General features: G+C 66.3%; 66 protein-coding genes. 33 read left to right on the plus strand and 33 right to left on the minus strand.

The annotated features are described in order from the left end of the window. Window positions 1-316: 316 nt before the first annotated feature. Together ABIA73_RS16525 and ABIA73_RS16530 are read right to left on the minus strand one after the other, a co-directional pair. Window positions 317-3,478, minus strand: coding sequence for an efflux RND transporter permease subunit (locus ABIA73_RS16525; RefSeq protein ID WP_354276031.1), 3,162 nt, complete (start codon window positions 3,476-3,478; stop codon window positions 317-319). 3 nt (window positions 3,479-3,481) lie between these two features. Next, the gene (locus tag ABIA73_RS16530) at window positions 3,482-4,618 is read right to left on the minus strand and encodes an efflux RND transporter periplasmic adaptor subunit (protein ID WP_354276032.1); all 1,137 of its coding nucleotides are present in this window, start codon (window positions 4,616-4,618) and stop codon (window positions 3,482-3,484) included. A 123-nt stretch (window positions 4,619-4,741) separates the two neighbouring features. Between ABIA73_RS16530 and ABIA73_RS16535 the strand changes: the two genes are divergently transcribed. The 3 genes from ABIA73_RS16535 to ABIA73_RS16545 all read left to right on the plus strand — a co-directional run bounded on the left by ABIA73_RS16535 (window position 4,742) and on the right by ABIA73_RS16545 (window position 7,581). Then, complete coding sequence (locus tag ABIA73_RS16535; protein WP_263930093.1) at window positions 4,742-5,422, plus strand: TetR/AcrR family transcriptional regulator; 681 nt, start codon at window positions 4,742-4,744, stop codon at window positions 5,420-5,422. A gap of 136 nt (window positions 5,423-5,558) precedes the next feature. Then, window positions 5,559-6,206 carry a protein-L-isoaspartate O-methyltransferase family protein gene (locus ABIA73_RS16540; protein WP_032975442.1) on the plus strand — a complete coding sequence of 216 codons (648 nt, stop codon included), beginning with the start codon at window positions 5,559-5,561 and terminating at the stop codon, window positions 6,204-6,206. A 16-nt stretch (window positions 6,207-6,222) separates the two neighbouring features. Then, window positions 6,223-7,581 carry a TolC family outer membrane protein gene (locus ABIA73_RS16545; RefSeq protein WP_025874136.1) on the plus strand — a complete coding sequence of 453 codons (1,359 nt, stop codon included), beginning with the start codon at window positions 6,223-6,225 and terminating at the stop codon, window positions 7,579-7,581. Window positions 7,582-7,666: 85 nt separating this feature from the next. Here ABIA73_RS16545 and ABIA73_RS16550 read toward each other — a convergent pair whose 3' ends face one another. Continuing rightward, window positions 7,667-8,989 carry an amino acid transporter gene (locus tag ABIA73_RS16550; protein WP_354276033.1) on the minus strand — a complete coding sequence of 441 codons (1,323 nt, stop codon included), beginning with the start codon at window positions 8,987-8,989 and terminating at the stop codon, window positions 7,667-7,669. Between the two features lie 235 nt (window positions 8,990-9,224). Then, window positions 9,225-10,523 (minus strand): lipid IV(A) 3-deoxy-D-manno-octulosonic acid transferase, encoded by a 1,299-nt coding sequence (gene waaA / locus ABIA73_RS16555; RefSeq protein WP_025874134.1) that lies wholly within the window; start codon window positions 10,521-10,523, stop codon window positions 9,225-9,227. A 60-nt stretch (window positions 10,524-10,583) separates the two neighbouring features. Between waaA and ABIA73_RS16560 the strand changes: the two genes are divergently transcribed. Further along, a complete protein-coding gene (locus tag ABIA73_RS16560; protein WP_025874133.1) occupies window positions 10,584-11,501 on the plus strand; it encodes an LpxL/LpxP family Kdo(2)-lipid IV(A) lauroyl/palmitoleoyl acyltransferase in 918 nt (305 codons plus the stop codon). Window positions 11,502-11,604: 103 nt separating this feature from the next. On the opposite strand, the gene ABIA73_RS16565 is transcribed toward ABIA73_RS16560, so the two are convergent. The 4 genes from ABIA73_RS16565 to ABIA73_RS16580 form a co-directional block, all read right to left on the minus strand. Beyond that, window positions 11,605-12,054: an REP-associated tyrosine transposase gene (locus ABIA73_RS16565; RefSeq protein ID WP_218787963.1), complete on the minus strand. Its 450-nt coding sequence runs from the start codon at window positions 12,052-12,054 to the stop codon at window positions 11,605-11,607. A 322-nt stretch (window positions 12,055-12,376) separates the two neighbouring features. Next, window positions 12,377-13,708: an O-antigen ligase family protein gene (locus ABIA73_RS16570; RefSeq protein ID WP_279208696.1), complete on the minus strand. Its 1,332-nt coding sequence runs from the start codon at window positions 13,706-13,708 to the stop codon at window positions 12,377-12,379. Further along, window positions 13,689-14,804 (minus strand): glycosyltransferase, encoded by a 1,116-nt coding sequence (locus tag ABIA73_RS16575; RefSeq protein WP_354276034.1) that lies wholly within the window; start codon window positions 14,802-14,804, stop codon window positions 13,689-13,691. Before ABIA73_RS16575 ends, ABIA73_RS16570 begins: the two co-directional genes overlap by 20 nt. 15 nt (window positions 14,805-14,819) lie before the next feature. Further along, the gene (locus ABIA73_RS16580) at window positions 14,820-15,017 is read right to left on the minus strand and encodes a zinc-finger domain-containing protein (RefSeq protein ID WP_025874129.1); all 198 of its coding nucleotides are present in this window, start codon (window positions 15,015-15,017) and stop codon (window positions 14,820-14,822) included. 437 nt (window positions 15,018-15,454) lie between these two features. On the opposite strand from ABIA73_RS16580, the gene ABIA73_RS16585 reads away from it, so the two are divergent. Together ABIA73_RS16585 and ABIA73_RS16590 are read left to right on the plus strand one after the other, a co-directional pair. Continuing rightward, a complete protein-coding gene (locus ABIA73_RS16585; RefSeq protein ID WP_354276035.1) occupies window positions 15,455-18,799 on the plus strand; it encodes a GH92 family glycosyl hydrolase in 3,345 nt (1,114 codons plus the stop codon). Further along, window positions 18,796-19,551: a basic secretory protein-like protein gene (locus ABIA73_RS16590; RefSeq protein WP_354276036.1), complete on the plus strand. Its 756-nt coding sequence runs from the start codon at window positions 18,796-18,798 to the stop codon at window positions 19,549-19,551. Before ABIA73_RS16585 ends, ABIA73_RS16590 begins: the two co-directional genes overlap by 4 nt. Window positions 19,552-20,042: 491 nt before the next feature. Here the strand turns inward: ABIA73_RS16590 and ABIA73_RS16595 are convergent, their stop codons facing one another. After that, a complete protein-coding gene (locus tag ABIA73_RS16595; RefSeq protein WP_025874126.1) occupies window positions 20,043-22,334 on the minus strand; it encodes an NADP-dependent malic enzyme in 2,292 nt (763 codons plus the stop codon). Between the two features lie 229 nt (window positions 22,335-22,563). Further along, window positions 22,564-23,919, minus strand: a complete 1,356-nt coding sequence (locus ABIA73_RS16600) for a dicarboxylate/amino acid:cation symporter (protein ID WP_025874125.1) — start codon at window positions 23,917-23,919, stop codon at window positions 22,564-22,566. Window positions 23,920-24,250: 331 nt separating this feature from the next. On the opposite strand from ABIA73_RS16600, the gene ABIA73_RS16605 reads away from it, so the two are divergent. The 4 genes from ABIA73_RS16605 to ABIA73_RS16620 all read left to right on the plus strand — a co-directional run bounded on the left by ABIA73_RS16605 (window position 24,251) and on the right by ABIA73_RS16620 (window position 30,748). Beyond that, window positions 24,251-25,420: an OprO/OprP family phosphate-selective porin gene (locus ABIA73_RS16605; RefSeq protein WP_354276037.1), complete on the plus strand. Its 1,170-nt coding sequence runs from the start codon at window positions 24,251-24,253 to the stop codon at window positions 25,418-25,420. 68 nt (window positions 25,421-25,488) lie between these two features. After that, a complete protein-coding gene (locus ABIA73_RS16610; RefSeq protein WP_354276038.1) occupies window positions 25,489-28,140 on the plus strand; it encodes a hybrid sensor histidine kinase/response regulator in 2,652 nt (883 codons plus the stop codon). A gap of 528 nt (window positions 28,141-28,668) precedes the next feature. Continuing rightward, on the plus strand, window positions 28,669-29,331 hold the full coding sequence (locus ABIA73_RS16615) for a hypothetical protein (protein ID WP_144435801.1): 663 nt from the start codon (window positions 28,669-28,671) through the stop codon (window positions 29,329-29,331). Between the two features lie 58 nt (window positions 29,332-29,389). Further along, a complete protein-coding gene (locus tag ABIA73_RS16620; RefSeq protein WP_080278284.1) occupies window positions 29,390-30,748 on the plus strand; it encodes a GlcNAc-transferase family protein in 1,359 nt (452 codons plus the stop codon). 45 nt (window positions 30,749-30,793) lie between these two features. On the opposite strand, the gene ABIA73_RS16625 is transcribed toward ABIA73_RS16620, so the two are convergent. The 4 genes from ABIA73_RS16625 to ABIA73_RS16640 all read right to left on the minus strand — a co-directional run bounded on the left by ABIA73_RS16625 (window position 30,794) and on the right by ABIA73_RS16640 (window position 34,648). Further along, window positions 30,794-31,450: a response regulator gene (locus ABIA73_RS16625; RefSeq protein WP_025874121.1), complete on the minus strand. Its 657-nt coding sequence runs from the start codon at window positions 31,448-31,450 to the stop codon at window positions 30,794-30,796. A 72-nt stretch (window positions 31,451-31,522) separates the two neighbouring features. Then, window positions 31,523-32,578, minus strand: a complete 1,056-nt coding sequence (locus ABIA73_RS16630) for an ABC transporter substrate-binding protein (protein ID WP_025874120.1) — start codon at window positions 32,576-32,578, stop codon at window positions 31,523-31,525. After that, on the minus strand, window positions 32,575-33,966 hold the full coding sequence (locus ABIA73_RS16635; RefSeq protein ID WP_080149925.1) for a sensor histidine kinase: 1,392 nt from the start codon (window positions 33,964-33,966) through the stop codon (window positions 32,575-32,577). The genes ABIA73_RS16630 and ABIA73_RS16635 overlap by 4 nt, the downstream gene beginning before the upstream one ends. Then, window positions 33,959-34,648 (minus strand): response regulator, encoded by a 690-nt coding sequence (locus tag ABIA73_RS16640; RefSeq protein ID WP_354276039.1) that lies wholly within the window; start codon window positions 34,646-34,648, stop codon window positions 33,959-33,961. The genes ABIA73_RS16635 and ABIA73_RS16640 overlap by 8 nt, the downstream gene beginning before the upstream one ends. Window positions 34,649-34,975: 327 nt before the next feature. On the opposite strand from ABIA73_RS16640, the gene ABIA73_RS16645 reads away from it, so the two are divergent. The 4 genes from ABIA73_RS16645 to ABIA73_RS16660 all read left to right on the plus strand — a co-directional run bounded on the left by ABIA73_RS16645 (window position 34,976) and on the right by ABIA73_RS16660 (window position 40,747). Beyond that, a complete protein-coding gene (locus tag ABIA73_RS16645) occupies window positions 34,976-36,112 on the plus strand; it encodes an OprO/OprP family phosphate-selective porin (RefSeq protein WP_025874117.1) in 1,137 nt (378 codons plus the stop codon). A gap of 75 nt (window positions 36,113-36,187) precedes the next feature. Then, on the plus strand, window positions 36,188-37,516 hold the full coding sequence (locus ABIA73_RS16650; RefSeq protein ID WP_025874116.1) for a CitMHS family transporter: 1,329 nt from the start codon (window positions 36,188-36,190) through the stop codon (window positions 37,514-37,516). Between the two features lie 25 nt (window positions 37,517-37,541). Then, window positions 37,542-38,282 (plus strand): acetoacetyl-CoA reductase, encoded by a 741-nt coding sequence (gene phbB, locus ABIA73_RS16655; protein ID WP_025874115.1) that lies wholly within the window; start codon window positions 37,542-37,544, stop codon window positions 38,280-38,282. A gap of 176 nt (window positions 38,283-38,458) precedes the next feature. Then, entirely contained in the window at window positions 38,459-40,747 is a 2,289-nt protein-coding gene (locus ABIA73_RS16660; RefSeq protein WP_080278283.1) for a TonB-dependent receptor, read from the plus strand. A 525-nt stretch (window positions 40,748-41,272) separates the two neighbouring features. Here ABIA73_RS16660 and ABIA73_RS16665 read toward each other — a convergent pair. Then, window positions 41,273-42,526 carry a flavohemoglobin expression-modulating QEGLA motif protein gene (locus ABIA73_RS16665; protein WP_025874113.1) on the minus strand — a complete coding sequence of 418 codons (1,254 nt, stop codon included), beginning with the start codon at window positions 42,524-42,526 and terminating at the stop codon, window positions 41,273-41,275. A 192-nt stretch (window positions 42,527-42,718) separates the two neighbouring features. After that, window positions 42,719-43,828 (minus strand): ribosome small subunit-dependent GTPase A, encoded by a 1,110-nt coding sequence (gene rsgA / locus ABIA73_RS16670; protein WP_502960553.1) that lies wholly within the window; start codon window positions 43,826-43,828, stop codon window positions 42,719-42,721. Window positions 43,829-43,940: 112 nt separating this feature from the next. Here rsgA and ABIA73_RS16675 point away from each other — a divergent pair, with 112 nt between their 5' ends. The 5 genes from ABIA73_RS16675 to ABIA73_RS16695 all read left to right on the plus strand — a co-directional run bounded on the left by ABIA73_RS16675 (window position 43,941) and on the right by ABIA73_RS16695 (window position 49,278). Then, on the plus strand, window positions 43,941-45,215 hold the full coding sequence (locus ABIA73_RS16675; RefSeq protein ID WP_025874111.1) for a pyridoxal phosphate-dependent aminotransferase: 1,275 nt from the start codon (window positions 43,941-43,943) through the stop codon (window positions 45,213-45,215). 3 nt (window positions 45,216-45,218) lie between these two features. Next, entirely contained in the window at window positions 45,219-45,836 is a 618-nt protein-coding gene (locus tag ABIA73_RS16680) for an SGNH/GDSL hydrolase family protein (protein WP_354276041.1), read from the plus strand. A gap of 4 nt (window positions 45,837-45,840) precedes the next feature. Then, on the plus strand, window positions 45,841-46,554 hold the full coding sequence (locus ABIA73_RS16685) for a class I SAM-dependent methyltransferase (RefSeq protein WP_100436888.1): 714 nt from the start codon (window positions 45,841-45,843) through the stop codon (window positions 46,552-46,554). A gap of 760 nt (window positions 46,555-47,314) precedes the next feature. Beyond that, a complete protein-coding gene (locus ABIA73_RS16690) occupies window positions 47,315-48,427 on the plus strand; it encodes an MvdC/MvdD family ATP grasp protein (RefSeq protein WP_354276042.1) in 1,113 nt (370 codons plus the stop codon). Window positions 48,428-48,453: 26 nt separating this feature from the next. After that, window positions 48,454-49,278 (plus strand): TraB/GumN family protein, encoded by an 825-nt coding sequence (locus ABIA73_RS16695; RefSeq protein ID WP_354276043.1) that lies wholly within the window; start codon window positions 48,454-48,456, stop codon window positions 49,276-49,278. 398 nt (window positions 49,279-49,676) lie between these two features. Here ABIA73_RS16695 and ABIA73_RS16700 read toward each other — a convergent pair whose 3' ends face one another. Next, the gene (locus ABIA73_RS16700) at window positions 49,677-50,483 is read right to left on the minus strand and encodes a polysaccharide deacetylase family protein (RefSeq protein ID WP_354276044.1); all 807 of its coding nucleotides are present in this window, start codon (window positions 50,481-50,483) and stop codon (window positions 49,677-49,679) included. Between the two features lie 60 nt (window positions 50,484-50,543). Here ABIA73_RS16700 and grxD point away from each other — a divergent pair, with 60 nt between their 5' ends. Beyond that, a complete protein-coding gene (grxD, locus tag ABIA73_RS16705; RefSeq protein ID WP_025874107.1) occupies window positions 50,544-51,470 on the plus strand; it encodes a Grx4 family monothiol glutaredoxin in 927 nt (308 codons plus the stop codon). Window positions 51,471-51,590: 120 nt separating this feature from the next. Here the strand turns inward: grxD and ABIA73_RS16710 are convergent, their stop codons facing one another. From ABIA73_RS16710 to ABIA73_RS16720, 3 genes are all read right to left on the minus strand, one after another. Beyond that, the gene (locus ABIA73_RS16710) at window positions 51,591-52,130 is read right to left on the minus strand and encodes a DUF924 family protein (RefSeq protein ID WP_032975420.1); all 540 of its coding nucleotides are present in this window, start codon (window positions 52,128-52,130) and stop codon (window positions 51,591-51,593) included. 43 nt (window positions 52,131-52,173) lie between these two features. Next, window positions 52,174-52,950: an AMP nucleosidase gene (locus tag ABIA73_RS16715; RefSeq protein WP_025874105.1), complete on the minus strand. Its 777-nt coding sequence runs from the start codon at window positions 52,948-52,950 to the stop codon at window positions 52,174-52,176. 130 nt (window positions 52,951-53,080) lie between these two features. After that, window positions 53,081-56,497, minus strand: coding sequence for an autotransporter domain-containing protein (locus ABIA73_RS16720; RefSeq protein WP_025874104.1), 3,417 nt, complete (start codon window positions 56,495-56,497; stop codon window positions 53,081-53,083). Between the two features lie 255 nt (window positions 56,498-56,752). Here ABIA73_RS16720 and ABIA73_RS16725 point away from each other — a divergent pair, with 255 nt between their 5' ends. The 6 genes from ABIA73_RS16725 to ABIA73_RS16750 all read left to right on the plus strand — a co-directional run bounded on the left by ABIA73_RS16725 (window position 56,753) and on the right by ABIA73_RS16750 (window position 62,100). Continuing rightward, complete coding sequence (locus ABIA73_RS16725) at window positions 56,753-58,162, plus strand: amidohydrolase (protein ID WP_025874103.1); 1,410 nt, start codon at window positions 56,753-56,755, stop codon at window positions 58,160-58,162. Continuing rightward, window positions 58,162-59,424 (plus strand): amidohydrolase family protein, encoded by a 1,263-nt coding sequence (locus ABIA73_RS16730; RefSeq protein ID WP_354276045.1) that lies wholly within the window; start codon window positions 58,162-58,164, stop codon window positions 59,422-59,424. The genes ABIA73_RS16725 and ABIA73_RS16730 overlap by 1 nt, the downstream gene beginning before the upstream one ends. A 19-nt stretch (window positions 59,425-59,443) precedes the next feature. Beyond that, entirely contained in the window at window positions 59,444-60,076 is a 633-nt protein-coding gene (locus ABIA73_RS16735; protein WP_354276046.1) for a 2-hydroxychromene-2-carboxylate isomerase, read from the plus strand. Window positions 60,077-60,171: 95 nt separating this feature from the next. Next, window positions 60,172-61,113 (plus strand): DegV family protein, encoded by a 942-nt coding sequence (locus ABIA73_RS16740; protein WP_025874100.1) that lies wholly within the window; start codon window positions 60,172-60,174, stop codon window positions 61,111-61,113. Window positions 61,114-61,191: 78 nt separating this feature from the next. After that, entirely contained in the window at window positions 61,192-61,530 is a 339-nt protein-coding gene (locus ABIA73_RS16745) for a hypothetical protein (RefSeq protein ID WP_025874099.1), read from the plus strand. A gap of 171 nt (window positions 61,531-61,701) precedes the next feature. Next, entirely contained in the window at window positions 61,702-62,100 is a 399-nt protein-coding gene (locus ABIA73_RS16750) for a hypothetical protein (protein ID WP_080149858.1), read from the plus strand. Window positions 62,101-62,194: 94 nt separating this feature from the next. Here ABIA73_RS16750 and ABIA73_RS16755 read toward each other — a convergent pair whose 3' ends face one another. The 4 genes from ABIA73_RS16755 to ABIA73_RS16770 form a co-directional block, all read right to left on the minus strand. Then, window positions 62,195-63,604: an efflux transporter outer membrane subunit gene (locus ABIA73_RS16755; RefSeq protein WP_354276047.1), complete on the minus strand. Its 1,410-nt coding sequence runs from the start codon at window positions 63,602-63,604 to the stop codon at window positions 62,195-62,197. Further along, complete coding sequence (locus tag ABIA73_RS16760; RefSeq protein ID WP_354276048.1) at window positions 63,601-64,683, minus strand: HlyD family secretion protein; 1,083 nt, start codon at window positions 64,681-64,683, stop codon at window positions 63,601-63,603. Before ABIA73_RS16760 ends, ABIA73_RS16755 begins: the two co-directional genes overlap by 4 nt. Before the next feature lie 20 nt (window positions 64,684-64,703). Continuing rightward, window positions 64,704-66,233, minus strand: coding sequence for an MFS transporter (locus ABIA73_RS16765; protein WP_223483215.1), 1,530 nt, complete (start codon window positions 66,231-66,233; stop codon window positions 64,704-64,706). Window positions 66,234-66,387: 154 nt separating this feature from the next. Further along, window positions 66,388-67,305 (minus strand): LysR family transcriptional regulator, encoded by a 918-nt coding sequence (locus ABIA73_RS16770; protein WP_025874094.1) that lies wholly within the window; start codon window positions 67,303-67,305, stop codon window positions 66,388-66,390. Window positions 67,306-67,446: 141 nt separating this feature from the next. On the opposite strand from ABIA73_RS16770, the gene ABIA73_RS16775 reads away from it, so the two are divergent. Further along, entirely contained in the window at window positions 67,447-67,887 is a 441-nt protein-coding gene (locus tag ABIA73_RS16775) for a universal stress protein (RefSeq protein ID WP_354276049.1), read from the plus strand. A 170-nt stretch (window positions 67,888-68,057) separates the two neighbouring features. Here ABIA73_RS16775 and ABIA73_RS16780 read toward each other — a convergent pair whose 3' ends face one another. Then, entirely contained in the window at window positions 68,058-69,503 is a 1,446-nt protein-coding gene (locus ABIA73_RS16780; protein WP_025874092.1) for a GGDEF domain-containing protein, read from the minus strand. 227 nt (window positions 69,504-69,730) lie between these two features. Here ABIA73_RS16780 and ABIA73_RS16785 point away from each other — a divergent pair, with 227 nt between their 5' ends. Beyond that, the gene (locus ABIA73_RS16785; protein WP_025874091.1) at window positions 69,731-70,594 is read left to right on the plus strand and encodes a PA4780 family RIO1-like protein kinase; all 864 of its coding nucleotides are present in this window, start codon (window positions 69,731-69,733) and stop codon (window positions 70,592-70,594) included. A 96-nt stretch (window positions 70,595-70,690) separates the two neighbouring features. Here ABIA73_RS16785 and fghA read toward each other — a convergent pair whose 3' ends face one another. From fghA to ABIA73_RS16805, 4 genes are all read right to left on the minus strand, one after another. Next, window positions 70,691-71,521: an S-formylglutathione hydrolase gene (fghA, locus tag ABIA73_RS16790; RefSeq protein WP_354276050.1), complete on the minus strand. Its 831-nt coding sequence runs from the start codon at window positions 71,519-71,521 to the stop codon at window positions 70,691-70,693. Between the two features lie 50 nt (window positions 71,522-71,571). Continuing rightward, on the minus strand, window positions 71,572-72,681 hold the full coding sequence (locus tag ABIA73_RS16795) for an S-(hydroxymethyl)glutathione dehydrogenase/class III alcohol dehydrogenase (protein WP_354276051.1): 1,110 nt from the start codon (window positions 72,679-72,681) through the stop codon (window positions 71,572-71,574). Between the two features lie 63 nt (window positions 72,682-72,744). Continuing rightward, window positions 72,745-73,020, minus strand: coding sequence for a formaldehyde-responsive transcriptional repressor FrmR (frmR, locus tag ABIA73_RS16800; RefSeq protein ID WP_005411009.1), 276 nt, complete (start codon window positions 73,018-73,020; stop codon window positions 72,745-72,747). 56 nt (window positions 73,021-73,076) lie between these two features. Further along, window positions 73,077-73,985, minus strand: coding sequence for a LysR family transcriptional regulator (locus ABIA73_RS16805; protein WP_354276052.1), 909 nt, complete (start codon window positions 73,983-73,985; stop codon window positions 73,077-73,079). Window positions 73,986-74,116: 131 nt separating this feature from the next. On the opposite strand from ABIA73_RS16805, the gene ABIA73_RS16810 reads away from it, so the two are divergent. Continuing rightward, the gene (locus ABIA73_RS16810) at window positions 74,117-75,220 is read left to right on the plus strand and encodes an alkene reductase (RefSeq protein WP_354276053.1); all 1,104 of its coding nucleotides are present in this window, start codon (window positions 74,117-74,119) and stop codon (window positions 75,218-75,220) included. Window positions 75,221-75,266: 46 nt separating this feature from the next. On the opposite strand, the gene ABIA73_RS16815 is transcribed toward ABIA73_RS16810, so the two are convergent. Both ABIA73_RS16815 and ABIA73_RS16820 read right to left on the minus strand, forming a co-directional pair. Continuing rightward, a complete protein-coding gene (locus tag ABIA73_RS16815; RefSeq protein WP_263930079.1) occupies window positions 75,267-75,836 on the minus strand; it encodes a hypothetical protein in 570 nt (189 codons plus the stop codon). Window positions 75,837-75,870: 34 nt separating this feature from the next. Next, on the minus strand, window positions 75,871-76,428 hold the full coding sequence (locus tag ABIA73_RS16820; protein ID WP_140393528.1) for a hypothetical protein: 558 nt from the start codon (window positions 76,426-76,428) through the stop codon (window positions 75,871-75,873). A gap of 113 nt (window positions 76,429-76,541) precedes the next feature. Here ABIA73_RS16820 and ABIA73_RS16825 point away from each other — a divergent pair, with 113 nt between their 5' ends. Then, window positions 76,542-76,958: a VOC family protein gene (locus ABIA73_RS16825; protein ID WP_313283749.1), complete on the plus strand. Its 417-nt coding sequence runs from the start codon at window positions 76,542-76,544 to the stop codon at window positions 76,956-76,958. Between the two features lie 143 nt (window positions 76,959-77,101). Here ABIA73_RS16825 and ABIA73_RS16830 read toward each other — a convergent pair whose 3' ends face one another. Continuing rightward, window positions 77,102-77,986, minus strand: a complete 885-nt coding sequence (locus ABIA73_RS16830; protein WP_025874084.1) for a LysR family transcriptional regulator — start codon at window positions 77,984-77,986, stop codon at window positions 77,102-77,104. Between the two features lie 107 nt (window positions 77,987-78,093). Between ABIA73_RS16830 and ABIA73_RS16835 the strand changes: the two genes are divergently transcribed. Next, the gene (locus ABIA73_RS16835) at window positions 78,094-79,146 is read left to right on the plus strand and encodes an NAD(P)-dependent alcohol dehydrogenase (RefSeq protein WP_263930078.1); all 1,053 of its coding nucleotides are present in this window, start codon (window positions 78,094-78,096) and stop codon (window positions 79,144-79,146) included. Between the two features lie 130 nt (window positions 79,147-79,276). Here ABIA73_RS16835 and ABIA73_RS16840 read toward each other — a convergent pair whose 3' ends face one another. Then, on the minus strand, window positions 79,277-80,641 hold the full coding sequence (locus ABIA73_RS16840) for a glutamate--cysteine ligase (RefSeq protein WP_354276054.1): 1,365 nt from the start codon (window positions 80,639-80,641) through the stop codon (window positions 79,277-79,279). Window positions 80,642-80,793: 152 nt separating this feature from the next. Here ABIA73_RS16840 and ABIA73_RS16845 point away from each other — a divergent pair, with 152 nt between their 5' ends. Beyond that, window positions 80,794-81,498: a VIT1/CCC1 transporter family protein gene (locus tag ABIA73_RS16845; protein ID WP_354276055.1), complete on the plus strand. Its 705-nt coding sequence runs from the start codon at window positions 80,794-80,796 to the stop codon at window positions 81,496-81,498. Then, complete coding sequence (locus ABIA73_RS16850; protein ID WP_025874080.1) at window positions 81,495-82,319, plus strand: helix-turn-helix transcriptional regulator; 825 nt, start codon at window positions 81,495-81,497, stop codon at window positions 82,317-82,319. Before ABIA73_RS16845 ends, ABIA73_RS16850 begins: the two co-directional genes overlap by 4 nt. Window positions 82,320-82,514: the final 195 nt, after the last annotated feature.

Genomic DNA, 82,514 nt, shown 5'->3' on the forward strand with positions numbered 1-82,514 from the left:
CAACAGTGGGAGGGGAAACGAATGCTACCGCATGGCGCCGCGGGGCGCCCCCCGCCCCGGCCCGCCCGCCCCCACGCGGCCCCGTGGCCCCCCGCATGAGAGGCGCCCCCCCCCGCCAACAGCCCCCGGGGCCCGCCGCCCCGCCCCCCGCGCCCCGGCCCCCCCCCCCCCCCCCCCCCCCCCGCCCCCCCCCACCCCCCCCCCCCCCCCCCGCCGCCCCCCCCCCCCCCCCCCCCCCCCCCGGCCCAGACCAGCGATCCCGCTTCTGAACCCACCGCAGAGGGGGCTCAGCCCGGTGGCCGGGAAACCCGGGGCATCACGCCCCGGATTCGTCCGGCTTGACCCGGAACCACGCCGCATACAGCGCCGGCAGGAACACCAGCGTCAGCACCGTGCCGACAATCAGGCCACCCATGATCGAAATCGCCATCGAGCCATAGAAAGCGCTGCGCGACAGCGGGATCATCGCCAGCACCGCCGCCAGCGCAGTCAGCACGATCGGGCGGAAACGCCGCACCGTCGCATCGATGATCGAATGCCAGCGGTCATGCCCGGCATCGATGTCCTGCTGGATCTGGTCGATCAGGATCACCGAGTTGCGCATGATCATGCCCGCCAGCGCGATGGTGCCCAGCAGCGCCACGAAGCCGAACGGCGCGCGGAACAGCAACAGGAACAGCGTCGCGCCAATGATGCCCAGCGGAGCGGTCACCAGCACCATCGCCGCACGCGAGAAGCTGCGCAGCTGCAGCATCAGCAACGTGGCCACCACGATCAGGAACAGCGGCATGCCGGCCTTGATCGAGTTCTGCCCGCGAGCCGAATCCTCCACCGAGCCGCCGGTCTCCAGCAGGTAGCCGCTGGGCAGGTCGGCACGGATGCCATCCAGGGTCGGCACGATCTGCTGCACCACGTCCAGCGGCTGCATGCCATCGCTGATGTCGGCACGCACGGTCACCGTCGGCAAACGGTTGCGGTGCCAGATGATGCCGTCCTCGAAGGCGTATTCCAGCCGCGCGACCTGCGACAGCGTCACCGCGGTGCCGGTGCTGGTCGGGATCGCCAGGCTGCCGAGCAGGTCCAGCTGCGCACGCTCGTTGTCCGGGCCACGCAGCAGCATCTCGATCTGGCGGTTGCCTTCGCGATAGGTGCTCACGCTCATGCCCGACAACGAGCTGCTGAGGAACTGGCTGACCTGCGCACTGCTGACGCCCAGCGCGCGGGCGCGGTCCTGGTCGATCACCAGCCGCACCACCTTGCTCGGCTCGCTCCAGTCCAGGTTCACGTTCATCACGTGCGGGTTCTCGCGCACCTTGGCCTCGACCTGGCGCGCGATCGCCTGCACCTGCGCGATGTGCTCGCCGGACACGCGCATCTGCACCGGATAACCGACCGGCGGCCCGTTCTCCAGGCGCGTCACCCGCATCTGCACATCCGGGAACTGACTGATCACGTCCTTCAGCATCCAGTCGCGGGTCGATTCGCGGGCCTTGGCGTCTTCGGTGAGCACCACGAACTGGGCGAAGTTGGTGGCCGGCAGCTGCTGGTCCAGCGGCAGGTAGAAGCGCGGCGAACCGGTGCCGACGTAGGCCACGTAGTTGCTGATGCCTTCGCGCCCCTTCAGCAGCTTCTCCAGCTTGTCGGCCTGTGCCTGGGTCGCGGCCAGCGACGCACCTTCGGCCAGCTCGATGTCCACCATCAGTTCCGGGCGGGTCGAGTCGGGGAAGAACTGCTGTGGCACGAAGCGGAACAGCATCAACGAACCGATGAACAGTGCAATGGTCGCAGCGATCACCCACCAGCGATGGCGCAGGCAGGTATCCAGGAACGCCCGGAAGCGCGTGTAGAACGGCCGCTGGTACGGATCATGATCGTGCGCATGCTCCTTCGGTGCGATCCAGCGCGCGAGTGACGGATGCCGGTCGGCCCACTGCAGGCGCTTGGCGCGCCAGCGGCCGGCCAGGCTGTCCGGCTTCGGCAGCTGCGGGTTGAACAGGTCCGGCAGCATCTTGTCACCCAGGTACGGGATGAACAGCACTGCCGCGATCCACGACACCACCAGCGCGATGGTCACCACCTGGAACAGCGAACGGGTGTACTCACCCGTGCTGGATGCCGCCGTGGCGATGGGCAGGAAGCCAGCGGCAGTGATCAGGGTACCGGTCAACATCGGGAAGGCGGTGGATTCCCAGGCGAAACTGGCCGCGCGCAGGCGGTCGTAGCCCTGCTCCATCTTGGTGGCCATCATCTCCACCGCGATGATCGCATCGTCCACCAGCAGGCCCAGTGCCAGCACCAGTGCACCCAGCGAAATCTTGTGCAGACCGATATCGAAGTAGTGCATGACGAAGAAGGTCATCGCCAGCACCAGCGGGATGGTCACGCCCACCACCAGGCCGGTACGCAGGCCCAGCGAGAAGAAGCTGACCAGCAGCACGATCACCACCGCTTCGGTGAGCACCTGCACGAACTCGCCCACCGACTCTTCCACCGCATGCGGCTGGTCGGACACCTTGCGCAGCTGCATGCCGGCCGGCAGGGTCTTCTGCAGGCGTTCGAACTCGGCATCCAGGGTGGCACCGAGCTTGAGGATGTCTCCGCCGTCCTTCATCGCCACCGCCAGGCCGATCGCATCCTGGCCCATGAAGCGCATCTTCGGCGAGGCCGGATCGGCAAAGCCACGCTTGATCTCGGCGATGTCGCCCAGATGCAGCGTGCGTTCGCCGGCCTGGATCGGGAATTTGCGGATGTCCTCGATCGAATCGAACTGACCGGTCACGCGCAGCTGCACGCGGTCGGTCGGGGTTTCGAAGAAGCTGGTGGCGCTGACCGCGTTCTGGTCGGCCAGCGCCTGCTGCACCTGTTGCAGCGATACGCCCAGCGTGGCCAGCTTGGTGTTGGACAGCTCGATCCACACCTTCTCGTCCTGCAGGCCGACCAGGTCGATCTTGCCGACGTCGGGCACGCGCTGCAGCTCCAGCTGGATGCGGTCGGCATAGTCGCGCATCACCGCGTAGTCGAAGCCTTCGCCGGTCAACGCATAGATGTTGCCGAAGGTGTCGCCGAACTCATCGTTGTAGAAGGGCCCGACGATCTCCCTCGGCAGCGTCGCGCGGATATCGCCCACGCGCTTGCGCACCTGGTACCACAGGTCCGGGATCTGCTTGGAGCGCAGGCTGTCGCGCGCCATGAAGATCACCTGCGATTCGCCCGGCCGCGAGTACGAACGGATGAATTCGTACTCGCCGGTGTTCATCAGCGCTTTTTCGATCGGCTCGGTCACCTGCCGCGAGACCTGCTCGGCGGTGGCGCCCGGCCACATCGTGCGTACCACCATGGCCTTGAAGGTGAAGGGCGGATCTTCTGACTGGCCCAGGTGCTTGTAGGACCAGGCACCGATGACGGCGAACGCCAGCATCGCGAACAACACCAGCGCACGGTTGCCCAGCGCCCATTCGGAGAGATTGAAGCGGCGCACGGGTCAGTGCCCCTTGCCTGCGGCCGGCGCCGGCTTGGCGGCCGACGGTGCCAGCACCGGGCGGTTCTGGCGGTCGACCGGCGTCACCACCTGGCCTTCGCGCAGCAGATGGCCGCCGGCAGCGACCACCCAGTCCGTCGCGCCCACGCCGGACACGACCGGCGCGGCCTGCGCGCCGTAGGCACCCACCTGCACCGGCGTTGCCTTCAATGCACCGTTGGACGGATTGACCACCCACACGCTGGCCTTGCCATCACTGCCGCGCAGCACGGCCGCCAGCGGCAGCTGCAACGCACCACTGCGGCCGGCGGTGGCAAACACCCGCGCACTCTGGCCCAGTTCCACTTCGCTCAGTGCTTCCGGCGCCAGGCTCACGCGCGTGGCATAGGTGCGCGCCTGTGCATCGGCGGCCGGGGCGATCTCGCGCAGGGTGCCCGGCAGCAGCTGGCCCGGACGGTTCCACAGTTCCACCTGCACCGACTGGCCGACCTTGTAGTCGCGGATGCCGCTTTCCGGCAGCGCGATCAGCACCTCACGGCCACCATCGGCGGCCAGGGTGAACACCGTCTGCCCCGCGCTCACGACCTGCCCGGCTTCGGCCTGGCGGCTGGCGATCACGCCATCGGCGGGTGCGCGCAGCTGCGCGTACTCGGCCTGGTTGCGGGCCACGGCGAGGTTGGCCCGGGCGGCGTTGGCCTGGCCCTGTGCAGCCTTGAATGCCGCCGTCTGCTGGTCCAGTGCCGAGCGGCTCACCAGCTGGTCTTCCGCCAGCTTGGCATAGCGCTTCTGGTCATCGCGCGCGCGCACCAGGTCTGCTTCCGCCGCCGCCAGCTGCGCCTGCGATGCCGCCGCCTGCGAGGCGTAGTCGGCCGCATCCAGCTCGGCCAGCAGCTGGCCCTTCTTCACCCGCTCGCCTGCGTCGACGAGGCGCTTGACCAGGTTGCCGCCAACCCGGAACGACAGTGGGCTTTCCTGGCGGGCACGCACCTCGCCGGGGTAGGCGGCCGCGGCCTGTCCATCCTGCGTGGTGGGATGCACCACCAGCACCGGGATGGCCGCCGCCGGCTCGGCGGCCTGCTTGCCGCACGCTGCCAACACCACGACCAGTACGCCTACGCCCAACCAACGCATGTTTTTCATGAGGTACAGGACCTGAAAAGAAATCCGGGGGGAACGCGCCGGCAACATACTGTTGCAACGCGGACATTAGTGAACCAGCCGGTATAGTATAAATATCGAACCGCTTGGTCTAGTATTAGCGGAATGAGTTCTCCCACTTCCCGAAAGCCGACGGCCAAGCCCGCTGCCAAGGCTGCCGGTCCCGGGCGCCCCAAGGATCTGGGCAAGCGCGCGGCAATACTCGAGGCAGCCAAGACACTGTTCATTGAACAGGGCTACAGCGGCGTGAGCATGGACAGCATTGCTGCCCAGGCCGGCGTCTCGAAGCTGACCGTCTACAGCCATTTCGGCGACAAAGAGACCCTGTTCTCCGAAGCTGTGCAGTCCAAGTGCATCGAGATGCTGCCCGACGCGCTGTTCGTGGCCGACGTCGAAGGCCCCCTGCGTGACCAGTTGCTGGGCATCGGCATGGCGTTCTTCGAGATGATCACCTCCGACGCGGCCCTGTCGATCCAGCGGATGATGATGGCGCCGGAGACCGACGAGCGCCTGCGCGAACTGTTCTGGCAGGCGGGCCCGCAACGCACCTGCGAGGCACTGGCCGACTTCATGCGTTCGCGTGCCGAGCGCGGCGAACTGGATATCCCCGACTGCTACATCGCCGGCCAGCAGTTCCTGACCCTGGTGAAGGGCGAAGTGCACATGCATATGATGTGCGGCATGCCACTGTCCCCCGTCGAGACCGATGCTGCGATCCACGTGGCCGCCAGTGTGGATTTCTTCCTGCGCGCCTACGCGCCGCGGGGGACTGGGAATGCTGGATAACCAAAACTGAACGAACCGGAGGTCGCGATGACTTCCGGCACTGCGACCCCGGCCACCCCGCAGCTGATGCTCTGGGCGCGCCGCCGGCCTCCGGCACCGGTAAAATGGCCGGCCCACTGCGCTGGATTTGAACCTCATGACGATTGATTACGCCCACGCCCGCGAACTGATGGTGGAACAGCAGATCCGTCCCTGGGACGTGCTGGACATCAAGGTGCTCGACGTCCTGGCCCGCCTGCCGCGCGAGGCCTTCGTCGCCGACGCGCACCGGGCGCTGGCCTATGCCGATGTCGAACTGCCGATCGGCAACGGCCAGAAGATGATGAAGCCGGTCATCGAGGGCCGTACCCTGCAGGCACTGGATCTGCAGCCGGGTGACGAAGTGCTGGAAATCGGCACCGGCAGCGGCTTCCTGTCGGCCTGCATCGGCGCGCTGGCGCGCGACGTGCTGAGCCTGGAAATCGATCCGGAACTGGCCGCCGCTGCGCGCGCCCGCCTGGATGCCACCGGCCTGGGCACCAACGTGCGCGTGGAAGTGGCCGATGGCCTGGCCTGGCAGACCGAACGCCGCTTCGACGTGATCTGTGTCACTGGCGCCGTCGACGTGGTGCCGTCACAGTTTGCTTCGTGGTTGCGTCCGGGTGGTCGCCTGTATGTCATCCAGGGCCGTTCGCCGGCAATGGAAGCACTGCTGGTGAAGGCCGATGGCAGCACCGAGTCGCTGTTCGAGACCGATATCGATTACCTGCGTGGTGCCGCCCCGGCCCCCCAGTTCCACCTCTGAGTCCAAGGAAGCCGCAATGATCCGCCGATCCCTCGCTGTTGCGCTGGCCACTGCCCTGCTGCCGTTGTCCGCCCATGCCGCCGACCTGCTGCAGGTCTATGAAATGGCGCGCAATGGTGACCCGCAGCTGTCCGCCGCCGAATCCACCCGGCTGTACGACAAGGAAGGCGCCGTGCAGGCGCGTGCTGCCCTGCTGCCGCAGATCAATGGCCAGGCCCAGTTGAGCCGCACCCGCACCGAAGCCGACCATGACGCCAACTCCGGCACGGTCACCAGCAAGCGCCGCAACTACACGATCGACGGTTCGCAGACGCTGTTCAACTGGACGCAGATCAACAACCTGCGCTCGCAGCGCGAGCTGAGCAAGGCGGCGGACTTCACCCTCGACTCGGCCAACGACAACCTGATCGTGCGCACCTCGGCGGCCTACTTCAACGTGCTGGTGGCGATCGAATCGCTGAACGCCGCACAGACCAATGAAGCGGCCGCGAAGAAGCAGTTCGACTTCGCCGACAAGCGCCTGGAGGTGGGCCTGGCGCCGATCACCGACGTGCATGAAGCACGCGCCCAGTACGACCAGGCGCGCGCCAACACCATCGTTGCGCAGAACACCCTGGCCGATAACTACCAGGCCCTGACCGAACTGACCGGCCAGCCGGTGGTCAACCTGAAGGGCCTGCCGGCCGATTTCCGTCCGGAAGTGCCGGCCAACCGCGGCAACCTGGACCAGCTGGTGCAGCAGGCGACCACGCAGAATCCGGCGCTGAAGGCGCAGGAGCTGAAGGTCGGTGCCGCCGAAGCCGGCGTGCAGGCCGCCCGTGGCGGTCACTACCCGACCCTGTCGCTGGGCGGCAGCTGGGGCAAGAGCGCAACCTGGGGCGACAGCGTCGGCGCCGGTTCGCTCTCCCCCGATGCACGCACCAACAGCATTGGCCTGACCCTGAGCGTGCCGATCTTCTCCGGCGGCGCCACCCAGTCCGGCGTGCGCCAGGCGCTGGCTCAGCGTGACATCGCCCAGGACGGTTTCGAGCAGCAGAAGCGCGCGCTGGACCGCAATACCCGCAATGCCTACCAGACTCTGGTGCAGGGCATCAGCGAAGTGGAAGCGCGCCGTTTGGCCGTGGTTTCCGCGCAGAGCGCCTACGATGCCTCGCAGGTTGGCCTGGAAGTGGGTACCCGCACCGTGCTGGACGTGATCCAGAACCAGCGCATCCTGTTCTCCGCACAGCTGGATTACGCGCAGGCCCGCTACAACTTCCTGCAGAACCGCCTGCTGCTGAGCCAGGCCGTGGGTGGCCTGGATGTCGCCGAACTGCAGGACATCAACCGCCTGCTGACCCAGGACGCGGGCAACCCGTCGACGACCACGAACTGAGTCGGCGCGACCGGCCTGGTCACAAAGCCACCCGCGAGGGTGGCTTTTTTATTGATTGCAGGTGGCCTGCGGTGTGTGGGGGGCGCTAGCGCGAACGCCCGGCGCGCCGACGCAACAGGAGGCCTGCCAACACGACCGCCAGCACCACCAGCACCGGTAGAAACAGCCGCGACGTGGCTGCCGGCAACAGGCACAGTGCGGTTGCCACTGGGGAGAGCACCATCGGGATCAGCCGCCGTTCGCCGGCCGCGGCCCGCACCTGCCACTGGCTGCGGGCAACGCCGAGGCACACGGCGGCCAGGACCAGCAGGCCTGCAGGCCCCGGCAGCTGTGGAAGCCACCCCTCCGGCAGCGACAGCGCCAACACCGCCGACAGCACGGTCAGCGCCAGCGTCAGCAGCAAGCGCGCACCGGTACCCACTTCGCCGGCCTTCGGCGGCCAGACTTCCACCCCCAGCCGCGCGGCCAACAGCAGCAGCACCAACTGCAGGGCCGCCAGCCCCGCGCCACCCGCCAGCGGCAACAGTGGCAGCAACCACTGCAGCTGCGGGATCCCCTGCAACGCCACCGACAGCGGCCGCGTGCTGGCCAACGCGGCAAACTCGACGAGGCCCGACTGCAGCGCAGCCAATACCATCAGCCACAACATCGCCATCAGCACCGCTGCGCCAGCGGCTCTGGAAACCTGCGAACGAGGGCGCGGCACCCGCCCGGAAAACCCTGCCAGCAGACCTGCACCCAGCAGGACGCCGAGCAATGCCACGCCCGCTGCCAGCACGCCACCCACCCCGAAGCGATAGGGCGCGGTAGCCGATGGCAGCCACGGAATCCAATGCGCGTAGTGCACATGGCGTGCTGCCAGCAACAACAGCAGCAGGCCCACGCCCAGCTTCACCGTCAACAGTGCACTGGCCAACAACAGCGCGCGCGGCGTCCGCAGCACTGCAGCGGCGGCCCCCAGCAGCAGCACCAGGATCGCCGCCGCCAGCGGCAAGGGCAGCCACTGCCCGGGTGCAGCGTCGATGACCTCGGCGGCTGCGTACAGATGACGCGCCATCGATTGCGCCAGCCCTGCGATGGTCGCCGTCAGTTCCAGCAGCAGGGCAATCACCAGTACGTCGGCAGGCAGCCTGCCCCAGGCGGCACGCAGCAGACCATGCAGACCCGAAGCATCCGGCAGGCGCCGCATCGCCATGCGCAGGCAATACAGCATCGGCACTGCGCCCAACGCCGCCAGCAACAGGCTGAGGACAATGGCGGGCCCCGCCTGTGCCGCCGTGTGCTGCCCGACCAGGGCGACAACGCTGCCGCCCAACAGCAGGGTCAGCGCCACCACCAGCAGATGGTCGGTGCCCAGCCTCCCGGGCTTCGCGCTGGCGTGCAGCGCGCCTCCGTTGTCGCCGATCATTCAAAGCTCCCTTGATGTCGCCCAAGCGTGGTCGACAACAAGCTGGCAGCCTGACGCGGTAAGCGGAATCGGAATCTGCGCCATACGAACGATGATGTGACAGCTTGCACGCCGTGGTCGGCGCGAGCGGTCCAGCTACGACAGATTCACCACCATCAAGCGGGCTTGATGCAGGCGTTCACGACAGCGCAAAGGCAGGGCGCCCTTGAAACACCTGAGGGCGACAGGCGGGGTCTCAGGCCAGCGGCGGCGGCAGGTGTGGAGCCACCAGCTGCAGGGTCCGCTGCAGCGCGCCGCGGCCATTGCTGACCAGCGTGCAACCGGCGCGGGCCATGTCTTCGCGCGCCTGCACGTCGTCGAGCAGGTGCAGCAGCAGATCACCCACCGCCTGCACATCCTCGCCGATCAGCAGTGCACCGGCCTCGCGCATGCGCCGCGAGATCTCGGCAAAGTTGTGCAGATGCGGGCCGGTCACCGCTGCGGTACCCATCGCTGCCGGTTCCAGCAGGTTGTGGCCGCCGATGGCCTGCAGGCTGCCACCGACGAAGGCGACCTGGGCACAGCCGTAGAACGGCATCAGTTCGCCCAGCGTGTCGATGACGAAGACATCGCTACGCGCGTCCGGCCACTGCTGTGCGCGCCGTGTCGACACGTTCCAGCCCTGCTCGCGGGCCAGCGCCTCCACCTTGGGGAAGCGCTCCGGATGCCGCGGCGCCCACAGCAGCAGCAGGTCCGGATGCTGCTGGCGCAGGCGGCGGTGCAGGTCGATCACTGCCTGCTCTTCACCATCATGCGTGCTGGCCGCGATCCACACCGGGCGCGTGGCCGGCACATGGGCATGGAACTGTTCGATGAAGGGCTGCACGTCCGGCGTGGCGATGTCGAACTTCAGGTTGCCCAGTGCCTGCACCTGTTCCGGCGCCGCGCCCAGCTGCACGAACCGCGCAGCGTCATCCTGCGACTGTGCGGCCACGCAGGTGACCGTGCGCAGCGCACGCCGGATCAACGCCGCCAGCACGCGGTAGCCGCGCAGCGATCGGGCCGACAGGCGCGCATTGAGGATGTACACCGGAATGCGACGGTCGCGGCAGCCGAACAGCATGTTCGGCCACAGCTCGGTTTCGAGGATCAGCGCCAGGCTGGGCTGGAAGTGCCCCAGGAAGCGGTTGACGCTGCCCGGCACGTCGTACGGCAGGTACACATGGTCCAGCGCATCGCCCCACAGCGCGCGCACCCGTTCCGAGCCGGTCGGGGTGATGGTGGTGATGACCCAGCGGATGTCCGGCCGCTGCGCGCGCAGCGCATTGACCAGCGGCGCAGCGGCGTTGACCTCGCCCACCGAGACCGCATGCAGCCAGACCCGCGGCTGGCCGCTGGGCTGCGGATAGGACGCATAGCGTTCATCCCAGCGCCGGAAGTATTCACGGACCCGGAAGCCGCGCCAGACCAGGTGGTACACGGTGATCGGCAGCAGGAGGTACAGCACGGCCGAGTACAGGCCACGCAGGATCCATTCGACAGGGTCTTTACGCATGCGGCAAGGATACGGGAGCCCCCCGGGAAAGACACGCGGCCGGATTGGTAGAATGGCGGCATGTCCGATGCCACCACCGCCGTCCGTCCGTCGCTGCGTGATCCACGCAACTGGCCGATGTTTGCCGTCATGTTCACTGCCTTCGGGATCGCCCGGCTGCCGTGGACGCTGCAGCGCGTGCTGGGCCGCGGGGTCGGCTCGATCGCCTGGCGCCTGGCCGGCAGCCGCCGCCATGCCGCCGAGGTCAACCTCAAGCTGTGCTTCCCCGAAAAGGACGAGGCCTGGCGCAAGCGCCTGGTGCGCGACAGCTTCGACGCCTTGGGTGTGGGCATTTTCGAATGCGCGCGTTCCTGGTGGGGCAGCATCGACAGCATCCGCCCGCAGGTGCACATCGAAGGGCTGGAACACCTCAAGCAGATGCAGGCCGAAGGCCGCGGCGTGCTGCTGGTCTCGGGCCACTTCATGACTCTGGAGATGTGCGGCCGCCTGCTGTGCGACCACGTCGACCTGTCCGGCATGTACCGCAAGCACAAGAACCCGGTGTACGAGTGGGCGGTGAAGTTCGGCCGCCTGCGCTATGCCAAGGCGATGTACGCCAACGAGGACATCCGCGCGACGGTGCGCCACCTGAAAAAGGGCGGCTTCCTCTGGTATGCGCCCGACCAGGACATGCGCGGCAAGGACACCGTATTCGTGCCGTTCTTCGGCCACACCGCCTCCACCATCACCGCCACCCACCAGCTGGCGCGGATGACCGGTTGTGCGGTCATCCCCTACTTCCATCGCCGCGAAGGCGGGAAGTACTTCCTGAAGATCGGCGCGCCGCTGGAGAATTTCCCCAGCGAGGACGTCGAAGCCGATACCGCGCGGGTCAACCAGGCCATCGAGCAGATGGTGCGCGAGGCACCGGACCAGTACCTGTGGATCCATCGCCGTTTCAAGCGCCAGCCAGGCGGGCGCAGCGATTTCTACAAGTGACGGGAGATTTGGATGGCTCATCCACGCATGGCGTGGATCTACCGGGAATGCCGATCAGTAGATCCACGCCATGCGTGGATGTTCTCTCTTCCGATGCCGGAATCTACAACGGCCAACGACACCAGGCGTGAGGGTAGTCCCCCAGCCCACCAGCCAATCCGGCCCGCACCGGATTGCCCAGGATGTACATCGCCTTGTCATGAAGGGATTCATCGGTACGCACCGCATGGTCGTGATAGCCGTGCTGCCAGAGCGGCCCTTTTCGTCCCGATATCCGGTTCAGCTGCCGGCTGCTGCGTGATTTCAGCAACGCCATGCACTGGGCCAGCGTTCCCTTCTGCAGCTCCATCAACCAGTGCAGGCGGTCGGGCATCACCACCCAGGCGAGGCTGTGGCTGATGCCGCTGCGTTCGACGAAGCGCAGCGCGTCCACCAGCACAGCGACATTGCCTGCGTCGGAGAAGAATGGCTCCCGGCCACGCGTTGTCGTGGTCAGGGAATAGACATTTCCTGTGCGGGAGTAGCGACCGTAGCGGAGTCTGGGGCTTGCCATGGGGACAGACTGCGGTTTGCCCGGTCATCCTTGCATTGGCGGACCACCCTGCGGCCAGTCGGGAAAAGCCGCGACACCGGCCAATGTTCATGGGAAAGCCCATCCACGCATGGCGTGGATCTACTGCTCACCCGCCCGACACGTCCCCGGAGATCCACGCCATGCGTGGATACGACCAGCCACCCCGCACAATCCAGTAAATCCACGCCATGCGTGGATAGGCCCCAACCCGCACACGCAAGTAGATCCACGCTGTGCGTGGACGGGACGTTCCCCAACCCCGCACGATTCAGTAGATCCACGCCATGCGTGGATGCGGAGATTACCCGGCGCCCGGCTGATCGTCCGGTTCGCGCGCCAGCAACGTGCCGACGAACAGCGCGGCGAGCAGGACGGTCAAGCCGCCCCAGAACGCGGAATAGAACGCCAGGTGCGTATTGAGCGGGAACACGGTGACCGCCAGTGCCAGCATTGCCGGGCGTGCACGTTCGCGCGCCGGGGCCGGGGCGAAACGCCATGCCCGCCATGCCTGTGCCACCGCCGCCAGCCACAGCAGCAGCCCCAGCACACCTGTCTCGGCCAGGATCTCCAGCACGATCTGATGGGCGTGCAGCGCGGGCATGGTGCCCCACACCGCCGGTCCTTCATGCGCAACGCAGTGGGGATAGGCATCGCGGAAGCCACGTGCACCGACACCATTGATCGGGTGTGCTTCGATCATGCAGGCGGCCGCGCTCCAGATGCGGGTACGACCGGACAGGGCCTGCTCGACCCCGTCCTCGCCACCGTCCCAGGCCATTGCCGTGCGCGCCACACGCTCACGCAGCTGCGGCACGCTGGCCGTCAACACGCCCGCCGTGAGCACAGCGGCCAGTGCCAGCAGGCCCAACCGCTTCCACCCCAGTTGGCGCACACCGCTGTAGACAACCACCAGGCCGAAGGTGATCCATGAGGCACGCGAGCCGGCCAGCAGCAGCACCACGCCCACTGCAGCAGCGGCCAGCAGCCAGCCCGCATTGCCGAAACGGCGCGCCACCGGCAACAACAGGAACGGCGAAAGACTGGCCAGCACCTGGCCGAATTTCAGGTTGCACGGCCCAAGCGCGCCGCTGAGACGGTCGGCCAGCGCGGCTTCTTCAGCCGGGCACAATGCGTGGCCGCTGATGGCCAGCTTGATCTGCTGCAGCGACCAGAACCAGGGGCTGGTGCCTGCCAGTGCCTGCACCAGCGCATCGAGCGTCCACAGGCCGGTGATCACCGCCAACCCACCCAGGGTCAGGCGCCGCCGCTGCGGGGTGGCCACGGCGATCGCCACCAGCCACATGAAAGGCAGATAGCGCAGCCCGGCCGCAGCCTTGGTCCACGACGCCGAAGGGTCCACGGCATCGAAGGCCGAGAACGCCTGCGGCAACCAGTAGCCGAGGAAAAGAATCGATGTCAGTGCCCACGCTGCCGGGCTCAGGAGATGGGGGCGATGCTGCACCCGGCGGATGACCATGCGTGCGGCGGCGTACAACGCCCCCAGTCCCAGCACTGTTTCGGCGATACCTGGCAGCGGCCACAACGCGACGTAGGCCAGCACCCACCAGGGTGCCCAGCGGCCGGCGCGCTCATCGCGCAGGGGCGGCGTGGCGTCAGCCAGCGAGGTCGGCATAAAGACGGAGGGTATCGCGCTGCATGGCCTGCAGGGTAAACGGGATACGGCCCGGCAGCGACGGCGGCTGTGCCAGCAGGGCCAGCGCACGTTCACCCAGCAGCTGCGCATTGCCCAACGGCACGGCGCCACTGGGTTGCAGCTGCTGCAGCAGTTCGCCGACCCCACCATGGTTCCAACCCAGCACCGGGCGGCCGACCGACAACGCTTCGACCACGGTGCGACCAAAGGCTTCCGGTTTGTCCGACAGCTGCAGCACCAGATCGCTGGCGGCGTACGCCTGGGCGATGCGCGCAGTCGGCGTACTGATGTGCACCGCCCCGGTCATGCCCAGTGCGGCCGCCTGCCTGCGCAGCTCTGCCACATAGGCTTCCCGGCCAGGCTCGTCGGTGCCCAGCATCCACAACTGTGCCGGCACGCCTGCTGCACGGACATCGGCAAGCAACTGCAACGCGTGGGCGTGGCCTTTCAGGCGGGTGCCGCGACCGGGCAGCAGCAACAGCGGTCCGTCGACCTGGGCCAGCCACGGGTAGTCGGCCGCCAGCGCCAGCCGGGGGCGCCGATCAGCGCGTGCCACGCGCGGGAACTGGCTGACATCCACCCCGCGCGGGATCACCTGCAGCCTGTCGTGCGGCACCGTCGGGTAATGCGTGTGTACGTAGTCGCGCACGCTGTTGGACACACAGATCACGCGTTCGCCGCTGGTCATCACCGCGCTGTAGCGGCTGGGCGAATTCAGCCCATGCACGGTAGTAACCCAATGCGGGCGTTGCGCCGGCTGCATCGCACGGATCGCGTACAGCCCCAGCCACGCCGGCAGGCGCGAACGGGCGTGGACGATGTCGGCGCCCACTTCGGTGAACAGGCGACGCAGGGTAGGCAGATGGCGCAGCGTCAGCAGCGACTTGCGGCCGATATCCAGGGTCAGGTGCTCGGCACCGCTGTCGAGCAGCGGCTGCACCAGGCGACCACCAGCGGACACCACCAGCGCGCGATGGCCGGCAGCGACCAGGGCCGCGGCGATTTCAAGGGTCGAGCGCTCGACACCGCCGGAGTGCAGCGCCGGCAGCAACTGCACCACGGTCAATCGGCGCATCGAGGGGGCAGCCGTTTAGTCGGCCAGCACGAACACGGCGCCGCAGTAAGCACACTGCGCTTGCCCGTTGGGTTCGTCTTCGATCGGCAGGTACACCCGCGGATGCGAGTTCCACAGCGCCATTTCCGGGGTCGGGCAGCTCAGCGGCAGATCGCTGCGGTGCACGGTGTAGCGCTTTTCGGCGTTGGCGGGCGCGGTGGCGGTATGGCTCATGGCGGATGTCGATGAACGGATTGCGAGGCCTGCGATTCTAGCATCTGGGCCCGGCAAACACCGTGCGCTGCGTGGCCGCTGCGCGCGGCGGCCCGCTTGCAGCCTTCGCCGGTGCAGCCACGTGCGACCGCCCTGCCCCTCCCGCGCTGCCGTCGCCCTGCCTCCATCGGCGGGAAATCCCAGGCAGGCCAGTCAGTTCCGCGCGGAATCGGTCGTCGTTCGAATTTCCCGCATTTGGATCGAACTAAATGGCACTTGTCAGGGCGCTGCCGGCTGTTGCAGCATCGGCAGCGATCCATTCCTGACCCGATCGCATGGCCCGCCCCCCACCGGACCTGCATCGCCTCCCGACTGCCCTGCGGCGGACGGGGCGATGCTGTCCGTGGTCTTCGCCGATGCGGGTTCTGCCTGCCGCCTGCCCTACCGGGAGACCCTGCATGACCCTGTACGATCCGCGCCGCGCCCTGCTTCCGCTCGCCCTGGCCCTGGCCTGTGCGACCACTGCGACGCCGGTGCTGGCGCAAGGGCTGCAGACCTCCTTCGAGCCGGGCGAACCGGCACCGGCCAGGTCCGATGGCACCTTGTCCATCGACGTCGGCAGTGGCCCCGGCGCGCCGTACGCGGCCAAGCGCAACGTCGGCTACAGCGGCCTGCATGCGTTGCACTACAGCACCAGTGGCGGCCAGGCACGCCGCGAACTGTTCAAGACCGATCTGCCCATCGACACCGACACCACGCTGTCCTGGCTGGTATTGCCGGAGATCGTCGGCAAGGACACCGTGGCCTCCACCTATGTCTCGCTGGACCTGCTGCTGGACGATGGCAGCCGCGTCTCCGCCAGCGGCGCGCGCGACCAGCACGGCGTAGCGCTGGGCGCACGGGCGCAGGGCGATTCGAAGACGTTGTACCCGCAGCAGTGGGCGCGCAAGGCGGTCAGGCTGGGCGACATGCCGGCGCTGAAGGGCCGCCGCGTGCTGGCCATCGAGCTCGAGGTGGCCAGCGCCAATGGCGCGCCTGTGTCGGGCTGGATCGACGACGTGCGCCTGGACGTGCAGCCACGGCAGGCGCCGCAGCGGGTCTCCGACTGGGTACTGACCACGCGCGGAACCCAGGCCAACGGCACCTTCTCGCGCGGCAACAACTTCCCGGCCACTGCGGTACCGCACGGTTTCAACTTCTGGACGCCGGTGACCGATGCCGGCGCACTGAACTGGCTGTACCGCTGGAACGAGCAGAACGATGCGAAGAACCGGCCGCAGCTGCAGGCGTTGGCGCTGAGCCACCAGCCCAGCCCGTGGATGGGCGACCGCCAGACCTTCCAGGTGATGCCCTCCGCCACGCGCGGTGTGCCCGAAGCGGACCGCAGCAAGCGGGCGTTGTCCTTCGACCGCACGCAGGAAAACGCGCGCCCGTACCGCTACGACGTGCGCTTCGACAACGGCATCGCCGCGTCCATCGCCCCCACCGACCATGCTGCGCTGTTCCGCTTCGAGTTCCCCGAAGGCGGCGACGCCAACCTGCTGTTCGACAACGTCGATGCCCGCGGCGGACTCACCCTCGATGCCGCCACGCAGACGTTGACCGGCTACACCGATACCCGCAGCGGCCTGTCCAACGGCGCCACCCGCATGTACGTGGTGGCCAGCTTCGACAGGCCGTGGCGCAGCAGCGGCCAGATCGGCACCGGCCGCCCGACCGGCTACATCAAGTTCGACCCAGGCAGCGAGCGCCGGGTGACGATGCGCATCGCCACCTCGTTGATCTCCGTCGAGCAGGCGCGGCACAACCTGGCACTGGAAATCGCCGCCGCCGACACGCTGGAAAGCGTGGCCGGACGCGCACAGGATGCGTGGGATGCGCGCCTGGCCCGTTTCGACATCGGCAATGCCAGTGACGACCAGAAGACCACGCTGTACTCCAGCCTGTACCGGCTGTACCTGTACCCCAATTCCGGCCACGAGAATGCGGGCACCGCCGCCGCGCCCGAGTGGCGCTATGCCAGCCAGGCCAGCGCCGCCGATGACAACACCGACGGCAGCGCGACGCGCAGCTTCGCACCGGTGCGCGACGGCAAGGTCTTCGTCAACAACGGCTTCTGGGACACGTTCCGCACCACCTGGCCGGCGTATGCGCTGTTCACCCCGGATGATGCCGGGCAGCTGGTACAGGGTTTCATCGAGCAGTACCGCGCCGGTGGCTGGGTCGCGCGCTGGTCCTCGCCGGGCTACGCGGACCTGATGGTCGGCACCAGCTCGGACGTCGCCTTCGCCGATGCGTGGCTGAAGGGCATCGGTGGCTTCGATCCGGAAGAGGCCTACGCCGCAGCGCTGAAGAACGCCACCGTGGTGCCACCGGACCGCCACGTCGGCCGCAAGGGCATGGATCGTTCGACGTTCCGCGGCTATGCCAGCGCCGACGTGCATGAAGGCATGTCGTGGACGATGGAAGGTGCGCTCAATGATTTCGGCATCGCCAACATGGCCGATGCCCTGGCCAAGCGCGCGACCACACCGTCCGCACGCGAACGCTACGCCACCGAGGCCGACTACTTCCGCCACCGCGCCGGCAGCTACGCGACGTTGTTCGATCCGGCCGCCGGCTTCTTCCAGGGCCGCAGGCCCGATGGCAGCTGGCGCCTGCAGGCCAGGGACTACGACCCGCGCGTGTGGGGCCACGACTACACCGAATCCAATGGCTGGACGTTCGCCTTCACCGCCGCGCACGATGGCGAAGGCCTGGCCGCGCTGTACGGTGGCCGCGACAAGCTGGCCGCCAAGCTCGATACCTTCTTCGCCACCCCGGAAACCGCCGACGCCGCATTCGCCGGCTCCTACGGCGGCACCATCCATGAGATGACCGAAGCGCGCGACGTGCGCATGGGCATGTACGCGCACAGCAACCAGCCGGCACACCACATCCCGTGGATGTACCTGTATGCCGGGCAGCCGTGGAAGACCCAGCAGCATGTGCGCGAGATCCTGTCGCGGCTGTATGTCGGCAGCGAGATCGGCCAGGGCTATCCGGGCGACGAGGACAACGGCGAGACCTCGGCGTGGTACGTACTGGCCTCGCTGGGCCTGTATCCGCTGCGCATGGGTGCGCCGGAGTACGTGATTGGTTCGCCGGCGTTCCAGCATGCGCGCGTCGAGCTGCAGGGCGGCGCGGTGTTGACCGTCAATGCACCGCAGAATTCGCCGGAGAACGTGTACGTGCAGTCGCTGAAGATCAACGGCAAGCCGTGGAGCAAAACCTGGGTGCCGCACGAAGTGATCGCCAAGGGTGCAACCCTGGACTTCGTGATGGGCCCGCAGCCGTCACGCTGGGGCAGCGGCGTGGATGATGTACCGCGCTCGCTGACCGCCCGTGGCCAGCGCCCGCAGTTGCTGCACGATCTGCTCGGCAACGGCGCGCAGGCGGCACTGGCTGATGGCCGCGCCCTGCCCGCGCTGATCGACGACGATGCCAACACCGCCGTGCCGCTGGGCGGCGGCGTGACCATCGCACTGAGCCACGTAGGCGATGGTGTACCGACGATGTACACGCTGACCAGCGGTGACGGCACGATCCGTGGCGGTGAGTGGACGCTGGAAGCGCGTGCCGGCAACGGGCGCTGGGTAACGCTGGACCAGCGACGCGGCGAAGATTTCACCTCGGCGCGGCAGACCCGCCCGTTCCGTATCGCCTCGCCCTCACGCTACGCCGAGTACCGTCTGCGCCTGGCTGCGCCGGGGCGCCTGCAGCTGGCCGAGATCGAACTGTTGGCGCCCTCCCCCCTACAATGACGTCCATGCGCCTACGTTTGCTCCCCCTCGCTCTTGCCGCCCTTGTATTTCCCAGCCTCAGCCACGCACAACCGCAGACCCAGGCCTTCGATGGGCAGGTCAGCCGTGACGGGGTGACCCTGTACTACCAGGATGCCACCGGCGCGCTGGCCGCGCCGGTGCGCAAGCGCATCATCGATACGTTCTACTTTGCTTACCTGCGCGAGCGTGCGGACTTCCGCCCGGCCGCGCCGAACGAAGTGCGCATCGTGATCGATCCGGCGTACAACGGCGTCGCCTTCGTCGGCGACAAGGACAAGGCCAGCACGATCACGATCAATCCGGGCTGGCTGGTCCAGCACCCGGATGACATCGATCTGGTCACCCACGAAGCGATGCACATCGTGCAGGGCTACCCCAGCTATGGCGACAAGCGCGTGCCGGGCTGGCTGGTGGAGGGCATTGGCGACTACGCCCGCGATCGCTACGGCATGAACAACGCCGCTGCCGGCTGGGCGTTGCCGGACAAGCTGAGCCAGGGCCAGACGGTGGAAAGCGGCTACCGGGTGACCGGTGCCTTCCTGAAGTGGGCCGAAGCGGCGCACCCGGGACTGGTGCTGGCACTGGACAAGGATCTGCGCGACGGGCGCTATGCGCCGGCGCTGTGGCAGAAACACACCGGCAAGACCCTGCCGGCGCTGTGGGCGGAGTATGCCAAACCGCGCTCCCCGGCCCCTGCGCCGCCGCCCGCGCGGCGCGCGAAGCGGCGGTAAGCTCGACGTTGCCGGGGCGATGCCCCGGCCTTCAACGCGACTGCACGAAACCGGCGTACAGCGCGAACAGCTGCTGGAAATACCGCTTGCTCACTCGACTGCGCATGACACTGCTCCGCCCATGGAAAGTTGGTCGGGCCCAGGGTGGGAAGGCCGGTCCGGTCCCTTCCCACGGCCAGGCCGCGTGGGCGTATTGGGCCGCAGCGAGGTTGCAGGGCGATTACCGGGCGGCTGCAGTTCTCCGGTAGCGCCGCGCCATGCCCGGCGGAACACGGGAAGCGCCGCGCTGTGCGGTTGCCGGCCAGCGGCCGGCACTACCGTTTCCGCGCTGCTTCTCCGGTAGCGCCGGGCCATGCCCGGCGGAATACGGGAAGCACCGCGCTTCGCGCTCGCCGGGCATGGCCCGGCGCTACCCGATCCGGTTTCCGCTGGGCGGAAACAGAAACGCGCCCCGTGGGGCGCGTTTCTGCAGATCGCAGCGGAACGAAGGCTTATGCCTTCTTTTCCGCTTCGATCTGCTTGCGGATCTGCGCATCAACCGCGGCGATCGCGGTCATGTTCAGGATCCGGCGCGAGGTCGCGCTGGTGGTCAGGATGTGCACCGGCTTGTTGACGCCCATCAGGATCGGACCGATCGCCACGCCATCGGTGAACACGCGCACCAGGTTGTAGGCGATGTTGGCCGCTTCCAGGTTCGGCAGCACGAACAGGTTGGCACGGCCCTGCAGGGTCGAGCCCGGCAGCAGCTTCTGGCGCAGGGCTTCATCCCATGCGGTGTCGCCCTGCATTTCGCCGTCCACGTTCAGACGCGGGTTGCGCTTGAGCAGCAGCTCGCGCACCTGGCGCATCTTCAGCGCATCCTTCGAATCGTGGCTGCCGAAGTTGGAGTGCGACAGCAGTGCCACCTTCGGTTCGACGCCGAACAACTTCATGCGGTAAGCGGCCTGCAGGGTCGCTTCGCACAGCTGCTCTGCGGTCGGGTCTTCCTGCACGTGGGTATCGACGAAGAAGAACACGCCCTGCTGGTTGATCACGCCGGTCATCGCCGAGGTCGAGGTGACCTTCGATTCCAGCGGCAGCACGCTGCGCACGTAACCCAGCTTCTTGTGGAAGCGGCCGACGATGCCGGTCAGCATCGCATCGGCTTCGCCACGGGCCACCATCACCGCAGCGATCAGGGTCGGGCGCGAACGCATCAGGTTCTTGGCGGCGGCCACGGTGACGCCACGACGGCCGGTCAGGCCGTGGTAGTACTGCCAGTATTCGTTGAAGCGCGGGTCGTCATTGATGTTGGTGACTTCAATGTTCTCGCCGATCTTCAGGCGCAGGCCGAGGCGCTCGATGCGCGATTCGATCACTTCCGGGCGGCCGATCAGGATCGGATGTGCCAGGCCGTCGTCGACCACGTTCTGCACCGCCTGCAGCACCACTTCTTCTTCGCCTTCGGCATACACCACGCGCTGCTTGTCGCTGCGCGCGCGATCGTAGACCGGCTTCATCATCAGGCTGGTGCGGTAGACGAACTGCGACAGCTTCTGCCGGTAGGCTTCCATGTCGGCGATCGGACGGGCGGCCACGCCCGAATCCATCGCGGCCTGGGCCACGGCGGCCGACAGCTCCACCAGCAGGCGACGGTCGAACGGACGTGGGATCAGGTATTCGCGGCCGAAGCTGGGGGTCTCACCGCCATAGGCAGAGCCCATGTCGGTGGCGGCGCGGCGGGCCAGCGCGGCGATCGCGCGCACGCAGGCGATCTTCATTTCCTCGTTGATCGCGGTCGCACCGACGTCCAGCGCACCGCGGAACAGGTACGGGAAGCACAGCACGTTGTTGACCTGGTTCGGGTAGTCCGAACGGCCGGTACCGATGATTGCGTCCGGACGCGCGGCGCGCACCAGTTCCGGCATGATTTCCGGGGTCGGGTTGGCCAGGGCGAAGATCACCGGGTCCGGCGCCATCGTCTTGACCATCTCGGCGGTCAGGATGCCTGGCGCCGACAGGCCCAGGAAGATGTCCGCGCCATCGACGATCTCGGCCAGGGTGCGCTTGTCGGTATCGCGCGCATAGCGCAGCTTTTCCGGGTCCAGGTCGGTACGGCCGGTGTGGATCACGCCTTCGCGGTCGAAGGCCAGGATGTTCTCCGGCTTCAGGCCCAGCTGCACCAGCATGTTCACGCAGGAAATGCCGGCCGCGCCCATGCCCGTGGTCGCCAGCTTCACTTCTTCGATCTTCTTGCCGGTGATCGCCATGGCGTTGAGCACCGCAGCACCGACGATGATCGCCGTGCCGTGCTGGTCGTCATGGAACACCGGGATCTTCATGCGCTCGCGCAGCTTGCGCTCGACGATGAAGCACTCCGGTGCCTTGATGTCTTCCAGGTTGATGCCGCCGAAAGTCGGCTCCAGCGAGGCGATGATGTCGACCAGCTTGTCCGGGTCGTTCTCGTCCACTTCGATGTCGAACACATCGATGCCGGCGAACTTCTGGAACAGCACGCCCTTGCCTTCCATCACCGGCTTGCCGGCCAGCGCGCCGATGTTGCCCAGGCCCAGCACCGCGGTGCCGTTGGAGATCACCGCCACCAGGTTGCCGCGGGCGGTCAGCTCGCTGGCCTGCTGCGGATCGGCCTTGATCGCTTCACAGGCGTACGCCACGCCCGGCGAATACGCCAGCGACAGGTCGCGCTGGGTCAGCATGGGCTTGGTAGCGGAAACCTTGATCTTGCCGGGCGGAGACATCCGGTGGTAATCGAGGGCGGCCTGTTTGAAATCTTCGTTGGACATCGATGTGGGTTACATGAATGGGCAGAAGGGACAGGGGATCATACCCCCGTTGGAGCGGTCGGACCTGTCGCTATGCTGTCGCAGTGATGCTGCGACCGCACAATTCCATGGCGTATGCGACGTTACCAGAGCACAGCTTCGGCGCTGGCGATGACAGCCGTGGGACGCCTTGAAACGCTGCGGGGCCGTGCCACTGTCGTGACCGGCCCCGCAGTACCACACACCCGGATCAGCCCTTGGCGGGCAGCGCCTCGGTCATCGCCAGCGGCACGGCATCGACCGGCGGCGGCAGTTCGCTTTCGCGACCATCCAGCGCCAGCTTCAGGCGGTCGCGGTCCAGCGCACCTTCCCAGCGCGAGACCACCACCGTGGCCACCGCGTTGCCGATGAAGTTGGTCAGCGAGCGGCACTCGCTCATGAAGCGGTCCACGCCCAGGATCAGCGCCATGCCGGCCACCGGCACTTCCGGCACCACCGCCAGGGTGGCGGCCAGGGTGATGAAGCCGGCACCGGTGACGCCGGCAGCGCCCTTGGAGCTGAGCATCGCCACCAGCAGCAGCGCGATCTGGTGGCCCAGGGTCAGCTCGGTGTTGGTGGCCTGGGCGATGAACAGCGCGGCCAGGGTCATGTAGATGTTGGTGCCGTCCAGGTTGAACGAGTAACCGGTGGGGACCACCAGGCCGACCACCGACTTGCTGCAGCCGGCACGTTCCATCTTCTCCATCAGCGACGGCAGCGCCGACTCCGACGACGAGGTGCCCAGCACCAGCAGCAGCTCGGCCTTCAGGTAACGGGCCAGCTTGAACACCGAGAAGCCACACAGGCGGCAGACCACGCCCAGGATCACCGCAACGAACAGGAACGCGGTGAGGTAGAACGAGCCGACCAGCCAGGCCAGGTTGACCAGCGAGCCGACGCCGTACTTGCCGATGGTGAAGGCGATGGCACCGAAGGCACCGATCGGCGCGGCCTTCATCAGGATGTGCACCAGCTTGAACACCGGCGCGACCAGCGCTTCCAGGAAGTTCTGGATCGGCTTGCCCTTCTCGCCCACCGAGGCCAGCGCGATGCCGAACAGCACCGCCACGAACAGCACCTGCAGGATGTTGCCGTCAACGAAGGCGCTGATCAGCGTCTTCGGGATGATGTCCATCAGGAAGCCGACCAGGGTCAGGTCGTGCGACTTCTCGACATAGCTGTGCACCGCGGTCTGGTCCAGCTCGGCCGGGTTGATGTTCATGCCGGCGCCGGGCTGCACCACGTGCGCCACGATCATGCCGACGATCAGCGCCAGCGTGGAGAAGAACAGGAAATACGCCATCGCCTTGGCGAACACCCGGCCCACCGTGCGCAGGTGGGTCATGCCGGCGATGCCGGTGACGATGGTCAGGAAGATCACCGGGGCGATGATCATCTTCACCAGGTTGATGAAGGCATCGCCGAGCGGCTTCATCTTCTCGCCGATCAGCGGCTCGTAGTGGCCGAGGACAGCACCCAGGACGATCGCCACGATCACCTGGAAATACAGTTGGCGGTAGAGCGGCAACGGCTTGCTGGGCACCGGCGCAGCGGTCGGGATGTGCATGGCGGACTCCGGAAGGGGCGTTTTCAGGCACGTACGGCCCCGGAAATGCACGGGAACCGTTACCGTGGAAACTGACCGCACGCCCCGTGACTGCAGGCGCAGGGGTGCGACCAATGGACGCCTTTGTACGCGCCGGGCACGCCAGCGCAGATAACCTATTGGTACTAGCCCCCCGGTTCAGGTGGCTGCGCTGCCTACACTGGCGCCGCACCCCTGATCGCGGGGACGCCGGTGGCCCGACCTGAACGGCCGGGCGCGTCATTGCGAAAGTTCCGGCCATCGCGGCCGTTGTTGTCCTGTCCACACGCAATCCGAGAGAGCCGCACCACCCATGCGCCCGATTCCCACCTTGCTGGCCCTTTCCCTGGCCGCCCTCCCCGCCTTCGCATCCGCTGCGGATTTCGACAACTGGCCGACCAAGTACGCCTTCGGCGACGGCACCGAGCTGGCCGCTACCGCCAACATCGCCTACGACTACAACGACTTCTCGTCCGCCAGCGGCATCGAGGATGACGATGCGGTGCGTCGCAAGGAGTTCGGCGCGACCCTGAAAAAGAAGGGCGTGTACGACGCGATGGTCTACTACGATTTCCAGGCCGATACCTGGCTGGACGTGTTCGTGCGCTTCGAGAGCAAGGCGTTCGTCGGCCGCGATGTCGGCCGCTTCCGCTTCGGCTACATGAAGACCCCGGTCGGCCTGGATGCCAACACCTCCTCGCGCGCCGGCAGCTTCCTGGAAACCGCGCTGCCCGTGCAGGCGTTCTACGCAGGCCGCCGCACCGGCGTGGAATGGGTGCTGGAGCGTCCGCAGTACCTGCTGCAGGCCGGCGCCTATGGCGGCAAGGACCTGCAGGGCGACAACCCCGGCACCACCCAGGCGGTGCGTGCGGTGTGGACGCCGGTGAAGGCACCGGGCGATGTGATCCACCTCGGCCTGGCCTATTCGCAGGAAAATCCGCGCGGTTACCACGATGGCCGCGACGTGCACCACGAAGCCAGCGCGCGCCTGCGGGCCCGTCCGGAAGCCGGCCTGACCGATATCCGTCTGGTCGATTCGGGGGCGCTGGTCACCGCCGACCAGATCCGCCGCACCGGCCTGGAAGGCATCTGGATCCGCGGTCCGTTCTCGCTGCAGGCCGAAGCGCTGCAGGCCACCGTCACCCGCAATGATGGCAAGCCTGACTACACCGGCCACGGCCAGTACGCGATGGCCAGCTGGGTGCTGACCGGCGAATCACGCCCGTACAACGCCGGCGCCGTTGCCAACATCAAGCCGGCGCACGACTACGGTGCGGTGGAACTGGTGGCCCGCTACAGCCGCCTGGACCTGGACGACGGCAGCATCCTCGGTGGCCGCCAGCACGACCTGACCCTGGGCGCGAACTGGTACCTGACCAGCCACTTCAAGTTCCAGGCCAACTACGTGAAGGTCGACGCCAGCCGTCGCGGTGTGCGCAGCACCCCGGAGATCTTCGAACTTCGCGCGCAGATGCACTTCTGATCCCTTCCACGCGTCAGATCCCGGCGGGCGTGCATGCCACGCCCGCCGGCCCTGCGTAGACTGCCGCCATGTACTGGCTCAGCCGACACCGCCTGCAGTTGCTGACCGTTCTGGTGATGGTGGCCGGCACCGTGCTGTGCGCGGCCGCCGCAGGCCACTATGCCTGGCGTCGCGCGCTGGGCACCGAAAGCGCGCAGGTGCAGCGCCAGCTGCAGCTCTATGGCCAGGGCCTGCAACAGCGCATCGACCGGTTCGGCACCCTGCCGCAGGTGATGGCGCTGGACCCGGACCTGCTGCATGCACTGCAGGTGCCGCCTTCCCCCGCCGAGCGGCAGCGCCTGAACCTCAAACTGCAGCGCGCCAACCAGGTTACCCGCACCTCGACACTGACCCTGGTCGGCCGCGATGGCGTGGCCGTGGCCGCCAGCAACTGGGACCAGCCGACCAGCAACGTCGGCGAGGATTACAGCTACCGTCCGTACTACCAGCAGGCGCTGGCCCATGGTCGTGGTCGCTTCTACGGCATCGGCATGACCACCGGCGTGCCCGGCTACTTCATGTCCGAGGCCATCCTCGATGCCGACAGCCAGCGCATCGGCGTGATCGTGATCAAGATCGAGCTGTCGGCACTGGAACAGGAATGGTTGAACAGCCCGGACGTGGTGCTGACCAGCGACAACCACGATGTGGTGTTCCTGGCCAACCGCGATGCGTGGCGCTACCGCCTGCTGCGTCCGCTCGGCACGGAGGAACGCCGCGAGATGCGCGCGGCGCGGCAGTACGCCGACCGCTCGCTGCAGCCGCTGCGCGTGCGCACCGAGGACGTGCTGGCCGATGGCGGCCGCATGGTGCGCCTGCTCGACCCGGCGCTGCCGCAGGCGATGCTGTGGCAGACCCTGGCGCTGCCCGACGAAGACTGGAGCCTGCACCTGCTGCACGACGCCAGCGCGGCCACCAGCGCCGGCCGCGGCGCGGCAGTGGCCGGCGCCGCCGCTTGGCTGGCGCTGGGTTTCCTGGTGCTGTTCGTGCAGCAACGGCGTCGCCTGTCCAAGCACCGCCAGCGCAGCCGGCGTGAACTGGAAACCCTGCTCAAGCAGCATGCACAGGAACTGCGGACCGCCCAGGACGGCTTGCTGGAAGCCGCGACCGATGCCGACGTTGGCTTGAGCCGCAGCCTCGAACATCTGCCGCAGGGCGTGGTGGTGATCGACAAGGAACAGCGTCTGGTCGCGTGGAATTCGCGCTATCTGGAATTGTTCCGCTTCCCGGCGGGGCTGGTGCGGGTGGGCCGCCCGATCGAGGAACTGTTCCGCTTCAACGCACGTCGCGGCCTGTTGGGGCCCGGCCCGATCGACGAGGCCATCGAACGCCGCCTGACCCACCTGCGCAGTGGCCGCCCACACATGCGCGAGAGCGAGAAGGACGACGGCACGGTGCTGGAGATCCGCGGCAACCCGTTGCCCGATGGTGGCTTCGTCACCAGCTATGCCGATATCACCAGCTACAAGAATGCTGCACGCGAGCTGCGTTCGCTGGCCGATGCGCTGGAACACCGCGTGGCCGAACGCACCCAGGATCTGGACGAAGCCCGCCGCGAAGCCGAGCAGGCCAACCGTTACAAGACCCGCTTCGTCGCCTCGGCCGTGCACGACCTGCTGCAGCCGCTGAACGCCGCGCGCATGTTCGTGTCGGTGCTGCGCGGCAAGCTCACCGACCCCGAACAGCAACAGACCAGCGACCATATCGACGCTGCACTGGCCGCGCAGGACGCGATCCTCAACAGCCTGCTGGATATTTCACGGCTGGAGTCGGGGTCGTTGCAGGTACGGGTGCGCGCATTCGCGCTGTCTCCCTTGCTGGAAACCCTGGCGCGCGAGTTCGGCATCGCCGCACAGAGCCGCGGCCTGCAGCTGGACTGGGTGGACACCCGTGCGGTGATCGTCAGCGACGAAGCACTGCTGCGGCGCATCCTGCAGAATTTCCTGTCCAATGCGCTGCGCTATACGCCACGTGGCCGCGTGCTGATCGGCTGCCGGCGTGCAGGCGACCAGCTGCGCATCGAGGTGCATGACCAGGGACCAGGTATTCCGGAAAGCCTGCAGGGCGAGATCTTCGAAGAGTTCCGGCGCCTCAACGACGGCGTGGAGCAGGAACGGGGCGCCGGCCTGGGCCTGGCCATCGTCGAACGCATCGGTCGACTGCTCGGACACCGCATCAGCCTGCGTTCCGCGCTGGGCAAGGGCAGCGTATTCGCGGTGAGCGTGGCACTCGGGCGCGCCGACGAGGTGATTGCACCGCCGGCGGCGCCGGTCATCGCAACCGAACCGTCCGATGACAGCCCGCTGCGCGAATGTCGGGTCTGGAGCATCGATGATGACCCCCACGTCTGTGCGGCAACCCGTGCCCTGCTGGAACGCTGGGGCTGCCATGTGGAACTTGCCGATGGCCCCCAGGGGGCACTGGAAATCGCCAGTGCGCTGAACGTGCCGCAGCTGTTGCTGCTGGACGTACGCATGGGGCAATGGCACGGACCGGACCTGTATGAAGCGCTGTGCACGCTGTGGAAGGCGCGGCCACCGGTGATCCTGGTGACCGCTGAGCGCGATGATGCGCTGAAAGTGCATGCTGCCGAGAACGGTTGGGGCTTCCTGCTCAAGCCCGTGCGGCCGCCGGCGCTGCGGGCGTTGATGACGCAGCTGCTGTTGCGGCATCGGCGATAGACGACTCCTCCACGAAGGACATCGCCGTGCCACTGTCCGAGTGGCGTTGCTCCCTGCTGACTCCGCACCGAATCTCCTCGCCTCTTCGCGCTATATCCGCAGAGTGAGAAAGAGCGAGATGCGCAGCATAGACCCATAAGGCGTGGACAAATTCCGAGCAAAGACAAGCAGTCCCCTGACAGACCTACGCTGCTGAAGTACGGAATATCTAGTTCCCCGGCAGATCGGCCGACCACAACGTAGGTAAATAATGGACAAGTGTTCTCTTGGTAGCGTTGTTCTTGCAGCTGGCTTGGCACTGGCAACCGGCGATGCAAGTGCAGAAAGTGAAACAACCTTCAATGGCGTGAGGTACCGCTGCACAAACAGCTGTGTCGTCAATGTTGACACTTCCGGAGCTTGGAAAGTCACCGATTGCTGTGGCGGACGCGTAAGAACAGTGTTCCAGACAACCCGACCGCCGGACTGCAATGGGCCGTTTGATTGTCCCATTGATTGACAGCCACAGCCCGCGACCGAGGATCCACCGTGAGTTCCAATCACATACCCAGTTCGATCATACAAATCTCACGCCTGATCACTGCAACACTGCTATGCATGTGCTGCGGAGGATGTACCGATGACAGAGCGTCAGGTGCCAGCACCATTTTTGATAAGACCGAGGCAGACGCACAAATCAATCAAGCGAGATCGAGCGATCTCAGCACACAGCCCTTGGCTACGCGATCAAAAACAGACAACTCGGCGGCGACCATCCATCGCGCAGTCTCATCACTCGAACATCTTCAGTCAGAATCCGCACTCATCTTCGACGGCGGAATCTCAAGCCAGATTGCCGGAGACCTCCTGCGCTCCGGCAGAAACACGTCAGACGCGATCGACCGCATGACCCAGGACGCTGCTTCCAGCACCGAGGCACAGGATCTCGCAAAGCACTACCGATCCTCAATAACACGCGCAATGAGTGAGGACGCCGTACTGGAGCGTCTGTCATGCGGCCTTAGCATCTGCATCGGCATCGCTCGAGCCAGAAGCAATGCCGACCATGAAGCCTGGGGGCGTAGGCTTGCATCAGACACGTCCTCCCCGACCTACAGCTACGCCGAAGCATCTGAGAATCTCGGCGCAGGATATGAGAACAGATTCATATTCTCCACCGATCCAGCGATGAATTCGATCAGCGGCAATTAATCCTTCAACCAGACTGAAGCATCCCAATGCATCAGGTCGCAAAAGGCCCGCATCCCTGATGAATCTGGAAAGAACCATCTTTGTACAGATACCAAGCTATCGAGACGTTCAGTTGTTACCCACGCTGAAGGATATGATAGGAAACGCGACTTCACCATTTCTGTTGCGCATTGTCGTCTGCTGGCAACACGGAGACGAGCAGGACCTCCAGACCTTTGAAGCGAACGGATTTGAATTGACCCATACAGCAAGCGAAGAAGGCTCGACAGTCCACTTCTTACGGATGCATGGTGCAAGCATCGAGTTGATCGACATGGACTATGTTCACTCCGAGGGATGCGGATGGGCAAGAAACCTGGCCCAGCGGCGCTACCGGGGTGAGCACTACAATCTTCAGATCGACTCGCACCACCGCTTTTCAGGCGAATGGGACGTCAAGATGAAGAGCCTACTCGAGCTTCTAAGGGTACGCTCACCAAAACCGCTTCTAACAGGATATCCCCCCAGCTTCGAGCCTGACACCTATCCTTCGGGAAGGCAGGAGTACACAGCTGCAATCATCGTCGACTCCTTCTCGCCAAGCGGTGTAGTCAAATTTCGATCTGTCCGCCTCCCCTCTCCAGCTCATGGTGAGATCGCATTCAAGGCGAAATTCGTAGCCGGCGGATTCATCTTCTCCGACGGGAGCTTCACACAGGAAGTAATGAGCGACCCTGATCATTTCTTCTGCACGGAAGAGATCGCAACATCCATACGAGCGTTCACAAAGGGATATGAGTTCTACCATCCATATGTACCCCTACTGTGGCATCTGTACGACAACCATGCCCCAAAGGTCTGGGACGACCAGTCAGAGCCGCCAGCAGCCAACTCCGCCACCTCCATGACACTCGAAGATCGCTCCAGCGCGGCGCTACGAAAGACACTCGCTCTGGTCGGCCTTCTTGCGGGATCCGATATAGAAGACTTAGGAATCTTTGGACTGGGCTCACAGCGCACATTGCTTCAATATGAGCGATACGCTGGAATCAACTTTCGACTCCGAGCAGTTCGCAAGGAATCCCTTACTGTCCAAGAACCAATCAGTTTGTCTGAGACCATTGAGGAGAATGAATGGAAGCGGAGTCTCGTCTACTTCCGCGCAATGCGAGTCCACATTTTCTGCACCACTCGCTGTCCTTCCTTCCCGGCCTCGGTGCTCGTCTCTTCCTACTCGTCGGATGGCGCAAGGCAGTCCACCCGCGAGTTGTCCAAGCCCGAAATGAAAGCTCTTTCAAGAGAAGGTCAAGTCGAGTATGTCGACACACTCAGGGCACCGCTAGACCAACTGCCTGTCCGCTATGCGGTACATGTGCGCAGCGACGATACGCCGACGGACCATCAGCTTTCGATCTTCGTTGAAGAGGTCCTTCTCTGACGGCAGCAGTAGACGAAGGATTTCCGCCTGAACGCTCTGCCTTGTTCAACCATCCATCCCTGCCCGCGCATCGCCTTCCGGCTCCAGCGCCTTCACCAGCACTGCCGCCTGCGTGCGGCTGTGGCATTCGAGCTTCTTCAGGATGGCGGTCACGTGCACCTTCACCGTGTTTTCGGCCAAGCCCAGTTCATAGGCGATCTGCTTGTTGAGCAGCCCGTCGGCCAGGCACAGCAGCACCCGGAACTGCTGTGGCGTCAGCTGCGCCAGGCGGCTGGCCAGCAACGCGTCGGCCTCGGAACGCTCGGCCGCCATCGCCGGGAACCACAGGCCACCATCGAGCACCGCTGCCACCGCTTCACCGATGGTTTCGGCAGGCGCGGACTTGGGAATGAATCCGGCCGCGCCGAACTGCTGCGCGCGACGGATCACCCGCGGGTGGTCGTTGGAGGACAGGATCACCACCGGAATGTCCGGGTGCGAACCGCGCACGTGCAGCAGCGCGGAGAATCCATGTGCGCCCGGCATGGTCAGGTCCAGCAGCACCAGATCCACATCGGGCTGTGCGTCCAGCGAGGTGGCCAGTGCTTCGGCGCTGGCCACCTCGCGTACCTGCGCCAGCGGCAGACTCTGCCGCAACGACTGCACCACCGCCGAACGCAGCAGCGGATGGTCATCGGCGATCAGGATGGTGTATTCGCTCATGCGGCCATTGTACGGGCAGCGAACTGCCTCCGCCGGGCATGGCCCGGCGCTACCGGAGCACCAGTACGGGCGCTACCGCCCCGCCGGCTCCACGCTGCTGCGCCATGCATCCAGGAACTGGCGGCGCTTGAGCGCATCCAGGTAGACCAGCAGGCCGGGGCCGAGCTGGATCGGGCGACGGCTGCGGCCAGGGGCATCCCCGCCGCCTGCATCGCTGCGCACGATCGGCATCAGCCGCGCTTCCCGCGCGAGCACCTGCTGGCCGCGCGGCGACAGCAGGTAGTCCAGGAAACGCCGCGCTTCCTGCGGGTGCGCGCCGGTGCGCGGAATCACCGCCGTACGCAGCACCACCAGCGTGTAGTCTTCCGGCTCGACGATGGCCAGCGGTGCGCCCGCATCGATACGCGCCTGCGCATACGAGCCCAGCACGTTGTAGACCAGCGACAACTGGCCGCTGGCCACCTGGTCCAGCAGCACCCCGGTACGCTCCTCGCGCACCACCGCGTTGTCGCCCAGCGCACCGAGCAACGCGCCGGCGATGCTGCCGCGCTGGGCGTCCTGGGTCGCCAGCAGGTAGCCCACGCTGCTGCGTTCGATATCGTAGGTGCCGACCTTGCCGCGCAACGGCGCCCCTTCCGCGCGCAGCAGGTCCAGCAGCTGTCGACGCGTGTGCGGCGCCTTCGCGGCCGGCAGCCTGCGGGTGTTGTAGACCATCACCACCGGTTCGTAGCTGATGCCGAATGCCTCGCCACGCCATTGCGCCCACGCTGGCAGCGCCTGGGTCTGCAGCGAGCGGTGTGGCAACGCGTGGCCGTCGTTGACCAGCTTGGTCTGCAGGTCCATGCCGCTGGAGATCAGCAGGTCCGGCGACGCAGGCCCGCTGCGGTCGCGCAGGTAACGCGCGTACAGGTCCTGGGTGATGATGTCTTCGTACACCACCTCGCTGCCCGGATGCAGCCGCTGGTAGTCGGCGATGACCTCGGCGAAGACCTCGATATCGGTGGTGCCGTGGATGCGCAGCTGCGCGGTGGCGGCGCCCTGGGCGGGGAAGCGGCGTACATCGCCCGGCGCGGCGAGGACCGGCACCGCCAGCAACAGGGCAACAACAACGACGAACAGGCGGATCATGTGCTGCTCCGGGGCAGGCGGATGGTGGCGACCAGGCCACCCTGCGGTCGATTGCTGAGATCGATCTGGCCGCCATGGCTGTCGACCACCCGCTTGACGATGGCCAGGCCAAGGCCTGCACCGCCGGAGGGTGCGCCTTCGCCGCGCGCGAAACGCTCGAACACGCGTTCGGCATCGGCGGCGGCGATGCCGGTGCCGTGGTCGGCGATGGTCAGCACGGCCTGCCCGCCTTCAGCGGTCAGCGCGATCTGCAAGGGGCCATCGCCGCCGTACTTCAGCGCGTTGTCGACCAGATTCTTGATGGCTTCGCGCAGCAGCAGCGCGTCGCCATGCACCTGCACCGGCTCGGCCGTCATCGCCAGCTGCACGCGCGGGGCGGGCCCTGCCTGCGGCAGCGCTTCATGCAGGGCCTGGTGCACGGTCTCGGCCAGGTCCACGGTGGCGAAGCGCTGCAGATGTGACCGATGGATCACGCTGGCATCGCTGAGCAGCTGGTTGAGCAGCCGGCTCATGTGGGTGGCGTTGCGCTCGATCGCCTGCAGGCTGCGCCGCATGTCTTCCGGATCGTCGTCGTCCAGCGCCAGCTGTGCCTGCGCACGCAGCGCGGCCAACGGCGTGCGCATCTGGTGCGCGGCCTCGGCCATGAACGCGCGCAGGGTTTCATTGCTGCTGGACAGGCGCTCCATGAAGCGGTTCAGCGCGGCCACCATCTGGTCCATCTCGCGTGGCACGCGCGCATCGAGCGGTTTCAGGTCGGACGGCTCGCGGCGTGACAGTTCGCGCTCGACCCGCACCAGCGGCCGGAACGCGCGGTGCACGCCGAACGCCACCAGTGCCAGCAGCAATCCCGACAACACGCCGATGGCCAACAGCGCGCGGGTGACCAGTTCCTGCGCCACCGCTTCACGTGCACGCCGGGTCTGCCCCACCTGCACCTGCACCTCGCCCTGCGCGGAGGCCGCGGCAAAGCTGCGGCCGACCACGACGAAACGCACGATCTCGCCGCTGTAGGGCGCATCGAACAACTGCGGTTGCGTGCCCGGCCGCCGCGGCGACGCAGGCAGGTCACCGTAGCCGGTGATCAGGTTGCCGCGGCTGTCGGCGATCCGGTAGAACACGCGGTCTTCCGGCGCCATCGCCAGAAGGTCCAGCGCGGCATACGGAAGGTCCACCTGCCACTGGCCATCGACCAATGCCACCGAATCGGCGATCGACAGGGCCGACGACACCAGCAGATGGTCGTAGGAGCGGTTGGCGGCGCGCTGGCCGTAGTCGCGTGCAGCGAACAGCAACGCCACCGCGAACACCGCCAGCAACGCGCCCAGGTACAGCAGCAGGGTGCGCCGCAGCGACCCGGGGGCGGCACTTGCGCTGCGCGCGTCAACCATCGGCATCGGTCGGGCCGTCGCTGGCTTCAAGCAGATAGCCGACACCACGCACCGTGGTGATGCGCAGCGGCGCGCCCGCCAGCTTTCTGCGCAGGCGACCGATGTACAGCTCGATGGCATTCGGCCCGGCTTCGTCATCGAAACCGAACAGGCCATTGCCGATCTCATCCTTGCCCACCACCTGGCCCAAGCGCCCGACCAGGATCTCCAGCAAGCGATACTCGCGGTTGGGCAGCTCGATCGGCTCGCCATCCAGGGTCACCCGGTGCGCAGCGTTGTCGAACTGGAAGCCGCCAATCTGCACCACTTCGCTGGCTTGCCCGCGTGCACGTCGCAGCAGCACGCGGCAGCGCGCTTCGAATTCACGGAAGTCGAATGGCTTGCCGAGGTAGTCGTCAGCACCGACATCGAGTGCCTGCACGCGATCTTCGATGCCATCGCGTGCGGTCAGCATCAGCACCGGTGTGCTGTCACCACGCTCGCGCATGCCGGCCAGCACCCGCAGCCCATCCAGTTTTGGCAGGCCGATATCCAGCACCACCAGATCGAAACTCTGGTAACGCAGCACGCTGGCGGCGGCCAGGCCGTCGGCCTGCCAGTCCACCGCGTGACCACTGCGGCGCATGCGACGGATGATCGCATCGGCCAGGTCCGGGTTGTCTTCGACCAGCAGCAGGCGCATGGGCACAACAGTGGGAGGGGAAACGAATGCTACCGCATGGCGCCGCTGCGCTCGCCGGGCATGGCCCGGCGCTACCGATGCTGACCTGTTCCGCCGGTCATGGATCGGCGCCCCCCGGTGCATCGTCGCCGGGTAGCGCCGGGCCATGCCCGGCGAGCGCAGCGGAGACCATTTACGCTGCACCGCACAAACCGCTGACAGGACGATGACAGCTTGCGCGACACAGACTGCGGCCGCGCACCGTCCGGTGCCCACGATTGCCGCGCGCCTGGCGCGCACCTGGGAGGGTTTGTGGAATTGAGCATTGCCTGGCGGCGTCCTGCCGCCATGATGGCCCTGGCTGCGCTGGCCGCGCCGGCCTTCGCCGAAGACGAGCGTCCAGTGACCGCCACGGTGGGCGGCCGCCTGCACCTGGACTTCGCCACCTTCGACAACGACAACCGGGGTACGCCGAACAAGGACGACACCGAGATCCGCCGCGCCTGGGTTGACGTTTCCGGCAAGTTCTTCGTGGTCGACTACAAGCTGGAAGCCGATTTCTCCGGCGACCGTGTCGAGGCCAAGGACGTCTACCTGAGCCGCAGCTTCGGCGATGCCGGCCGCCTCACCGTGGGCCAGTTCAAGCAGTATTTCTCGCTGGACGACCGCACCGGTTCCAACTACGGCAGCTTCCTGGAGCGCGGCAACGCTGGCACCACGCTGGCGCCGCTGTACCGGCTGGGCGCCTCGTGGCAGGCCAATCCGGGCGATTTCACCTGGGCGGCCAGCGTGTACAGCCTGGAGAGCATCGACGCCTGGCAGGTCAAGGGCCGCGCTGCGGGTGGACGCGTTACCTGGGCGCCGTCACCCAGCGAGGGCGACGTGCTGCACCTGGGCCTGTCGCTGGCCCGCGAGGCCTACGACAACCCGGGCGGCAACGGCACCCCGGGCCTGAAGATCCGTCCGCGTCCGGCCGGCCATCTGTCCGACGAAAGCCGCCTGACCCTGGTCGACTTCTCCGCCGGCCGCGATACCGACGTCAACAAGTGGTCGCTGGAATATGCGCAGGTGCGCGGCCCGCTGTCATGGCAGGGCGAGTTCAGCGGCGCCACCTTCGATGATGGCGCCCAGCGCGGTGACGTGATGGCCGCCTACGGCATGCTCAGCTGGTTCGTTACCGGCGAAAGCCGCGCCTACGACCGCAAGACCGGCCGCTTCGCCCGGGTCAAGAACATCCGCCACAAGGCCGGTGCCTTCGAAGTGGCCCTGCGCTACGACCAGATGTGGGGCGCGCAGCACCTCGATGGTGCGCCGGACCTGCGCCGTGGCAGTACCGAAGGCTGGACGCTGGGCGGCAACTGGTACCTGCGCGACAACCTGCGCTTCATGCTCAACGTGATCGAAAGCCGCAACCGCGACCGCCTCGCTGGCACCACGGTGGATCGCACGCGCGCGGTCACCGGGCGCCTGCAGTTCGACTTCTAACGCGTTTCCCCCGGGCACGCTCGCTCGGGCCCCTTCCACGTCCCACGTCCTGTTTCCTCTAGGAGTCTGCAGATGATGCTGAGCATCCTCGGCTTTGGCATGGTCATTACGTTCATGTACTTGATCATGAGCAAACGACTGTCGCCGCTCGTTGCCCTGATCACCATTCCCATCATCTTCGCCCTGATCGGTGGCTTCGCCGCCGGCATCGACGAGATGATGCTGGAAGGCATCAAGAAGATCGCGCCGACCGGCGTGATGTTGATGTTCGCCATCCTCTACTTCGGCGTGATGATCGATGCAGGCCTGTTCGATCCGCTGGTGCGGATCATCCTGCGCTTCGTCAAGGGCGACCCGATGAAGATCGTGCTTGGCACCGCCGTGCTGGCGATGCTGATCTCGCTCGACGGCGATGGCTCGACCACCTACATGATCACCGTCTCGGCGATGCTGCCGCTGTACCAGCGGCTGGGCATGAACGCGCTGAACATGACCTGCGTGACCATTCTCGCCGGTGGCGTGATGAACCTGACCCCGTGGGGCGGCCCGACCGCGCGCGCGGCCACCGCACTGCACGTGGATCCTGCCGATGTGTTCGTGCCACTGATTCCCTCGATGGTGATCGCCTGCGCCGGCGTACTGCTGCTGGCCTGGTACCTGGGCCTGAAGGAGCGTCGTCGCCTGGGCGTGGTGACCCTGCCCAAGGGCGGCAGCTGGATGGACAACAGCGTGTCCGACGACGGCAACACGCTGCCGACCGTGGAAGACGCCGAAGACACCAAGCGCCCCAAGCTGCTGTGGGTGAACCTGGTGCTGACCCTGGCGCTGATGAGCGCGCTCATCATCGGTGTGCTGCCGATGCCGGTGCTGTTCATGATCGGCTTCGCCATCGCGCTGGTGATCAACTACCCGAACCTGGCCGAACAGCGCCGCCGCGTGGTCAGCCATGCCGGCAGCGTGCTGTCGGTGGTGGCGCTGATCTTCGCCGCAGGCATCTTCACCGGCATCCTCAACAACACCGGCATGGTCGAGGCGATGTCGCACAGCTTCCTGGCGATCATCCCAGACAGCTGGGGCCCGTACCTGGCGGTGATCACCGCCGTGGCCTCGATGCCGTTCACCTTCTTCATGTCCAACGACGCGTTCTACTTCGGCGTGCTGCCGATCCTGTCCGAGGCGGCCGGCAACTACGGCATCACCCCGGTGGAAATGGCCCGCGCGTCGCTGGCCGGGCAGCCGGTGCACCTGCTCAGCCCGCTGGTGCCTTCCACCTATCTGCTGGTGGGGCTGGCCAAGGTTGAATTCGCCGACCACCAGAAATTCACCCTGAAGTGGGCGATCGCCATTTCGCTGCTGCTGATGATCGGCGGCCTGTTGTTCGGGCTCTATCCCTTCACGGCCTGATTTCCTTACCAAGGAGCGTTCTGCAATGACTCTTCGCATCGCCTACGTCACCAGCGGGATGGGCAGTGTCGGCACTGCCATCTGCCAGAGCCTGGCCCGTTCTGGCCATACCGTGGTCGCCGGCTGCGCGCCCAACTCGCCGCGCAAGGCCAACTGGCTGCGCGAGCAGCGCGAACAGGGCTTTGATTTCATCGCCTCCGAAGGCAACGCCACCGATTGGGCGTCGACCACGGCGGCCTTCGCCAAGGTGCGTGCCGAGGTCGGCGAGGTGGACGTGCTGGTCAACAACTCCGGCGGCAGCCGCGACCTGCTGTTCCGGCAGATGACGGTGGAGGACTGGAATGCGGTGATCGCCTCCAATCTCAATTCGCTGTTCAACCTGACCAAGCAGGTGGTCGATGGCATGGCCACGCGTGGCTGGGGCCGCATCATCAACATCGGTTCGGTCAGCGCCCACAAGGGCCAGATCGGCCAGGTGAACTACGCCACGGCAAAAGCCGCGATGCACGGTTTCAGCCGCGCGCTGGCCGCTGAAGTCGCCTCGCGCGGGGTCACCGTCAACACGCTGTCGCCGGGCTACATCGCCAGCCAGGCGATCAGCAGCTTCCCACCGGACGTGCTGGATCGACTGGCCGCGTCGGTACCGGTGCGGCGCCTGGGTCGCCCGGAAGAAGTGGCCGGCCTGTGTGCCTGGCTGGCTTCGGATGAAGCCTCCTACGTGACCGGTGCCGACTATCCGGTCAACGGTGGCCTGTACATGGGCTAGTCCTCTCCACGCAGGGCGTGGGTCTGCTTCCCTCCCCCGGCAGATTCACGCCCTGCGCGGCTTCCCCCACGACGCCGTTCGTTGGTTTTCCGTAAACAAGGTTTCATGTTCCGTTCGCATAGTGGCCGTGCACCACGCCCCCGGGCCGGTGACCATCCCCCATGCAACGGACCATCATGCAGACCCGATACCTGACGATCGCCGTGGCGATCGCGCTTTCCGCCGCCAGCGCCCACGCCGCTGAAGCCACCGACGCCACCGCCGATACCGCGCTGAGCGCGCAGACGCTGGATACCGTCTCGGTCATCGGCCAGGGCGAGACCCGCCAGGTGCAGCGCATCACCACCGTCGACAAGCAGGTGCTGCCGCCGGGTACCAGCGGCCAGAAGATCCTCGACCGCCTGCCCGGCGTGTCGGTGCAGTCCAACGATGCATTCGGTGCCAATGAGGAATCGCAGACCATCAGCCTGCGTGGCTTCGACAAGAGCCGCCTGGGTTACACGCTGGACGGCATCCCGCTGGGCGACAACAGCTACGGCAACTACAACGGCCTGAGCATCGCCCGTGCACTGATCGCCGAGAACCTGGCCGGCGCCGAGCTGTCGCAGGGCATCGGCTCGCTGGGCGTGGCCTCGACCAGCAACCTTGGCGGCACCATCCAGTACTTCTCGATGGACCCGTCCACCGAATTCGGCGGCCGCGCCAGCATCACCGTCGGCGATGACAACCAGCGCCGCGGCTACCTGCGGGTGGACACCGGCGACATCAACGGCTTCTCGGCCTACGTGTCCGGCGTGCACCAGGACCAGGACATGTGGGCCGCGCCGTACCAGAACCAGACCACCCGCCAGTTCAATGCCAAGGCGGTATGGAACGTCGGCGACAACCGCTTCGGTGCCTTCGTCGCCACCTCGCGCGCCAGCCAGGCCAACTATGCCTACCTCTCCAAGGACATGCTGGCGCGCGGCCTGGGTTATGACTGGAACATCTATGCACCGGACTGGGATCGCGCCGTCGCGGCTGCATACTGCGCACCGGGCACCTACAACAAGGCACGCTGTGCATTCAGCGGCGGCGTCAACAGCATCGACGATGCGTACTACCAGAGCCGTGCGCTGCGCGATGACAACCTGTACTCGATCGACGCCGACATCCGCCTGGGTGAACAGGGCCGCCTGAAAGTGCTGGGCTACCACCACGAAAACCGTGGCCAGGGCCACTGGTGGGCACCGGGCCAGCCGTCCTACCCGGGCACCGACAGGATGCTGCCGATCTCGATCCGCAGCACCAACTACACCATCAACCGCGATGGCGTGACCGCTGCGCTGTCGTGGACGCTGGGCATCCACGAACTGGAAGCCGGCGTGTGGTACGAGCAGAACGACCATAACGTCTCGCGCAACTTCTACTACATCAGCGGCCCGTTCCTGGACGACCTGTACCTGCAGAATCCGGACCGTCGCCTGTTCAACCAGGACTTCGACATCCGTACCCGCCAGTTCTATGTGCAGGACCGCATGCGCTTCCTCGACCAGCGCCTGACCGTGGACGTGGGCATCAAGAGCCCCAACACGCGCATGACTGCCAAGGCCCAGCCGGGCGTGGAAACCAGCATCGCCTCGGGTACGCTGACCGCCAAGGAATCGGTGCTGCCGCAGCTGGGCGTGGGCTTCAAGCTCAACGCCAACAATGAAGTGTTCGCCTCGTACGCCGAGAACATCGCAGCCTTCGTCGGCGGCGGCAGCGGTGGTCCGCTGCAGGTGTCGCCGGAATCGTTCGCGGCCAGCGCCGGCCTGGAGCCGGAGAAGTCCAAGAGCCTGGAAGCTGGTTTCCGTACCTTCGGCGAGAAATACCAGGCGTCGATCGCGGCCTACAACGTGAAGTTCGACAACCGTCTGCTGTCGTTGAACCCGTGCTCGAGCATCGAGGTAGGCACGCGTCCGGAGTGCGTGACGCGCTTCATCAACGTCGGTTCGGTGAAGAGCCATGGCGCAGAGCTGACCTTCATCCTCAAGCCGGTCGATGGCCTGCAGTGGTACAACGCGCTGTCCTGGAACAAGACCACCTACGAGGATGACTACACCTCCGGCGGTGCGATCGTACCGGTGGCCGGCAAGATCACCGTGGATACGCCGCAGCGCATGGCGTCCACCGAGATCAGCTGGAACCGCGATGGCTTCTTCGCCAGCCTGCGCGCCAAGTACACCGGCAAGCGGTACTACACCTACACCAACGACCAGTCGGTGCCGGGCGTGACCACCTTCGATGCCGGCGCCGGCTACGACTTCGGCCCGGGCATGGGCCTGCGCAACGTGCGGGTGTCGTTGAACGCGACCAACCTGACCAACAAGCGCTATGCGGGCCAGCTGAGTTCGTTCGCACCGACCGATCCGAAGGGCACGCGGTATGCAATCCATGCGAGTGCGCCGCGGCAGATCTTCATGACGGTGGCGGCGGAGTTCTAAGTCGAAAGCGGGCGCTGCGGCGCATTGATTGTTCCTGCATGGCGCGGGCAGGCAGGCCCATGCAGGACACGCCGTAAACCCGTCCATGGGGGCTCGATGGCGCCTTGCTCGCGTGCGCTGTCCTGCACACACGGCAAGACCGGGGTTGGGCGTCCTGCCCAACCCGCCAGTCGCATGCGACTGGCCCATGGCGCCAACGGTCCTGCATGGGCCTGCCTACCCGCGCTGGACAGTTCCCCGCGCCGGCGCGGAGGCAATGGAAAGCAAGAGCAAAAGCAAAAGCAAAGAGCCGGGCAGTGCCCGGCTCTTTGCTTTTCAAGCGCAATCCCTTCGGCGCGGTGATGTGCTGCCGCCCGCGCGGGAAACTGTCTGGCGGCGGTGGGGCACCCTGGCCAGGACCGTGAGGCGCATGGATGCGCCGATCGAGCCCCCATGGATGGGTTTACGGCGTGTCCTGGCCAGGGTGCCCCACCGCCGCCAACCGATATCAATCGAGGCGCCAGCGCATCATCCCGCCAACGCATTTCATTCCGGCGCCAGCTGGTCCATCCGGATGCGGTTGGCGAACAGCGAGAACGCCAGCATGCCAGCCAGGCCGTTGGCCCGGCTCATCCAGTGCGGCAGCCAGCGCGGGGGCTTCAGCACGCCCGATTCGAACAGCGGAGCGAACGCAATCGCATCGGTCAGGCTCATCTTGCCGGCGAACAACCAGCGGCAGACCTGCAGGCGATCCTCGGCCAGCATATGGCGGAAGAAGGTATGCACCGACACCAGACCGCGCAGGTACACCGTGTCCTTGGTGAAGGCCAGGCCGCCACTCGGCGGCACACCGCGGAATACCCGCTGAGCCGAGGCGAAGCTCTCTTCCGGGTTCTGCCCGGCATCGCAGAAGTAGCGGAACACCTCGATGAAGTCCGCACCTTCGCGCGCCATCGCGATCGCCTCGGTTCGCAGGCTGATGCGCTTCAGGCGCTCGATGTCGATGCTGCCGGTGATCTGCTCGGCAAACGTCGCCAGTCCTTCCTGGGTGGCCGTCACCCGTGGCGAGGACAGCGCCAAGCTCGGCAGCACCGGCTGCGCGCGACCGTTCAACGCCGTCAACGAATGCACCAGCGCTTCGTGGTGGAACAGCTGCGCGCGGTCGTAGGCGCTGAAACGCGCGCTGGTGCGCAGGCGGATGCGGGTCGGTCCGGCAGCCGCCTTCGAGACCAGCTCCGGGTCCAGCTGCACCTGGATGATGCGTGATTCAAAGAACGCATCGAGATCATTCTGCAGCTGCAGCTGCAGGGCGATCGCCGAAACCGGCACCTGCTCTTCCGGTGCCAGCAGTTCGTGATCCAGTTCGGCAGCAATCTGGATGAAGTGGCGCGCCGCATCGCGCGTGCTCGGTCCGTTGCCCGGCAACGGCTGCTCGGGCGAACCGAACAACTGCATCGAACAGGCATCGACGGCCGCGGTGCCGAGGCCTTCCAGCAGCTGCGCTGCCAGATCCCAGCTCTGCGCGGACTGCCGCACGTAATGGCCCAGCGGATGGCTGTCGTCACACTCGGCAGCGAGCGCGGCCAGCGCGCGACGCTCGTCGCTGAAGTCCAGCTTCGGGTAGTCGACCACCGGCAGCGTCGGCTGGCCACGGGCCACGCTGTCCAGGAAGGGTGCCTGCAGTGTCGCCGGCCAGCTGGTCAGGCCCAGCAGGCGGATGCCTCCTACGGCCTCGACCAGGCGCGCATCGAGCGCTGCATGGTGGGCCACGTCACGGTCCAGCGTCGCGGTCGGTTCCATGGGCGGACTATAACGCCCTGCCCGCGCGTTGGTAGGTGCCAACCTTGGTTGGCATCCGCCGACGGCGGGCTTCGGACACCTCCGTGCCAACCAAGGTTGGCACCCACCAAGAGCGGGCAGAGGCCGGCTTCGGGCGCCTCCGTGCCAACCAAGGTTGGCACCTACCGGAAGCGGGTTTCCGGCACCGCGGGGTCAACGCCGGCGCGGTTTGCCCGCCGGGCGGAACTGCTGGCTCTTGCCCTTCCTGCCACCGCGTTCCTGCGCGGTCTCGGCCTGGCGCACGGCCAGCTTGGCGGCGGCGGCGGCCACTTCTTCCTTCAACTTGAAGTAGTTCAGCAGCCGGCTCTCTTCGATCTCGCCGGCATCGATCGCCGCACGCACGGCACAGCCGGGTTCCTGCTGGTGCATGCAGTCGCGGAAGCGGCACTGCGCGGCCAGCGCTTCGATGTCGGCGAAACCGCCTTCGGCCAGCGTTTCTTCGCCGGTCGGCTTCAGTTCGCGCATGCCCGGCGTATCGATCAGGCAGGCGCCCATCGGCAGTGGCATCAGTGCGCGGTGGGTGGTGGTATGGCGGCCGCGCGAATCGTTGGCGCGCACCGTATTGGTCTTCATCCGCTGCTCGCCCAACAGCGTGTTGGTCAGCGTCGACTTGCCCGCACCGGAAGAACCCACCAGCACCACCGTGCGGCCGGGGCCCAGCCACGGCTCCAGCACTGCAACACTGTCGGCATCCAGGCCATTGATCGCGTGCAGGGCGATGCCCTGCATCTCCAGTTCTTCCAGTACCGCCAGCGCATCTTCGCTGTACTCGGTCTGGTCGGCCTTGGTCAGCACCACCACCGGTTCGGCACCGCCACCGCCCGCCAGCAGCAGGTAGCGCTCAATACGGCGCGGATTGAAGTCCGCATCCAGGCCACAGACGATGAAGACGGTATCGATGTTGGCGGCGATCACCTGCTGGTGGTAATGCTCACCGGCAGCGCCACGCTTGATGGCGGTACGTCGCGGCAACAGGGCAACGATGCGGATGCCATCCAGCAGCACCCAGTCGCCCACCGCCGGCCGTTCGTGGCTGGGGAAGCGCGGGCGCTGCCACTCCGGCAGCGATTCGGCCTTGATCGATGCCTCCGGGCCATCAGCCACCACATAGTGGGTGCGATGCTGCTCGATCACCCGCGCCGGGTGGGCCTGCGGGTGTGCGGCCATCACAGCCTGCCAGTCGGCCTGCTGCGGCGGGCCCGGCCAGGGCCAGCCAATGGTCTGCAGAGCGGTGAAATCGGGGGTCTGGGTCATCGCCGCCATTCTACCTGTGTGGTGCCGCCCAGCCCAATGTTGGCGGGCCCTGCGGCCCTTGCCATGCGCTGCAGCAATTCCGCTACCATGGAAGCCCCATGCCTTTTGCGGCCCACCGCCCATGTCCACTCCCTCGCCCAAACCCCTGGTCATCCGCGAGCGCCTTTCCGAAGTGCGCTACGAAATCCGCGGAGAACTGGCACGGCGAGCCCGGGAGCTGGAAGCGCAGGGCCACAAGCTGATCAAGCTCAACATCGGCAATCCCGGCGCTTTCGGCTTTCGTGCACCGGAACACCTGCAGCGCGCGATCGCCGATGACATGGGCCGCACCGATCCGTATACCCACCAGCAGGGCCTGCCGGTCGCCCGCGAGGCCATCGCCGCCGCCTACGCCCGCCGTGGCGCACCGGATGCCCATCCGGACCGCGTGTTCGTCGGCAACGGTGTCAGCGAGCTGATCGACCTGTCACTGCGTGCGCTGCTCAACCCGGGCGATGAAGTGCTGGTGCCCTCGCCGGACTACCCGCTGTGGTCGGCCTCGACCATCCTCAACGACGGCCGCCCGGTGTATTACCGCTGCGCCGCCGAGAACGGCTTCCAGCCGGACCCGAGCGAGATCGAGACGCTGGTGTCCTCGCGCACCCGCGCCATCGTGCTGATCAATCCGAACAACCCCAGCGGTGCCAGCTACCCGCGTGAGCTGCTGGAGCAGGTGGTGGAGATCGCGCGCCGCCACAACCTGCTGCTGCTGGTCGATGAGATCTACGACCAGATCCTGTACGACGACGCGGTGTTCCAGCCGGTCGCACCGCTGGCCGGTGACCATCCCTGCCTGACCTTCGGCGGCCTGAGCAAGGTGCACCGCGCCTGCGGCTGGCGGGTGGGCTGGGCACACCTCAGCGGCGACGACGCGCGGCTGGGCGACTTCCGCGCCGCGCTGGACCTGCTGGGCGCACTGCGCCTGTGCGCCAACGTGCCGGGCCAGTACGCCATCGACGCCGCAGTGAACGGTCCGGACACCATTTCGGAGCTGTGCGCACCGGGTGGCCGCCTGTATGAAACCCGTCGTGCGGTGATCGAAGCCTGCGAGGCCAGCGAGCACCTGTCGCTGGTTGCCCCCGCCGGCGCGCTGTATGCGTTCCCGGCCGTGGTCGGTGCCGCTGCCAAGGGCTTCGACGATCATAATTTCGCGCTCGACCTGATGAACAACGACGGCGTACTGGTGGTGCCGGGCTCGAGCTTCAACGTGCCTTACCGCCATCACTTCCGCGTGACCCTGCTGCCGGAGGCGTCGGTGATGCGCGACGTGTTCGCCCGTATCGACCGCGCCCTCGCCCGCCGTGCCGAAGACGCCACCAAGGTGGTGCCGCTGAAGCCCCGCCGGTCGGTGGCTTGATCGATGGGCTCGTCGTATCTGGCCCTGGGCGATTCCTACACCATCGGTGAAGCGGTCGCGGTCGACGGCCGCTGGCCGCATCAGCTCGCCGCCGCCCTGCGCGCGCAGGGCATCGCGCTGGGCGACCCGCAGACCATCGCCACCACCGGCTGGACCACCGACGAGCTCGATGCCGGCATCAACGACGTTGCGCCGCAAGGGCCGTTCGACTTCGTCAGCCTGCTGATCGGCGTCAACAACCAGTATCGCGGGCGTCCGCTGGACGAGTACCAGGTGCAGTTCCAGGCCCTGCTGCAGCGCGCGATTGGTTTTGCCGGCGGCCGTGCGGACCGGGTCCTGGTGCTGTCCTTCCCGGATTGGGGCACCACGCCGTACGGTGCAGGCAGCGGTCGCGACCTGGGCCAGATCGAACTGGAAACCGACGAGTTCAACGCTGCCGCCGAGGTGATCAGCACCCAGCAGGGCGTGGCCTTCGTCGACATCACCGATATCAGCCGCGACACCGGCGCTGACCCGGCGATGATCGCCGAGGATGGCCTGCACCCGTCCGCACGGATGTACGCGCTGTGGAGCGCGCGTGCGCTGCCGGTGGCCGCACACCTGCTGGGCAGGACGGACTGAGACGATGGACGGCACGCCACGGAACGGCACGCCCCTGCCCTGTTCGCCACTGGATGCCGGGCAGGCGCGCCTGATCGCCGAGTCCTTCCGGCCGATGCAGGCCTGGGGCAGCCGCCGCGATTACTACTACACGCGCGGCAAGCTGGGCAGCGACCCGCTGTATGACGGCGTACTGCAGCACCTTCCCGACGACGGCCAGCCGGTGCTCGATCTGGGCTGCGGGCTGGGCCTGTTCGCGCATGTGCTGCGCCAGCGCGGCCGCCAGCAGCGGTATCTCGGGGTCGACGTGGACAGCGACAAGATCGCCCGTGCGCAGCGCGCCGGCAGCGGCCTGGCCGACGTACGGTTCGACTGTCTGGATGTGCAGGCGCCATTGCCGGTGCATGGTGGGCATGTGCTGCTGCTGGATGTGCTGCAGTACCTGGACGAAGCGCCGCAACTGGAGCTGCTGCGCGCGGTGAGCGCGCGGGTCGCGCCCGGTGGCCGCCTGCTGCTGCGCACGCCACTGGCGACCGGCGACCGCCGCGACCGCACCACGCGGGTGGCTGACCGCCTGGCCTGGCTGGTCGGCTGGATGGGCACGCGACCGCGTCACTACCCGGATCCGCAGCGGCTGCAGGCCACGCTGGCGGCTGCCGGCATGCAGGTGGCTCCGTTGCGTCCGCTGCATGGGCGCACGCCGTTCAACAGCTGGTTGCTGGTGGCCGAGCGCTTATAGAGACGCTCTGACGCGGCGACCCGCGTAAGCGAGTCGCAAATGACCGCAAGCCGGAACAGAAAAATCCCTTAGGCCCGGCTGAAAGCGACGAACTGAATTCATCCACACATTCACGATCTCTTGAGTTGCCCTCTGGCGGGGCCGGCGCTTCGTGCTTCCTGGATTGTTTCAAGCAGCGAAGATAAAGCCGCAATGAAGTCAGAGGCGCCATGACTGACACCATCAACTTTTTCTTCGAAAGCCAGCAATTCTGCGGAGTTGGAGGAACGCCAGGCGCCTCACTGCTCCCTTCCACATAATCTCTCAGATACAGCCCTATCTGCATGGGTAGGGAGAGGCCGTGACAGTTCGGTCTGCGGACGACAATTCACGCCCCGCTCTGCGCACCTATCGCAACTCAATGCACAAATCAACAGTCTCGCCATCCAATTGACGGTCCACGCACCAACTGGCAAAAAAATTGCCCAATGTGGGCTATCAAAAGGACATAAAGCAGATGACTACTCCGGAAAACGTGAGGGTGCTGGGACGACAGGTGGCGCGCGAGGTGACCCGAGAGGAAATTGACATGGTGTCCGGCGGGAGAAACACCAACTGCAATACGTCCATGCAGTGCATTCAGAACGATGACTTCATTGACATCCCACCGACGTTCGGCTAATTCCACCATTTATTAACCGGAAAGAGGCGGAAAAACAATTCCGTCTCTTTCTGAAATTCTGGTGAATGTATCGAAGCCAATTCCACGGAATATCAAACCATGACAATCCTGATTGTCGGATTCAAGGAAGACATCCACGGAGACGCGGTCTCATGGGCGCTTAATCATCAAAAGATTCCTCACCATCTCATTCACTTCTCGAATTTTCCAACACAGCAACCCATAACTATTTCGATATCGAAGGCGGATGATCTTGCTCAATCCATAGTGTTCGGGGAAATAGACGCCGCCGAAGAAAACACTATTAACCTGAGGAATGCCACCGCCACATGGCTAAGAAGACCCAATACATCCGTCTTCGAGCTAAGCGGCGTCCATTCCGGCAACCTGCACTACGTGGCCGGTGAGTGCCGGTCGTTCTGCGCCGGCCTCATTGCCAACCTCCCAGAAAGCTGCAAATGGATAAACCCTCTGCCCGCTCACTACGTTGCCGGAAGCAAGGCCCGTCAACTGAATTTGGCCGCGGCTTCGGGTCTCAAAATCCCTACGACCCTGATGAGCAACAGCGCTCGCGAAATCCGAAAGTTTGTCTCCAGGCAGAAGGGCGGAACAGTGTACAAACCACTTCATCCCGGATTTTGGAATGAGTCCAATCGGTCACTTGTCCAATACACTACCCCCGTGACCGACGAGATGCTAGAAAACAGCGGAGCACTGGAGCTATGCCCGGGAATATATCAAGAAGAAATTCAAAAAAAATATGAAATTCGAGCAAATTTCCTTGGATCAAAAATTGTTTCGGCAAAGATAGAATCGCAGGCTCAAGAAAACACAAAATCCGATTGGCGCGTTGACCTGCCAAACAAAGTCTCCATCGAGCCATATGAAATTCCCGGGGAGATCGCGGACAAAATCGAATGCCTCATGAAGAAAATGAATCTTCGCTTTGGATGCATTGATCTTGTAAGAGACGAGGATGGAGATTATGTGTTTCTTGAAGTTAACGAGCAGGGGCAATTCCTCTGGATCGAGGAGAGATGCCTGGAGATAGCGATTCTCGGAGAGTTCTGCGACTTCCCATGTCGCGAATGCGGAATAACCTTAACTCCTGAGCAGTGGCCCAATCTTTCCGATTATCTAGCCTCGGAGAGATTCAGCACGACACACAAAATGTCGCTCGAACTAGAAATAAATCAGGCTCGCGCGTTGTGAAATCGAGAGCTACAGCTGCGACCATGATGGCAGTGGCGACATTCATCTCCACATTCGCAATAATATATTTATTGTTTTTCCACAACCAAGAAGACCCGGCCAACGAAAATTGTGAAGCCGTTCCAGCCGCATGGAATAGTATGCCGAGAATCATTATTTTCGGAGAAATTCATGGAACAAATGAAGCGCCGCGTTTTGTTGCGGAGCTTGTGTGCAACATTGCCAGAAGCGCACCAGTTACGGTTGGCATCGAACACCCGCCAAGCGAACAGTCAACGCTTGATGATTTCATGAAAGCCAAGACCCAAAAGGAGAAAAACGAAGTAATTTCTTCTTCCCCATTCTGGAACCGTGATTTCCAAGACGGAAAGACTAGTTCTGCGATGCTACAGATGCTGGAGAGGATTAAACAACTAAAGCATACTGGCGCGAAAATTTACATTCGGGCGATAGGGGGTGAGGGACCTGGTCAAACCGACGAAATTTTTAGAAACATCATGAGTTCAGAGCAAGAATCAGGCACCAAGATCGTAGCACTAGTTGGAAACGGGCACGCAAGAAAGATCCACATGCAGGCCGAGGCATCCGATAGAAGCAAAACTTCTCCCATCGACCTCAAGGTCATCGAAATAGAATACTCGAGCGGCAGTGCATGGACATGCGCGCCAACATGCCAAATCCAGAGATTTGGCCAAGATAATCTCGGCGAGAAAGAAATATCGCTGAAAGTGCGGGCCTCGCCTGCACACGCAGCTGGGCATCCTGACTGGATCTATCTTGGTCGGTCACATGCATCCCCCCCCGGAGTACCTCAGGGCCCGAACGATAACAGCCAAGCGAATGAGCTATGAATCAGCTGAATAAGGACGCACGTCCCGATATGTCAGCCGAAGGTGGTGCGCAGCTTTTTCGTAAAGAAGCAGTATCTGCAACACGAAGAGATTCGTATGGATGTGTCAGTCCCCGTTACCTAGGCTGGGCTGGCAAACAGCGGCCTTTTCATTCCTAGCAGTTTGCGCCGTCATTGCCGCGATATTATTTGGAAATGTAGAGCAGAAGGCGCGCGTACATGGGCACATGATTCCGGCCTCGGGGCTAAATTCCACACTATCACCCGCATCCGGAACAATTACTTTCGCCAGGCCGTTTCCTGAGGTCAATGAGCGGGGTAATCGGTGCATGCCCGGCACACTGCAATGCACTGGTTCTGCCGTTGAGCATGTCCCCGCAGTTGCCCTACTGCATGCGCTTAGACGTGATCTCGAGGGGAGGCTGAATTACTGCAGGGCAACCCCGCCTTCAGGCCGCGCTCGTCCAGCACCTGCAGCACCCGTTCGATGATGGCCAGGTTGTGGCCATGTGCGGCACCTTCATGCAGCAGCACGATCGCGCCCGGGCGCAGGTCCGGGAGCAGACGCGCCAGCACGCCATCCGGGGTGCAGCCGACACCGTCGTAACCGCGGGCGCTCCAGCCCACGCGCACCAGGCCCAGCTTGCGCAGTACCGGCGCCACGAACGGGTTGGTCATGCCCACCACCGAGCGGTACCAGCGCACCGGTCGCCCACTCACCGCCTGCAGCGCTTGCTGGCAGCCCTCGATCTCCGCCGCCATCGTGCCCGGGCCCAGCCGCCAGAAGCGCGCCTGCGGATGGCTGTGGCTGTGGTTGCCGAGGTCGTGTCCGCGACGCAGGATCTCCTCCACCAAGGCCGGATGCGCCAATACGCGCTCGCCGACCAGGAAAAAGGTCGCCTTCGCCTGGTGCCGGTCCAGCAGATCCAGCACCGCCGGGGTCTGTTCACTGGGGCCGTCGTCGATGGTCAGCCAGACGCTGTTGCCAGCCTCGGGCAACCGGCTCAGCACCGGCGCGTAGAAGCGGCTGTTGGGCAGGAACACCGGCACCATGAACAACGCGTGGCTTGCCACCATCAGGGCCAGGCCCCAGTGCCAGCCCGCCAGCACCCAGACCAGGATCACGGCCAGCTGCGACAGCACCAGCCAGGGCACCCAGCGCCAGGGCCGGGTCGGGATGCGATGCAATGTTCCTGCGTTGGTCATGCCCCATGATGCCATGGGGGGTAGAATTGATGATTCGAATTTTTCGGACCCATGACTGCCATGTCCCTTGATCCCGCCCTGCGTTCGCGCATCGAAACCATCCTCAACGACAACCGCGTCGTGCTGTTCATGAAGGGCCAGCCGTCGATGCCGCAGTGCGGCTTCTCGGCCAAGGCCGTGGGTGCCCTGCAGGACCTGGGCGTGGAGTTCGCCCACGTCAACGTGCTGGCTGACGCGGAGATCCGTGAAGGCATCAAGGCCTATGGCGACTGGCCGACCATCCCGCAGCTGTACATCGACGGCGAACTGGTCGGCGGCAGCGACATCGTGCTGCAGATGGCCGCCAGCGGTGAGCTGAGCAGCGTGCTGGGCCTGGCTGCACCGGACCGCACCCCGCCGCGCATCACCGTCACCCCGGCCGCGGTGGAAATGCTGAAGGGCGCGCTGGCCGATTCGCCGGGTGCGTCGCTGCAGCTGGGCATCGATGCCCGCTTCCAGCCGAACTTCCAGCTGGCCCCGTACGATGAAGGCGCGATCGCCGCCGAGTCCAACGGCCTGCGCGTGCAGTTCGACCTGGCCAGCGCCCGCCGCGCCGATGGCATCACCATCGACTGGGTCGACGACATCCGTGGCAAGGGCCTGGCGATCGACAACCCGAACGCGCCCAAGCCGGTGCAGGAAATCAGCGTGCGTGATGCCGACGACCTGGTGCGTGCCGGCAACGTGATGCTGGTGGACGTGCGCCCGGCCGAAGAACGCGCCATCGCCGCTGTCGGCGTGCCGTTCAAGAGCTTCGATGGCAATGGCCGCGCCGAGCTGGAAGCCCTGCCCAAGGACACCGCCCTGGCCTTCCTGTGCCACCACGGTGGCCGCAGCGCGCAGGCAGCAGAGCAGTTCCGTGCGCTGGGCTTCAGCAAGGTGTTCAACGTCACCGGCGGCATCGATGCCTGGTCGGACGAAGTGGACAACGGCGTACCGAAGTACTGATCGGCTGCGCTTGATGCACAGGAAAAACGCCGGCGAAAGCCGGCGTTTTTTGTTGAGCCCATCCACGCATGGCGTGGATCTACTCCTTCCGTGCCCCAAGCGCGGGGGCTGACGTTCCGGTTACCCGGCGAACCCGCCTTCGGCCAGGTAATCCAGTTCTTCCGGCGACGGAATGCGGCCAAGCACCGCATTGCGGTGCGGGAACCGGCCGAAGCGGCGGATGATGTCGCGGTGCAGTTCGGCGTACTGCAGGTATTCCTTGTCACCCAGCACGTCGAACATCGCGACCGAGCGGTCCTGGTCCAGCGGATCTTCGGAGTGCTCGAACGGCAGGTAGATGAAGGCGCGCAGCTTGGGGACCAGCTGCAGGTCCAGCCCCTCCTCGATCGCGCGCGTGGCGTAGTGCCGTGCCAGGCCATCGGTGGCATAGGAATGGGCCGTGCCGCGGAAGCAGTTGCGCGGGAACTGGTCCAGCAGCAGCATCAGCGCCAGCGCGCCCTCGGCGCTGCCCAGCCAGTGCTCGCGCGCGCGCGATGCGGCAGCGTGGTGTTCGTCCGCGAACAGCGTACGGAACCGCGCGTCGAACGCATCATCGCGGGCGAACCACTTTTCAGGGCCCGCGTCCTTCCAGAATTCCACCACTTGCGCGGCAACGTCCATCACCTACTCCCCAGGGCCGGCGCGCCGCGCCAGGCCATCATCATCATTCGTCGAAGCGCAGGTGGCGGACCGACTTGCCGTTGCGCCGGATAAGCTTAAGCGCCTCGATGCCGATCTGGATATGGTTTTCCACGAACTGCGAGCTGACCTTGGCGTCGGACGCCTCGGTTTTCACCCCGTCCGGGATCATCGGCTGGTCTGAAACCAGCAGCAGGGCCCCGCTGGGAATGTGGTTGGCGAAGCCGGCAGCGAAGATCGTCGCGGTTTCCATGTCGATGGCCATGCAGCGCATCGCCCGCAGCCGCTCCTTGAAGGCCTCGTCGTGCTCCCAGACCCGGCGGTTGGTGGTGTAGACGGTGCCGGTCCAGTAATCATGGCCGAGGTCGCGGATCATGGTCGAAACCGCACGCTGCAGGGCGAAGGCCGGCAAGGCCGGCACTTCCGGCGGCAGGTAGTCGCCCGAGGTCCCCTCGCCGCGGATGGCCGCGATCGGCAGCACCAGGTCGCCCAGCTCGTTCTTGCGTTTCAGCCCGCCGCACTTGCCCAGGAACAGCACGGCCTTGGGCATCACCGCCGACAGCAGATCCATGATGATCGCGGCATTGGGGCTGCCCATGCCGAAGTTGATCATGGTGATGCCGTCGATGGTGGCGCTGGCCATCGGCCGGTCCAGGCCGATCACCGGCGCCCCGGTCAGCGCGGAGAACGTATGCAGGTAGCCCCCGAAGTTGGTCAGCAGGATGTGCTGGCCGAACTGGTCCAGAGGCACGCCGGTATAGCGCGGAAGCCAGTTGTCGACGATGTCCTGCTTGCTCTTCATGGGCGCTCCGGTACGGCGTGGGGCCGATATTGTAGGCCCCCGCCCGCCCCCGCCATACATGCGGCTGCGGCAACGAAGAAGGGCGGCCCTGCGGCCGCCCTCCCGGGGTTTGCCTTGGCAACCGGCAGGCTTAGAAACGCACGGACCAACGCAGATTGGCGCCATGGTCACGGCTTTCATCGCCGAACTGGCCGGTGTAGCCCAGTTCCAGCTGCTGGTTGGCCGTCAGCCAGGCCGACAGGCCCAGTTCGGCCACCACCGCGCTGTCGGCGATCGGCGCACCGCTGACCGCGAAGGTATCGCCGCCGCTGGCAAAGCCCAGCTTGGCCATCGGGTTGCGGTCGCCCGAAGCGTGGCGATACCCCACCCCGCCGCGCACGTGCAGCCAGCTGTCCTGCTGGAACGAAGCCTTCAGACCCTTGTCAAAGCGCACACCGGCCGTAGCCAGGGTGGTGCGGCTATCGTCCACGTCACCCTGCAGGGCCGCCGCGCCACCGCGCTCGTTGATCGACTTCATGTCCACTTCAACACGTGCCACCTGCAGGTACGGCTCCAGGCCTGCCTCGCGGCCGCCGAAACGGTAACCCGCTTCGATGAAGGCCTGGCGGGTACGCCCGTCGTAGCGCGCGCTGAGCGTATCGCTGTAGCCGGCGAATGCCAGTTCGCGGGTGCTGTCGATGTCGTGCTCGCTCCACGCCAGGCCGCCACGCAGACCAAAACCGCCCCAGTTGTGGCTGGCGTATGCACCGAAGTGGGTGTTGTCGATCTTCGACTTCGCCCGACGGCCGTCCTGCTGCTTGACGTCGGTGCGGCCGGTGCCGGCCAGCAGGCCCACCTGCCAACCACCGAACTGGCGGTCCACGCCCATCAGCAGGCCGTTGCTGTTGGCCTCGGTGCGGGCAGTGTTGGCATTGCCATCCAGCGTGCCACTGCCACCGATTGCCTGCACCCACACACCGGTCGCGGCCGCTTCGTCACCGCCCGGAGAGGTCGCACCCGCACGACGCGACAGCGCCGCATCGCGGACATGGCGGCTGCCTTCGACCAGCGCGATCGACGTGGCTGCATGCAGTTCACCGCTGAGGCTGTCCAGCGCTGCGCCCACCTGCTGCGGGAACAGCGTGGTCAACGGCTTGGGCAGCCCCTGGTTGATCGCCAGCGTATCGACCACGGTAGCCACGGCATGCTGGTTTGCGGTGTTGGCCGAGCTGGCCAGCGAGTTGCCGCGGGTCACTTCAATGCGTGCGCCGGTGGCACCGTAGGCCAGGTTGAACTGCATGAACGGAGAGAACGTGCTGAAGTCGGTGATGGCGAACTGTCCGTTCACGCCGCCATCGGCACGGATGAAGTTGAACTGCTCACCCAGGTAGTAGATGCCCGGCTCCGGCAGCGCCACCAGGGTGCCGCCGAGCGTGGCGGTGCCGGTGACATGCAGCTGGTCGCTGCGGCTGCCCGGTGCCACCTCGGCCTGGTATACGCCGGTCTCTGTCTGCACGTAGTCGCCGTTGATGGTCAGCGTGCCGATGGAATTGCCCGGTGCGATGGTGCCGGCCACGGTGGTGTCCCCCAGCTGGCCAACACCCTTCAGCGTGCCCTTCTGGCCGACAAAGGTGGTGCCGCCGGTCTGCACGCCGTTGAAGGACAGCACGCCGCCATTGATGGTCAGGTTGGAACCGTCTAGCACGCCACTGACGTTGACCCGGCTGATGCCGCCCTGGGTGTTCAATGCAGTGTTCTTCAGCGTGCCGTTCAACAGGAAGGTGCCACCGGCCACGTCCACTGCGCTGGTCAGCGTATTGACGCCATCCAGTTCCAGCACGCCTTCGCGCACCACAGCACCGTTGAAGCTGTTGTCGCCGCTCAGGCGCAGCCAGCCGGCACCACTCTTGGTCAGCTTACCCGGGCCACCGATATCGTTGGTCCAGTCATCCCAGGCGTCACCTTCCCAGACCTTCAGGCCGCCGGCCTTCTGGTTCATCACTACGTTGGTATCCACGCGCAGCGAACCGTAGCCCTCGATGGCCTTGGCCAGGTTCATCAGGCCCCAACCGTAGACGTCGTCCACGCCGGCCGCACCGAGGTCGGTGGCGGTGGTCAGCAGCACGTCGCGCACCTGCGCGTTGTCCAGGTACGGGAAGCGTTCGAACAGCAGGCCCAGGGCACCGGTAACGTGGGGTGCGGCCATGGAGGTGCCGGTCATCAGATCGTAGCTGTAGGTCGGCACGCGCTCGAGCACGTCGAGCAGGACGTTGCCCTGTGAATCCTGGAGCAGCTGTGCATCCAGCGCCGAATCGGCACCGTAGACCGTGGACAGGATGTCGGTGCCCGGGGCGGCCAGGCACCAGTTGGCGCTGTAGCCGCAACGGTTGGAACTGACGTCGAGCATGTACCCGGCGGCACTGTCCTGGCGCACGTTGACCACGCTCAGCCAGTTCTGCTCGATATCGGCAAACAGGCGCGGCAGCGTGGCGTAGATTCCGGCGATCGGCGCGGCTTCCGGCGTGGCTGCGTTGGCGTTGTTGTTGCCCGCGGCCCACACCTGGATCATGCCCTTGCTGCGCGAGCCCTCGGCGAAGATGTCCAGATACTCGGCGTTGGCGGCATACAGCTGGTCCTGGGTGGCCAGATCGGTGGGCTCGTTGGTCAGCCCCCAGCTGTGGTTGACCGCACGCACGTCCTGGGCGTTCATCTGCGCGTACATGCTCTCGAACGCACTGCCGTCCGGGCCCACGCCGCCCACGGTGACGACGCGGTAGTCGCCGCCGCCCACGTCCGTCCACATCTGGGCGCTGTTGAAGAACAGCTTGGCCGCGGTCAGGTCCGCGCCGAAGGCCACGCCATGGGTACCGTTGCCGTCGCGGTTGGCCGCGATGGTGCCGGCCACGTGGGTGCCATGGGTCTGGAAGGCGATCCCCGCCTGCTGGTAGCGCGGATCAGACTCGATGATGTCGCGGATCGCCTGCGGAACGCTGTCGTCGTAGACAACGTAATCGATCGACACGTCATCGCCGTCGCTGGCGAAGCAGGCATCGGGCCCGTCGATCAGCGTGGTGTTGGTGCAGCGGCTGCCGTCGAGCAACAGATCGGCGATGCGCAGGCTGCGGTGATCCTTGCCGGCGAACTCGTCATGGTCCAGGCCCGAGCCGCTGTCGAACACGCCCAGGCGGATGCCGGCACCGGTCAAGCCACGCGCGTATGCGGCGTCGGCATTGACGGCCTGCAGGCCCCAGTCACGGTTGAATTCGCTGGTGCGCCAGCTGGCACGATCGCCGGCCTTGCCCATCACCGGCGTTTCCGGGGTGGTGGCCGGCGGTGCAACCATTGCAACCGCTGCAACCGGCGCGGCGAAGGCCGACTGCGAAGGCGCAGCGAATGCAGCCTGCAGGCTGCGCTGGTACTGGTAGCGGGACAGGTCGTCGAGGTTGCCCTGCGCCAGTGCCGGCAGGGTGGCTGCCATCAGCAGCGAGCCTACGATGGCCGATGCGAGCGGGGAAGGCAGGAAGGAACGACGGAGAGAGGTGGAGCGATACGACGTTGCAGCAGTCATCGGGGATTACGTCCTTGATTCCATGGATTGTTTCAGGTGCTGCTCCCTCATGGAGCTGTGTGGGAACACCTGCGCGGCGAGTCAGCGCGCGCTCACCCGCATGACGCTATCGGCGGGCGTCACGAGAACTTAATACATTTTTCACATACTTGATGTCGGAAAAGTCCCTACTGCGCCCCTGCCCAACGTCACTTGGCAAACCGCCGCCGTCCCGGCTAGCGTCGGTGGGTTGAACACGCTGCCAAGGGGATCTGCATGACATCGACGTTGTTGCGCGCCGGGTTGGGTCTGGCGCTGGTATCGCTGAGCACGGCGCCGGCCGTGGGCGCTTCGCGCTTCGTGGCCGATCCCTACCCGAGCACCTACCAGGCGCACCCCGATGGGCCGCTGCTGATCCAGAACGCAACGGTGCTGACCGGCACCGGCCAGCGCCTCGACAACGCCGATGTGCTGCTGCGCGATGGCCGCATCGTCGCCGTCGGCGATGCGCTGCAGGTCGATGCCAGCGTCACCCGCATCAACGCCGACGGCAAGTGGGTGACGCCCGGCCTGATCGACGTGCACTCGCACCTGGGCGTCTATCCCAGCCCCGGTGTCGGCGCGCACAGCGACGGCAACGAGATGACCGCGCCGGTCACCGCCAACGTCTGGGCCGAGCACTCGGTATGGCCGCAGGACCCCGGTTTCCAGGCGGCGCTGGCAGGCGGAGTGACCAGCATGCAGGTGCTGCCCGGCTCGGCCAACCTGGTCGGTGGCCGCGGCGTAACGCTGAAGAACGTGCCTGCCACCACCTACCAGGCGATGAAGTTCCCCGGCGCGCCGTGGGGCCTGAAAATGGCCTGCGGCGAAAACCCCAAGCGCGTCTACGGTGGCGGCAAGGGCGTGGCACCTGCAACGCGGATGGGCAACGTGGCCGGTTACCGCGCAGCCTTCATCGACGCAGCCGACTACATCGCCAAGAACAAGCCGAAGCCGGCCAAGCGCAAGGGCTGGTTCGGCAGCGACAAGGGCGACAGCGCCGGTGATGCCGGCGGCAAGCGCGACCTCAAGCTGGATACGCTCGCCGGTGCGATCCAGGGCGATATCCGCGTGCACATCCACTGCTATCGCGCCGATGAAATGGCCACCATGCTCGACCTGTCCAAGGAATTCGGCTTCAAGGTGGCCGCCTTCCACCACGGCGTGGAGGCCTACAAACTGGCCGACCGGCTGGCGGCCGAAGGCGTGTGCGGGGCACTGTGGGCCGACTGGTGGGGCTTCAAGATGGAAGCCTTCGACGGCATCGCCGAGAACATCGCGCTGGTCGACCGGCCGAAGAACAGCTGCGCCATCGTCCACTCCGACTCGCCCGAGGGCATCCAGCGCCTGAACCAGGAGGCAGCCAAGGTGATGGCCGCCGCGCGCCGCGCGCACATGCCGGAGATCGCGCCGGAACGCGCGATCACCTGGATGACCGCCAACGCCGCCAAGGCGCTGGGCATCGAGGCGCAGACCGGCACGCTGGAGGCCGGAAAGATGGCCGACGTGGTGATCTGGAACGGCAATCCCTTCAGTTCGTATGCACTGGCCGAGCAGGTGTTCGTCGATGGCCGCCGTGTGTACGACCGCAGCACGCCATCGGCAACGCCGCGGTCGGATTTCCAGCTTGGACAGGAGTTGCGCTGATGGGCATGTTGAACAAGCGCCGCCGGGCATGGCCCGGCGCTACCTTGGCTGCGCTGTTGTTGATGACAACCGCAGCCTCGGCGCAGGACCTGCTGGTGCGCGGTGCGACCGTCGCTACCGCCAGCGCACGTGGCAACGTGGAAGACGCCGATGTGCTGGTGCAGGGCGGCATCATCCGTACGGTGGGCCGGGGCCTGTCCGCACCGGCCGGTGTGCCGGTGGTCGAAGCCAAGGGCCGCATGCTGACCCCTGCCCTGTTCGGTGGCATCACCGAGATCGGCATCGAGGAAGTATCCGGTGAATCAAGCACGGTCGACAGCGCACTGAAGATCGGCGAGCAGCCGCTGCGCCCGGAGTTCGACGTGACACTGGCCTATAACCCGGCGTCCGTGCTGATTCCGGTGGCGCGCCTGGACGGCATCGGCTTCACTGCGCTGGGCGCGGCCACCGGCGGTGGCTTCGTCGCCGGCCAGGGCGGCGTGGTGCGTTTCGATGGCAGTGCCGACCCGATCGGCCCGCGCGCGCTGTTCCTGCGCCTGGGTGCTGCAGCATCTGAACTGACCGGTCAATCGCGCGCGGCGCAATGGATGCTGCTGCAGCAGATGGTGGACGAGGCACGCGGCCAGGTGGCCGCCGACTCGCCGCATGCGCTGCTGACCCCGGCCGGCCGCCGCACGCTCGCCCGCTATCTGTTCGGGCAGGGCCGCATCGTGGTGGAAGTGGACCGCGCGGCCGACATCCGCCAGCTGCTGCGCTGGGCGGCACGCGAGAAGGTGAAGATCGCCGTCGCCGGCGGTGCCGAGGCCTGGCAGCTGGCACCGGAACTGGCAGCAGCCAGGGTGCCGGTATTCGTGGACGCGCTGGGCAACCTGCCGACGACCTTCGACCAGATCGGCGCCACCCTGGAAAACGCCGCGCGGTTGCAGCGCGCGGGCGTACCGGTGGCCTTCGCCCAGCGCGATGATGCCTCGCACAACGCACGCAAGATGCGCCAGCTGGCCGGCAATGCGGTGGCCAACGGCCTGCCCTGGGCCGACGGACTGGCCGGGCTGACCCGGGTACCGGCCGAGGTGCTGGGCGTGGCCGACCAGATCGGCAGCATCGAGCCGGGCAAGCGTGCCGACCTGGTGCTGTGGGAAGGCGATCCGCTGGATGTGGCGCACTATGCCGAACAGGTCTGGCTGGGCGGCCGCGCGATGCCGATGCGCTCGCGCCAGACCGAACTGCGCGACCGCTACCTGCAGCGCAACGCGCAGCCCTGACCGTAACCAGGAGCCATCGATGCCCACCCTGCGCTGGTATTTCGACTTCGTCTCGCCCTATTCCTACCTGCACTGGCAGAAGGTGAAGCAGCTGCCGCAGTTCGGGCGCATCCAACCGGTGCCCATCGCCTTTGGTGCGGTACTGCACCATCTGGGCAACCTGGGCCCGGCGGAGATCCCGGCCAAGCGCCGCTTCATGTACCGCCAGCTGCTGTGGACTGCGCAGGCCGAGGGCACCCCTCTGCGCTTCCCGCCCGGGCACCCGTTCAATCCGCTGGCGGCCCTGCGCCTGTGCCTGGCCGCCGGTGCCAGCACTGCGGCGGTGGACGTGCTGTTCGACTGGATCTGGCGCGACGGCCGCGCCGGCGACACGGCCGAGGCCCTGCGCGAACCCGCCGCCCGGCTGGGTATCAGCGACGTAGAGGCGGCCATTGGCGAGCCGGCCATCAAGGAGCAGCTGCGACGCAACACCGAGGCGGCGATCGAGGCCGGGGTGTTCGGCGTGCCGACCCTGGCCATCGACGGCGAACTGTTCTGGGGCAACGATACCCACCCGCTGATGGCGGCGGTGCTGGACGACCCCAGCCTGCTGGACCGGCCGGAATGGCGGCAGGCGGTGGCCCTGCCGGTGGCGGTGCAGCGCAGTCGCTGAACAGGGAGCGGCGCTTTTCCCTCGCGCGCCCGGTCCCGTTTTGAGATAGTTTTCACATTTCCGAACCTACAACCGCCCTGGAGGGGGAGCCGCGGATGCGCATCGGAATCGTCGTCGACTCGGCCTGCGACCTGCCGCAGGACTTCATTGCCGAGCACAACATCGTGCTGCTGCCGATCACCGTGCGGATCGGCGAAGCGGTGCTCGCCGACCACCGCGACGAGCAGGCAACGCTCAGCTTCCTGCACGCGCACGTCGCCGAGCACGGCGCCGAAGCGGAGACCATCCCCTTCAGCGTCAACCAGATCCGAGACCTGTTCCTGCAACGCTTGGTGATCGACTACGACCATGTGTTCTGCATGACCATCACCAAGACCCGCAGCCCGATCCACGACAATGCACTGCAGGCCAGCTTCGCCATCCTCAACGACTACAAGCCGGTGCGGCAGGCGGCCGGCTTCAACTCGCCGTTCGCGCTGCGCGTGCTGGATACCCAGAACCTGTTCGCCGCCCAGGCGGTGACGGCGGTGGAAGCAGTGCGGCTGCGCGCCAGTGATGCCAGCGTGCAGCAGATCCGCGAGCGGCTGGAGGAACTGGCCGGCAACGTGCACGGCTACATGGTCACCCGCGACCTGTACTACATGCGTGCCCGCGCCCGGCACAAGGGCGACCGCAGCGTCGGCCTGCTCAGCGCCGCACTGGGCAGTGCGCTGGACATCAAGCCGGTGTTGCATGGCTATCGCGGGCAGACCGGGCCGGTGGCGAAGATCAAGGGTTTCGACAACGCCGTGCTGAAGCTGTTCGGCGTGGTCGGCCAGCGCGTACGCGCCGGCCTGATGACGCCGACCGTGTGCGTCAGCTACGGCGGCGAACTGGACGAGCTGCGTGCCCTGCCCGGCTATGCGCAGATGAAGGAGGTCTGCGCCGACCATGGCGTGACCGTGTACGAATCGGTGATGAGCCTGACCGGCATGGTCAACGTCGGCAAGGGCGCGGTCACCGTGGGCTTCGCCGATGGGCCGCATCGGTTTGAATGAAGGCCAACCGCGCTCTGGAATCTGCACATCGATTCCACCGCGCCTATGCCAGCCTAGCCGCACCTCAAGGAGATCAACATGCCTGCGCAGTACCACATCAGCCTGCCCGAACCGTCCAAGGCCCGCGGCAACGACCCCGACCTGTCTTTCCATTCGCAGGGCGCTGCCGGCTTCGCCGAAGAACTGCAGAACGCGCTGCGCAATGGCAGCCTGTTCGAGCGCTGGCGCGACAAGCAGCCGGACCCGGATGCGGTGGAGCCGCAGTGGGGCGCGACCGATCCGGAGGCCACCGTGACCGGTGAGCAGAAGGACCTGCGCATCAACCTGGTGGCCACCACCCGCATCGACAGTGACGTGTTCAAGCAGCGCCTGCGCCTGCTGGCCGGGCACCACTGGGAACTGCGCGACGTGCGTTGAGTTCCGGCTCTGGTAGGCGCCAACCTTGGTTGGCGCTTTCCTGAAGGCTGCCAACCAAGGTTGGCCACTACCGGCTTCACCTTGCCGAGCTGCCGGCCAGCGGCCGGCACTACCCGGCATCTGGGTGTGCTGGTATCGTGCCGCCGCCAACGGTGACCGCACGGATTGCACATGGACCCCAAGCTGAAAGCGCTCATCGAGCAGACCAACCTGTCGGACCTGCTGCCGTCGGCGACTCAGGACATGGACCTGCAGCAACCGGTAGCGCCGCCGGAACCCGCAAAACCGCAGCCCGCCCGTTCCACCAACGATGCACTGCAGGTGCATTTCGGTGGTACCGACATGGTCGGCAAGCTCGCCAATGCGCCCACCAGTGGACGGATAAAGACCTTCGCCATGATCCTGCTGGGCGGGCCGACCATCGTGTTCGGCCTGCTTCTGCTGGGCATGGTCTGGACCGAGCCGGGCAAGTCAGTGTTCGCGCTGGTCTACGGCACGGTCATCGCAGCGGTGTTGATCGGTATCTGGCCTTATCTGCTGTTCCGCAAACGCGAAAAGCCGGCGGCCTGACGCGGGCTGCCTGCCAGGATAGTGCCGGTCGCTGGCCGGCAACTCATGCATACGGCATCTGCAGGCCAGCGGCCGGCACTACCCATCCTGCGCCTTACCAACCGCCGCCCAGGGCGCGATACAGCTCTACGCGTGCAATCGCGGCGGTCGCCTGGCTGTTGGCCAGCGCGGCCTGGTTGTCCAGCGCGATGCGCTGGGTGCTCAACACATCCAGCATGTCGACCACGCCGGCCTGGTACTGCCGACGTGCCGCACCCAGCGCCGTCTCGCTCTCATCCACCGCCACGTGCAGCTGCGCGGCGCGCTGCTGTTCGGCGGCATAGCCGTCGATGGCATCGTCCACTTCATGCCAGGCCTGCAGCACGGTACGGCGGAACTGCAGGGCCGCCTGTTGCTGCTGCAGCCTGCTCAACGCCAGGTTGGCCTTCAGGCGTCCGCCCTGGAAGATCGGCAGGCTGATCGACGGGCCGATACTGAAGCGATGCGCGTTCCAGCCATCCAGATCATCCAGCTGCCTGGCCTGGAAACCGGCATCGCCATTCAAGGTGATGCGCGGCAGGAAGCTGGCCTTGGCCACGCCAATTCCCGCCGTGGCAGCATGCAGTGCAGCCTCGGCACGGCGGACATCCGGGCGACGCTCGGCCAGTTCACTGGGCACGCCCACCGCTACGGTCGGCAACGCGGCCCAATCGCGGCGCGCGCTCTGCAGCTGCGCATCCAGCGCCTGCGGCGGCTGTGCCAGCAGGAATGCGAGTGCATTGCGCAGCTGCGATTCGCGGTGCCGCAGCGGCGCGATGCGGGCCTGCAGCGAAGCGACCTGCGCCGCCGCACTGGAGACCTGCAACGTGCTGGCCACGCCTTGGCGCTGGCGCGCTTCGGTCAGCCGCTTGATGTCGTGGGCGATGCTGAGGTTATCCTCGGTGATGGCCAGCAGCTGGCGCGTCGCGCGCAACTGCAGGTAATCACGCGCGGTCTCGGCCAGCAGCGCGATGCGCACCGCGTGTGCATCTTCCTCAGCCATCTGCACGCGTGCGTCGGCCGCTTCCACCTGACGGCGTACGCGTCCCCACAGATCCAGTTCCCAGCTCATGCCGATGCCGGCCTGGAACAGCCCATAGTCATCGCGACCGCCATTACCGGACGGATCGTTCAGGCCTACCTCGCTGTTGCGCGCGCGTACGCCACTGGCAGTGGCGCCGACGCTGGGCAGCCGGTCGGCCGCGGTGACGCCACGCGCGGCGCGGCTCTGCTGCACCCGGTTGGCGGCCAGCTGCAGGTCGAGATTGGCCTGCAGTACCTGCGTCGCCAGTTGCCCCAGCAGCGGATCATCGAAACCGGACCACCAGCTGGCGTCGTCATCCAGCGCAGCTGAAGCCACCGCTTCGCCCTGCCACTGCGTGGGCAGGTCGGCCTGCGGGCGCACGAAGTCCGGTCCCAGCGTGCAGGCGGTCAACGCCGTGCACAGTGCCGCTGCAGCCAGTCCACGCGGGAATACGCGGATCATGCGCCTTCCCCGCCCGTGCGGTGCCGCTCGCGCTGCGCGCTCTGCACCCGCTGCGGACGCTGCAGATCCACGCTGGCTTCCACCGACATGCCGGCACGCAGTTGGCCCAGCAATGCCTGCTCCGGCTCCAGCACGATCTTCACCGGAATGCGCTGCACCACCTTGGTGAAGTTGCCGGTCGCGTTTTCCGGCGCCACCGCGGCGAACGTCACCCCCGTGGCCGGGGCGATGCTGTCGATATGGCCGCGCAGCCGCGTGCCGGGAAATACATCCACCGTCAGTTCGACCTGCTGCCCCGGCTGCATGCGGGTCATCTGCGTTTCCTGGAAGTTGGCGACCACGAAGGCCCGCTGCAGCGGCACCACCGCGGCCACCGGCGTGCCCGGGGTCAGGTAGGCGCCGACGCGCACTGCGCGGCGTCCCACCACGCCATCGATCGGTGCACGCAGCTCGGTGTGCGAAAGATCCAGTTCGGCGCGCGCCTGTGCGGCTTCGGCACGCTGCACGGCCGCCTGTGCGGCCTGCACCCCGGCAGCGAGGATGTCAGTGCGCTGGCGTGCGGTCGACAACGCGGCCTGTCCCTGTTGCAGATGTGCACTGGCCACGGCCTGCTTCGACTGCGCCTGCTGCGCGTTCTGCACGGTACCGGCACCGTCGCGGGCCAGCTCGCGGTAGCGCTGCTGGTCGGCGCTGGCCAGGGTCAGTTCGGCGCGGCTGACATCCACACTCGCCTGGGCGTGTTCGATCAGCGAGCCCTGCTGTGCCAGCGCCGCCTGCGCGTTGGCCAGCTGCGCGCGCGCATTGGCCACGTCGGCGCGGGCGGCCAGCAACGCGACCTGGTAGTCGCGGTCATCGATGCGGGCCAGCACGTCACCGGCCTTCACCGCCTGGTTGTCTTCCACGTTCACCGCGCTGACAAAGCCGGCGATCTTCGGTGCGACTACGGTGTAATCAGCAACTACATAGGCGTTGTTGGTGGTCTGGTGGCGGCCGTCGCGCAGCAGCAGCCAGGCACCACCGGCCAGAAGCAGTACGCCCAGGCCGAGGCCGGCGTTGAGATACGTTCGATTGATCGTCATGGGGGATTCCTGCGAAGGGATCAGGCCACGGCACGTGGCGGATGGATGCGGGTGGGCATCCAGGCAATGAGGGGAATGAAGGCCAGCGCGACCAACGCGACCAGCAGGTAGAGATCGGCCGAGGTCAACGCCTGCACCTGCGCATGCAGGCGCGCGCCAAGCTGCGGCCCTTCGGCCAGCCACGGCTGTTCGCCAAGTCGCTCGACCAGCACGGTGGAGTGGAAATGGCGGCGTCCCTGCGCGACCGCTTCCAGCACGCCGCTGGCCAGCACCGCAGCAAAGCCCTTGACCGTGTTGAACCACGCCGAGGCAAAGGGACCGTCCTGTGGCGCCAAGCCGCCGGTGGCCAGCATCAGCAGCGGCAGCACCGCCATCGGCTGCGCAAACACCTGCAGCAGCTGTACCCACAGGAAGTTGTCGCGTATCCAGCTGACGTCCAGATGCGCGCCCAGCCAGCAGGCCAGCGCCAGCAGGGCCAGGCCGGTGGCCTGCACCCAACGGCAATCGATCACACGGATGTTCAGCAGTGCGGCGACCAACGGCAGCGCGATGACCTGCGGCACCGCCACCCACAGCAGCATCGGCGCGGTCTGTTGCGGGCGATAGCCCTGCACGCTGGCGAGGAAGCCGGAAGGAATGGAGATCACCGCCAGCAGCACGAACAGCACGCCACCGAGGGTGATCAGCGAGTAGCTGAGGTTGCGGTTGGCCAGCAGCTGCAGCTTGAAGAACGGCAGTGGATGGAACCACTCGTTGATGAAGAACAACACCAGCAGACCCGCACCGCCCCCCAGCATCAGCGTGATCAACGACGAGTCGAACCAGTTCAGGCGCGGGCCCTGCACCAAACCCAGTACCAGCAGCACCAGCGCCGGCAGGCCGAGCATCAGGCCGACGCCGTCGAACTGTGCGAAGCGCTCCAGCCGCAGGGGATCCTGTGGCAGGCCCCAGCCGACCATCGCCATCGCCGCCAGGCAATACGGCACGATCTGCCAGAACGCCCAGTGCCAGCCCACCTGCTCCACCCAGAATGCGGCCAGCGGAGTGCCCATGCTCGGCCCGAAGGTGGCGGTCAGTGCGTAGGCGGCCAGGCCGTACAGCTTGATGCCCGGCGGCAGGAAGCGCAGCGCCACGCTCATCAGCAGCGGCGGCAGCGCGCCCCCACACAGGCCCTGCAATGCGCGCAGCAGCAGAAAGGTCTGCAGGTTGGGGGCGAGCGGGCACAGCACGCCCAGCACCATGAAGCCGCCGATCATCGCCAGCGCAAAGCGGCGCAGCGAGAAGGTGGCTGCGCACCACGGTGCGAATGCCATCGCGCTGACCGACATGGCGCTGTACAGCGCCACGATCCAGCTGCCGTCATCGACGCTGAAACCCATCGCACCGCGGATGTCGGCCAGCGCGACCTTGGTGACGTTCTCGTTGAAACCCGACACCAGCACTGCCAGCAGCACACCGCACAGCCCAACCAGGATGCGCCGGTCGAAGCCGGGTGCAGCGACGGGCCGGGGCGCTGCCGGCGCCGCGGGCATGGCGGCCGGCGTGCTCACTGCCGGCTGCCGATCCGTGCAGTACACGGCATATATGGAGACATTGGATTGCGCTCAGTGAAACTTTCGGGAGCGCAGTCTAGAAAGGCCGTTGCCTGCGAAAAATGGCGTGCCCGGCATCGCAGGCGTGCGTCCGGCGCACGCCCGCAGGCAATCAGTGGTGGGCCGCCTCGACCGAATCGCACATGCCCTTGATCGCCCGCCGCAGCCACTGGTGGGCCGGGTCGTTGTCCATGCGTGGGTGCCAGGCCTGCACCAGCGCTACGGTCCGCACCGGCACCGGCAGCGGGAACATCCGCAGCGGCAGGCCCATGCGGGTGATGCGGTCGAGCATCACGCTTGGCATCTGCGGCAGCACCAGGTCCGAATCGGCGGCAGCAAAGATCGCGCCATGGAAGGTAGGGATGACCACCGCCACCCGCCGTTGCAGACCAAGCGCTGCCAGCTCTTCGTCGATCGGGCCATGCGCAAGCCCGCGCCGGGACACGGCGATGTGGTCGCACGCGGCGAAGCGCTCGACACTGATGTCGCCGTCGAACAACGGATGATCCTCGCGTGCAGCGCCCAGCAGCGAGGTGGTGAACAGGTGCTGCACCTTGGTTTCCGGGCTGTGCTTGCCGGCCGTGCTGATGTACAGGTCGATCCGCCCCTGCACCATCGCATCGTCATCGGTATCGCCTTCGGGCACGAAGCGCAGCATGCAGCGCGGTGCCTGCTGGCGGAAGACATCACGCAGGCGGCCGCCATAGCTGCCGATGAACACATCGTTGGCGCGCACGCTGAACGTTCGTTCCAGCGTGGCCATGTCGACCTCGCGGCCCGCATTGAACACGCGGTGTGCCTGCTCGATCACATCGCGCACCTGCTCACGCAGTTCCAGCGCGCGTGGCGTGGGGGCGAGCCCACGGCCGGCGCGCACCAGCACCGGATCACCCAGGGCTACCCGTACCCGGCCCAGGGTACGGCTCATCGCCGGCGCACTGAGATTCATCCGTCGCGCAGCGGCCGCCACGCTGCATTCGTCGATCAGCACATCCAGTGCCAGCAACAGGTTCAGGTCCGGCAAGGGCATGGCAGTCTCCCGCAAATGGGATGACTCTACTGCAATCCAGATCATCCAGAATTGCGTTGTACGCACGCATTGACTGCGGCGCACGGCATGGGTGCGCGCGACGACATCAGCGACCATCAGCGCCCTGCAAAGGAGCTTTCCATGTTCAACACCCTGCTGGTCGCGCTTGATGGCGGCCCCCAGCACGACCGCGTGCTGGACCTGGCCGCCACCATGGCCGGCCCCCGCAGCCGCCTGCACCTGCTGTGCGTGCTTGACCCCGAATTCGCACTGGCCGTTGGTGCCACCGATGCCGACCGCCGTGAGTATCCCGCCGCCGCCCGGCAGCAGGCGCATGCCGAAGCGGTACTGGCCGACGCCCTGGCCGAGCTGCGCGAGCGCGGCGTGGACGCCATCGCACAGCTGCCTTCCGGCGATCCTGGCGAAGTGATCAGCGCGCAGGCGCGTCGCCTGCAATGCGACCTGATCGTCATCGGCCACCGCCATCTGTCACGCCTGCAGCGCTTGTTCGAGCCCTCGGTGGGGCAATGGACGATCGACCATGCGCCTTGCCCGGTGCTGGTGGAAACACGTGATCCGTAGGTATCGCCACCTTGGCGAGGTACTGGCCTGCGGCGGCCTGACGCGGGCTGCCTGCCAGGGTAGTGCCGGCCGCTGGCCGACAACGCCTGCGCCTGCTGGATCCGACCGGGCGGTCGCGCCAGCGCCGATCAACCACGCACTTTCCTGCCGTGGCAGTCGCGCAGCCATGCTCAACAGTCCAGCGTGTCGTGCGCGCCCCCGTCGTCGTCCAGCACGTGTGCGTGCAGGATCACCTGGTTGCGGCCCGCACGCTTGGCCGCGTACAGGCCGGCATCGGCATCGGCCAGCAACTGTTCGGCGGTGGCCAGCGCCGGCGGATGCAGGTAACCCACGCCCACGCTGATGCTGACCCGGCCTTCCGGCAGCGGCAGCGCTTCCACCGCCTCGCGCAGGCGCTCGGCCAGCGCCAGCACACCCGACAGTGGGCTGCCGGGCACGATCACCGCGAATTCCTCACCGCCATAGCGCGCCACGCTGTCGGCCGCGCGCCCGGCGGTGGCCTGCAGCACCGCGGCCACCGCCTGCAGGCAGCGGTCGCCGGCAGGATGACCGTGCTCGTCGTTGAATGCCTTGAAATGGTCGATGTCCACCAGCAGCAATGCCAGTTCGCTGCCGCTGCGTCGCGCCCGGTTCCATTCGGCCAGCAGCAGCGTATCGAACTGACGGCGATTGGCTACGCCGGTCAGGCCATCCTGCCGCGCCATCTGATCCAGGCCGGCCTGTCGTTCCAGCAGGTCGAGCTGCAGCAACGTGCTGCGCAGGCTGAAGCCCAGCGTTGCCACCACGAACCCGGTCAGCGCCAACGGCCGCGCGTGGTCCACCACCAGGGTGCCGACCACCAGCAGCAACAAGGGCAGGATGATCGGTCCACCGGCCTGCACCAATCGCAGCAGGCGAGGATGCAGCACGAAGCCCGGTGCGGGTGCCTGACGCAGCGCCAGCAGCGCCAGCAGCAGGAACGGCAGGTCGATCAGCAGATCGTTGTAGGCGCCGAACGACTGCTCGGCGGTGTAGTGATTGATGTAGAACGCAACCAGCAGATAGGACAGCGCATACAGCGCCAGCGCGCGGTAGAAGCTGCGCCGTTCAGGCGCATCGCCGGCGACCCAGCGCACCACCGCGAAACCGGCGATGCACAGGTTCTGGATGTCGAACATGCGCTGCATGTGCGCCATCGCCTGGTCGTCAATATCGATGCGGTCGGCGAAGGACTGGGTATGCACGAAGAACAGCACGCCCAGCAGGGCGGCCATCACGCCGTCGATCAGACTGATCATCCGGCGTTCGCGACGGGCGCGGGCCAGGATGAACACCAGCGGCACGCCGTACAGCACATACAACAGCAGGCTGGCGCGCGGGGTGATGTTGGCGCGGTCGGCGCCCAGCGCATCGATCATGTTGAAGGCCATGCCGCCGGCCCAGAGCAGCAGTGCCAGTGCCGTGGCGCGCCAGCCCAGCGCGGCGCGGTCCCGCTGGCCACGCCACAGGCAGGCGGCCGCGGCCAGTAGCGGCGCGGCGGTGAGAAACACGAACGAGCTACCGCCGGCCGGGCCCGGCCAGAACGCCACGGCCAGACCGTGGCAGACCACGAACAGCAGCGCCAGCGCAACCGGCATGCATCCCCCATCGGCAAGACCGTATGGCCGCACGATAGCGCGCCGCGCCGCCACGGTGGCGTGATCCACTTTGGAAAATCCGCGACGGTGGCAGCCGTCTCGTGGGACGGTTGCCCAGCGACGCTCGCGGGCCAGCCGGGAAGCCGCTGGGCAGCCGCGACCTGTAAAATGCGCAGATTCCTCCCCATTCTGGCCAGCGCGTCCGCGCCGGCCGCCCCAGAGATCCCGTGAAAACCCCGGAAGGACTGCGCGCCCTGATCGACGACGGCGTGATCGATGAAGTTCTACGCCCGCTCAAGAGCGGCAAGGAAGCGGCCGTGTACGTGGTACGCAGCGGCAACGAGGTGCGCTGCGCGAAGGTCTACAAGGACATGGCCCAGCGCAGCTTCCAGCAGCGCGTGCAGTACCAGGAAGGTCGCAAGGTGCGCGGCAGCCGCGAGGCGCGTGCGGTGGGCAAGGCCAGCAAATACGGCCGCAAGCAGCAGGAAACGGCCTGGAAGAACACCGAGGTGGACGCGCTGTACCAGCTGCGCGATGCCGGCGTGCGCGTGCCCGAGCCGTACGGTTACTACCACGGCGTGCTGGTGATGGAGCTGGTCACCGATGCCGACGGTTTCTCCGCCGCGCGCCTGGGCGAGGTGGAGCTGGAGCCCGAGCAGGCCCGCCAGTTCCACCAGACCCTGGTCCGCCAGGTGGTGCGCATGCTGTGCTGCGGCCTGATCCATGGCGATCTCTCGCCGTACAACGTGCTGGTCGGTCCCGATGGCCCGGTGGTGATCGATTTCCCTCAGGTGGTCAGTGCGGGCGGCAACAACGCCGCGCGCAGCATGCTGCTGCGGGATGTCAACAACCTCACCGCCTACCTGGGCCGTTTCGCGCCCGAACTGCTGGACAGCTGGTATGGCGAGGAAATGTGGGCGCTGTTCGAGGCGGGCAGCCTGCTGCCGGACAGTGAGCTCACCGGCACCTTCGTGCACGATGAATCCACCGTCGACCTGGACAGCGTGCGCCACGCCATCAACGATGCGCGCGAACAAGCCTTGATCCGCCAGCAGGGCCGTGAAGCGGCGGAAGAAGAAGACGACGTGTAAGCGCCACGCCATGCGTGGCGGCTGGCCGCCGTAGCGTCGAGCTTGCTCGACTGTTCCCAAGGCAATGCCGGCCAGCGGCCGGCACTACCGTCAGGGTCAGACGTGCAGCGCCCGGGCGTGGTGCGCGATGTGCTCGCCGATGAAGCTGGCGATGAAGTAATAGCTGTGGTCGTAGCCGGGCTGCAGGCGCAGGCTCAGCGGATGACCGGCAGCATCGCAGGCCTGCTGCAGGCGCTGCGGCTGCAGCTGGCTGTGCAGGAACTCATCCCCCTCGCCCTGGTCAACCAGCAGCGGCAAGCGCTCGCCGGCGTGGGCCACAAGTTCGCAGGCATCCCACTGCGCCCAGTCGGCCGGGTTGTCACCGAGGTAGGCGGCGAATGCCTTCTGCCCCCACGGCACGTGGCTGGGTGCCACGATCGGCGAGAACGCCGACACGCTGCGGTAGTGGCCCGGGTTGCGCAGCGCAATCACCAGCGCGCCATGGCCGCCCATCGAATGGCCACTGATGCCCCGTGCGTCGGTTGCCGGGAAACCCGCCTCGATCAACGCCGGCAGCTCGTGAGCGACGTAGTCGTGCATGCGGTAGTGCTTGGCCCACGGCTGCTGTGTGGCGTTGAGATAGAAACCCGCGCCCTTGCCCAGGTCATAGCCGTCGGCATCGGCCACGTCATCGCCGCGTGGGCTGGTGTCCGGGGCGACGATGATCACGCCGTGCTCGGCCGCATAGCGCTGCGCGCCGGCCTTGGTGATGAAGTTCTGCTCGGTGCAGGTGAGTCCGCTCAGCCAGTACAGCACCGGCAGCTTCCGGGTTTCGGCCTGCGGCGGCAGGTACACGGCGAACTGCATGTCGCAGCCCAGCGTGGTCGAATGATGGCGGTAGACATCCTGCCAACCGCCGGCACAGGCGCGGTGTTCGATACGTTCCATGAGGTTTCCTCCCGAGGGACGGCAGGCAAGCGCCTGCCGCCCGGCGCGGCTCAGTAGTGGACGACCGAACGGATCGACTTGCCTTCATGCATCAGGTCGAAGGCGTCGTTGATCTTGTCCAGGTCCATGGTGTGGGTGACGAACGGGGCCAGCTCGATATCGCCCTTCATCGCGTCTTCGACCATGCCCGGCAGCTGGCTGCGGCCCTTCACGCCACCAAACGCGGTGCCCATCCACTTGCGGCCGGTGACCAGCTGGAACGGGCGGGTGGAGATTTCCTGCCCGGCACCGGCCACGCCGATCACCACGCTCTGGCCCCAGCCACGGTGGGCGCATTCCAGCGCCGCACGCATCACGTTGACGTTGCCGATGCACTCGAAGCTGTGGTCCACACCCCAGGTGGTCATCTCCACGATCACCTGCTGGATCGGCTTGTCGAAGTCCTTCGGGTTGATGCAGTCGGTGGCGCCGAATTCGCGGGCCAGCTCGAACTTGGACGGGTTGGTGTCCACCGCGATGATGCGCCCGGCCTTGGCCTGGCGCGCACCCTGGATGACCGCAAGGCCGATGCCGCCCAGGCCGAACACGGCCACGCTGTCGCCTTCCTGCACCTTGGCGGTGTTGTGCACCGCGCCGATGCCGGTGGTCACGCCGCAGCCGAGCAGGCAGACATGCTCCGGGTTCGCTTCCGGGTTGATCTTCGCCAGCGACACCTCGGCAACGACGGTGTATTCGCTGAAGGTCGAGCAGCCCATGTAGTGGTAGATCGGCTCGCCGTTGTAGCTGAAGCGGCTGGTGCCATCGGGCATCACGCCCTTGCCCTGGGTGGCACGCACCGCCACGCACAGATTGGTCTTGCCGCTCTTGCAGAACAGGCATTCACCACATTCGGCGGTGTACAGCGGAATGACGTGGTCACCCGGCTTGACGCTGGTCACGCCCTCGCCCACCTCCACCACGATGCCGGCGCCTTCATGGCCCAGCACCACCGGGAACAGGCCTTCCGGATCATCGCCGGACAGGGTGAACGCATCGGTGTGGCAGACACCGGTGTGGGTGATCTTGACCAGCACTTCGCCCGCCTTCGGCGGGGCGACGTCGATCTCGACGATCTGCAGCGGCTGGCCGGGACCAAAGGCGACGGCGGCACGGGATTTCATGATGGCACTCTCCAGAAAGGGCTTGCGGAAAACAGGATGCGCGGCGCTGTGTCGCGCCGTCGTTCATTTCAGGTACGAGCGGATCAACGCGCTCATGTCGCGCACGCGTTCGGCGCGTTGTTCATCGGAGGCGGCGGGCTGGCCGAACTCCTCGCGCAGGTGCGCTTCCATCACTTCGGACATCAGGCCGTTGACCGCGCCACGGATGGCGGCGATCTGCTGCAGCACCGGCCCGCAGTCGGCGCCGGCTTCCAGCGCGCGGTCCAGCGCATCGCACTGGCCGCGGATGCGGCGCACGCGGGCCAGAACCTTCTTTTTCTCTTCGGGAGAGTGCGGCATCGTGGGCCGGCCTCGGAACTATACTGGGGGATAGTATACAGGAGCCGATCCGGACCTCAATCGAACGCCCCCTCTGCGGCCAGCCGGGTCAGCTCTTCCACCACGTAACGCACCTTCGGCCGCAGATGCCGCGTCTGTGGCCACAGCGCGTGGATGTCCACATGGTGCTGCGTGCAGTGGTCCAGTACCGACTGCAACGCACCGGATTCCAGGTGATGGCGCACCAGAGACATCGGCATCTGGCAGATCCCCAACCCGGCGATCGCCCCCTCGATCACCGCATCGCCATCGTTGAGCTGGTGCGTGGCACTGGGGATGAAGCTGCCGTTGGTGCCCTCGCTGCCGATCCGCCACGCCACTGACTGGCCATGACGGAAGCCGACCACGCTGCGATGGTCGCGCAGTTCGTCCAGCGTCTGCGGCACACCATAGACCTGCAGGTAGGCCGGCGACGCGCAGGTCACCAGGCGCTGGCTGGCCAGCTTGCGCGCGACCAGGTGCTCGGCGTGATGCAGCCCGCCAAAGCGGATCAGCAGGTCGATGCCCTCTTCCACCGGGTCAACGAAGTGATCGGTGAAGGTCATCGTCAACTGCAGGTCCGGGTGTTCATTGCACATGCGCAGCAGTACCGGCAGCACCACCAGCCGCCCGAACGAGGACGGCATGTCGATGCGCAGGCGGCCGCTTGGCAGATGCGCAGCCGAGCCCAGGCAGGCTTCGGCCGCCGCGATTTCATCCAGGGCCGCGGCGCAGGAGGCGTAGTACGCCTCGCCGTCGGTGGTCAGCGCGATGCGCCGGGTGGTGCGATGGAACAGGCGCACGCCCAGCCGCGTTTCCAGCCGGGCGATGGCCTTGCCGACCGCCGAGCGGGAGATGCCCAGCGCGTCGGCGGCCTCGGTGAAGGTGGCCGAGCGCGCCGTGGTGACGAAGGTCGCCAGGCCATTCAGGGATTCCACGGGAAGCATCGGCAGGCTCGCTTATTGGGGACAGATTGTCCCGCCTGACGGGAAATCTACCGCCTTTATGTGCCCGCATGTCAACTCCATCATGGTGCTGTCGCGCCGTTGGCGCCCTCCCCCGCTCCGAGATGACTGACATGACCGCCGCCCTGTTCCGCCCCTTCGACCTCACTGGACTACCCCTGCACAACCGCATCGCGATGGCGCCGATGACCCGCGCCCGCAACCCCGGCGCCGTCGCCAATGCGCTGACCGCCCAGTATTACCGGCAGCGCGCCAGCGCCGGCCTGATCATCAGCGAAGGCACGCCGGTGTCGGCGCAGGGCCAGGGTTACATCGACGTGCCGGGCATCTGGTCGGCCGAGCAGGTGGCCGGTTGGACGCTTGTCACCGACGCCGTACACGCTGCGCAGGGCGCGATCTTCGCGCAGTTGTGGCACGTCGGCCGCATGTCACACGCCTCGCTGCAGCCCGACGGCGGCCAGCCGGTAAGCGCCGGCACGCGGCCGGTGGCGAGCGATCCGAAGAACACCTCGTTCGTGTACCTGGACGACGGCAGCCGTGGCCATGCCGATCCGACGCCGCCGCGTGCACTCAGCACGGAAGAAGTGCCGGGCATCGTCGCCGACTTCGTGCAGGGTGCCGACAACGCGATCGCCGCCGGCTTCGATGGCATCGAACTGCATGCGGCAAACGGCTATCTGTTCGAGCAGTTCCTCAACCCGGTCACCAATGACCGGCAGGACGTGTACGGCGGTTCGCTGCGCAACCGCGCGCGGCTGATCCTGGACACCGTGGATGCGATGGCCGCGCGCATCGGCGCGCACCGCATCGGCGTGCGCCTTGCGCCGAACAGCCAGGTCTTCGACATGCCCGCCTATGCGGAAAACGAAGCCAGCTATCTGTACCTGGCCGAGGAACTGGGCAAGCGCGCGCTGGCCTATGTGCATCTGAACGACAACTACCTGCACGGCGCACCGGCGATCGGCGAGGCCTTCCTCAAGGCCTTCAAGCAGGCCTATGGCGGTACGGTGATCCTGGCCGGCGGCATGACCCGCGAACGCGCCCTGCGGCTGGTCGAGGAAGGCATCATCGATCTGGCCGCCTTCGGCCAACCGTTCATCGCCAACCCGGATCTGGTCGAGCGCCTGCAGCGCGATGTCCCGCTGGCCATCCCCGACCGCAGCACTTACTACGGCGGCGGCAGCGAGGGCTACCTCGACTACCCGCCGGCCCCGTAGATCCACGCCACGCGTGGATGCGGCGCGCCATTCGCCACCGAACACATCACGGCGCCTTCTCGACCTTCGTCGAGTCCGAATCAAAGGTCAGCACACGGGTGCTGATCTCGCCCTTGGCCGAGTCCTTGCGGCTCAGCTCAAGCCGCCCCTGGTTGCCCTGCGCCACCAGGCTGGCGGCAAAGCTGCCCTCGTTGGACAGTGCCGTGATCACGGCGGTGCCATCGGGCGCGACTCTCATGCCCGCCCGATCGCGAACCTTGTATCCCACGCCAACCGGTGCATCCAATGCCATTACCGCGCTGCCGTTGGCCATGGTGCCGATGCCACCGCGCTCATCGCCCTTCGCATCGTAGATGGTCATGCCCGTTGCACGTGAGTTGCGGGCAATGTCACTGGCATCCTCGGCAATCTGCACGCGCGTGCGCCCTTCACTGTCGAGCACGGTCAGCTTGTAGGTACGGATCTCCGGCACTACGCCGGCATCGGGCGTGGCTACGCTGGTCCCGATCAGGGCCAACGATGCGCCCAGCGCGAACATCGAGGCAGCAAGCAGATTCCTGCGGCGCAGCCTGTGTTCCAGGCGTTCCAAGCGTACGGCTATATCCTGCTCATGCATGTTGCGCTCCCTGTTTGCGCCTGTGGTTGTTCCGTCACCTGCTATCAGCCTCCACGTGGATCACACGGGTGGATGCTCCGCCTTCGGTGGAATCCACGCGGCTCACCTCCAACTGTCCTTCCGCCCCCTGCGCGATCAGCTTGGCGGCAAAGCCCCCGGCGTTGGACAGGACACCGATGAGCGCCGAACCGTCCGCTCCCACTTTCATTCCGGCCCGATCTGACACGCGATAGCCGACACCACGCGGCGCATCCAGGGCAACCGTAGCGCTGCCATCGTCGGCGGTGACCATGCCTCCGCGTTCCTGTTCATTGCCATCGAAGATGATCAACCCCGCCACCCGGGCGTTGCGCTTGATGTCCAGATCCGGCGCGTCCTCACCGATCTCCACCCGCTTGCGCCCTTCCTGATCAAGCACGATCAGGCGTTGGGTGCGGATCTCCGGAACAATGCCGACCTCCGGCCTGGCAAATCCGCGACCAGCCAGCACAATCGACATCAATAGGACGGGGGTAGCCACCAGCAGCCAGCGCCATCGGCCTGCCCGTCGCTCCAGCCTGCGTACTCGCGCTTCCACTTCCAGATCCCGCATGGAATCCTCCCTGGCAACGAGGCCACCGATCGCAACGACCGGGCACTCCGATCCTGAACTACAGTTCGATCCTAGACCGCACATCCGTGCCCAACAACATGACGAAAGTCTCCATGAACTCCGTCACCACTTCGTTCATCGTCAACCTCGACGTGCCCGATCTTGCTGCCGCTGAAACCTTCTACACCGCAGCCTTCGACCTGCGGGTCGGCCGCCGCCTCGGCCCCGGTGCGCTGGAACTGCTCGGTGGCCCCACGCCGCTGTACCTGCTGCAGAACGATGCCGGCAGCGCAGCGACCGAAGACGGCGATGTGCGCGATTACGAGCGCCACTGGACGCCCGTGCATCTGGACTGGGTGGTCGCTGACATCGACGCGGCGCTTGCCCGCGCGGTTGCAGCCGGCGCCACGCTCGAACGCCCCGTCCGCGAACGCCTCTGGGGAAAGATCGCCGTGCTGTCCGATCCGTTCGGCCATGGCTTCTGCCTGATCCAGTTCAGCGATGCAGGGTATGACGCGCTGGTCGAATGAATTGGTCACTGCGTAGCGGGCGCCAATCCACGCATGGCGTGGATCTACTAGATGTAACGGCATCCATGCAGCGCGTGGATCAAAATGGGCGTGCGGCGATGGTCAGTAGATCCACGCCACGCGTGGATGCGGGTGATCGCGATTCATTCGCGCAGCATGTCCACGAACGCACGCAATGCACCGGGCATCTGCCGCTGTTTCGGGTAGTACAGCGCAAACCCGGCGAACGGTTCGCTCCAATCTTCCAGCACCGCCACCAGTCGGCCGTCGTCCAGATACGGCCGCGCGGTGTCTTCCAGCACATAGGCCAGGCCGATGCCATCGAGCACCGCGCCAACCACGGTGCCCTGCTCGCACAGCGTCAGTCGACCCGGTACGTCGATCTCCAGGGTCTGGCCGTCGCGTTCGAACTGCCACTTGTACAGATGGCCGCTGGCGAAACGGAAACGTACGCACTCGTGCGCGGCCAGGTCGCGCGGATGCTGCGGGGCCGGCCGGCGCCGCAGGTACTCGGGTGAACCGACAATCAATCCGCGCAGCGGCGGCCCCATCGGCACCGCCACCATGTCCTCGGGCACGAACTCGTGCAGGCGCACGCCAGCGTCGTAGCCCTCGGCAACGATATCGACCAGGCCATCGTTCTCGGTCAGCTCCACCCGTACGTCCGGATGCGCGTGCAGGAACCGCGCCAGCCGCGGCCCCAACTGGGTCGCCACCGCCGCCCGCGTCGCATTGATCCGCAGCAGGCCGGCCGGCACCGCGCGGAAGTGGTTCATTTCCTCCAGCGCGTCATGCACCTGCCCCAGCGCCGGCTGCAGGCGCTCCAGCAGGCGCTGCCCGGCCTCGGTCAGGGCCACGCTGCGGGTGGTACGGTGGAACAGGCCCACCCCCAGCCGTTCCTCCAGCGCGCGGATCGCATAGCTCACCGCCGAGGTCGACAGGGCCAGTTCGGCACCGGCGCGGCGGAAACTGCGGTGGCGGGCGACCGCAGCGAAGGCGGCCAGGTGGGTCAGGTTGTCAGTGGCCATGATTGTGCAGTCTGCCTTGATGAATCATGCCGATATATACGCTTCTTACCCCGAGGTACGGAGCGTATTGTAAAACGCCTTTCGACAAACCCTGCCAAGGATTCCCCATGTCCCTCGCCCGTGGTTACGCCGCCCACACCCATACCGACCCGCTGGTGCCCTTCGAATTCGAGCGCCGCGCGGTTGGCCCGAACGATGTGCGCATCGAGATCCTGTACAGCGGCATCTGCCATTCCGACCTGCACCAGGCCCGCGACGACTGGGGTGGCTCGATCTACCCGATGGTGCCGGGCCACGAGATCATCGGGCGGGTCACCGAAGTCGGCAGCGAGGTCACCCGCTTCAAAGTCGGCGACCACGCCGGTGTCGGCTGCATGGTCGATTCCTGCCGCCATTGCGATGCCTGCCAGCACGACCTGGAGCAGTACTGCGCCGAAGGTGCGACCTGGACCTACAACGGCCGCGAGCGTGAAAGCGGCGCACCGACCTACGGCGGCTATTCCGACCACGTGGTGGTCGAGCAGCGCTTCGTGGTCAAGGTCTCCGAAACGCTGGACCTGAAGGCAGCCGCGCCGCTGCTGTGCGCCGGCATCACCACCTGGTCGCCGCTGCGCCACTGGAAGGTCGGCCCGGGCCAGAAGGTCGGCGTGATCGGTCTGGGTGGCCTCGGCCACATGGGCGTGAAGTTCGCCAAGGCGCTCGGCGCGCACGTGGTGATGATCACCACCACCCCGGAAAAGGGTGCCGATGCCAAGCGCCTGGGCGCTGACGAAGTGCTGGTTTCGCGCGATGCCGAGCAGATGAAGGCGCATGCCGGCAGCTTCGACTTCCTGCTCAACACCATCCCGGTCGGCCATGACACCAACCCGTACATGGGCCTGCTCAAGCGCGAAGCGACCATGTGCCTGGTCGGTGTGCTGACCGAACTGGACCCGCCGTTGACCGGTGGCAGCGTGATCTTCGGTCGCAGGAACCTGACCGGCTCGGCGATCGGCGGCATGGCCGAAACCCAGGAGATGATGGACTTCTGCGCCGAGCACGGCATCGTCAGCGACGTGGAGATGATCGACATCAAGAACGTCAACGAAGCCTGGGAGCGCATGGCCAAGAACGATGTGCGCTACCGCTTCGTGATCGACATGGCCACCATCAAGGCCTGATCGCTGCGCTGATGGAATGAAGAAACCCCGGCATTGCCGGGGTTTTTTTGCGTACGCCACCCGCCGGGCATGGCCCGGCGCTACCGGATTCGTGGCGGGTAGCGCCGGGCCATGCCCGGCGGGCGCATTTTCAGTACGCGAACTCGCGGAACACCGGATCCACGTCACCGTGCCAGCGGCCATGGAACAGCGCCAGCTTGCGCTCGGCCGGGGTCAGGCCGGACTCGACGATTTCCTGCAGCACGTCCAGGAACTTGCTTTCATCCTGGCCATCGGCATTGCGCGCCGCACGGCGCTTGAGCCCATCCACCGAAATCTTCACCGCCTCGCGGGCGAGGTCGCGCACGGTGCCACCGCGGAACGGCAGGCCCATCGCGTGCTTGGGCACGCCATCACGCAGCGCATGGCGCTCGGCCAGGCTGAAGCCACGCACCAGATCCCACGCCGCATCCAGCGCCGTGTCGTCGTACAGCAGGCCCACCCAGAAGGCCGGCAGCGCACACAGGCGGCTCCACGGGCCACCATCGGCACCGCGCATTTCCAGGTACTTCTTCAACCGCACTTCCGGGAACGCGGTCGTGGTGTGGTCCGACCAGTCGCGCAGGGTCGGCAGCTGGCCCGGCAGCACCGGCAGCTTGCCCTGCATGAAGTCGCGGAAGCTCTGCCCGCTGGCATCGTGGTAGATGCCAGCGCGGTAGGAGAAATACATCGGCACATCGAGCAGGTAGTCGACATAGCGCTCGTAACCGAAGCCATCCTCGAACACGAAGTCGAGCATGCCGGTACGGTCGGCATCGGTATCGGTCCAGATGTGCGAGCGGTAGCTGAGGTAGCCGTTCGGCTTGCCTTCGGTGAACGGCGAGTCGGCGAACAGTGCGGTGGCGATCGGCTGCAGCGCCAACGACACGCGGAACTTCTTCACCATGTCCGCTTCGCTGGCGTAATCCAGGTTCACCTGCACGGTGCAGGTGCGGGTCATCATGTCCAGGCCGAGCGAACCGACCTTGGGCATGTACGAGCGCATGATCTTGTAGCGGCCCTTGGGCATCCACGGCATTTCATCGCGCGTCCACTTCGGCTGGAAGCCCATGCCGAGGAAACCCAGCTGCAGCTCGCCGGCCACCTGCGCCACTTCATTGAGGTGGGTGCCGGTTTCCACGCAGGTCTGGTGAATGGTTTCCAGCGCCGCACCGGACAGCTCCAGCTGGCCCGCCGGCTCCAGGGTCACCGAGGCGCCATCACGCAGCAGGGCGATGGTGTTGCCGTTCTCCTGCACCGGCGTCCAGCCGAAGCGGACCAGGCCGTTGAGCAGAGCCTCGATGCCGCGCTCGCCATCGAAGGTCGGCGGACGCAGGTCATCCAGGCGGAACCCGAACTTCTCGTGCTCGGTACCGATGCGCCACTGCGAACGGGGCTTCTCGCCGGAGGCGATCTCCGCCACCAGTTGCGAGCGGTCGGTAATGGGCGTATCGGCGACGTGGCTGGGGCTCGACAAGGGAGTGGCTCGCTGGACGGTGGCAGGGGATGTGGGGCTGGGAGCCTTGCATCGCAAGGGCGCACTATAGCGTGGCGGCTCGTTACGTCATGCGACGGTGACGGGTTTCAGCATCCTACCGACACCCTCTTGACCCTCGTACACTCAGGGCCATGAGCCGCCATTCACGACATCCCGAGCTGCACCGTGCCGATCGCGTCGGCTGGCTGCGGGCCGCCGTACTGGGCGCCAACGATGGCATTGTCTCGGTCGCCGGCCTGGTGGTCGGCGTGGCCGCCAGCGGCGCCTCGGCCAGCACGATCCTGGCCACCGGCGTGGCCGGCACTGTGGCCGGCGCGATGTCGATGGCCGCCGGCGAGTATGTATCGGTGCAGACCCAGGCCGATACCGAAAATGCCGATCTGGCGATGGAGAAGCGCGAGCTGCACGAAGACCCGCACAGCGAACTGGACGAACTGACCGCGATCTACCGCCATCGCGGGCTGGAGCCGGCGTTGGCGCGCCAGGTTGCCGAACAGCTGACCGCCCACGACGCGCTGGGTGCCCACGCGCGCGACGAACTGGGCATCACCGAGGAACTGCGCGCGCGGCCGTTGCAGGCCGCATTGGCGTCGGCCGCCGCCTTCACCTGTGGCGCCGCGCTGCCGGTGCTGACCGCACTGCTGACGCCGGTACAGAACGTCGCCACGGCCACCACGGTCAGCACGCTGGCCGGCCTGTGCCTGACCGGCGCGATGGCGGCACGCGCCGGCGGCGCATCACCCACGCGCGGCGCCCTGCGCGTGATGTTCTGGGGTGCACTGGCGATGGCCGCCGCGGCCACGGTCGGTCGCCTGCTGGGCTCGCACGTCATATGACCGGCATGCCCCCCACCGCCATGGCACTACTGGCGGAGATGGCCAGCCTCGCCGGCTGCCAACGCGCTGAGGGCTATGCCTGCATCACCGCCCGCCGCGAGCATGGTGCCAGTTCGGTGGAAATTCCCCAGCCACAGTTCGCCATCCTGCTGGAAGGCCGCAAGCAGGTACGTACCGCCCACCAGTCGCTGACCTTCGTGCCCGGCGACATCCTGCTGATCACCCAGCGTTGCCGCATCGACGTGGTCAACACTCCGGACCCGCAGACCGGACGCTACCTCAGCGCGATCGTGCCGCTGTGCACGGAAGTCCTGGCGGCGGCGCGCACGCTGTGGAGCGAGGCCTTGCCAACGGCCGGCGCGGCGCTGGCCCGGCAGGCGCTGGGCGATCACGCCACGGTACTGCGCAGCTGGCGGCAGTCGTTGCAGGACGGCCACTACAGCGAAGCGCGGTTGGCGCTGGCCACGCTGGTGCTGGCGTGGTGCCGGCAGGGCCACGGCAACCTGCTGTTGCCGCACGCACCGACGCTGGGCGAGCAGATCCGCGACCGCATCGCCGCCGAGCCGGCCCGCGACTGGCAGTCGCGCGACGTTGAAGCGCACTTCGCACTGAGTGGCGCGACCCTGCGGCGGCGGTTGGCCGCCGAAGCCACCAGCCTGCGCCAGCTGCTGACCGAAGCGCGACTGGCCCATGGCATGCAGCTGCTGTACACCACCGATCTGCCGTTGAAGACCGTGGCAGCGCGCGCGGGGTATCGTTCCGCAGCGAGTTTCAGCAAGCGCTTCGCCGAGCAGTACGGGCTGGCTCCCACAGATATTTGAGGGTTCTTCAGCAGGGCTGCGCCCTGCACCCGCAGAGGCAACGGCAACAGCCGAAGCAACAGCAACAGCAACAGCAACAGCGTGCATTCCGTGGGGTGGCGGGGCGGTGTGGGTATGCAGGACACGCCGTAAACCCATCCATGGGGGCTCGATGGCGCCATCCATGGCGCCAACGGTCCTGCATACCCACACCGC

Origin of the sequence: Stenotrophomonas sp. 2694, from assembly GCF_040548715.1 — a bacterium.
Classification (GTDB): domain Bacteria; phylum Pseudomonadota; class Gammaproteobacteria; order Xanthomonadales; family Xanthomonadaceae; genus Stenotrophomonas; species Stenotrophomonas indicatrix.

Bases quoted from the DNA above. Each gene is read 5' to 3' on its own strand.
- ABIA73_RS16530 (WP_354276032.1), bottom strand. From the start codon at position 4,618: ATGAAAAACATGCGTTGGTTGGGCGTAGGCGTACTGGTCGTGGTGTTG.
- ABIA73_RS16535 (WP_263930093.1), top strand. From the start codon at position 4,742: ATGAGTTCTCCCACTTCCCGAAAGCCGACGGCCAAGCCCGCTGCCAAG.
- ABIA73_RS16540 (WP_032975442.1), top strand. From the start codon at position 5,559: ATGACGATTGATTACGCCCACGCCCGCGAACTGATGGTGGAACAGCAG.
- ABIA73_RS16545 (WP_025874136.1), top strand. From the start codon at position 6,223: ATGATCCGCCGATCCCTCGCTGTTGCGCTGGCCACTGCCCTGCTGCCG.
- ABIA73_RS16550 (WP_354276033.1), bottom strand. From the start codon at position 8,989: ATGATCGGCGACAACGGAGGCGCGCTGCACGCCAGCGCGAAGCCCGGG.
- waaA (WP_025874134.1), bottom strand. From the start codon at position 10,523: ATGCGTAAAGACCCTGTCGAATGGATCCTGCGTGGCCTGTACTCGGCC.
- ABIA73_RS16560 (WP_025874133.1), top strand. From the start codon at position 10,584: ATGTCCGATGCCACCACCGCCGTCCGTCCGTCGCTGCGTGATCCACGC.
- ABIA73_RS16565 (WP_218787963.1), bottom strand. From the start codon at position 12,054: ATGGCAAGCCCCAGACTCCGCTACGGTCGCTACTCCCGCACAGGAAAT.
- ABIA73_RS16570 (WP_279208696.1), bottom strand. From the start codon at position 13,708: ATGCCGACCTCGCTGGCTGACGCCACGCCGCCCCTGCGCGATGAGCGC.
- ABIA73_RS16575 (WP_354276034.1), bottom strand. From the start codon at position 14,804: ATGCGCCGATTGACCGTGGTGCAGTTGCTGCCGGCGCTGCACTCCGGC.
- ABIA73_RS16580 (WP_025874129.1), bottom strand. From the start codon at position 15,017: ATGAGCCATACCGCCACCGCGCCCGCCAACGCCGAAAAGCGCTACACC.
- ABIA73_RS16585 (WP_354276035.1), top strand. From the start codon at position 15,455: ATGACCCTGTACGATCCGCGCCGCGCCCTGCTTCCGCTCGCCCTGGCC.
- ABIA73_RS16590 (WP_354276036.1), top strand. From the start codon at position 18,796: ATGACGTCCATGCGCCTACGTTTGCTCCCCCTCGCTCTTGCCGCCCTT.
- ABIA73_RS16595 (WP_025874126.1), bottom strand. From the start codon at position 22,334: ATGTCCAACGAAGATTTCAAACAGGCCGCCCTCGATTACCACCGGATG.
- ABIA73_RS16600 (WP_025874125.1), bottom strand. From the start codon at position 23,919: ATGCACATCCCGACCGCTGCGCCGGTGCCCAGCAAGCCGTTGCCGCTC.
- ABIA73_RS16605 (WP_354276037.1), top strand. From the start codon at position 24,251: ATGCGCCCGATTCCCACCTTGCTGGCCCTTTCCCTGGCCGCCCTCCCC.
- ABIA73_RS16610 (WP_354276038.1), top strand. From the start codon at position 25,489: ATGTACTGGCTCAGCCGACACCGCCTGCAGTTGCTGACCGTTCTGGTG.
- ABIA73_RS16620 (WP_080278284.1), top strand. From the start codon at position 29,390: ATGAATCTGGAAAGAACCATCTTTGTACAGATACCAAGCTATCGAGAC.
- ABIA73_RS16625 (WP_025874121.1), bottom strand. From the start codon at position 31,450: ATGAGCGAATACACCATCCTGATCGCCGATGACCATCCGCTGCTGCGT.
- ABIA73_RS16630 (WP_025874120.1), bottom strand. From the start codon at position 32,578: ATGATCCGCCTGTTCGTCGTTGTTGTTGCCCTGTTGCTGGCGGTGCCG.
- ABIA73_RS16635 (WP_080149925.1), bottom strand. From the start codon at position 33,966: ATGGTTGACGCGCGCAGCGCAAGTGCCGCCCCCGGGTCGCTGCGGCGC.
- ABIA73_RS16640 (WP_354276039.1), bottom strand. From the start codon at position 34,648: ATGCGCCTGCTGCTGGTCGAAGACAACCCGGACCTGGCCGATGCGATC.
- ABIA73_RS16645 (WP_025874117.1), top strand. From the start codon at position 34,976: ATGATGGCCCTGGCTGCGCTGGCCGCGCCGGCCTTCGCCGAAGACGAG.
- ABIA73_RS16650 (WP_025874116.1), top strand. From the start codon at position 36,188: ATGCTGAGCATCCTCGGCTTTGGCATGGTCATTACGTTCATGTACTTG.
- phbB (WP_025874115.1), top strand. From the start codon at position 37,542: ATGACTCTTCGCATCGCCTACGTCACCAGCGGGATGGGCAGTGTCGGC.
- ABIA73_RS16660 (WP_080278283.1), top strand. From the start codon at position 38,459: ATGCAGACCCGATACCTGACGATCGCCGTGGCGATCGCGCTTTCCGCC.
- ABIA73_RS16665 (WP_025874113.1), bottom strand. From the start codon at position 42,526: ATGGAACCGACCGCGACGCTGGACCGTGACGTGGCCCACCATGCAGCG.
- rsgA (WP_502960553.1), bottom strand. From the start codon at position 43,828: ATGGCGGCGATGACCCAGACCCCCGATTTCACCGCTCTGCAGACCATT.
- ABIA73_RS16675 (WP_025874111.1), top strand. From the start codon at position 43,941: ATGTCCACTCCCTCGCCCAAACCCCTGGTCATCCGCGAGCGCCTTTCC.
- ABIA73_RS16680 (WP_354276041.1), top strand. From the start codon at position 45,219: ATGGGCTCGTCGTATCTGGCCCTGGGCGATTCCTACACCATCGGTGAA.
- ABIA73_RS16685 (WP_100436888.1), top strand. From the start codon at position 45,841: ATGGACGGCACGCCACGGAACGGCACGCCCCTGCCCTGTTCGCCACTG.
- ABIA73_RS16690 (WP_354276042.1), top strand. From the start codon at position 47,315: ATGACAATCCTGATTGTCGGATTCAAGGAAGACATCCACGGAGACGCG.
- ABIA73_RS16695 (WP_354276043.1), top strand. From the start codon at position 48,454: ATGGCAGTGGCGACATTCATCTCCACATTCGCAATAATATATTTATTG.
- ABIA73_RS16700 (WP_354276044.1), bottom strand. From the start codon at position 50,483: ATGACCAACGCAGGAACATTGCATCGCATCCCGACCCGGCCCTGGCGC.
- grxD (WP_025874107.1), top strand. From the start codon at position 50,544: ATGTCCCTTGATCCCGCCCTGCGTTCGCGCATCGAAACCATCCTCAAC.
- ABIA73_RS16710 (WP_032975420.1), bottom strand. From the start codon at position 52,130: ATGGACGTTGCCGCGCAAGTGGTGGAATTCTGGAAGGACGCGGGCCCT.
- ABIA73_RS16715 (WP_025874105.1), bottom strand. From the start codon at position 52,950: ATGAAGAGCAAGCAGGACATCGTCGACAACTGGCTTCCGCGCTATACC.
- ABIA73_RS16720 (WP_025874104.1), bottom strand. From the start codon at position 56,497: ATGACTGCTGCAACGTCGTATCGCTCCACCTCTCTCCGTCGTTCCTTC.
- ABIA73_RS16725 (WP_025874103.1), top strand. From the start codon at position 56,753: ATGACATCGACGTTGTTGCGCGCCGGGTTGGGTCTGGCGCTGGTATCG.
- ABIA73_RS16730 (WP_354276045.1), top strand. From the start codon at position 58,162: ATGGGCATGTTGAACAAGCGCCGCCGGGCATGGCCCGGCGCTACCTTG.
- ABIA73_RS16735 (WP_354276046.1), top strand. From the start codon at position 59,444: ATGCCCACCCTGCGCTGGTATTTCGACTTCGTCTCGCCCTATTCCTAC.
- ABIA73_RS16740 (WP_025874100.1), top strand. From the start codon at position 60,172: ATGCGCATCGGAATCGTCGTCGACTCGGCCTGCGACCTGCCGCAGGAC.
- ABIA73_RS16745 (WP_025874099.1), top strand. From the start codon at position 61,192: ATGCCTGCGCAGTACCACATCAGCCTGCCCGAACCGTCCAAGGCCCGC.
- ABIA73_RS16750 (WP_080149858.1), top strand. From the start codon at position 61,702: ATGGACCCCAAGCTGAAAGCGCTCATCGAGCAGACCAACCTGTCGGAC.
- ABIA73_RS16755 (WP_354276047.1), bottom strand. From the start codon at position 63,604: ATGATCCGCGTATTCCCGCGTGGACTGGCTGCAGCGGCACTGTGCACG.
- ABIA73_RS16760 (WP_354276048.1), bottom strand. From the start codon at position 64,683: ATGACGATCAATCGAACGTATCTCAACGCCGGCCTCGGCCTGGGCGTA.
- ABIA73_RS16770 (WP_025874094.1), bottom strand. From the start codon at position 67,305: ATGCCCTTGCCGGACCTGAACCTGTTGCTGGCACTGGATGTGCTGATC.
- ABIA73_RS16775 (WP_354276049.1), top strand. From the start codon at position 67,447: ATGTTCAACACCCTGCTGGTCGCGCTTGATGGCGGCCCCCAGCACGAC.
- ABIA73_RS16780 (WP_025874092.1), bottom strand. From the start codon at position 69,503: ATGCCGGTTGCGCTGGCGCTGCTGTTCGTGGTCTGCCACGGTCTGGCC.
- fghA (WP_354276050.1), bottom strand. From the start codon at position 71,521: ATGGAACGTATCGAACACCGCGCCTGTGCCGGCGGTTGGCAGGATGTC.
- ABIA73_RS16795 (WP_354276051.1), bottom strand. From the start codon at position 72,681: ATGAAATCCCGTGCCGCCGTCGCCTTTGGTCCCGGCCAGCCGCTGCAG.
- frmR (WP_005411009.1), bottom strand. From the start codon at position 73,020: ATGCCGCACTCTCCCGAAGAGAAAAAGAAGGTTCTGGCCCGCGTGCGC.
- ABIA73_RS16805 (WP_354276052.1), bottom strand. From the start codon at position 73,985: ATGCTTCCCGTGGAATCCCTGAATGGCCTGGCGACCTTCGTCACCACG.
- ABIA73_RS16810 (WP_354276053.1), top strand. From the start codon at position 74,117: ATGACCGCCGCCCTGTTCCGCCCCTTCGACCTCACTGGACTACCCCTG.
- ABIA73_RS16815 (WP_263930079.1), bottom strand. From the start codon at position 75,836: ATGCATGAGCAGGATATAGCCGTACGCTTGGAACGCCTGGAACACAGG.
- ABIA73_RS16820 (WP_140393528.1), bottom strand. From the start codon at position 76,428: ATGCGGGATCTGGAAGTGGAAGCGCGAGTACGCAGGCTGGAGCGACGG.
- ABIA73_RS16825 (WP_313283749.1), top strand. From the start codon at position 76,542: ATGAACTCCGTCACCACTTCGTTCATCGTCAACCTCGACGTGCCCGAT.
- ABIA73_RS16830 (WP_025874084.1), bottom strand. From the start codon at position 77,986: ATGGCCACTGACAACCTGACCCACCTGGCCGCCTTCGCTGCGGTCGCC.
- ABIA73_RS16835 (WP_263930078.1), top strand. From the start codon at position 78,094: ATGTCCCTCGCCCGTGGTTACGCCGCCCACACCCATACCGACCCGCTG.
- ABIA73_RS16845 (WP_354276055.1), top strand. From the start codon at position 80,794: ATGAGCCGCCATTCACGACATCCCGAGCTGCACCGTGCCGATCGCGTC.
- ABIA73_RS16850 (WP_025874080.1), top strand. From the start codon at position 81,495: ATGACCGGCATGCCCCCCACCGCCATGGCACTACTGGCGGAGATGGCC.